Origin of the sequence: Algoriphagus sp. (genome assembly GCF_030694375.1) — a bacterium.
In the GTDB taxonomy this organism is placed as follows: domain Bacteria; phylum Bacteroidota; class Bacteroidia; order Cytophagales; family Cyclobacteriaceae; genus Algoriphagus.
This window is the reverse complement of sequence record NZ_JAUXYL010000017.1, coordinates 1-95,385: the sequence shown is the minus strand read 5'-3', so window position 1 is coordinate 95,385 and position 95,385 is coordinate 1. Positions and strand designations below refer to the sequence as shown.

91 protein-coding genes and 1 pseudogene are annotated in these 95,385 nt (G+C 43.2%); 51 read left to right on the top strand and 41 right to left on the bottom strand.

Annotated features, from left to right (window positions below; all coding sequences use genetic code 11):
• The 5 genes from Q8M62_RS04875 to Q8M62_RS04855 form a co-directional block, all read right to left on the bottom strand.
• A partial coding sequence (locus tag Q8M62_RS04875) for an IS3 family transposase (protein ID WP_305668045.1) occupies positions 1 to 608 on the bottom strand: 608 nt, incomplete at its 3' end.
• A gap of 35 nt (positions 609 to 643) precedes the next feature.
• Positions 644 to 1,063, bottom strand: coding sequence for a hypothetical protein (locus tag Q8M62_RS04870; RefSeq protein ID WP_304901783.1), 420 nt, complete (start codon positions 1,061 to 1,063; stop codon positions 644 to 646).
• 151 nt (positions 1,064 to 1,214) lie between these two features.
• Positions 1,215 to 2,189, bottom strand: a complete 975-nt coding sequence (locus tag Q8M62_RS04865; RefSeq protein ID WP_304901782.1) for a hypothetical protein — start codon at positions 2,187 to 2,189, stop codon at positions 1,215 to 1,217.
• 682 nt (positions 2,190 to 2,871) lie between these two features.
• Positions 2,872 to 3,678, bottom strand: a complete 807-nt coding sequence (locus Q8M62_RS04860; RefSeq protein WP_304901781.1) for a hypothetical protein — start codon at positions 3,676 to 3,678, stop codon at positions 2,872 to 2,874.
• Between the two features lie 427 nt (positions 3,679 to 4,105).
• Positions 4,106 to 4,915 (bottom strand): hypothetical protein, encoded by an 810-nt coding sequence (locus tag Q8M62_RS04855; protein ID WP_304901780.1) that lies wholly within the window; start codon positions 4,913 to 4,915, stop codon positions 4,106 to 4,108.
• Positions 4,916 to 5,221: 306 nt separating this feature from the next.
• On the opposite strand from Q8M62_RS04855, the gene crtD reads away from it, so the two are divergent.
• A complete protein-coding gene (crtD, locus tag Q8M62_RS04850) occupies positions 5,222 to 6,685 on the top strand; it encodes a 1-hydroxycarotenoid 3,4-desaturase CrtD (protein WP_304901779.1) in 1,464 nt (487 codons plus the stop codon).
• A gap of 128 nt (positions 6,686 to 6,813) precedes the next feature.
• Here crtD and Q8M62_RS04845 read toward each other — a convergent pair whose 3' ends face one another.
• Together Q8M62_RS04845 and Q8M62_RS04840 are read right to left on the bottom strand one after the other, a co-directional pair.
• Positions 6,814 to 7,194 (bottom strand): four helix bundle protein, encoded by a 381-nt coding sequence (locus Q8M62_RS04845; protein WP_304901778.1) that lies wholly within the window; start codon positions 7,192 to 7,194, stop codon positions 6,814 to 6,816.
• 163 nt (positions 7,195 to 7,357) lie between these two features.
• A complete protein-coding gene (locus Q8M62_RS04840; RefSeq protein ID WP_304901777.1) occupies positions 7,358 to 7,858 on the bottom strand; it encodes a regulatory protein RecX in 501 nt (166 codons plus the stop codon).
• A 71-nt stretch (positions 7,859 to 7,929) separates the two neighbouring features.
• On the opposite strand from Q8M62_RS04840, the gene tpiA reads away from it, so the two are divergent.
• From tpiA to Q8M62_RS04805, 7 genes are all read left to right on the top strand, one after another.
• Positions 7,930 to 8,691: a triose-phosphate isomerase gene (gene tpiA, locus Q8M62_RS04835; RefSeq protein ID WP_304901776.1), complete on the top strand. Its 762-nt coding sequence runs from the start codon at positions 7,930 to 7,932 to the stop codon at positions 8,689 to 8,691.
• Positions 8,692 to 8,778: 87 nt separating this feature from the next.
• On the top strand, positions 8,779 to 9,606 hold the full coding sequence (gene prmA, locus Q8M62_RS04830; RefSeq protein WP_304901775.1) for a 50S ribosomal protein L11 methyltransferase: 828 nt from the start codon (positions 8,779 to 8,781) through the stop codon (positions 9,604 to 9,606).
• A 97-nt stretch (positions 9,607 to 9,703) separates the two neighbouring features.
• Positions 9,704 to 9,895, top strand: coding sequence for a hypothetical protein (locus tag Q8M62_RS04825; RefSeq protein ID WP_304901774.1), 192 nt, complete (start codon positions 9,704 to 9,706; stop codon positions 9,893 to 9,895).
• Between the two features lie 105 nt (positions 9,896 to 10,000).
• Entirely contained in the window at positions 10,001 to 11,725 is a 1,725-nt protein-coding gene (gene recJ / locus Q8M62_RS04820) for a single-stranded-DNA-specific exonuclease RecJ (protein WP_304901773.1), read from the top strand.
• A 1-nt stretch (position 11,726) separates the two neighbouring features.
• Entirely contained in the window at positions 11,727 to 12,464 is a 738-nt protein-coding gene (gene lptB / locus Q8M62_RS04815) for an LPS export ABC transporter ATP-binding protein (RefSeq protein WP_304901772.1), read from the top strand.
• Positions 12,465 to 13,985, top strand: a complete 1,521-nt coding sequence (locus Q8M62_RS04810; protein WP_304901771.1) for a GH3 auxin-responsive promoter family protein — start codon at positions 12,465 to 12,467, stop codon at positions 13,983 to 13,985.
• Positions 13,982 to 14,470, top strand: coding sequence for a hypothetical protein (locus Q8M62_RS04805; RefSeq protein WP_304901770.1), 489 nt, complete (start codon positions 13,982 to 13,984; stop codon positions 14,468 to 14,470). The genes Q8M62_RS04810 and Q8M62_RS04805 overlap by 4 nt, the downstream gene beginning before the upstream one ends.
• Before the next feature lie 23 nt (positions 14,471 to 14,493).
• Here Q8M62_RS04805 and Q8M62_RS04800 read toward each other — a convergent pair whose 3' ends face one another.
• Entirely contained in the window at positions 14,494 to 15,678 is a 1,185-nt protein-coding gene (locus Q8M62_RS04800; RefSeq protein WP_304901769.1) for an ATP-binding protein, read from the bottom strand.
• Positions 15,679 to 15,803: 125 nt separating this feature from the next.
• Here Q8M62_RS04800 and Q8M62_RS04795 point away from each other — a divergent pair, with 125 nt between their 5' ends.
• The 8 genes from Q8M62_RS04795 to Q8M62_RS04760 all read left to right on the top strand — a co-directional run bounded on the left by Q8M62_RS04795 (position 15,804) and on the right by Q8M62_RS04760 (position 26,133).
• Positions 15,804 to 16,748, top strand: a complete 945-nt coding sequence (locus tag Q8M62_RS04795) for a lytic transglycosylase domain-containing protein (RefSeq protein WP_304901768.1) — start codon at positions 15,804 to 15,806, stop codon at positions 16,746 to 16,748.
• Between the two features lie 164 nt (positions 16,749 to 16,912).
• Positions 16,913 to 18,058 (top strand): nitric oxide synthase oxygenase, encoded by a 1,146-nt coding sequence (locus Q8M62_RS04790; protein ID WP_304901767.1) that lies wholly within the window; start codon positions 16,913 to 16,915, stop codon positions 18,056 to 18,058.
• Positions 18,059 to 18,198: 140 nt separating this feature from the next.
• On the top strand, positions 18,199 to 18,993 hold the full coding sequence (locus Q8M62_RS04785) for a hypothetical protein (protein WP_304901766.1): 795 nt from the start codon (positions 18,199 to 18,201) through the stop codon (positions 18,991 to 18,993).
• A 144-nt stretch (positions 18,994 to 19,137) separates the two neighbouring features.
• The gene (locus tag Q8M62_RS04780; RefSeq protein ID WP_304901765.1) at positions 19,138 to 20,433 is read left to right on the top strand and encodes a Xaa-Pro peptidase family protein; all 1,296 of its coding nucleotides are present in this window, start codon (positions 19,138 to 19,140) and stop codon (positions 20,431 to 20,433) included.
• Between the two features lie 106 nt (positions 20,434 to 20,539).
• Complete coding sequence (gene uvrA / locus Q8M62_RS04775; protein ID WP_304901764.1) at positions 20,540 to 23,371, top strand: excinuclease ABC subunit UvrA; 2,832 nt, start codon at positions 20,540 to 20,542, stop codon at positions 23,369 to 23,371.
• 83 nt (positions 23,372 to 23,454) lie between these two features.
• The gene (locus Q8M62_RS04770) at positions 23,455 to 24,507 is read left to right on the top strand and encodes a sensor histidine kinase (protein WP_304901763.1); all 1,053 of its coding nucleotides are present in this window, start codon (positions 23,455 to 23,457) and stop codon (positions 24,505 to 24,507) included.
• 14 nt (positions 24,508 to 24,521) lie between these two features.
• On the top strand, positions 24,522 to 25,256 hold the full coding sequence (locus Q8M62_RS04765) for a LytTR family DNA-binding domain-containing protein (protein ID WP_304901762.1): 735 nt from the start codon (positions 24,522 to 24,524) through the stop codon (positions 25,254 to 25,256).
• A 124-nt stretch (positions 25,257 to 25,380) separates the two neighbouring features.
• The gene (locus Q8M62_RS04760) at positions 25,381 to 26,133 is read left to right on the top strand and encodes a LytTR family DNA-binding domain-containing protein (protein ID WP_304901761.1); all 753 of its coding nucleotides are present in this window, start codon (positions 25,381 to 25,383) and stop codon (positions 26,131 to 26,133) included.
• Positions 26,134 to 26,276: 143 nt separating this feature from the next.
• Here Q8M62_RS04760 and Q8M62_RS04755 read toward each other — a convergent pair whose 3' ends face one another.
• The 4 genes and pseudogenes from Q8M62_RS04755 to Q8M62_RS04740 form a co-directional block, all read right to left on the bottom strand.
• On the bottom strand, positions 26,277 to 26,507 hold the full coding sequence (locus Q8M62_RS04755; protein ID WP_304901760.1) for a hypothetical protein: 231 nt from the start codon (positions 26,505 to 26,507) through the stop codon (positions 26,277 to 26,279).
• 231 nt (positions 26,508 to 26,738) lie between these two features.
• Positions 26,739 to 27,080, bottom strand: a complete 342-nt coding sequence (locus Q8M62_RS04750) for a type II toxin-antitoxin system PemK/MazF family toxin (RefSeq protein ID WP_304901759.1) — start codon at positions 27,078 to 27,080, stop codon at positions 26,739 to 26,741.
• Positions 27,064 to 27,348, bottom strand: coding sequence for a hypothetical protein (locus tag Q8M62_RS04745; RefSeq protein WP_304901758.1), 285 nt, complete (start codon positions 27,346 to 27,348; stop codon positions 27,064 to 27,066). Before Q8M62_RS04745 ends, Q8M62_RS04750 begins: the two co-directional genes overlap by 17 nt.
• Positions 27,349 to 27,457: 109 nt before the next feature.
• A pseudogene (locus Q8M62_RS04740) lies at positions 27,458 to 27,637 on the bottom strand (ribonuclease); the annotation flags it as partial.
• Positions 27,638 to 27,970: 333 nt separating this feature from the next.
• Between Q8M62_RS04740 and Q8M62_RS04735 the strand changes: the two are divergent.
• The 3 genes from Q8M62_RS04735 to Q8M62_RS04725 are packed head-to-tail and all read left to right on the top strand — an operon-like array spanning position 27,971 to position 30,572.
• Positions 27,971 to 28,450: a hypothetical protein gene (locus tag Q8M62_RS04735; RefSeq protein ID WP_304901757.1), complete on the top strand. Its 480-nt coding sequence runs from the start codon at positions 27,971 to 27,973 to the stop codon at positions 28,448 to 28,450.
• Positions 28,451 to 28,472: 22 nt separating this feature from the next.
• Positions 28,473 to 29,060 (top strand): hypothetical protein, encoded by a 588-nt coding sequence (locus Q8M62_RS04730; protein WP_305668043.1) that lies wholly within the window; start codon positions 28,473 to 28,475, stop codon positions 29,058 to 29,060.
• Positions 29,061 to 30,572: a M12 family metallo-peptidase gene (locus Q8M62_RS04725; protein ID WP_370690572.1), complete on the top strand. Its 1,512-nt coding sequence runs from the start codon at positions 29,061 to 29,063 to the stop codon at positions 30,570 to 30,572.
• 74 nt (positions 30,573 to 30,646) lie between these two features.
• On the opposite strand, the gene Q8M62_RS04720 is transcribed toward Q8M62_RS04725, so the two are convergent.
• The 5 genes from Q8M62_RS04720 to Q8M62_RS04700 all read right to left on the bottom strand — a co-directional run bounded on the left by Q8M62_RS04720 (position 30,647) and on the right by Q8M62_RS04700 (position 40,903).
• Positions 30,647 to 31,996, bottom strand: coding sequence for a PhoH family protein (locus Q8M62_RS04720; protein ID WP_304901755.1), 1,350 nt, complete (start codon positions 31,994 to 31,996; stop codon positions 30,647 to 30,649).
• Between the two features lie 219 nt (positions 31,997 to 32,215).
• Entirely contained in the window at positions 32,216 to 35,152 is a 2,937-nt protein-coding gene (locus Q8M62_RS04715) for a DEAD/DEAH box helicase (protein WP_304901754.1), read from the bottom strand.
• 204 nt (positions 35,153 to 35,356) lie between these two features.
• Positions 35,357 to 35,977 carry a lipoprotein signal peptidase gene (locus Q8M62_RS04710; protein ID WP_304901753.1) on the bottom strand — a complete coding sequence of 207 codons (621 nt, stop codon included), beginning with the start codon at positions 35,975 to 35,977 and terminating at the stop codon, positions 35,357 to 35,359.
• Positions 35,978 to 36,101: 124 nt separating this feature from the next.
• A complete protein-coding gene (gene ileS, locus Q8M62_RS04705; RefSeq protein WP_304901752.1) occupies positions 36,102 to 39,500 on the bottom strand; it encodes an isoleucine--tRNA ligase in 3,399 nt (1,132 codons plus the stop codon).
• Positions 39,501 to 39,949: 449 nt separating this feature from the next.
• Entirely contained in the window at positions 39,950 to 40,903 is a 954-nt protein-coding gene (locus tag Q8M62_RS04700; protein WP_304901751.1) for a nitrilase family protein, read from the bottom strand.
• A 117-nt stretch (positions 40,904 to 41,020) separates the two neighbouring features.
• Here Q8M62_RS04700 and Q8M62_RS04695 point away from each other — a divergent pair, with 117 nt between their 5' ends.
• The 13 genes from Q8M62_RS04695 (at position 41,021) to Q8M62_RS04635 (ending at position 54,320) form a co-directional block, all read left to right on the top strand.
• Positions 41,021 to 42,160, top strand: coding sequence for a DUF4221 family protein (locus Q8M62_RS04695; RefSeq protein ID WP_304901750.1), 1,140 nt, complete (start codon positions 41,021 to 41,023; stop codon positions 42,158 to 42,160).
• A gap of 242 nt (positions 42,161 to 42,402) precedes the next feature.
• Positions 42,403 to 43,227 (top strand): universal stress protein, encoded by an 825-nt coding sequence (locus tag Q8M62_RS04690; protein WP_304901749.1) that lies wholly within the window; start codon positions 42,403 to 42,405, stop codon positions 43,225 to 43,227.
• A 275-nt stretch (positions 43,228 to 43,502) separates the two neighbouring features.
• The gene (locus Q8M62_RS04685) at positions 43,503 to 43,679 is read left to right on the top strand and encodes a hypothetical protein (protein WP_304901748.1); all 177 of its coding nucleotides are present in this window, start codon (positions 43,503 to 43,505) and stop codon (positions 43,677 to 43,679) included.
• Between the two features lie 11 nt (positions 43,680 to 43,690).
• Positions 43,691 to 44,326: a pseudouridine synthase gene (locus tag Q8M62_RS04680; protein ID WP_304901747.1), complete on the top strand. Its 636-nt coding sequence runs from the start codon at positions 43,691 to 43,693 to the stop codon at positions 44,324 to 44,326.
• Between the two features lie 118 nt (positions 44,327 to 44,444).
• Positions 44,445 to 45,416 carry a MoxR family ATPase gene (locus Q8M62_RS04675; RefSeq protein WP_304901746.1) on the top strand — a complete coding sequence of 324 codons (972 nt, stop codon included), beginning with the start codon at positions 44,445 to 44,447 and terminating at the stop codon, positions 45,414 to 45,416.
• A gap of 189 nt (positions 45,417 to 45,605) precedes the next feature.
• A complete protein-coding gene (locus Q8M62_RS04670; protein ID WP_304901745.1) occupies positions 45,606 to 48,437 on the top strand; it encodes a TonB-dependent receptor in 2,832 nt (943 codons plus the stop codon).
• A gap of 20 nt (positions 48,438 to 48,457) precedes the next feature.
• Positions 48,458 to 50,302 (top strand): Ig-like domain repeat protein, encoded by a 1,845-nt coding sequence (locus Q8M62_RS04665; RefSeq protein WP_304901744.1) that lies wholly within the window; start codon positions 48,458 to 48,460, stop codon positions 50,300 to 50,302.
• Between the two features lie 82 nt (positions 50,303 to 50,384).
• The gene (locus tag Q8M62_RS04660) at positions 50,385 to 50,951 is read left to right on the top strand and encodes a hypothetical protein (protein WP_304901743.1); all 567 of its coding nucleotides are present in this window, start codon (positions 50,385 to 50,387) and stop codon (positions 50,949 to 50,951) included.
• Positions 50,952 to 51,097: 146 nt separating this feature from the next.
• A complete protein-coding gene (locus Q8M62_RS04655) occupies positions 51,098 to 51,331 on the top strand; it encodes a thioredoxin family protein (protein WP_304901742.1) in 234 nt (77 codons plus the stop codon).
• Positions 51,332 to 51,340: 9 nt separating this feature from the next.
• Entirely contained in the window at positions 51,341 to 52,318 is a 978-nt protein-coding gene (locus tag Q8M62_RS04650; protein WP_304901741.1) for a permease, read from the top strand.
• 144 nt (positions 52,319 to 52,462) lie between these two features.
• A complete protein-coding gene (locus Q8M62_RS04645) occupies positions 52,463 to 53,173 on the top strand; it encodes an acetolactate decarboxylase (RefSeq protein ID WP_304901740.1) in 711 nt (236 codons plus the stop codon).
• A gap of 132 nt (positions 53,174 to 53,305) precedes the next feature.
• Positions 53,306 to 53,875 (top strand): hypothetical protein, encoded by a 570-nt coding sequence (locus Q8M62_RS04640; RefSeq protein WP_304901739.1) that lies wholly within the window; start codon positions 53,306 to 53,308, stop codon positions 53,873 to 53,875.
• A gap of 1 nt (position 53,876) precedes the next feature.
• The gene (locus Q8M62_RS04635; protein ID WP_304901738.1) at positions 53,877 to 54,320 is read left to right on the top strand and encodes a DinB family protein; all 444 of its coding nucleotides are present in this window, start codon (positions 53,877 to 53,879) and stop codon (positions 54,318 to 54,320) included.
• A gap of 3 nt (positions 54,321 to 54,323) precedes the next feature.
• Here the strand turns inward: Q8M62_RS04635 and Q8M62_RS04630 are convergent, their stop codons facing one another.
• Both Q8M62_RS04630 and wecB read right to left on the bottom strand, forming a co-directional pair.
• Positions 54,324 to 54,806, bottom strand: a complete 483-nt coding sequence (locus Q8M62_RS04630; protein WP_304901737.1) for a cupin domain-containing protein — start codon at positions 54,804 to 54,806, stop codon at positions 54,324 to 54,326.
• Between the two features lie 3 nt (positions 54,807 to 54,809).
• Complete coding sequence (wecB, locus tag Q8M62_RS04625; RefSeq protein ID WP_304901736.1) at positions 54,810 to 55,901, bottom strand: non-hydrolyzing UDP-N-acetylglucosamine 2-epimerase; 1,092 nt, start codon at positions 55,899 to 55,901, stop codon at positions 54,810 to 54,812.
• 132 nt (positions 55,902 to 56,033) lie between these two features.
• On the opposite strand from wecB, the gene Q8M62_RS04620 reads away from it, so the two are divergent.
• The 4 genes from Q8M62_RS04620 (at position 56,034) to Q8M62_RS04605 (ending at position 59,575) form a co-directional block, all read left to right on the top strand.
• Positions 56,034 to 56,699 carry a hypothetical protein gene (locus tag Q8M62_RS04620; protein WP_304901735.1) on the top strand — a complete coding sequence of 222 codons (666 nt, stop codon included), beginning with the start codon at positions 56,034 to 56,036 and terminating at the stop codon, positions 56,697 to 56,699.
• A 3-nt stretch (positions 56,700 to 56,702) separates the two neighbouring features.
• Positions 56,703 to 58,406: a capsule assembly Wzi family protein gene (locus tag Q8M62_RS04615; RefSeq protein WP_304901734.1), complete on the top strand. Its 1,704-nt coding sequence runs from the start codon at positions 56,703 to 56,705 to the stop codon at positions 58,404 to 58,406.
• Between the two features lie 16 nt (positions 58,407 to 58,422).
• Positions 58,423 to 58,938 (top strand): peptidylprolyl isomerase, encoded by a 516-nt coding sequence (locus Q8M62_RS04610; RefSeq protein WP_304901733.1) that lies wholly within the window; start codon positions 58,423 to 58,425, stop codon positions 58,936 to 58,938.
• Positions 58,939 to 59,065: 127 nt separating this feature from the next.
• Positions 59,066 to 59,575: a DUF6252 family protein gene (locus Q8M62_RS04605; protein WP_305352577.1), complete on the top strand. Its 510-nt coding sequence runs from the start codon at positions 59,066 to 59,068 to the stop codon at positions 59,573 to 59,575.
• Positions 59,576 to 59,704: 129 nt separating this feature from the next.
• Here the strand turns inward: Q8M62_RS04605 and Q8M62_RS04600 are convergent, their stop codons facing one another.
• Both Q8M62_RS04600 and rlmH read right to left on the bottom strand, forming a co-directional pair.
• On the bottom strand, positions 59,705 to 60,526 hold the full coding sequence (locus Q8M62_RS04600; RefSeq protein WP_304901731.1) for a hypothetical protein: 822 nt from the start codon (positions 60,524 to 60,526) through the stop codon (positions 59,705 to 59,707).
• A gap of 100 nt (positions 60,527 to 60,626) precedes the next feature.
• Entirely contained in the window at positions 60,627 to 61,100 is a 474-nt protein-coding gene (gene rlmH, locus Q8M62_RS04595; protein WP_304901730.1) for a 23S rRNA (pseudouridine(1915)-N(3))-methyltransferase RlmH, read from the bottom strand.
• 187 nt (positions 61,101 to 61,287) lie between these two features.
• Between rlmH and Q8M62_RS04590 the strand changes: the two genes are divergently transcribed.
• Complete coding sequence (locus Q8M62_RS04590; RefSeq protein ID WP_305668044.1) at positions 61,288 to 61,788, top strand: fasciclin domain-containing protein; 501 nt, start codon at positions 61,288 to 61,290, stop codon at positions 61,786 to 61,788.
• Between the two features lie 47 nt (positions 61,789 to 61,835).
• Here the strand turns inward: Q8M62_RS04590 and Q8M62_RS04585 are convergent, their stop codons facing one another.
• Positions 61,836 to 62,306 (bottom strand): YcxB family protein, encoded by a 471-nt coding sequence (locus tag Q8M62_RS04585; RefSeq protein WP_304901729.1) that lies wholly within the window; start codon positions 62,304 to 62,306, stop codon positions 61,836 to 61,838.
• Positions 62,307 to 62,457: 151 nt separating this feature from the next.
• On the opposite strand from Q8M62_RS04585, the gene Q8M62_RS04580 reads away from it, so the two are divergent.
• Positions 62,458 to 62,688, top strand: a complete 231-nt coding sequence (locus tag Q8M62_RS04580; RefSeq protein ID WP_304901728.1) for a hypothetical protein — start codon at positions 62,458 to 62,460, stop codon at positions 62,686 to 62,688.
• On the opposite strand, the gene Q8M62_RS04575 is transcribed toward Q8M62_RS04580, so the two are convergent.
• Both Q8M62_RS04575 and Q8M62_RS04570 read right to left on the bottom strand, forming a co-directional pair.
• Complete coding sequence (locus tag Q8M62_RS04575) at positions 62,685 to 63,098, bottom strand: Fur family transcriptional regulator (protein ID WP_304901727.1); 414 nt, start codon at positions 63,096 to 63,098, stop codon at positions 62,685 to 62,687. The genes Q8M62_RS04580 and Q8M62_RS04575 overlap by 4 nt on opposite strands.
• Before the next feature lie 78 nt (positions 63,099 to 63,176).
• Positions 63,177 to 65,657 (bottom strand): zinc-dependent metalloprotease, encoded by a 2,481-nt coding sequence (locus tag Q8M62_RS04570; RefSeq protein WP_370690571.1) that lies wholly within the window; start codon positions 65,655 to 65,657, stop codon positions 63,177 to 63,179.
• A 162-nt stretch (positions 65,658 to 65,819) separates the two neighbouring features.
• On the opposite strand from Q8M62_RS04570, the gene Q8M62_RS04565 reads away from it, so the two are divergent.
• Positions 65,820 to 66,938 (top strand): NAD(P)/FAD-dependent oxidoreductase, encoded by a 1,119-nt coding sequence (locus Q8M62_RS04565; protein WP_304901725.1) that lies wholly within the window; start codon positions 65,820 to 65,822, stop codon positions 66,936 to 66,938.
• Here the strand turns inward: Q8M62_RS04565 and Q8M62_RS04560 are convergent, their stop codons facing one another.
• The gene (locus Q8M62_RS04560) at positions 66,939 to 67,835 is read right to left on the bottom strand and encodes a UbiA family prenyltransferase (protein WP_304901724.1); all 897 of its coding nucleotides are present in this window, start codon (positions 67,833 to 67,835) and stop codon (positions 66,939 to 66,941) included. It abuts the gene before it with no gap.
• A 450-nt stretch (positions 67,836 to 68,285) separates the two neighbouring features.
• Between Q8M62_RS04560 and Q8M62_RS04555 the strand changes: the two genes are divergently transcribed.
• The 3 genes from Q8M62_RS04555 to Q8M62_RS04545 are packed head-to-tail and all read left to right on the top strand — an operon-like array spanning position 68,286 to position 70,932.
• Positions 68,286 to 69,365, top strand: a complete 1,080-nt coding sequence (locus tag Q8M62_RS04555) for a type III polyketide synthase (protein ID WP_304901723.1) — start codon at positions 68,286 to 68,288, stop codon at positions 69,363 to 69,365.
• Positions 69,362 to 70,066, top strand: coding sequence for a methyltransferase domain-containing protein (locus Q8M62_RS04550; RefSeq protein WP_304901722.1), 705 nt, complete (start codon positions 69,362 to 69,364; stop codon positions 70,064 to 70,066). The genes Q8M62_RS04555 and Q8M62_RS04550 overlap by 4 nt, the downstream gene beginning before the upstream one ends.
• Before the next feature lie 23 nt (positions 70,067 to 70,089).
• The gene (locus tag Q8M62_RS04545; RefSeq protein WP_304901721.1) at positions 70,090 to 70,932 is read left to right on the top strand and encodes a mechanosensitive ion channel family protein; all 843 of its coding nucleotides are present in this window, start codon (positions 70,090 to 70,092) and stop codon (positions 70,930 to 70,932) included.
• 46 nt (positions 70,933 to 70,978) lie between these two features.
• Here Q8M62_RS04545 and Q8M62_RS04540 read toward each other — a convergent pair whose 3' ends face one another.
• From Q8M62_RS04540 to Q8M62_RS04515, 6 genes are all read right to left on the bottom strand, one after another.
• Positions 70,979 to 71,830 (bottom strand): hypothetical protein, encoded by an 852-nt coding sequence (locus Q8M62_RS04540; protein WP_304901720.1) that lies wholly within the window; start codon positions 71,828 to 71,830, stop codon positions 70,979 to 70,981.
• Positions 71,831 to 71,980: 150 nt separating this feature from the next.
• Positions 71,981 to 72,658: a nitroreductase family protein gene (locus Q8M62_RS04535; RefSeq protein ID WP_304901719.1), complete on the bottom strand. Its 678-nt coding sequence runs from the start codon at positions 72,656 to 72,658 to the stop codon at positions 71,981 to 71,983.
• Positions 72,659 to 72,716: 58 nt separating this feature from the next.
• Positions 72,717 to 73,535 carry a hypothetical protein gene (locus Q8M62_RS04530; protein WP_304901718.1) on the bottom strand — a complete coding sequence of 273 codons (819 nt, stop codon included), beginning with the start codon at positions 73,533 to 73,535 and terminating at the stop codon, positions 72,717 to 72,719.
• A gap of 30 nt (positions 73,536 to 73,565) precedes the next feature.
• Entirely contained in the window at positions 73,566 to 73,730 is a 165-nt protein-coding gene (locus Q8M62_RS04525; protein WP_304901717.1) for a hypothetical protein, read from the bottom strand.
• A gap of 16 nt (positions 73,731 to 73,746) precedes the next feature.
• Positions 73,747 to 74,940: a GTP-binding protein gene (locus tag Q8M62_RS04520; RefSeq protein ID WP_304901716.1), complete on the bottom strand. Its 1,194-nt coding sequence runs from the start codon at positions 74,938 to 74,940 to the stop codon at positions 73,747 to 73,749.
• Positions 74,941 to 74,943: 3 nt separating this feature from the next.
• Positions 74,944 to 75,351 (bottom strand): hypothetical protein, encoded by a 408-nt coding sequence (locus Q8M62_RS04515; protein ID WP_304901715.1) that lies wholly within the window; start codon positions 75,349 to 75,351, stop codon positions 74,944 to 74,946.
• Positions 75,352 to 75,498: 147 nt separating this feature from the next.
• On the opposite strand from Q8M62_RS04515, the gene Q8M62_RS04510 reads away from it, so the two are divergent.
• From Q8M62_RS04510 to Q8M62_RS04490, 5 genes are all read left to right on the top strand, one after another.
• Positions 75,499 to 77,265, top strand: coding sequence for a DNA mismatch repair protein (locus tag Q8M62_RS04510; protein ID WP_304901714.1), 1,767 nt, complete (start codon positions 75,499 to 75,501; stop codon positions 77,263 to 77,265).
• A gap of 65 nt (positions 77,266 to 77,330) precedes the next feature.
• Positions 77,331 to 77,483 (top strand): lmo0937 family membrane protein, encoded by a 153-nt coding sequence (locus Q8M62_RS04505; RefSeq protein ID WP_304901713.1) that lies wholly within the window; start codon positions 77,331 to 77,333, stop codon positions 77,481 to 77,483.
• Positions 77,484 to 77,554: 71 nt separating this feature from the next.
• Positions 77,555 to 78,700 carry a 5-(carboxyamino)imidazole ribonucleotide synthase gene (locus Q8M62_RS04500; RefSeq protein ID WP_304901712.1) on the top strand — a complete coding sequence of 382 codons (1,146 nt, stop codon included), beginning with the start codon at positions 77,555 to 77,557 and terminating at the stop codon, positions 78,698 to 78,700.
• Positions 78,697 to 79,212 carry a 5-(carboxyamino)imidazole ribonucleotide mutase gene (gene purE, locus Q8M62_RS04495; RefSeq protein WP_304901711.1) on the top strand — a complete coding sequence of 172 codons (516 nt, stop codon included), beginning with the start codon at positions 78,697 to 78,699 and terminating at the stop codon, positions 79,210 to 79,212. Before Q8M62_RS04500 ends, purE begins: the two co-directional genes overlap by 4 nt.
• Before the next feature lie 81 nt (positions 79,213 to 79,293).
• Positions 79,294 to 79,443, top strand: a complete 150-nt coding sequence (locus tag Q8M62_RS04490) for a hypothetical protein (protein ID WP_304901710.1) — start codon at positions 79,294 to 79,296, stop codon at positions 79,441 to 79,443.
• Here the strand turns inward: Q8M62_RS04490 and Q8M62_RS04485 are convergent, their stop codons facing one another.
• The 3 genes from Q8M62_RS04485 to Q8M62_RS04475 all read right to left on the bottom strand — a co-directional run bounded on the left by Q8M62_RS04485 (position 79,444) and on the right by Q8M62_RS04475 (position 80,970).
• Positions 79,444 to 80,166: a hypothetical protein gene (locus tag Q8M62_RS04485; RefSeq protein ID WP_304901709.1), complete on the bottom strand. Its 723-nt coding sequence runs from the start codon at positions 80,164 to 80,166 to the stop codon at positions 79,444 to 79,446.
• A gap of 379 nt (positions 80,167 to 80,545) precedes the next feature.
• Entirely contained in the window at positions 80,546 to 80,809 is a 264-nt protein-coding gene (locus Q8M62_RS04480; RefSeq protein ID WP_304901708.1) for an NIPSNAP family protein, read from the bottom strand.
• A 2-nt stretch (positions 80,810 to 80,811) separates the two neighbouring features.
• Positions 80,812 to 80,970, bottom strand: coding sequence for a hypothetical protein (locus tag Q8M62_RS04475; RefSeq protein ID WP_304901707.1), 159 nt, complete (start codon positions 80,968 to 80,970; stop codon positions 80,812 to 80,814).
• Between the two features lie 194 nt (positions 80,971 to 81,164).
• Between Q8M62_RS04475 and Q8M62_RS04470 the strand changes: the two genes are divergently transcribed.
• The 3 genes from Q8M62_RS04470 (at position 81,165) to Q8M62_RS04460 (ending at position 83,477) form a co-directional block, all read left to right on the top strand.
• Positions 81,165 to 81,287, top strand: a complete 123-nt coding sequence (locus Q8M62_RS04470) for a DUF4172 domain-containing protein (protein WP_304901706.1) — start codon at positions 81,165 to 81,167, stop codon at positions 81,285 to 81,287.
• Positions 81,288 to 81,313: 26 nt separating this feature from the next.
• Complete coding sequence (locus Q8M62_RS04465; RefSeq protein ID WP_304901705.1) at positions 81,314 to 82,273, top strand: Fic family protein; 960 nt, start codon at positions 81,314 to 81,316, stop codon at positions 82,271 to 82,273.
• A gap of 85 nt (positions 82,274 to 82,358) precedes the next feature.
• Positions 82,359 to 83,477 (top strand): amidohydrolase, encoded by a 1,119-nt coding sequence (locus Q8M62_RS04460; RefSeq protein ID WP_304901704.1) that lies wholly within the window; start codon positions 82,359 to 82,361, stop codon positions 83,475 to 83,477.
• A 2,114-nt stretch (positions 83,478 to 85,591) separates the two neighbouring features.
• On the opposite strand, the gene Q8M62_RS04455 is transcribed toward Q8M62_RS04460, so the two are convergent.
• The 6 genes from Q8M62_RS04455 to Q8M62_RS04430 form a co-directional block, all read right to left on the bottom strand.
• Positions 85,592 to 86,374, bottom strand: a complete 783-nt coding sequence (locus Q8M62_RS04455; RefSeq protein WP_304899517.1) for an NIPSNAP family protein — start codon at positions 86,372 to 86,374, stop codon at positions 85,592 to 85,594.
• A 225-nt stretch (positions 86,375 to 86,599) separates the two neighbouring features.
• Positions 86,600 to 87,085 (bottom strand): hypothetical protein, encoded by a 486-nt coding sequence (locus Q8M62_RS04450; RefSeq protein WP_304899516.1) that lies wholly within the window; start codon positions 87,083 to 87,085, stop codon positions 86,600 to 86,602.
• Positions 87,086 to 87,144: 59 nt separating this feature from the next.
• Complete coding sequence (locus Q8M62_RS04445; RefSeq protein WP_304899515.1) at positions 87,145 to 87,879, bottom strand: imm11 family protein; 735 nt, start codon at positions 87,877 to 87,879, stop codon at positions 87,145 to 87,147.
• On the bottom strand, positions 87,876 to 89,738 hold the full coding sequence (locus Q8M62_RS04440) for an AHH domain-containing protein (RefSeq protein WP_305668042.1): 1,863 nt from the start codon (positions 89,736 to 89,738) through the stop codon (positions 87,876 to 87,878). The genes Q8M62_RS04445 and Q8M62_RS04440 overlap by 4 nt, the downstream gene beginning before the upstream one ends.
• Positions 89,739 to 89,985: 247 nt before the next feature.
• Positions 89,986 to 92,316, bottom strand: coding sequence for a M1 family metallopeptidase (locus Q8M62_RS04435; RefSeq protein ID WP_304899513.1), 2,331 nt, complete (start codon positions 92,314 to 92,316; stop codon positions 89,986 to 89,988).
• A 73-nt stretch (positions 92,317 to 92,389) separates the two neighbouring features.
• A complete protein-coding gene (locus Q8M62_RS04430; RefSeq protein WP_304899512.1) occupies positions 92,390 to 92,968 on the bottom strand; it encodes a HupE/UreJ family protein in 579 nt (192 codons plus the stop codon).
• Positions 92,969 to 93,051: 83 nt separating this feature from the next.
• Here Q8M62_RS04430 and Q8M62_RS04425 point away from each other — a divergent pair, with 83 nt between their 5' ends.
• Positions 93,052 to 93,543 carry a DUF6702 family protein gene (locus Q8M62_RS04425; protein WP_304899511.1) on the top strand — a complete coding sequence of 164 codons (492 nt, stop codon included), beginning with the start codon at positions 93,052 to 93,054 and terminating at the stop codon, positions 93,541 to 93,543.
• A gap of 481 nt (positions 93,544 to 94,024) precedes the next feature.
• Here Q8M62_RS04425 and Q8M62_RS04420 read toward each other — a convergent pair.
• The coding region (locus tag Q8M62_RS04420; protein ID WP_305668041.1) for a glycine--tRNA ligase at positions 94,025 to 95,385 on the bottom strand (1,361 nt) is incomplete at its 5' end.

Here is a 95,385-nt window from a genome sequence, read left to right as displayed (position 1 = left end):
CTGATCGCTATACTATTGTCCTGTAATAACTTGACATACTCTTTACAACAATATTGTATTCCTCGGTCTGAATGATGGATCAGGCCTTCTACAGGCTGTTTTAACTGATCCAAAGCCATATGAAGGGCATGGATTGATGATTCCGCTTCCAGCGAGTCACTCAGATGATAACCTATGAGCTGATGTGAGAAGACATCGGTTACAAAACTGATGTAAAGAAACTTATCCTTAAATCTCCAATAAGTAATGTCGCTAACCCATAACTGATTGATTGCCTCAGCAATAAACTCTCGGATCAGATTTGGATATTTTCGAAGCCAATGACTTGAATAGGTCGTAGTTACCCGTCTGTTTCGACGGCGAATCAACAACTGATTTGCCGCCAACAGATCAAACAGCGCATCTCTACCCATCTTGATCTGGTGATCGAACATGAAGGCTTCCAGCTTCACCATGAGCTTACGGCATCCCATTTTTTTATGGGATTTTCTGATTTGTAATACCTCCTTGATCACAAGCTCCTGTTCAAAGCTAGTTTCTTCCTTCTGCCAATAATGCTGATAATAGGCCTGTCTGGTCATACCAAATAATAAACATAAACGACTCAGAGCCTGTCGCTGATGCCTTTCCTTTAAGGTGGAGATTACTTGGTGTCGGACTTTTTTCTGATCGGAATTTTCAGTTCCTTTTCTGCAATTTCGATCATCAGCTCATAGCCTTCGGCTTTCAGCTGGGCATTTTCAAGCTGACGCTCTAGCTCTTTGATGCGTTTTTGAAGGTCTCTTGGATCTTGCGGGTTGTCTTTGGTCGCCAAAACAGGTTGTTCTTGTCTGATAAAACCTGAAGGTAAATATCTTTTAATGGGATTTTCAATTCTATCACAATAACCTAACATTCGCATCCATTTAAGCATTTTTCCATGTTCTGTAGATTGACCGGTATACTTCTTCCAAATCTCAACTTTGGAGTAATTCCCTGAAAGATACTCTTTGATCATTTCTTCCCGCTCAGCCCAACTCAGAGATCCTATGCTCCTTGTTCTTTTTTCTTTTTGTCGTTTCATTGTAGTTTACTTTGTGTAAACTCAATTCAGGACAAGTCAAGATTAAGTTGAGAAAAAACACTTACATGCAACGTTCTGATTACACAAAAAATTGAAATGAAGAAGGCCTGCCAGAATCTGACAGGCCTTTTTTTAATCCTGGTTAAAAAGGTTATTTTTTACCGGGACAGTTTGTGGCAAGGATGTTAATGTTGTCGGAATGTAGATACTTCTTGGATACTTCATTCACTTTGAAATCCGTCCAAAGTAAAGCAAATCCTGCATTAGTCTGAGTACAATCCGGATCAAAGGTGATTTGGACAGTAATTCCCTCTGCCGGTACATCTCCTGTCCAGCTAAGTACTGTCGGCGTACCTCTTTTCTTACCTGGGTTTGTGGTTAGCGTTGCATCAGCAGACCAAGCCTTGATATGAGGACTAGTCCATTTTAATGTAGCCCCTGTAAGGGCTTCACATGGAATATAGGTGAAGTCGTATGTATACCCACCCACGTGGTCGTAGAAGAACTCTTCTACTTCGCAGTCATCACCACCGCCTCCACCGTCGTCATCATCGCATACCGCCAGTAAAATGTATGATGTGGTAAATGTTAACGAATGTTGGCTGTTGCGGTACACAGTGATCGATCTATTAACCTCATCACAGGGTGCCCATTCTTCTTCCAATGGAATGGTAACTGTAATAGTACTACTCTTACTCACTGGTACTAGGGGACCTCCATCAATGGAATATCCTACCAAATTAGGATCCTTACCATTGTTGTTTTTGTAAGAGTCAAAAGAGTAAACCATCTCTCCATCGACGTTTTGATAATACTCTAAATAAACACCCCCCAAGCCTGGCGCATTCCAGCTTTTGTCATCGGTCTTATAGTAGTAATTGCTTGAAGACACACAGTAGGTTTCTTCATCTGTGCAATCAGCACTGCCATAAGCCATTCGAGCATTGGAATTTGGATCAAGCCCATAGCCACTTCTAAATGTGGATGGATCCATCATAATAGCCGCATCTTCTTGGGCCGCCTGATTCGGGTCCAAAAGAGACTCCTCGGTACAAGCCGAGAAAAGAATACCGCCCAACAGCATCATCCCGATACCCCTGAGCCAAAAATTGTTAAGAATTTTCATAGTTCTGTTATTATTAACAAGACATACTAAATATCTGAATTTGAAACCATTAAAAAAGCTATTCAAACAAGAAAAAATGCATTAAATATTTGCGTTTTTTACTAATCCATGATAAAATTTCATTTCAGCCAGGCTTCATAAGCCAATTGCATCATGAAAGGGTAAAATGCTTCGCTTTTTTTGAATCTTTTGTGCCTTGGGGCCTTTGTGGCTGCTTTTTTTTCACCGCAAAGATCTCAGAGGAATAGGTTTTTGAACCGAGAACCCTACTAATGAACTTCAATCGTATCTGGCTTGGGGATGCTTTCTTGAGGTCACGGAGGGTAAAAGCTTCGCTTTTGTTTTTCACCACAGAGAACGCGGAGAATCGCAAAGGGAAGAAGGGTCTTCGACTCCTCCGCCGCGGCGGACTGACATTGCTTCGACTCCTTCACACTGGGCAGCTTGCCCGCCGTGGCGACAAGTCGAGATGCCAGCCTAAAATGTAATTGCAAATTCTAAAAAATAAGAAAGCGTAGATGCTCCCGTCCAGCTGTCGGGACTACGCATAGCCAAGCCATAGCGGATTACACCTGGTTCCTTTTTGAAACTCAACGCTTATAAAAAATATTCTACGTAGGTGGGGCAAAAAAAATCCCCCGAGGGTGTGCTCGGGGGATTTTGAAAGTTTTAAATTGAGTAGTTAATCTGCCGAACTGCAAAATTGTACGTCTAAGTGGATCACATAATATCTGTCTCCATTAGTGTCAATTGTAAGGCTAGTTCCAGAGTTAGGTGCCTGACCAGGAATTGGTCTTCCGGCAGTTGGAAGGGCTCCGTTTGCATAGGTATACCATTTTACTGATTTTGATTCACCATCCTTCAATGAATATCCAGAATTAAATGAAATGGTGATTGTACCTTCAATCGCATCATAAGTTGCAGTTCCAATTACATTTTCATTTTGGTAAACATTCTGCACAGAAGATCCTTCTATGTCGAAAGCATACCACCAAGCATTATTGAAACCTTGACTTGGATTTCCATTATTCTCACCTTCAGTGTTTCCTGCATATCCAGAATCGAATTCAAAGACACAACACTCTTCAACAATCAAATTATCAGTTGAAACTTGCCATCCTGTATTATCCCCTAAACTAGATGGACATGAAGATTGACTTCCTGTTCTAATCCACTGAGCTCTAAATTGATATTCACCTATGGCTAATCCAGTAAGAGTAGCAGTAACAACTCCATCATTGGGAGAACTTTCAGTAAGATCAAGCCAATCTCCTCCAACTAGTCGATATTGAATTTGGAAATTTCCACATTCAATTTCTGTGTTTTGGGCAAAGAATGAAACTGTAAAATTTCCATCCTCGTCGTAGCAAATTGTATTTGTATCGGAAGAGAAGGTAAAATACTTATCAACTTGATATGCATTCGCATTACCCGTTCCAAAAGGAGTCAATTTGAATCCCGCCTTGTTTGCTACTGCTTGCTCATTCATCAAGTCAGCTGTTTCGTACGTGGCCATCTGGCTACACGCTCCAAGGATCAATCCCACTAGGGCCAATCCCAAGAATTTTGTTTTGAAAAATTTCATTAAAAATTAATTTCGCTTAAATATAAATGCCTGTTGCATATAAAAAAATGATCTTAAAAATATTTTTCGCTTAAGTTGATAAATTTTATAAAAAGATAGGTCAAGCCTCTTTTTAATAGACCAAAAGGTATAGTTGTTTTAGATTCCCATTATAATTCCCCTGGCAGAAACCTTATGAAAAAAGGTAATTTACAATGGAAGATGGTACAAATGCTGGCTACGTCCCCGGTAATTTCCCTGATTCTCTTTCCTGGGAATACCTCAAATTCGACCGGGCAAAAAAAAATCCCCCGAACGCTAAGTCTGGGGGATTTGACTGATTATTTAAGAATTAATTTGTGCAAGCCTCTGTAATTGTCGGAGTGTTGCTGTTCTTTTTAGAAAGTTCGGCTACTTTGAAATCTGTCCAAACGTTGCTGTTGGCAGAATTACCACTGCAAACAGCTGACAGATCAACTGTAAATGTATATTCTGTACATGCGACAAAGGAACGAGTTGAAGACCAAACAGAAGAGTTACCACCACCATTTTGAGTAAAACCGTCTAATCCTGATACAGCTACTCCCTGAGCAAAAGTAAACTCAACCAATACATCGGTCATGTCCTCACTTGGGGTGTACTTGAACGTATATGGAGCATCATCTCCATTGTCAACATAGGAGAAACTTGCAACACAGTCTGAACATTGTTCAACTGTAATAGTGAACACCACGTTTTGAGCACCATCTTGACCTCCTACAGTCCATCTGAAAGTATGTTCACCAACTGGTAAAACACCCAAATTTGCTGTAGTTCCTGATGTGGCTTGACTTTTTTGAAATACTTGTACCCAATCTGAACCGACTAATTTCTGAATTTGGACTGTTCTTTTGCCAGTAAATCCCGCACCTCCAAAAGTAGCGGTAGAAGGATCACCCAAACATACGACATCGTCATAAGTTAATGTAAGGTTTCCGCTAATTGATTCTGTCCTTGCATTTTCATTTCCTGTTCCAAAAGGAGTCAATTTGAATCCCGCCTTGTTTGCTTCTGCTTGCTCATTCATCAAGTCAGCATTTTCGTACGTGCCCATTTGGCTACACGCCCCTAGGATCATCCCCGACAGGGCCAATCCTAAAAATTTGATTTTAAAATTTTTCATAGCTTTTTTATTTGAAACAAATATAGATGGTTAATACATACAAAAAAATGTTATTAAAATTATTTTTTACCGAATTTCATAGCGAATAGAAAATCATAGGTATAATTTTTCATGCCAATTAATAAAGTGGGTTTTTTTGGTAATATTTCGAGAAAAAGTTTCCCCAGAATTCTAGTGTTTTTTCTATAAATCCTCAATTCGTGGAAAAATTTCAAAAGCAAAAAATTTTGAAAAAATTGAAATTATTTTGAAGAAAAATAAAACTCAAGTCACAAATCGCCAGTTTCATCTTTTAATTCAAACTAAATGAAGAAAAAAGCCCTCGTCGTCGGTTCTGGAATTGCCGGAATTGCGGCTTCCATTCGCTTGGCGGTTAATGGCTTTGACGTGGAAGTGTTTGAGTCCAATGCCTATCCCGGAGGAAAACTTTCGGAACTCCTCATCCAAGGATATCGCTTCGATGCGGGTCCATCCTTGTTTACTTTGCCCGAGCAGGTAGCCGAACTCTTCCGCTTGGCGGGTCAAAAAACCGAGGATCATTTCGAATACCTCAAGTTGGATGTGGCCTGTCATTATTTTTGGGAGGATGGAAAAAAGTTGAAAGCTTGGGCGGATCTCAATCGTTTTGCTGAGGAAGTAGAAACGAAATTAGGAGAGCCTGCAAGTCATATTCGCGAAGCACTTCAGCGATCGGCTTTTATCTATGATCATTTGGCGCCGCTTTTTATGCATCGGTCGCTGCACAAGTTTGGCACCTGGACCAATCCTCAGGCACTGAAATCGTATCTAAAGATGGGCAAGCTCGGTATTTTTTCTACCATGAATAAAGCCAACGAGCGTCAGTTTAGCTCTCCCAAATTGGTGCAGCTTTTCAACCGATATGCCACGTACAACGGTTCGAATCCCTATGAAACTCCTGCCACGCTGAATATCATTCCGCATCTGGAATTCAACATCGGGGCGTTTTTCCCAAAGAAAGGGATGCATGACATCACCATGAGTTTGTACAAATTGGCGCTTTCACTTGGGGTGAAATACCACTTCAATGCGCCAGTTGAAGAAATCCTAGTGGAAAATAGCAAAGCTGTTGGGGTTCTCGCCAATGGGCAAGAAATACGAGCTGATGTCGTGGTGAACAACATGGACATGGTCAATGCCTACAAGACCATCTTGCGAAAACAAAAACAACCCAAACTTCTGCTCGACCAACCCAAATCCAGTTCGGCATTGATCTTTTATTGGGGTGTCAAAAAGAATTTTCCGGAATTGGATCTGCACAACATCCTTTTCTCGGAGGATTACAAGGCCGAGTTTGATCACATTTTCAATAAAGGTTCGATCTATTCCGATCCGACCGTGTACATCAATATCACTTCGGTCTGTAAAACAGACGATGCCCCGGCAGGCTGCATGAATTGGTTTACCATGATCAATGTGCCCAATAATCAAGGCCAAAACTGGGATGAGCTGATCGCCGAGGCGAGAAGAAACATCATTTCAAAAATCAACAGAATTCTGAAAACAGACCTGGAACCCCTGATCGAAGTCGAGGAAATCCTGGATCCGAGAACTATTGAATCCAAAACTTCTTCCGCCCAAGGCGCACTCTATGGCAACAGTTCCAATAATAAGTTTGCCGCTTTTCTTCGCCACGCCAATTATTCTTCATCGATCAAAAACCTCTATTTCTGCGGGGGATCAGTTCATCCGGGAGGCGGCATCCCGCTTTCGCTTCTTTCGGCGAAGATTATGACGGAATTGGTAAGTTAGTCAACGGTCCACAGCAGGCAGTTGTCAGTGGACAGTCAACAGTTGACAGTAGTTAGTTTTAAGTAATCAGTAGTCAGTAGTCAGTAGTCAGTTGGAAAAACACTAAATAATGATACCGGTTTAGAGGGTTAGCTTTTTTGGGGATTGGCTGATCCAAATTTTTCAGGGTTGGCAATCATGAAGCCTATCAATCTTCCAACTTCTTTAACTTCATCAAGTAAACTTTCTGAAAGTTCTGGTGAAATATAGCCACAGTGTTTTGCAAAACTAATCCAGATTTGGGTTTCGGTATTTTCCATATCTGCATCAGAAAGTTTTGAAATAAAATGGGCTAAATATCTTCTTTTTCGATATCCTTCACCAAGATTTACACATACAGATCTACTGGATCGCCTGATTTGATCCGTCAGAGAATATGTTTCTTCTTTCGGGAAGGATTTACTTATTTCAAAAATTTTCATGGAAAGGTTGAATGCCTTTTGGTAGCTTAAAAGATCAGTGAAATCCATAAAATTGATTGAAAAGTGAATAATAACTTTCTCAATTTAAGAAAAACTAAATTCTGCCAATTTTACATCCGGCGGAAACTTTTCTGTAACTGCCCACTGCCCACTACCTACTGCATACTGCCTACCGCCCACTGCCTACTGCATACTGTACACTGCCCACCGCCTACTGCAAACCAGAAACCGCTTCCTGCACCAAGTCTTGCTCAAAACCCCTGCTCATCAAATATTGAATGACTTTGTATCGCTTTTTGTACGGATCTCTCTCCAGGGATTTTTCCCATTTTTTTTCCGCTTGAGTGAGAAGGGTATCGTAGTATTCCTCAGGGTCGATCTCCGAAAGCCCATATTGAATTAATCGGGGACTGATATCCCGCATTTTGAGTTCTCGGGTGATCCGTAATCTCCCCCAATGCTTCAGCCGGAACTTTCCCCTTGCAAATGCCCGGGCAAAGCGTTCTTCGTTCAAAAAATCAGTTCCGATCATTTCCGCGATCAATTCTTCGGCACCATCACCTTTGATGCCTTTTTCGTACAGTTTGCGCCTGACTTCCCACTGACTTCGCTCCTGATAAGCGCAATAGGTTTCGAGTTTTCCTTTGGCTTCATCGAGTGACCAATACTTTTTTGGAGCTTGATCTGGGTTATTTTTTCCCCAACCGGACATTTTTGGTAATTTTATCCCAAAGTACTTCAGCTCACGCTATTTTTCCAACCTCTCAAAATTTTATACCTACCATGCGAAAAAAAATCATTGCCGGAAACTGGAAGATGAACATGACCTTTGATGAAGGTCAAAAACTCACATCCGAAATTGTAAATATGTTTAAAGACGAAGCCGTGAAAGATGTCATTGCTGTCTTGAACCCTCCTTTTCCCCATATTTTTCCTGTCAAAAAACTGATTGGCGACACTCCCGGTATTGCACTCGGTGCTCAAAATTGCTCCGCAATGGAATCAGGAGCGTTTACAGGTGAAGTTTCTGCCAAAATCTTAGCTTCTTTCGGCGTTCAATATGTGATTTTGGGTCACTCTGAGCGAAGAGAATATTTTAAAGAGGACAATGAATTATTGGCGCTGAAAGTGAAGCAGGCGCTTGCTCATGGATTGACCCCGATTTTTTGCTGTGGAGAATCCTTGGAAATCCGAATGGCCGGAACCCACGAGTCCAACGTGAAATTCCAGCTTACAGAAAGCCTTTTTGATTTGAGTCCTGAAGATATGGCAAAAGTGGTGATTGCATACGAACCTATCTGGGCCATCGGAACCGGCAAAACTGCCACGGCTGATCAAGCCCAAGAAATGCATGCTGCGTTGAGAAGACATATTGCCTCTAAGTTTGGTAAGGAATTGGCCAACAATACCTCAATACTCTATGGGGGTAGTGCAAATCCGGGAAACGCCAAAGAGCTTTTCTCTAAAGAAGATGTAGATGGTGGACTGATAGGCGGCGCTTCTCTTAAGTCTAGAGACTTCATTGATATCACCAAGTCCTTTTAAAAACCATTTAAAATCAATCAACACAATTATCGCAGGTCTGTGTCCAAGCAGACCTGTGTATTATTTACATATTCATTACCCAATCCCATGGATTACCTGGAGTTTAAGATCAAGTGCCTGGAAGAATTCCGGGAAATACTCATTGCAGAATTGGCAGAAATAGGCTTTGATTCCTTCCAAGAGACCGAGGAGGGAATTGATGCCTATATCCTGCAGGGTAATTTTGACAGGGAAAAATTCACCGAAATCATCTCCGGTTATCAGGTGGCTGCTGAAATCTCTCTATCAGAGGAGGTCATGCCAAAGGTCAACTGGAATGAAGAATGGGAAAAAAACTATGATCCGATCGAAGTGGAGGAGCTAGTCTATGTTCGTGCTTCATTTCATGAACCCAAATCGGGTTTCAAGCATGAAATCGTCATCAATCCCAAAATGTCCTTTGGGACGGGACATCATGCCACTACCTATCAGATGCTCAGGCATCAAGGGGAACTTGATCATAGCGGGAAAAGAGTCCTTGACGTCGGCTCCGGAACGGGCATTCTGGCCATCATGGCCCATCTGCTGGGAGCGAGGGAAGTGGAAGCTTTTGATATCGACGACTGGTGTGTGGACAATGGTAACGAAAATTTTGATCTGAATGGCTTAAGCACCAGAATGGGACTTGGCACTATTCGCGAGGTCAATCCCCAAGGACCTTTTGAGATAGTTCTGGCCAATATCAATAAAAATGTGCTCCTCGATGAAATTCAGATCTATGCAGGATTGCTGTCACCGAAAGGATTTCTCCTTTTGAGTGGATTTTACACAGAGGACATTGAAGATTTGATTATTGCGGCGAGACCCCATGGCTTGGTTCTTCAACAAAAATCTTCTAAAGACAACTGGGCGGCGCTCATTTTACAAAAAGATTAAGGAGTGGAAAGGTTAAAAAGTGGTAAACCTTCCAATAAAAAAACCGAATCATCTGTTAATCTTTTGAGGGTTATAAGTTTTCAAATATTCTTCCCAAATGAATGAACTGATCATTTATGCGATCGTTTTTGTACTGCTGATTGGCCATTGTCTATTGGCGGGTAAGATGTATCGTACTGTGCATCAGGATGCAGGCTTAAGTTTTAGAGAAAAGAATGACTGGAAGCTCAAGTCTTTGATATTTCCGGGATTTTTCTGGTGGCAGTATCAAAAGCAAAAACAGGGGTAAATCCTTTCAGAAAGGATACTTTTAGTCCCAAATGTCCGCTAATAGGTGATCCCCCTACTCATGCCAAGCGGATTCTCATCCCAATTACTTTTGTAATTTCGAATCATGGAATACGTCTGGAAACAAAAACCCAAAGCCTCACAAGCAGTAATCGAGCGACTCGGTAAGGAAATCAATGTGAATCCTACCCTCGCAAATATGCTGATCAATCGGAGCGTGGAGAGTTTCGATCAGGCAAAAGATTATTTCCGCCCAAGTCTAAGTCAACTCCATGATCCTTTTCTGATGAAGGACATGGAAGCGGCAGTCACGCGCATTCAAAAGGCGGTCTTGAATCAGGAAAAAATCATGGTGTATGGTGATTATGACGTAGACGGGACGACTGCGGTCGCCTTGATGTATGGCTTTTTGAAATCCTTCTACCCCAATGTTGAATTTTATATTCCTGATCGCTACAAGGAAGGCTACGGCATTTCCGATCGAGGAGTAAGAGTAGCTGCTGAAAACGGTATTTCCCTCATTATTGCTCTGGATTGCGGAATCAAAGCCATCGACAAAGTAAAATTGGCTGCTGAACTTGGGGTGGATTTCATCATTTGTGACCACCATACTCCGGGAGATGAATTACCTGCTGCAGTGGCGGTATTGGATGCTAAAAGAAAAGACTGCAATTATCCCTACAAGGAATTGAGTGGATGCGGAGTAGGCTTCAAGTTGATTCAGGCTTATGCCAAATCCAATGGAATCGAAGAATCCAATCTGTACAATTACCTGGATCTCTTGGTCGTCAGCATTGCGGCGGACATTGTCCCTATTTCCGGGGAAAATAGAATTTTGGCTTATTACGGATTGGACCGAATCAACAATATTCCCCGACCGGGACTAAAGGCCTTGATTCTTCAGGCCAAAGTCGAAAAGGATATTCAAATCTCGGACATCGTCTTCAAAATTGGTCCCCGAATCAATGCCTCCGGTAGACTGGAGCACGCCAAGGCCTCTGTGGAACTGTTGATTGCGCCCAATCTAGACGAAGCTATAGAGCGGGCAAAGCTTGTGGATGAGGTCAATTCCACCCGTCGAAACTTTGACGAAAACATCACCAAAGAGGCTTTCGAAATGCTTGCCATTCGGGAAGAAACTGCCCAGTGGAACTCTACAGTTCTTTTCAAGCAGGATTGGCATAAGGGCGTGATCGGAATCGTCGCCAGCAGATGCATTGAGAAATATTACCGCCCCACGATCATCCTGACCGAATCCAATAACAAAGCAACCGGAAGTGCCCGGTCGGTGGTAGACTTTGACATCTATGAGGCGATTGCAGAATGTGCCGATCTTTTGGATCAGTTTGGAGGGCATAAGTATGCGGCAGGATTGACACTTTCAGTAGAAAATGTGCCCGCATTTCAAGAAAGATTTGAAATGGTAGTTCGCAGCAGAATTGAGGAAATTCACCTGAAACCAGTGATCGAAGTCGATGATGTATTGCTTTTGGATCAAATCAATTACAAGTTTTACAATATTTTGAAGCAGATGGCTCCATTTGGACCGGGGAATACAGAACCGGTTTTCCGAATAGCAAACGTTTATGCCGAGGATGTTACGGTATTGAAAGACAAGCATTTGCGTTTTAAAATCGTCCAAGACGGTCAGGTGACGACTCCCGTTTGTCTGGGATTTGGGATGGCCGATCGGGAAAAGGACCCTGATTTGACTACCGTCAACATGCTTCGCGGGAAAATGCGTTTTGACTTGGTCGTGGAAATGCGTGAGAATTTTTTCCGTGATAAAAGTAGCTTGCAACTCTACGTTAAAGACATCAAATTTGACTGATATGATGCTTCGTGCCGAAAACCTCGTCAAAATCTACAAAGGCCGCCGTGTGGTCAATGATATTTCCGTGCAAGTGGAGCAGGGGGAAATCGTCGGGCTTTTAGGCCCTAATGGTGCCGGAAAGACCACTTCCTTTTACATGATTGTGGGATTGATCCAACCGAATGAAGGCAAGATTTTTCTGGAAAATGACGAAATCACCAGCTTGCCCATGTACAAGCGGGCAAAACTTGGAATAGGCTACCTGGCACAGGAGGCTTCAGTTTTTCGCAAACTATCGGTGGAAGAAAATATTCTTGCCGTCTTGGAAATGACCAAATTGCCCAAAGTCCAGCAAAAGGAAAAAATGGAGAGCCTGTTGGAAGAATTCAGCTTGACTCATGTGCGGAAAAACTTGGGTATGGTTCTTTCAGGAGGAGAAAGAAGGCGAACAGAAATTGCCCGGGCTTTGGCAGTAGACCCGAAGTTTGTACTGCTGGATGAACCATTTGCAGGTGTCGATCCGATTGCTGTGGAAGAGATTCAGACCATTGTCGCCAAATTAAAAACCAAAAACATTGGCATTTTGATCACCGATCATAATGTCAACGAGACATTATCCATCACTGACCGTGCTTACCTGATGTTTGAAGGCCGGTTACTTAAAGCCGGAACAGCCGAGGAATTGGCGGCCGATGAGCAGGTTCGTAAAGTTTACTTAGGCAGTCAGTTTGAGCTGAAACGCAAAATTTTTAAATAGATGGATGTGATCAACAGCTTCATGACCTGGATATTTAAAAATAGAATGGGTCAAATCGAAAATTTTAAGGAAAACCCCATCCAAGTTCAAGAGGCTGCATTTCGAGAGTTGATCGAAGCTGGGAAGCGGACAGAATTCGGAAAAAAATATCAGTTTGACAGGCTTAAGTCCTACAGCGATTTTGCGGAGAAGGTTCCGGTTTTTGATTACGAATCATTTAAGCCGTTCATCGAAAAAACCATGCAGGGCAGTCAAAATGTGATCTGGAATACTGAGATCGAATGGTTTGCCAAGTCCTCAGGCACCACCGGCAGCCGAAGTAAGTATATTCCTGTGTCGGAGGAAAGTCTGGAGGAGTGTCATTACAAAGGTGGAAAAGACATGCTGTCGCTGTATGTTTCCAATTATCCGGATTCAAAGCTTTTCACAGGCAAAAGCCTGACCATCGGAGGAACTTTGGAGAAGAATCCACTGAACCCCCAAGGTACTGCCAAGGCTGGAGACGTGTCGGCTGTGATTATGCAAAATCTTCCGATTTGGGCGCAATATGCGAGAACTCCATCCTTGGAAACTGCTTTGATGGGGGAGTGGGAAGCCAAGATTGAAAAGATGGCCCGGGAGACCATGAACGAAAATGTGACCTGCATAGCGGGTGTTCCCACTTGGACCATCGTGTTGCTTCGGCGAATTCTCGAACTGAAAAAGGCAAAAAACATTCTGGAAGTTTGGCCAAATCTGGAGGTGTTTTTCCACGGGGCGGTTGCTTTTGGGCCTTACCGCAGTTTGTTCAGGGAGTTGATTCCTTCAGAAAAGATGCATTACATGGAGACCTACAATGCATCCGAGGGCTTTTTTGGGATTCAGGATCAGCCTGATTCGGATGAATTGTTACTGCTGCTCGATTATGGTATTTTCTATGAATTCATTCCAATGGATGAATGGGGAAAAGAAAATGAACAGGTCATTTCCTTGAAAGAGGTCGAAATCGGGAAAAACTATGCTATGGTCATCTCCACAAACGGAGGACTATGGCGATATAAAATTGGGGATACTGTCAAATTCACTTCAACGATTCCCTATCGGTTTAGAATTTCAGGCCGAACGAAGCATTTCATCAATGCCTTTGGAGAAGAAGTAATCGTAGAAAATGCAGAAGCTGCGATTCAGTTTGCTGCAGAGGAAACCCACTCCACCATTGCAAATTTTACAGCTGCTCCGGTTTATTTTGAGGGAAATGGCTCCAAAGGAGCACACGAATGGATTGTGGAATTCCGTACTCCTCCGGCTGATTTGGACAAATTTACGCTGCTATTGGACGAAAAACTCAGGCAAGTCAACTCAGACTATGATGCGAAGCGGTACAAGGATTTGGCGCTGACTCTTCCAGTCATGCATCAGGCGCCCGAGGGACTTTTTGAGTCTTGGTTGAGTAAAAAAGGCAAACTTGGCGGCCAGCATAAAGTGCCGAGACTTTCCAATTCAAGGGAGTTATTGGAAGAGATTTTGGGGATGATGAAATGAGAAAATTTGGGTTGACACTTGCTTTGATGGGGCTTTCACTCGGATGCACTTGGGCTTGTGAGTGTATTAAGGAGCTTACTGAGACCCTGAAGCAAAAAGTTGAAATAGCTTCTGTGATCTTTTATGGTGAGGTGGTTTCCATAGCAGACATTGACAAAGCCAAGCCAAGATCTCAAACATATATAGAATACGGATTTGAACAGCTCGATAAAACGAGGTCAGGATATCACCCTCAATTTCGAGTGATTGATGTTCTGAAAGGAGATCTTAAAAAGGAGATGGGACAGGATCTTTTTAAATACCAAGGACCTATTTCGATTTGTTCGGATAGTTTCAAGGTGGGTGAGAAATACCTTGTCTTGGCTAATCGTGATGAAGATGGAAAGGTATTGCTCAGAATCTGTAATCCCCCCTTAACTTTTGAAGACCGAAAGGCCTATTTGAGGACTAAACGAGAAATTATCAGGATTATAGAGCTTGAGTGAGTTTAGATTTTTTTCTTGATCAATTAATACAAAAACCCAAATAACCAGAGCGGAATTTTATTTCCAGAACCAATTTTCATCTGATCAAGTGCTAAATAGGCATTGGGGATGCCTTGATTTTGTTGTGCGGTTTTATTAGGCCCACCAATCTCGAATACAAACTGATCATCTACCATAAAGTCACCGAATTTCGGCAATGTCACCTGATGTGAGACCTGCACTTGATTCAGGAAAAAAGTCTCCCGGAGGTTTCCCGTATTCGGTTCGGAAGGGCTTAATGCGAAAGCAAGGTTTGGGTTTTGCAAATAGATTTTTTCAGGTTTTTGGAGAAAAGAAATTCCATGAACTGATTGGTATAGCAGATTGAGTATTTGTGCTTGATGCAACATATCCAAAATCTTCAATACCGTGTTTCTTGAAGTCTCCAGCTTCTCGGCCAGTTTGCTGATGTTTGGAGTGAAAGGAACAGATTCGCTGATGATGTTAAGAAGTTTTTTCATACTTCGGACTGTTTTGTAGGAAATTTCTTCAAAAGGGCCGATATCCATCTCCAAAACCATGTGAGTAGTTTCCAATAATCTGGAATAATACAAGTCGGCTCCCATGCGGGAAAAAGGGTAATATCCATACTTCAGGTATTGCTCGAAAAGCCGGAGAATTTCAAATCGATCGGTCAGTTCCTCGCTCGCTCGTGTATGATTTTCTATTATTGACGCCAAAGAGATTTCAGAGAGCGCTTGATCTTTTTCAATATTGATAAACTCTCGAAACGAAAGTCCTGCCAAGTGATAAACTGCAGCTCTTCGGGACAAGTCCGCATTTCCTTTTTTCACTTCCAAAATCGAAGATCCTGAGACTACAAAAAAGGCATCATCATAGGTATCGAATATCGACTTGAGGTCTGTTGACAAATGGGCATGTCGATGGGCTTCATCCAAATAAAAATATCTATATCCAAGTTGGTAATACTCTTCAATAAGTAGGATTAGGCGGTTTTCTTCAAAATAAAAATCATCCAAACTAAGGTAGACCTTTTTTGCGACGACCGTTTTCAATTTTTGTAAAATCAGAGTGGTCTTGCCTACCCCTCTGTGGCCCAAAATCAAATTCAGACGCTGGTTCCAGTCGATTTTTTCCATTAGGTACCGAACAAATGCAGGCATGCTTGCTTGAAGTTTGCGTTCTGAAATTGTCAAGAGCCGATCCATGATATTGTTTTTTATAAACAACAATATTCTTCAAATTCAAAAACCCCTTCTTATACACTCGAGTTAATTTTTTGCCGTTTACAAAACAGCCTAGGAATACTTCCATTCTGGGTTTAACTTGAATTATGAGCAGAAATCACCTCTTTTTAATTTATTTCCTTCTTTTCTTCTCGATTGCTTTGGGGACTTGGGCCGTACTGAAAACCCCTCAGTCTCAAGGGGACAATCAAAACCTAATGGAGGAACGGTCCTATCCAGTTCAGGCTTTTACAATTACCCGTGACTCGATTCGACTCTTCGACATTCCCAAAAACCTTGATTTTGCCGGAGAAAAAGTACCATTGGAAAGGGGAGATATTTTTGAGCGATTGGAGCGTGAGATCTATGTCAACGCCTATTGGGAATCCAATATGATTTTGTTGCTGAAAAGGTCTGCCAAATACCTACCCGAAATAGAACGGATGTTAAAGGAAAACGGAATTCCCGATGATTTCAAATATGTGGCGATCGCCGAAAGTGCTTTGATGAATGTGGGTTCTCCGGCCGGAGCGAGGGGTTTTTGGCAAATATTGGAAAGCACAGGCAAAGAATATGGACTGGAAATCTCCAACGATGTAGACGAACGCTATCATTTCGAAAAATCTACCTTGGCAGCCGCCAAGTATTTTAAGAAAGCGCATGCCAAATTTGGCGATTGGACTGCCGTGGCAGCCAGTTACAATATGGGACAATCAGGGTTTAGTAAAAGACAAGAGGAGCAGCTACACAGCAATTATTATGAATTGTACCTGAACGAGGAGACGAGCCGATACCTTTTTCGCATTTTGGCTTTCAAAATAATTTTTGAAAATCCCGGAGCCTTTGGTTATCATTTCAGGGAAAGTGATTATTACCAAACCCCGGTGTTGAGGACGATTCGTGTGGATGAGGATATCAAAGATCTTCCAAAATGGGCTAAAGACCAGGGAAGTTCTTACAAAGACCTAAAGCTGTACAATCCGTGGTTGCGAGATCGTAATCTCAATGTGAAGCGGGGAAAAGTTTACCAAATCCAGTTGCCCGAAAAATAAATCGCCTGGGGAAATTTGGGAGATTGAACAAACCCTTTTTTGATATGTTAACACTACTGTTAATAGCTTTGCAAAGCATTTAACACCCCACGAAATCATTTTCTTTGGTAGCTCCATTTTAAATATCGGATCGAAACCATTGTAAGTAAATCCCTCATTTCGATATGCATCAATCAGAGGCAGTCCTCTTTCATGAGGCAGATTCCTTCCTTCGTCAATTTTTTAAAGAAAATGATCGTGAAGAAGTAGAATTGCGTATCGGTCAAGTTTATGATGAGATTAATCAGAATGGAACCTACCACTTAACCGAAGAAGAGTTGATATTCGGAGCCAAATTGGCTTGGAGAAACAGCAATCGATGCATTGGGAGGTTATTTTGGAAAGGTCTGAAAATTAGGGATCGTCGTCAGTTAGATTCAATTGAGGCCGTTTTTGAGGACCTATTGGAGCATTTGGACTTCGCCACCAATGGGGGGAAAATCAGATCTACCATCTCGATATATCCAGGTACTTCCGAAGGGCCGGAAGGGCCTCGAATCTTGAATAAACAGGTGATCCGATTTGCAGGATACCGAATGTCTAATGGTCAGATTTTAGGAGATCCTGATTCCATTGAGTTTACCCGTTTTTGCCAATCATTAGGATGGAAATCCCCTCGAACGGCTTTCGATGTACTTCCTTTGGTGATCCAGATGGGAAGTCAAGAGCCTAAATGGTTCGAAATCCCTGAGGAAAAAGTCCTGAGAGTTCCCATTTCTCATCCTGAGTTTTCTTGGTTCGAGGAATTGAACATCCAATGGTATGCAGTACCTCTGATTTCGGATATGCGCCTGGAGATTGGAGGAATTTCATTTCCCTGTTCCCCGTTTAATGGCTGGTACATGCTCTCAGAGATTGCCGTGCGCAATTTTGCAGATGAGCATCGATACAATCTACTGCCTCAAATTGCCGAGAAGATGAATTTGAAAGCCAAAGAATTACGGTCACTTTGGAAAGATAAAGCTTTACTTGTACTCCAGGAGGCAGTGTTACATTCATTTCAGGCGAAGGGCGTTTCACTGGTGGATCATCACACAGCATCAGAACAGTTTCTGGAATTTTGTAGAATCGAGGAAAGTAAAAGCAGGAAGGTGCAGGCCGATTGGGCTTGGATAGTTCCTCCATCAGCTGGATCAACAATGGGCGTATTTCACCAGGAATGGGATAACCAGATCATTAAACCGAATTTCTTTTATCAACAAAACCTCTGGCTGGAAAAATTTCCTGAATCAGATGCTAAATCCCGAACCTGTCCATTTACAGTTGGCTAGGACACGGTTCCACACCAGAAACTCTGGAATTTTAGAGCAGGAATGTCTTAATAATAAAATTAAACAAGCCCATGGCTTAAAACTGGAACGAGTTTGGGTTAGTGCTGTCTATTACTATTCAAAAACCAACTCTAACTATTATGAGACTTTTAAATGTAGCCCAACCAAGTGTTTTATTAATCGGTGTTTTGTTTTTCGCATTATTCTCCTGTGAGCAAAGCAATGATCCTAACAGGGACGACAGTGGATTTACTAACACCCGTGCCGTATTCCTTCTGATCGATGAGGAAAGTATTGACAACGGTAATCCTCCGAATAATTTTTCGGCCGATGATGTCAATGATCAATTGGCTACCATTGGATTTCGACAACCTTTGCGATTTTTTGAAAATAATGTTGGCAGAGAAATAGACCTTTTTACCGGGCAGGTAGGTGATGAAGGCTGGTTTGCCTTAAAGACAATCCCCAATTCATGGGTTAGTACCGGGCCAACCGGAAACGGACTTAGGAATTATCTGACACCAGGCCCAAGGCTCGGTTCCCCGGTTCCGGATGACGATCGGGAAGTTTTACTGGACAAAATACCAAATGTCACCCCCTTGCGGGCTACAGGCTTGGCAATGTTGGTTGGACAAACGGTCTATGCAGTGGTCTATGACAGTGATATTTCTATTAATTACTCCCCACTTACAGGCAATCTCCAAGGAGCTAATCTGGGTGTGGTTGCTTTCGATGTGCTTAGGGTAACGCAACGAATGGATGGGTCAAGCTCAGATTTGCCAAGGGTTTCAATCCGTATTCGGAGTGCTCAAAATATTTCAGGCCTTGGATTGGGTCTTTTCGTAAATGCTCCAATTCCCCAGTCTTCCTCCGTACCTTTTGACATCGCACCGTCATCAAATCCACCCGCCATAGTTATAGAAGGCGCTAATTGACTCCGGTTTGATTTGGCTTGAGTTTTTGTTGCCGGAATTTTTACAGGAGAAAAAATGACTTTCTGTCTCTTTACCACATTGGATCTTTCATTTTCAATGCGGTATTTAATTACCTTGGAATTCCATCAAGAATAAGTCTAATAAATGAACAGAAGGAATTTTATCAATGTATCCGCAATGACTGCGGGAGCCTCTATTTTGACAGGAGCAGTAGTGGCAAGTACTCGAAAAGGAACACCAATTTTGGAATCATCTTCACTTGATTTGCTTTCATCAAAAATTGCTGATGTTGTTCCCATCTCACTTGATGAGCGAAAAGCCCGGGTTTCAAAAGCCCAAAACCTGATGGACAAAAATGGATTTAGCGCTATGGTCCTTGATTCCGGTACTTCTATGAATTACTTCACGGGGATGACTTGGGGACAAAGCGAGCGTCCGATGGTCGCCGTCATTCCGGCCAAGGGTGAGGTGAGCTATATCTGTCCGAAATTTGAGGAGGCCCGTCTGGAGGAGATCATACAGATGGGGAATAAAATCGGAGACAAAATCTATCCCTGGGAAGAAGACGAGAGTCCTTACGAGCAAATCAAAAAGGCCATTTTAGACTCAGGAGCTACTTCCGGCAAGATTGGAATGGAGGAGCGGGTTCGGTTCTTCATTGCAGACGGGGTGAGAAAAGTTGCCTCCAGCTTTGAAATTGTGAGTGCAGATCCGGTGGTGATTCCCTGCCGGATTATCAAATCGCCTGCGGAAATCGCACTGATGCAGCGTGCCACCGAATTAACCATCGAGGCAATCACGATTGGGTTGACTTTTCTCAAAGAGGGAGGAAGCCCCTCTGATTTTTCTTCTGCGGTCGCTCAGGCCCATCAGAAAATGGGCGGAAGGCATGCTTTCGCGCTGGCTAATTTTGGGGAAGCCTCAGCTTTTCCGCACGGAAGCTCTAAGCCGCAAATCCTGAAAAAAGGCGATGTGGTTTTGGTAGACTGTGGATGCACCGTACAGGGATACAATTCCGACATCAGCCGCACGGTGGTCTTCGGGGCAGCACCTACCGCAAGACAACTCGAGATCTGGAATCTTGAAAAGGAAGCTCAAGCCGCAGGATACAAAGCCGCAAGAATCGGGGCAACCTTGGGCGAGGTAGATGCCGCCGCCAGAAAGGTAATCACGGATGCAGGGTTTGGACCGGATTACAAATTACCCGGATTGCCACACCGAACAGGTCATGGTATCGGTATGGATGGACATGAATGGGGCAATGCCGTGAAGGGAAATACTCAAATTCTCGAACCGGGGATGTGCTTCAGCATCGAGCCTAATATCTCAATCGTCGGAGAATTTGGTGTCAGACATGAGGATTGTGTGTACATGACCGAAACTGGACCGGTTTGGTTTTCCAAGCCAAGCCCTTCGATTAGCCAGCCATTTGAATTATAAATTGTCGAGAACCAACACCCCTCAATTCAGGTTACAATCTTTGGGTCGGGCATCGCTCTTCCCCTCAAAAAATTGTACCTTCGCCGATTAATAATTTCCCACTTTCATGAGTCAATCCCCTGCTTCACAGGAAGAATATATTGAAATTTTTGGAGCCCGAGAGCATAACCTCAAAAACCTCGACGTCAAGATCCCACGCAACAAACTAGTGGTGATCACCGGGCTGAGTGGTAGCGGAAAGAGCTCTCTGGCTTTCGATACCATCTATGCTGAGGGGCAGCGACGCTATATGGAGAGCTTCTCGGCTTATGCCAGATCTTTTTTGGGAGGAATGGAGCGCCCGGATGTGGATAAAATCAACGGCCTTTCGCCCGTGATTGCGATCGAGCAAAAGACTACTTCTAAAAATCCAAGATCAACCGTCGGAACGGTTACTGAAATCTATGATTTCATGCGTTTACTCTATGCTCGGGCAGGGGAGGCCTTCTCTTACCTGACTGGAAAACCCATGATTCGACAGACGGAGGATCAGATCATTGAGCAGCTGTTCACCAAGTTTCTTGGCAAAAAGCTCTACATCCTAGCCCCTGTAGTCAAAGGAAGAAAAGGCCATTACCGGGAGCTTTTTGAGCAAATCCGAAAAATGGGTTTCTCCAAAGTACGTGTCGACGGAGTAGTCCTGGACATCGTACCCAAAATGCAGGTGGATCGCTACAAAATACACGACATCGAGATTGTCATCGACCGGATCGTGGCGGATGAATCAGATCGGTTCCGAATCACTCAATCGCTAAAATCAGGATTACAGCATGGCAAAGGTATCCTCATGATTCGTGAGGAAAACGGAGAGATTCATCATTTCTCCAAGTATCTGATGGATCCGGAGACAGGCCTTTCCTACGATGAACCGGCACCCAATGCATTTTCCTTCAACTCCCCCTACGGAGCTTGTCCTACATGCAATGGCTTAGGGGTAATCGAAGAAATCACCCGGGAGAGCATTATTCCTGATCCAGGCCTCAGCATTACCCGAGGGGGAATTGCGCCCTTGGGTGAATACCGCGACATCTGGATTTTCAAGAAAATTGAAGCCATACTCAAGCACTACAAGTGCAGCATGAGTTCACCGATTAAGGATCTCCCGGATCATGTGGTGGAGGTGTTGCTTTTTGGCGACAAAGTGGAGGTGGCAGTCGATTCGGTCAAATATCCCGGGACCAAATGGAATACAACTTTTGAAGGGATTGTCAATTTTCTTCAGAAATATCAGGAAGGCAGCTCCGACAAAATCCAGGATTGGGTATCCGAATTCACAGTGACAAAAACCTGTCCTGACTGTGAAGGCTATCGTCTTAAAAAAGAAGCCCTGCACTTCAAGATCGACGAAAAGCACATCGGGGAGTTGGCGGTAATGGATATCCGCGGATTGTCTGAATGGTTTGAAGGATTGGAAAGCCGCATCAGTGACAAGCAAAACATCATCGGTGCAGAAGTCTTGAAGGAAATCCGTAAGCGAATCGGCTTTTTGCTGGATATTGGTTTGGATTACCTTTCGCTCAATCGTCCCTTGCGGACCCTGTCAGGTGGAGAAGCGCAACGGATCAGGCTCGCAACTCAGATTGGAACCCAACTGGTAGGTGTGCTCTACATTCTGGACGAACCCAGTATCGGTCTCCATCAGCGGGATAATGAAAAACTCATCAAGGCCCTTCAAAGCCTTCGGGATTTGGGCAATTCTGTTTTGGTGGTCGAGCATGACAAGGACATGATGTTGGCCTCGGATTATGTCCTCGATATGGGCCCCGGAGCAGGACGTCATGGAGGGCATGTCGTAGCGGCAGGTCATCCGAGTGAAATCTTCAACAATGGATCTGTGACCTCCAGATACCTGAGTGGAAAGCTTGGGCTCCCCATTCCAAAAGAGCGGAGAAAAGGAAAAGGAATAAGTTTGATTTTGAGGGGGGCTACTGGAAATAACCTGAAAAATGTGACTTTAGAGCTGCCTTTGGGTACTTTAATTCTGGTGACAGGGGTGTCGGGAAGTGGGAAAAGTACGCTGATTCATGAGACGCTTTATCCGATTTTGAACCGGGAGTTTTACAATTCCAAAAAGGAACCCATGCCATTCAAAAGCATCGAGGGACTCAAGGAATTGGACAAAGTCATCGAAGTCGACCAATCGCCCATCGGACGGACTCCCAGATCAAATCCAGCGACGTATACCGGGGGTTTTTCGGATATCCGCACATTGTTTACTGAGCTGCCGGAATCAAAAATCCGGGGCTACAAACCGGGACGTTTTTCATTCAATGTCAAAGGCGGAAGATGTGAGGATTGCGAAGGCGCGGGAATGAAGCTGATCGAAATGGACTTCCTGCCGGATGTACACATCCCCTGCGAAACCTGCAAAGGCAAGCGGTACAACCGGGAGACACTGGAAGTTCGCTTCAAAGGAAAGTCTATTTCCGATGTCTTGGACATGACAGTAGAGCAAGGGGTTGATTTTTTTGAATTCCAACCTAAAATTCTTCGTAAGATCAAAACTCTTAGCGAAGTAGGCTTGGGTTACATCACGCTAGGTCAGCATGCCACGACCCTTTCTGGTGGTGAGGCGCAGCGCGTAAAGTTGGCCACTGAACTTTCGAAAAAAGACACAGGAAAAACCTTCTACATTCTGGATGAACCGACGACAGGTTTGCATTTCCAGGACATCGATTTGTTGATGGGTGTTTTGCAAAAGCTGGTGGAGAAAGGAAATACTGTGCTGATCATTGAGCATAACCTCGATGTGATCAAAGTAGCAGATCGGGTGATAGATCTCGGGCCTGAGGGCGGAAATAAGGGCGGCTCAATTGTAGTCCAAGGAACTCCCGAAGAGGTTGCCGCACATTCGAAAAGTCATACCGGAAGATTCCTGAAGGCCGAACTCAAACGCTGAAATTGACGCAAAAATCAAGTGCCTCGTCCTTCTATCAAATTAAGAGTGGCCGATCCCTAACCATTTCTAACTTTGAGCCAAGTATGAAAAGGGTCAAGCTTTACTGGATATTGCAGCTCATAGGTTGGGGAAGCTTTGCCTTTGTCAATATCTTTTTTGCCTCACTTTCTCAGGGTATTACGGCAGTTCAGGTCATGGCATTTGTTGTCTGGGCCGCTTTTTACTTGCTTTCCACACATGCAATGCGTCATGTGGTTAAGTCTTACGGATGGTTCAAGCTGGGGATTTTACGGCTATTGATTCAGGCGATTTTGGCTTTGTTGGCCTTGGCTATCTTGAATTTTATTGCCCAGATTTTAATCAATTTAGTCTTTGGGATTTTTAACCCTGATGAAGATTTTAGGACCGTGATAGTTGCTGTCACACTTTTTGTAAATTTTCTGTACTATGCTTTTTGGTTTTTGCTTTACTTTTTATTCCATTTCCTTGATAATTACAACAACAGTCTCAAGTATGAGGCAAAAATCAATGAAATTAGGCTCAACCATCTCAAGAGTCAGCTTAACCCCCACTTCATCTTCAATGCACTGAATTCTGTTAGGGCTCTGGTAGATGAGGATCCTGAGAAAGCTAAATCTGCTATTACGCGGATTTCAAATATGCTCAGGTTCTCACTGATGATGGATAAAAAACAGGTGATTGACTTTGCCGACGAATTGTCGACGGTCAAGGATTACCTTGCCTTGGAGACAATCCGGTTTGAGGAGCGGCTGGAAGTAGTTTACCATATTGAAGACGAGTCATTTAGCTACAAAATTCCCCCGATGATGCTTCAGACCATCGTGGAAAACGGCATTAAACACGGAATCTCCAATTTGGTGAAAGGAGGACTGATCGAAATCAAATGTCGAGAGGGATTGAATGACGAGTTGTATATTCAGGTAAAAAATAGCGGGTACCTCAATCCGGGTACTACCAGATCCAAAAAGGATGATGGAGGACATGGAATCGAGAACACCCGTCAACGCTTGAAGTTGCTCTATGGTGATCAGGCCAGCTTCCGAATATTCAATTCAGGAAACCAATACGTGATCACCGAAATAAAAATACCGAAACAAAGAGTTACTTTAGAATAACAAACTCAATAACTATGAGAGCCATTGTAATCGATGACGAGAGACTAGCCCGAAAGGAACTCATCAATCTGCTTAACCAACTTGAGACCGTGGAAGTGGTCGGAGAGGCAGTTAACGTAGATGATGCCAAAGAAAAAATCGAACAGCTTCAGCCTGATGTGATCTTTTTGGATATTCAGATGCCTGAGAAAACAGGGTTTGATCTCCTTGAAGAATTGGATCATGTGCCGCATGTCATATTCACTACTGCCTACGATGAGTATGCTCTGAAGGCCTTTCAAGTGAATGCCTTGGATTATCTTCTCAAGCCAATTGAACCAAAAAGGCTTGAAGATGCAATTAACAAGTTGCTTGGAAAAATCGAAAGTGGGTCAAAAAGAGACGAGGAAGGAGCTTTCTCTAATCAAAAGAAACTGACCTTGGAAGATCAGGTGTTTGTCAAAGATGGGGACCGGTGCTGGTTTGTGAGATTGTCCAATGTTCGCCTCTTTGAATCAGATGGCAATTACATCAAGGTCTATTTTGACAACTTCAAGCCGATGATTCATAAATCACTCAACGCCTTGGATGAACGCTTAGATGAAAAATCCTTCTTTAGAGCCAGCAGAAAGCATATTATTAACCTGGGTTGGGTCGAAGCCATAGAACCTTGGTTCAACGGAGGCCTTGTTGTGACCCTCAAAGGAGGCGACAGAATTGAGGTAAGTCGAAGACAGGCAGCACGTTTCAAGGAAATGATGAGTCTGTAAACCTTTCATAGACAAAAAAAAGCATTTGATTTTCAAAAGAAAATTTTGACATTAGGGTAACTATTCGCTCCATTAGTAGAATATCTATTTTTGAACCCCATCAGCACATCAATTGCTAAAACTTATGAAAGAAGAACGAATTCTGATCGTCGAGGACGATTTAAGTATTGCAGAAAACATCCAGGAAATACTTGAGCTCTTAGGCTATGTAAATATTGACATCGCTAACTCAGCCAATCAGTGCATTAAGGTGATCAAAAAATATCGCCCGGATCTGATATTTATGGATATCAAGCTGAAAGGTGATAAAGATGGGATAGAGCTAGGTGAGATTGTCAAGCAAATGGTGGATGCCCCACTCGTGTTTGTGACTTCCTACAGTGACCCTACTATCATCGAGCGGGCAAAGCGAATTGCTCCCGCGGGGTTTATCGTAAAGCCCTTCAATACCAACGATATTCATGCGATTGTCGAAATCGTGCTGTATAACAAACGAACAAAGCCTACTCCGGAAGTGGCTGTAGTACATGGTAACGAAAGTCCATTTTTGGTAGTAGATGCAGTGTTTATCAAAGCCGATAATGCCTTTGAGCGAGTTCTTTACGATGACATTTTTTATATCGAGGCCAATGGTAATATGGTGACTATTTTTACCAAAAACAGAGACTACAGCATCCGAAAGTCCATGAAAGAAATCGAGGATATCCTTCCATCGCATTTGTTTCTTCGTGTTCAAAAATCATATATCGTCCATCTCGGGCAGATCGAAAGTTTCAATACCAAAGAGATCATGCTGCGGCAAGGGGGGGTGATTCAAGTGGGAAGACAGTATTACAACAGCTTCCTGGCGAAACTGAATACGATTACGGAAAGTTGAGTTGGTATTGTAAAACCCTCCAAGGGTTCAGAACCCTTGGAGGGTTGTTTCATGAGCGTGAAAACTAAAAAAGAGGCGGACAGGATCCGCCTCTTTAGATTAACCAAACAATCAACCAAATTAACCCTTACGGATAATTGTCTTTAACAAGTCCCGGACTCCCGGGACTTTTCTGTTTTGTAGATGTTTACCTGAATTGCTTCAGGACCTGATGTATTGTCGATTCCGATCTGTGGAGTTGGTTTAGTAGTTTCAAATCGGGCAGTTTGCTGTGCAAGACTGGTTTCAGTTTTTGCTTTGATGACGATGGTAATTGCCATTGCAAATCCCAGTGCCGCACAGACGTTTTTTTGAGAAAAGATTGCAGTAGTCATGGCAGTAATAATGTTGGTTTAGATTCGTATTGTTCTTAATGCCAAAAGGCGACCAAAGTCGAAAAAGGGCTAAAAACAGCATCACGGGCACTTTTTCCAAAAATCACTGTACGGTTTCGTACAGCATACTGTCAGTGGCGGACAAAAACCTCGAAAAATGTAGGTTCTTAGAATTAACTTGATTTAGGGAGCTTTAACCCAAAAAATTCCTAGTTATCAAATCAGACTAATTCAAAAGTCTAGGATCGCTTTAAGTTTTTGATGAAGTTCAAGCGATTTTGTTGGCTCGAGCTTACCTAGCTTTTCAATGAATCGCTGATTGTCCAACCCTCTGATTAGATCCACTAAAATCTCAGATTCTTGATCCAAACCAGTAGTTGTCGTACCGACCCGAACACGGAGAATATTTTCTTCGGCAGACAGTTGTGAGGTAATCGGGCATATCAAAGTAGATAAATGCCCTGTCTGATTTAGCAAATTGGTCTGTATGACTACAGCCAGACGAATCTTTCCCGGCTCCGTCCCTAGTGAAGGACTCAGGTTAACGAGCCAAATGTCATACTGCACCTTCATCTATCAGGCGGTCAAATTCGCTATTGACTTCTAATGAGGATTCCCGCACCAGTAAAGATGCCTTGCTAAAAGCATTGGCTAGCTTTTTTCGCTTTTGGTAGCGGTTATAAAAGTCTAGGGCATCGTTTATATATCGATTTCTTGGAATTTGCTTTTCCCGAAGAATTTCTTCAGTTTCTTCCAAGATCGTTTCCTTTAGTTTAAGCGAGAGCGTCTTCATATTTTCTTGAGTAGTACCTAAAGTATATACTTTTTCTTTCAGGTTCAAGTTTTAAATCATCGAAAAAAATAAGGCATGAAAAACTGGTCTTCAATAAACGCAAAAAGCACAAGCCCGAAGACCTGTGCTCTATTTGTAATATCATCCATGTAAAATCTTACAACAACTCATTCGCCAGATTCGCCAATTCAGACCGCTCGCCTTTCTCCAGCTTGATATGGGCATAGAGTGGATGATCTTTCACACGATCGATCAGATAAGACAAGCCATTTGATTGGGAATCTAAATAAGGTGTATCGATCTGGAAGACGTCACCGTTGAAGATGATCTTGGTGTTACGTTATCTTGATTTTCCGCTAGCAGTTTTTCTAAAGCAGAGCTCCTATGGAATTTTATTCAAAAGAAATCATCAGGAAATATAGAAAAAGAGTTGTTTTTGTGACATTTTAGACATTCAAAAGTAAAAACCAAAGAAATAATCGTAAACTTAGTTTGAAATTTAGTTTCTATTTATTTACTTCATATCTATTTATCATGCTAGGCACGCAGATAAGGATCTAATTTTGATAGCTCCAGCCTATGGTTTCAATTCTTGGGATGCTTTTTTACCCGGAATTGGATTTTTACAGATACTGAGTGATGTTGGGATCACCAACTTTTTTTAAAAAACTTGACTAATAATGAAATGAATCTATTAAGAAAAAAAATCGCCTTAAGGTACTTCTTACCTCTATGCCTAATCCTTGCCCTTGGATGCGCAGAGGATGAAAAGCCCAATTGTCCTATTGATAAAACCAATGGTGACCCCAAAAGTGTACTAGGAACCTGGCAATTGGTTACGATTAATTATCTGGATATGGAAACAGGAAAGGAAACTATTAAAGACTTTTCATGTGATAACCTGGTGTTTACCTTTTTGGAAAATGGGGATTTTGTTGTTAAAGGTTCGAGTCCTGATATGCCTTTTTTTGGAGATTTCACCTATGAATTCAAGTATGGAGAAAAATTAGCAGATTTTGGTAATTCCACTTTGCGATTGAGTCACACTATTCATCCTTGCTTAGTGGAAAAAGATAAAATATTACTAAATAGCAGATTCGTGGATGGAGAAATTATTTTGTTCTATAGGGTGAGTGAAACTTTTGATTAACAATTTTTAAAATCATGAAAAAATGGACATGAAATATTGTATTTCTATCTTGTTAGCATTATATGCCTTTAATACCTTTTCTCAGGAAAATCTTATCTTGAATAAGGTTAATGAGCAAAAAACACTTGGGACTGAATTTGTTGAAGTAAATAATATATTTAGATCAACAGATCCAGACTATGAATTATTGCGTAAGGCAAATGATGTGAGTAATATCTCATTTTACAATTATGATAAATCTTTATTTTCAAGGTTAGGTGAAGCTATTACGATAAACATTCCTTCCAATAGAGGCGATATATCACTTGATCTTTTCCATGTTCCTAGTGCATTTTATAATTACAACATCGTCACTAGTGATGGAAAGAAAATGGGTGCTAATCAGAATATAAAGCATTACAGAGGAGTCGTAAAGGGTGAGGGATCTAGTTTGGTTGCCTTTAGCTTTTCGGAAGATGAAGTAATTGGTCTAGTGGCAACTGACAAAGGGAATTTTAATTTTGCTGCAATTTCAAACGGAGAGAAGTATGTGTTTTTTAATGAAAATGATATTGCTGTCATGGATTTTTCAAATCCCATGCAGTTTGAAAATGATGTGGCAGATAGTTAAATCAAAAGTTATGATCCTAAAGTACTTTCACAAGAAAGTAAATTAGCTATAAACTCATCTGATAAATGTGTAAGGTTCTATTTTGAAACTGAGTTTGATATTTTTCAAAATAAAGGCAGTGTACAGAATGTTGAGCTTTTTGTCACCTCCTTATATAACCAAGTGGCGATCTTGTATCAGAATGAAAATATCGGTACTTATATTTCCCAGATTTTTGTGTGGAATACTACTGACCCTTATACTGAAACCAATACGCTTGACCTCCTTAATAAATTTAAGGATACAAGAACAAGTTTTGAGGGTGATCTTGGCCATTTGTTGACATTCCGAAGTGTAGGTGGAGGAAGAGCAGCGGGATATAATGGTCTATGCAACAATTCTACCGGTGAAAAATTAGCAGTGGCCGGAATAAGTCCGACGTTTAATAATTTTCCAATATATAGTTGGCCAGTAAAGGTAATCACCCATGAGTTTGGACATTTATTGGGCTCACAGCATACACATGCTTGTATTTGGAACGGAAATAATACTGCAATTGATGGATGTGTAAATACGACCTGCTGGAATCCAGGGCATCCATCAGGAGGTGGTACAATTATGAGTTATTGTAATCAAATCCCGGGTGTGGGAGTAAATTTTACGAAGGGATTTGGTACTCAGCCTGGAAATGTGATTCGGAATTCGGTGGCGAATGCAAGTTGCTTATGTAATTGCTTGGATAGTTCTATTTCTGGAACAAGTTATCTATGCTCGACAAGTAGCTACACATTGAATAGCCCGCCCTCCGGAAGTTCTATCTCCTGGACTGCAAGTCCGACAAATCTTTTTTCGGGTACTACATCCGGTACAGGTACGTCAGTGACACTTACTCCTTATCATACAAATACTAGAGGCCAAGCAAAATTGACTTTTACAATTACTCGATCATGTGGAGTGGTTCAATTCAGTAAAATGATATGGGTTCAGGCTCCAGCACCTCCAGGCCCAATAACTGGAAATACATCACCAGGACCAGGTAGTCTTACGCCTTACTACATTAATAATCTGCCTTCAGGAGCTACATCGATGACTTGGAGTCTTCCCTACTGTGTGGGATGTTCGCAGCCTTGGTCATTCTATTCCGGTCAGAATGATATTTTGATGACTGCCAATGTGGGAAATTCGGACGGTTATGTTCAAGCAATGGGTGTAAATCCGTGTGGGACAGGAGGAGCTTCGCTGTTATATGTGACACCATCAGGCTCCTGTGATCCATGCCCAAGAATGTATCCCAATCCAGTATCTAATGAATTGTCCCTAGAATGGATGGACACTGAAGGGTTTGTATTGTCTGAAGATATTGAATCCTACCAAGTAAGCCTCTACAATGCGGTAGGAGGTATAATCCTAACCGAAACGACCAATAATCCTTCCATTAAAATTGATCTTAGCCAACTTAAAAATGGATTCTACTATCTCCATATCGAAAATAAAGATGGGCTTATCCGTAAGCAAATCAGGGTGGAGCGGTAACCGTTGAAAGTGACAAAAACAAAAAAGCTGTGAAATATCTCACAGCTTTTTTATTGGCAAATTTTACCCAAATCTTATAACAACTCATTCGCCAAATTAGCCAACTCTGACCGCTCACCTTTCTCCAGCTTGATGTGTGCGTAGAGGGGATGGTCCTTTGCCCGGTCGATCAGATAGGACAGCCCATTGGATTGTGAATCCAAGTAAGGCGTATCAATCTGGAATACGTCACCGGTGAAGATGATTTTTGTGTTTTCACCAGCACGTGAGATGATCGTCTTAATCTCATGTGGAGTCAGGTTTTGCGCCTCATCCACAATAAAGAAGATATTGGAAAGCGAGCGCCCGCGAATGTAAGCCAAGGGCTGAATCACCAGCTTTTCCTGATTGACGAGTTCTGTGATTTTTTGGAACTCCTTGTCCGTCTCCTTGTATTGGTTTTGGATAAACTTCAGATTGTCCCATAGCGGCTCCATGTAAGGATTGAGCTTGGACTTGATGTCACCTGGCAAATATCCAATGTCCTTGTTGGAAAGCGGAACGATTGGCCTTGCCAGGAAGATCTGCTTGTATTCTCTTCGCTGCTCAAGTGCTCCGGCAAGTGCCAATAGCGTCTTTCCCGTTCCTGCCACACCTTGGATTGACACCAACTTGATCGCTGGGTTCATGATGGCATGTAGGGCAAAGGATTGTTCAGCGTTTTTTGGTTTAATGTTATATGCAAGGCGCTTGTCTACCCGTTCCAAGACGTTTTCTTCGGAATTATAAAAGGATAAGACGGAGTTTTTGTCACTCCTGAGGATGTAAAAGGCATTTGATTTTCGCTTTCGAGTACCCAGGATATTTTTCGCCTCCGTGTATCCTTGCTCATAGAGCTTGTTGATTGCATCAGGATTGACATTTTCCATCACGTACTTCCCGGTGTTCTCGAGTTCGGTGATGTTTTTGATTTTGCCTGTTTCGTAATCTTCCGCCTGGATATTAAGCGATTTGGCTTTCAGCCGGAGGTTGATGTCTTTGGAGACAAGGATTACTTTTCGGGTTTTCTCCTTTTCCTGAAGGTGGAGGGCGACGTTGAGAATTTTGTGATCATTCTTGTTTTCACCAAAAATCTCATTGGCATTTCGCTCGTTTTCAGGGTGATACATCATCACCTTAAAGTCGCCTTTGGTTTTACCGTTTAGTGGAGTCCACTCATCGATCCGTTGATCTTTGGAGAGTTTGTCCAGCAGACGGATAAATTCCCGGGCTTCAAAGTTTTTGGTGTCGTTGCCCTTTTTGAACTGATCGAGTTCCTCCAGCACGGTGATCGGGATCACTACATTGTGCTCGGCAAAATTCATGATGGAGTTGTGTGCGTATAGGATCACGGAAGTGTCCAGCACAAATATTTTCCGATCGTTATCGGACTTGGCTCTAGGCATGTGCAGGTAAATTGTAGTGGTACTGTGTTCAATTAAGTTAGAAAAATATCCACATCAATAGCTAGGAACTGCCAATAAAAAATGGTTAAGATTTGTCAAGTCCGGTTAGGGGGTTGAGAATCAAAATGATAAAAAAGGGTTGTAAGGTTGGAAAGTTCAAAAGTTGCAAAGTTCGTGAACCCAACTTTGCAACTTTGCCACCTTACCACTTTCAATCTCCTAATCCAACAACGCCCGAATATCATCATTGTCCAAGCTCTTCATGAAGCTTTCCTCATTGCTGATCAGTTCGCCTGCCAAGGCAAGCTTACGGTCCTGGAGAGCCATGATTTTTTCCTCCACAGACCCACGGGTGATGAATTTGTAGATGATGACCTTGTTTTCCTGACCGATTCGGTGTGCGCGGTCGATTGCCTGAGCTTCCACTGCAGGATTCCACCAAGGATCGAGCAAGAAGACATATTCTGCTTTGGTTAGGTTGAGACCGACACCACCGGCTTTAAGTGAAATGAGAAATACCTTTACCTCGGGATTTTCCTGAAACTTTTCCACTTGGGCCTGACGGTCTCTTGTCGATCCGTCGAGATAAGCGTAAGGAATATTTTGTTCGTCGAGGTACTTTCTGACAATGCTCAAATGCCTTACAAACTGGCTAAAGACAAGGACTTTGTGATCTTCAGAGATGGTTTCCTGAAGCATGTATGTGATGTCCTCCAATTTCCCGGATTCCCCCTCGTAGTCTTCCCTGACCAGCTTCGGATGGTTGGCGATCTGTCTCAATTGGGTCAAGCCACGGAGCAAGGTGAATTGCTGAGATCCTCTACCTGTTCCTGCAAGTTCGCCGATGATTTTTTCCCGATAGTAGCTTTTCACTTCCTCATAGACCTTCTCTTGCGCAGTAGTCATGTCAGAATACTTCACATTGGTGAGCTTTTCCGGCAGGTCTTTCGCTACTTGAGATTTCAGCCTTCGAAGGATAAAAGGTTTGATCATGGCATTGAGCCTGATTGCTTTTTCCTTATCGTTTTGTTTTTCTATCGGAATGAGGTATTGTTTTTTAAACAGATTCTGATTTCCAAGCAATCCCGGATTGACAAAGTTCATCTGCGACCAAAGATCCATGGTGCCGTTCTCGACAGGCGTACCCGTTAGGATTAATCTTCGTTTGCTTTTCAGCTTATTGACAGCTACAGCAATGTTTGAATTCGGATTTTTTATGGCTTGGGATTCGTCCAGGATGATGTAGTTGAAATAGAAGTCCTTCAAAATATCAATATCCAACCGGACGATTCCGTAGGAGGTCAGCACAATATCATAGCCCCTGAATTTCCAGGGATCTTTGAGTCTCGAAGTGCCCGAATACACCAAGATTTTAAGGTCAGGAGCAAATTTTTTAGCCTCCAATTCCCAGTTGTAAATCAGGGAAGTCGGCATGACCAACACGGAAGTAAATCCTGGATTTTCCTCTCGTTCGTGGGCTAAGAGTGCAAGAGTCTGCACCGTCTTTCCCAATCCCATGTCATCGGCGAGGCAACCGCCGAATTGATACTCATTCAGAAAGCGCAGCCAATTGTATCCTGCATGTTGGTAAGGCCTTAGCGTGCCTTCAAAACTCTCCGGCAGCTCATACTCATCAATGGCATCAAACTTTCGCAGACGCTCCAACTTCAAGCTGAGGTTTAGCTTGATCAGCTCTCCATTTTGTAATTCGCGGGCAAATGCCAAGTGATGCTTTCGAAGGACCAATTCCTCAGAAGATCGCTCTTCGATAAAGTTGAAAAGTTCGGAATAGTTGACAAACCAAGTTGCGGGTATCACAGCCACTTCACCATTGGGGAGCTCAAATTCTGACTTCCCCTGCATAATTAATTTTCGAATCTTGGCAAAGGGGACGAGATAAACTCCGAATTTGATTTGTGCCCTGACATCAAACCAATCAATATTTTCATTGACTTCAATCGTGATCTGAGCACGGCCAATGTGAAAAGTTTTTCCGGTGAGGCTACTTCGCTGGACTATTTTGATTTTATTTTCTTCCAGATAGTCTTCGTTGTTGCCCAGCCATTCGAAGGCTTGGGTCTTGGGAAGTGCAAATTTCCCATGCATGAATACCATGTCCTTTTTTTTCAGGATGGTTTCAAATTTTTTCTCTACCTGAGGAGTACGGACGGTTTTATAGAAAGTGAAATTCCCGTCTTTTTCCTCAAACCGACATGAATTCCCATTTCCCTCTCCGTCTTTTGACATGATGCCAAAGTCAAATTCTCCGTATTTGTATCGGAGTTCGAAGACGATGATATCCTCATTCGAATTTTCCAGTTCCTCACCAAATAGATTTTCTTTGGCCCCTCCCGGCAGTTCACTGAAGGTGAGCAAAGCTTGAGGAGTACCCTGTTCGGTGTTGATTTCAAAACCTGTGCCTTGGACTTCAAATTGAGTGATCAGGTTGGTGACGAATTTTCTGTAATACTCCAATTCAAACCTGCGCTCAATCATGATCCGGCTTTTGTTCAGAAATGGCTGAAGCTTTTTGCCGTCGATTCCCTTTTCAAAGTGGTAAAGTTGCTCCTCGACAATCAACCAAGCCGGGTCTTTGCAGATTAAGTAGCCGTTTTTGTGCTGCCACTCGAGTCTTTTACCCCGAAATTTGACGATTGGGTAATATTGAGTGTTGTATTCTCCTTTGTCAAAGTGAAATACGACTGTAGCCCGCTCGGCATTTACTTTGATTTCTTTCCAAGTTGGATTATTGTCTGATCCCATTTCAAAAAGCCGCTTCCCAATCAGGAGTGGCAGTATCTGAGACCGTTTGATTTCCAGATTTTTAAGTACTAAATCAGGAATAGTTCGATCCACTACTTTTGGGTCAAACACTTTCGGTAAAAAATCTTTGGGACGGATATTACCCTTTTTGATATAAGGTTTGATTACCACCTCCGGTTGCATGGAATCCATGATCTTAATCAACTCATAATCCGCTTTGTCCAAGCCTGAATCAAATTCGGAGGCATTGGCAGAACTGATATTCTGATTAGCCAGAGATAGCCTTCCCTTGTCATCCAATTGGACTACAAAGGATTCAAAAAGTAACCCTAAAAATTCGTGACTGAATATGGAATATACTATTTGAAAGGGTTGATCGGAATTAACTATCATAGTTAGTTATATAGCATATATAGCAAAAAGAAAATATTCCAATTACTATATTTCATAAGTACTGGGTTAACAATAGAATATACAAGTTGGAAATTACTGAAAAAGGCATTTGCTTTTATAAAAAGCCGCTTTTATTTAACAGAAATGCAAAAAAAAGCCCGAATATTTTCAATTTCGGGCTTTGTACCGGTGATATTTTGCGTGTTAAAGTTCGGGTTCTGATTCTGGTATGGAGATCTCCTCTTTTTTCTCGGGAAAAAAACGGTTCTGATAGATCAATATAATGGCAACGCCAATGAAAATAGAGGCATCTGCGATATTGAATATCGGCCACAGGGCTGTGTAGCTGCCACCCCAAAGCGGTACCCAATCAGGGACATACCCTTCCCAAATATCAAAGTAGAACATGTCCACAACCTGCCCGTGAAACCAAGGCGTTGGTGCATTGTAGGGCGCATTATTTAACCAAACTCCATAAAATACAGAGTCAACCAAATTGCCTATTGCTCCACCGAGTATCATGGAAATACAAAGGATATATATCGGATGGTTTTTCTTTTCAATGATATAATATAAATAGTATCCAATACCCACCATGGCCACCAATCTAAAAGAGGTGAGGATCATTTTGCCGTACTCAGAACCCAACTCCATGCCGAAGGCCATGCCCGGGTTGGTCGTGTAGTGCAGCTTAAACCAGTCTCCGAAAATCGGAATCTGTCCCGGGGTACCAAAATCCATTTCAAAATGGACCAGCATTTTGACCACTTGGTCCAGGGCAATCACCAAAAAGGCAATTCCGAAATATTTTAGGTATTTATTCATGTGATTTTAATTCCTTTTTAGCGGTCACATGCCTGCCTGTCGACGGACAGGGAGACAGGGAATCTCGCTATTTGTCTAATCATCCCAGTGTTTTGTGCATGCTCCTTGCTCGATTTCATCAAACTCAGGCTTCAGCCTTTTCTACTTTTACAGTCAATTCAAAATCATCCATGTCCAAAACAGTCCCATCACTGATCACACCAAGTGCTAAAGTAACTGCCTGAGTCTCGGCCTGGATATAGCCGCCAAAAGAAGAAATAGCTTCGCTGGCCAATTCATTGCCTTCGGATACAATGATCTTGATTTTATCCTGTACTTCCAATCCCATTTCCTTTCGTAGATTTTGGATTCGGTTGACCAAGTCACGGGCCACACCTTCCTGCTTCAGTTCTTCAGTCAAAGTAACATCCAAAGCTACAGTCACACCCTGATCGGAAGCGACCGACCAGCCCGGAATATCCTGTGAAGTGATCAGGACTTCTTCCAAGAGGAGGTCAATGGTCTCGGCTTCCACCTGCACAGCGATTTTACCTTCGCGCTCGATTTCTGCTATTTCTTCCTGTCCCCAAGCGTTGATGGCGGCCACTACAACCCGCATCTTTGGGCCAAGTTTCTTGCCAAGTAGGGGCAGGTTCGGTTTTACATTTTTCACCAAAATCCCCGAAGCGTCATCCAGATATTCTACCGCTTTGATATTGACTTCAGATTTGATCAGATCCTCCACGTGCTCGATTTGTGCTTTGGTTTTGGCAGAAAGCACCGGAATCAGGATGCGCTGAAGCGGTTGACGGACTTTCAGCTTTTCTTTCTTCCTCAGAGAGTGTACCAGCGAAGAAATGTTTTGAGCCAAGTCCATACTTTCCTCCAAGTCGGTATTGATCAAGGATTGATCAGCCGAAACCCAGTCGGTCAGGTGCACAGACTCCAATCCATTTTCATTGGTCTCGTGGAGATTTTTGTACATCCAGTCCGAATAGAACGGTGCAAAAGAGGACATCAATTGGGTCAGCGTGAGCAATCCCTCATACAAGGTCTCATAGGCCGCCTGCTTATCCGCATTCATTTCACCTCTCCAGAATCGTTTCCTTGCCAATCGCACGTACCAGTTGGATAGCTGATCTACCGTGAAATTCATGATGGCTCGGGTGGCCTTGGTCGAATCGTAGTTGTCCATCGCCTCTTCCACTTCTTTGATCAGCGTCTGAAGTTTGGAAATGATCCATTGATCCAATTCTGCACGCTCAGTCACCGGAACTGCCTTAGCCTTGTCATAGACAAAAGCATCCAGATTGGCGTAGAGCGCGAAGAAATTATACGTATTCTGAAGCGTGCCGAAGAAGCGTCGTTGCACTTCGGTTACACCATCCAAGTTGAATTTGAGGTTGTCCCAAGGATTGGCATTGCTGATCAGGTACCAGCGCAAAGCATCCGGTCCGTATTCTTTCAGGGTCTTGAAGGGATCCACGGCATTGCCCAGTCGCTTGGACATTTTGTTACCGTTTTTGTCGAGGACTAGTCCGTTGGCAATGACGTTTTTGAATGCCACGCTGTCAAAAAGCATCACGGCAATAGCATGCAAGGTGAAGAACCATCCTCTTGTTTGATCTACGCCTTCGGCAATGTAATCCGCCGGATAGTTAGCTTTGAAGATATCCTCATTTTCAAACGGGAAGTGCCACTGTGCATAAGGCATCGCGCCCGAGTCAAACCACACGTCGATCAAGTCCGGCTCGCGAAACATCTTCTCTCCATTGGCAGAAACCAAAATCACATCATCCACAAAAGGTCTGTGCAGGTCGAGTTCTTTGCCTTCATAAGGCGATTTGGACATGAAACCGGCAGCTACCGACTTTTCAATTTCCGAATTCAGTTCAGCGATCGAGCCAATGCATTTCTCTTCCGTTCCGTCGCTGGTTCTCCAGATCGGAAGCGGTGTCCCCCAGAATCTGGATCGACTTAGATTCCAATCCACCAGATTCTCCAGCCAGTTGCCAAAGCGCCCCGTACCGGTTGCTTCAGGCTTCCAGTTGATGGTTTTGTTGAGCTCGACCATCCGTTCCTTGTAGGCTGTAGTTTTGATAAACCAGCTTTCCATCGGATAGTACAGTATCGGCATGTCTGTTCTCCAGCAGTGCGGATAGGTGTGCTCGTATTTTTCGACCTTGAAGGCCTTATTTTCATTTTTCAGGATGATGGAGATGATCACATCCGTGTTTTTGTAGTCGGCGGCACTTTCATCATCCTTTGGGTAATTTTTCACAAAGAAATCATTCGGACCATATTCTTTATGGGCTGTGATTCCATGTTCCTTCATCTTTACCGCGAGGTATTCTCCCACGATTGGCAGGAATTTTCCCTGCTTGTCAACCACCGGAATGTCATTTCCAAGTTCGTCCTTGACAAATACGCCAGGTACATTATTCTGTACCAGAGTTCGGAAGTCATCGGCGCCAAATGCTTTGGCAAGGTGAACGATTCCGGTACCGTCTTCGGTCGTCACATAATCCCCAGCCACTACGGTGAAGGCAGGATGAGGCAATGCCAAACCCGCGATTGGGAAAAGTTGCTCGTATTCCCAGCCCAGCATTGATTTGCCCTTGAATTCTTCAACGATTTCAAAGGGGATCAATTTATCGCCCGGCTTGTAGTCTTCCAGCTTCAATTCGGCGGCCTTCGGATTGAGGTAAGCACTCATTCTGGCTTTTGCCAAAATTACACTTGTAGCCGCGTAAGTATAGGGGTTGAAAGTCTTCACTTTCACATAGTCCAGATTTTCACCGATCGCCAAGGCCGAGTTGGAAGGCAGCGTCCATGGCGTAGTCGTCCAGGCGAGGATGTAGGTGTTTTCCTGCCCTTTTAGCTTAAACTGAGCCGTGATCGAGGTGTCTTTCACGTCTTTGTAGGTGCCCGGCTGATTCAGTTCGTGGGAAGACAAACCCGTGCCTGCTGCAGGTGAAAACGGCTGGATCGTGTAGCCTTTGTAGAGCAAACCTTTGTCGTAGAGTTTGCGCAGCAGAGACCAAAGGCTCTCGATATAATTGGAGTCAAAAGTGATATACGGATCGTCCAGATCCACCCAATAGCCGATTTTCTCCGTCAGGTCATCCCATTCGTCCTTGAATCGCATGACCGTCTCCCGGCACTTGCGATTGTATTCCTCGACTGAGATTCCTGCCCGGCCCTCAGTCGGGTTTTTACCAATATCTTCCTTGGTTATTCCCAGTTCCTTCTCCACTTGGAGCTCTACAGGCAGTCCGTGTGTATCCCAACCGCCTTTTCGCTTTACCTGAAACCCCTTGAGCGTCTTGTATCGGCAAAAAATATCCTTCAGGGTACGGGCCATCACGTGGTGAATTCCCGGTGTGCCGTTGGCCGAGGGCGGGCCTTCGAAAAAAGTGAAGGTCTCAGCCCCATCACGATTGGCGACCGATTTCTCGAAAACCTTATTTTCTTTCCAATACTGAAGTACTGACTCCCCGATATTCGGATAATCTACCTGCTTAAATTCCTGGTATGTTTTCACTGTTTATGGTCTGGTGAACTTGAAGAAAAGGACTTTTTGGGCGTGCCCCGCCTTGAAAAAAGGCGGGTCGGGCTATCCGCTGTATCCCGTCTCCCTGATTCGCATCAGAGAGTCGGGATGCCGCTTCTATCCCTCACGCGGGCATCCCGCTCAAAACAAGGCACAAAGATAGAAGAAAAGCCCTTTTCGGGGAAAGAAAATGCGAATACCGTTAAAATGGCAATCTTCGGTTCCGGCAGACAGGAGTTAAGGGATTCTGTAATGGGTAAAAAATGAGTTGTAAGTTTTGTTGCGCTGCAAATCAACACTGACTACTTACAATTTCCTTAAGAAGGAAACAGGATGATTTTACCCCAATGGAAAAGGAGAATTTCATGTAAATGAGTTCAACCCTGACTTTGAAGGCATGCCTGAAGGGTGTCGAACCTTTTTCTTAATTCTTCCCCCCTTCACTCCTCCTTATTCAACCAAACCACTTTCTGCTCAGGTCTGTGGGCTTGTCCGATGATATCCCGATACAGATCCGGTCGACGGGCTTGGATGTAGCGAGAGCCTCCCGCTTGGGTGAGTTTTTCCGGTGTGAGCGTGGCGATCACAAAGCTGTCTTCAAAGCTTCGACATTCGGCCAAAATATCTCCAAAGGGATCCAGAATCATGGAGCACCCATTCTTCAACTGGTCATCATCCATACCGATCGGATTGGAAAAGACCGCATAGATGGCATTGTCATACGCACGGGCAGGCAACCATTTCATTAGCCATTCTCTGCCTTTCAACCCATCAAACTCTTTTCTCAGCGAAGTCGGATCATTCTCCCGATTTTCCCAAAGCTTGGGATCTACAAAACCGGCACCCGGGCGGGTCGAAGGCGTGCACATGGTCACATGTGGCATGAAGATGATGTCTGCACCAAGCAGTTTGGTGGCACGCACATTTTCGATGATGTTGTTGTCGTAGCAGATCAGAATTCCGCATTTCCAGCCCAAAAGGTCAAAGACCACATAGTCATTTCCAGGTAAAATATGAGGGTTGATAAAAGGATGAAGCTTGCGGTACTTGGCAATCAGTCCGTTTTGATCGACACAGACGTAGGCTTTGAAGATGTCGTCGTTTTCGTCTTTTTCAAACAAACCCGCCAAAATGACGATTTGATTTTTTCGGGCGATCTCTATCAGTGCTTGGGTGCTTGGGCCGAATGGGATGCGTTCTGCCAAGTCCAGCAGCTGTTCTTTGGAGAGCTTGCGGGCAAAGGAATAGCCTGTGACCGAGCATTCATGAAAGGCAATGACCTGCGCACCTTCAGCGGCAGCTTTGGCAGAAAGCCGGTCTATGACCGATAGGTTGTAGTCCTTATCCCCGCTTTGGTTTTCAAATTGGGCGCTGGCTATTTTCAGTTTTTCCATTTGAAAGTAAGATAAGCTGAGCTGAAGAAACTCCAAAGGGCAATTGGATAAATGTAGAATCACATTACTATTATTCTCTAATAGTGTTATCTTGTTAGTTGAAATATCTTCGCTCCCATGAAAAATCAGCTTTTTTTAATTTCCGGTCTTTTGTTTTTCCTTCTGATTTTGAGTTGCACTCCTTCTAAAGAAAAAGAAAACCAATCTGAGCTTCAGTTTGTGGTGACTGAGAAATATAAAACGTTTCCTCTGACTCAGGACTTTGGTCATTCGGATTTGTATTTTCAGTTTTTGGAGGATAAATATTTTTTCCTGTTTGATTACAAAACCAAGCAAGTTTTGACGTATTCCATCCCTGAAACTAGTTTGGTGAATACCATTAGGTTTGAAAAAGAAGGACCAAAAGGTATTGGAAATAATGTCGCAGGCATTTTCATTGAGAGTCCGGATGAGATTTACCTGACCGCAGGAGTCAACACACTTTTCAAATTTGACGGCAAGGGAAACTTGCTTCAAAAGAGCAAAATCAATGTGGAGGGCTTAGAGGAAAAGGGGATCAGTCTTTTCTCGAATATTTTCACCTTAGCCAAAGACGGTTTTTACTTTCCGGCCTTTCCGATGGTGTTTGATTGGACATCGATCACACCTCAGGAATTGACCGAAATTCCCAATCTGATGCGGTATGACACGTTGAGCAAATCGTTTACTCCGATCAGTTACTTCCCGGCGGAGTTTGTGGGGGATAACCTCAACAAATCCATCTTTCCTTTATTGGCCTTGGGCCCCGACGACATGCCGGTAATCAACATGAATTTCAGAAATATTTACAGGATAAAGGAGGGTAAAGTGGTTTCAGCTTTTGCAGGGCACTCGGGATTTCCGAATGATCCACCGACCTCAAATTCACCCAAGATGTTTGAGGACATGCCCGAAATCATGAAGTTGATTAACTACGCAGATATCTACACGGACTTGTTTTATCTCAAAAATCAGAAGCTGATGGTACGGGTGGCGAAGTTTGAGGATGTCCCCTATAACTATTTGGATGCGGATTCCTTTTTGGCCTCGAGATGGGGATTAGTCTTTTTAGATTCTGATTTCAATAAAGTAGGTGAAATGGAATTGACCCCTGACAGGTTTAATGGCAGGTATATTTTTGGAGACCGTGAGGGGATCTGGATCTCGACTGATCATCCTGAAAATCCGGATATGTCAGAGGATTTTTTGAGGTTTCAACTGATAACTGTAAAACAATAAGGGGACTGCCGATTTATTAACCAAAAAGAATGTGACGTATCACTGAAGGCCTATCCTAAACGAAAAGTAATCATCGCCTTTTTTTCCAAGTTTGCCAAGTTATGCTAATGCTTAAACTCGCCATATTTTCGGAACTGTTATTCTAAAAACCTGATATCAATCAGTTTAGATCCTGCTTTTCTTCCAATAAATTCCCCGACTTAAAAGGATAAATTAGCATAATCAACCAAAACTCTTACGACATGAAGATAGGCGCGAAGGTATTACTGCTGACCGATTTTTCCCAAATTTCAGGGTACGCCACGGACTACGCCTTGGAGATTGCTTCCAAGCTCAAGGCGAAGGTGGAGATTTTGCATATTTTGAATACGCCCGTGGATTGGGTGAAATTGGCTAAAGAAAAAGAGCAATACTACCCGGAAACGCTACGGGCAATCGCTTCAGCCAAATCAAAGTTGAATAGTGTAGTGGAAGAATTCCAGAGGGCTGGCGTAAGTACTATGTCCTCATTGGTTTTTAACTTTGGGCCTGAAAATGTCCACGACCATGTGCAAAAAGCTGGTTCAGACCTGGTGATCATGGGCTCATCCGGTCTTCAAGGATCCAAAAGTTTCCGTGTTATTGGTTCAAATGCACAGCGGGTTTTGCGGAATGTGAAAGTTCCGGTATTGGTAGTCAAAAAAGGGAACGGAAAACCCGAGATTAAAACAATTGCTTTTGCGACTACACTTCTGGAAAATCAAAAGAAGTCATTTTTGATTTTAAAAGAATTTGCCGCATTACTGGGAGCTAAAATAAAATTGGTCTTCATTAACACGCCTTACAATTTTGTAGAAACTGAGGAATTTGAAAAACGGCTGGAGAAATTTGGCAATCCTGAAGATGTCACGCTCATCAATGCCTTGGATTTGGAACTTGGGATAATATTTCTGGAAAAGAAAAACAGACCGGATGTGATCGTTACGGCCAAAACAGAAAAGTTTGGAGTAACTCGTATAATTGATCCAAGTTTTACCGAAAACCTGGTAAGACTGTATGATCTCCCTGTTCTTTCATTCCATATTTAAGAAGGCAGCAGAAAAATTAATTTGAAACCGGGCATTTGGGTGCATTGGTTTCTGTGTGCGTATAAAAAAAACTGGCAACGCCCTCCTCTTCAAATGATTAAAAATTGAATATCTACAGCCCTACCCACCTGCATCAAGTATACCTGCCTGAGGCATGCAGGCACAATTCCAATTGGCTGCATTTTTGAACGTTGTTTTCCTAAAATGAATGAACCTTTTCTTATGAGAATTGGCTATTTTAACTACTCATTCACCACTTAAACCTAACCACTTTTATGACCGAACAACAAAAACGCGCACTCGAAGATGCAATTGCAGCTTTGAAAGGGAAACTGACCGGTGACATGTTTGCCGATATGGAAACCCGGGATGAAATCCACAACCTGGAGATGCAACTCAAAGGAGTAAAACCGATGGACTCTCATTTTGATTGTATAGGCTGCGGAAGCTAATCACTACTGACTTGGCCAGATACTTTATTATTTACAAACCCTTTGGGGTTTTGACACAATTCACCGGAGAGGAGCCCACCCTGGCTTCTCTCGGTGCTTTTCCAAAAGATGTCTACCCGGTGGGTCGGCTGGATAAAGACAGTGAGGGACTACTCCTGATCACCGACGATAAGGTGCTCAACCATCATTTACTCAATCCCCGTTTCGGACATCAACGCACCTATTACGCCCAAGTCGAGGGGATTCCTACCCCGGAGGCCATGGCACAACTTCGAAACGGAGTCACCATCAACGTCGATGGACGGGACTATCAGACCAAGCCAGCTTTGGCCAAACTGTTGGATCCGGCTCCTGTCTTGCCAGATCGGAATCCTCCCATCCGCTACCGGGCGGCCATTCCTGATACCTGGATCGAATTGACTTTGATCGAAGGAAAAAACAGGCAAGTGAGAAAAATGACCGCAGCGGTAGGGTTTCCTACCCTTCGTCTGGTCCGCTACTCCATGGAAAAAATCAACATCAAAGGCATGCAGGCCGGAGATATACTCGAACTGGATGAAAAGACAGTATATCACCAGTTGGGGCTTACGGGCTTTGCCAAAACGGGAACAGCACAGAATAAAGGCAAAAATTTTAAGCGATCTTAAAAAATCCTAAAAACCGATCAGGTTTTGGGCATTACCGCTGCTAAGAATTAAGATTGTTGGTTGGTTCAAAATCCCCTATTTTAGGCTCGCCATTTAGGCATAAAAAAATTTGTATTTCATGCATCAGGAAAAAATCGCTGAGGTTATTCAGGAAGTAAAAAAAGTGGTTGTCGGTCAGGACAAAATGGTCAATCGACTGATGATTGGGCTGTTTACCAATGGACATATTTTATTGGAAGGTGTACCGGGATTGGCAAAGACGCTGACAGTAAACACGCTTGCCAAAGTTCTCCACCTGGATTTCAACCGGATTCAGTTTACGCCGGATTTGCTTCCCTCAGATTTGATCGGAACGATGATTTATAATCAGCAGAATGCAAGCTTTGAGGTTAAAAAAGGGCCAATCTTCGCCAATGTGATTTTGGCAGATGAGATCAACCGTTCACCGGCAAAGGTACAGTCCGCTCTCTTGGAGGCCATGCAGGAGAAGCAGGTGACGATTGGAGAGACAACCTACGCATTGGATAAACCTTTTTTGGTTTTGGCTACCCAAAACCCCGTAGATCAGGAAGGGACCTATCCTCTGCCGGAAGCGCAGGTGGACCGATTCATGATGAAAGTTCACATCGACTATCCTAGTAAGTCTGATGAGATGGAAGTCATGCGCCGTATGTCCAACATGCAGTACACCACTGAAGTCAGACCGATCTTGTCCAAACAGGACATTTTTGATATTCGCAATGAAATCAATGCGGTCAACATTGCCGAGCCATTGGAACACTACATCATCGAGTTGGTGTTTGCAACTAGATTTCCCGCCCAGTATGGGTTAAAGGATGAGGCAAAGTACATCATGTTTGGTGTTTCGCCACGTGCCAGCATCAATTTGAATCTCGCCGCAAAGGCCGTTGCATTCATGGACGGCAGGGATTATGTATTGCCTGAGGACATCAAGGAAATCGCTGAAGATGTGTTGAACCACCGGATTTTGCTCAATTATGAAGCGGAAGCAGATAACGTCAATACCAGAACTTTAATAAAAACACTCCTTGAAAAAGTACCGATTAATAAAACGGTAACATTGAAATAATATTCAAAAGCCTCGCTTTCAAAGCGTACAAGGCCCTTTAAAATCCGAAGCCATCACAATATGAAAAAATTGTGATGGCTTTCACTTTTTTAAGACTCCTCCACTTAAAACAAAGATAATCTTTCGTACCCACTCAATTAACATTGGTAACCCACCTTTGCGGTGCTTGTACACATGTTTAATCGTTTTATGAAAAAAATCTTTACAGTTGTCATTTACTTATGCCTGATTGTGGTCGGGGTAAATGCACAAACAGGGTCAATTAGAGGGACTATTATCGATAAAGGTTCAAAGGAGACCATTATCGGTGCTAATTTAAGAATAGAAGGGACTACCCTTGGTGCCATTACCGACATCAACGGGCAGTATGAAATCACAGGAATTACGCCGGGGATTTTTGATCTAACAATCAGCTATGTGTCTTACAAAACCCTTCAAATCAACGGGGTTGAAGTTTTTGCTGATAAGATCACGATGCTTAACCTGGATCTGGAAGAGGATCTCGGTGAATTGGGAGAAGTGGTAGTGATGGCTGCCAGAGAAACCAATACGGACATTGCAATTATCTCAGAAATTAGAAAATCTTTTCAAGTGGTCAGTGGAATGTCTGCAGAGCAGATTTCACTTTCATTGGACAGAGATGCCGCTCAAGTAATCAGAAGAGTACCGGGTATTACTATCACGGAGAATAATTTTGTGCAGATTCGGGGTTTAGGAGCAAGGTACAATCCTGTTCAACTCCACAATGCCTTTGCACCCTCAGTGGAGGCGGATATTAAATCTTTCAATTTCAATATTCTGCCAAGTTCCCAATTGGATAGAATGTTGGTTTACAAATCTCCATCACCAGATATATCGGGTGATTTCTCAGGTGGTTTGGTAAAGATTTACACGAAAAGTATTCCCGAGGAGAATCTTGTTACGCTGGATTATTCCACGCAATTTAGGTCAGGAACTACTTTTGATACATTTAGAAACCAACAACGGTCTGATATTCATTGGACAGGATTCAATAATGGATACATAGACCTTCCGGATAATTTTCCTGCAAGTCTGAGAGACAGTAGACTGACAAGAGATGAATTGGTTGCTGCAGGTCGTTCACTTGCCAATGTTTGGGAACCTGAAACAAGAACTGCAGGATTGGATCAGCGGGTAAGTCTTACAGGAGCTTTCAAATTTAATCTTGGTAACAAAATCAAGGTAGGAAATATCACTTCATTAAATTACAGTAATTCGTATTCCAATTTTGGAATCGAGAGAGGTGATTACAACCAATTTGATCAAGAAAGCGGAAATCGTTCCATCATTTTTTCATACCTAGATCAACAGTATACCCAATCCATCAGAACAGGTTTGATTCACAATTGGGCTTTTAGAATTGGTCAAAAAAGCTTGATTGAGTTCAAAAATCTCTACAATCAAAATTCCATTTCCCAATATGTTGACAGATATGGAAATAACCTGGAGGCTCAGCAATTCGCGGATTTAGCCTTTGGTTCCTATGACCAAGTTTATAGAGGAATTTATTCCGGTCAATTGTTAGGGAATCACAGTTTCATGAATGAAACCCTGAAATTGGATTGGATGGCAGGCTACAGTTCATCTAACAGAGATCAGCCTGACTACAAGCGATACAGAAAGGATATTGACATTGACACTGGTTTGGGTCAGTTATACATTCCGCCAGGACAAGCCGTATCTGACTTTTTGGGACGTTTTTATTCGGAAATGAATGAAAATGCAATTACTGGTTCTTTTGGATTGTCAAAGATTTTGAAGTTTAAAGGTTTAATAGACTTTGCGCCTGAGATTAAAGGTGGTGTTTTCTACGAAAAAAAGGAGCGAACCTTTAATGCAAGAAACATCGGTTATGTAAGACCAGTGGCAGGTTTTAATCAAGATTTGGCTTCCCTGGAAGTTTGGCAACTACTCGCGCCTCAAAATATAAACTACCAAGGCGGAGTAAGAATAGATGAACAATCTAACCCATCAGACAGCTATACAGCCAGTAACGAGTTGATCGCATTTTATGGAATGGTCAACCTGCCAATTACTTCTAAACTCAATGCATTGGTTGGTGCTAGATATGAGGGAAACACCCAAATCTTGAATTCGGCAACATTTACCAATCAGCCCGTAAATGTCAATTATCCGATCAATAGACTTCTTCCTTCAGCGAATCTTAGTTACAATATTACCAGCAAGTCTTTGTTTAGACTTGCCTACGGAGAGACATTGAACAGACCTGAGTTTAGAGAATTAGCGCCATTCGGGTTCTATGATTTCAATACCAACTTTACCAATAGAGGAAATCCTGATTTGCAGACACCGAGAATCCACAATATGGATTTTAGATTTGAAGCCTACCCAAGTGCTTTTGAAACTATCAGTGTCGCGCTATTCTACAAATATTTTGATCGGCCTATAGAAACAGTATTTATTCCAGGCGCAGGTTCACAAGGTGCAAAAGCCTTCACATTTGGAAATGCGGAATCAGCAGTAAGCTACGGAGTCGAATTGGAGATGAAAAAGTCCTTCTCTGGAATGACCCAGTCAAGTTTTGTGGACAGGCTTAATCTGGTTTTTAACGCGGCTTTGATCAAGTCAGAAGTCGATTTGGGTGCCTTAGCAGTCGGTCAATCTTCCAATCGTCCCCTTCAAGGTCAAGCTCCATATATCGTCAATGCCACACTTTCTTACACAGATGAACTGAAGGGTTGGCAAATCAACACCCTTTACAATGTGGTAGGTCGGAATATCATTTTCGTGGGTTTCGACGCTTATCCTGACATCTACCTTATGCCAAGAAATGTACTTGATGTCACTATCGTGAAGCGAGTCTCCGACAGATTTAAAATTAAAGTAGGCGTATCAGATATCCTCAATGAGAAAAATCTTTTACTCCAGGATGCAAATGAGGACGGAGTTTTTGATCCGAAATCCGATAACATCATGCAGGGTTTTACCCCGGGATCAGTTTTCAGTCTAGGTTTCTCATACGATTTATATAGAAAATAAAACCAGTTAATTAATTAATCATGAAAAGACCAATTCAGTTTTTCTCCAAATCCAGATGGATAAATTTAGTAGCAGCTTTGCTGCTTACTACTGCCATCTTCTCTTGTGAAGACGATCCGGAACCAGCAGTTCCCCCTGTAGTTTCTGCTTCTACCAATGCACTGTCCGGTATCCCTGGTTCTGAAGTTACGGCAACCATCAATGCTGAAGCCAAAGGAGGATTATCAGCTATCAAAATCAGAAGAAACGGTATTCCTGATGCGGCCTTTCCTGATGCTACATTCAACGGAATTGTTACCACTGGAAGCTATGAGTTCAAATTTAGAATTCCCACAACCTTTAATGAAGGTGATCAGGTGGTTTTCTTGTTCAATTCCGTGGATAAAGCGGGTTTGACTTCAACTGATGCAGTTATCACTGTAACAGCTAATGCTATCCCTAATAAGCCAATTGTAGAAGTAACAGGTACAATTACCGCTAATACCACTTGGACTAGAGGGAATATTTACCGCCTCAATGGATTTGTGAGAGTTGGAAATGACCCAGCTATTGGTACAATACCTGCGAAGGACTCAGGTCCAACCTTGACCATTGAACCAGGTACTGTAATTTATGGAGACAGAGAAACAAAAGGCACTTTAATTGTCCAAAGAGGAGCGAAGATTATCGCAAATGGCACTGCAGCCTTACCAATTGTATTTACTTCTGAAGCTCCGGTTGGTTCAAAAGAGCCTGGTGACTGGGGAGGATTGGTAATCTGCGGTAGAGCTTCTAATAATCAAGCTAATGGTTACTTCGAGTTAGAAGGTGGCTATGCAGCATGGTCAGGTGGTGGTTCGGCACCTGATGATGATGATAATTCAGGTTCATTAAAATATGTTAGACTTGAGTATGCTGGAGTTCCAATTAACCCAAATCAAGAAGTTAATTCTTTGACAATGGGTGCTGTGGGTAGAGGAACTACTATTGAATATGTACAGGCCACTTATGGTTTGGATGATGCATTCGAATGGTTTGGAGGAACAGTAAATGCTAAATACCTAGTCGCATTCAAAGGTTTAGATGATGATTTCGATGTTGATTTTGGATTCTCTGGTTTTGTTCAGTATGGTCTTGGCGTAAGAGGTGCAACTCTTGCCGATCAATCAGGTTCCAATGGTTTTGAAGTTGATAACGATGGTCAAGGTTCTTTGACTGCTCCATTTACTTCTGGAACTTTTTCTAACATCACTATCATTGGTCCAAAAGCGACTAGAGAAACTCCGGTATCACTTCAGTTCCAATCTGCTGCTCACTTGAGAAGATCTAACAGATTGAAGATTCACAATTCATTCTTTACGGGCTATCCAAACGGAATCTTCATTGATGGAACAAATACTGTGAATCATGCCGCTTCCGGTGAATTGGTTCTTAAGAATAACGTTCTTGCCGGTGTAGATAACTGGGGAGGTAATGGATTTGGATCAGCTGGGACGATTTTCACAACTGCACCAGCAAATGGTGCCAACCATCCAAATGCACCAAGAGGCTTTAGAGTAGGTGCGGGTACAGCTTCATTCTCGAATGGTGTATTTACCTTGACCCAACTTCCTATTGCAGATAAGACAGCAGAGGCATGGTTCTTGGAAAACAATCAGATTCTAAACAAGTGGCAAGATGCTGGTATCGATCCAACACTATTTGCCACAAATTCTCCTAAGGTTACGCCTAATGCAGGTTCTGTCTTGTTGACTGGAGCTAGCTTTACAGGTTTACCTTCCTTCTTTACCCCTGTTACCTTCCGTGGTGCTTTTGGTACTACTGATTGGACTGCAGGTTGGGTTGAGTGGGTTCCTGAATTGAAAGACTATTCAAAAGGTCTTTAAGAGTAAACATTTAATCTTTTTTGATAAAGGGATGAGTGATCGTCCCTTTATCTTTTTTACTTCGTTCCAAAATAAATTAAACATGCGATTCAGTTTTCTTAGTCTAGTTTTGATTGTGATTTTACTTACAGGTTGTGGACCTAAATTGACCCCAAAGGACTTTGGCTACTATTTCAAAGAAAAAGAGCAGGAAGAAATAATGGCTAAAATTATTTCCTACATCTATATCACACCAAAAGGCGTGATCAAATCTCAACGGATGCTTCCGGAGAACAGACCTTTTTATATGAAAGAGGTTCCCAATTTTGAAATGGTTAGATTTTTCAAAGATGCAGAAGGACGGTATTTATTCTACTTAGTGCGTCCGGCAAGAAATGTCAACAATCATAAGCGAGGAGTAGCAGGTGTATTTACTTTGGATGATAAAGGCGAGATAGATTATTTCGAAGAGGTTTTCGTAACTAAAATGATACCTGAGGTTGATGTTAAAAATTTTGGGAATGTCATTTTCGATGATTTTGTCAGTGGGAAAGGTAAAATAGAGATGAATCCTCTGCGAGAGGATTTTATAGAATTTCCCAGCCTCATGTCAGTTTACGATTTTGAAGAAAAAGAATGGACCTATAAGGAGCCTGTTTCATTGGAATAAACTTATTTACCTCCCATTTAAATTCTTAGAGTCACCAGAGTCAGTCAGGTGGCTTTTTTCATTTTTCGGGGTGATTAAAGTCACCTGTTAGATAGTTTATTTATCGTTATTTTACGATGAATCAATTTTTCCAAAATCTGACATTAATGAAAACGATCAAAATCCTCGGAACAGGCTGTCCCAAATGCAAACAGACAGAGTCTGTGATCAACGAAGCACTTGCCCTATCAGGTCAGCAAGCAGAAGTCATCAAGGTGGAAGACATCCAAAAAATCATGGAATACAATGTCATGAGTACTCCGGCAATCGTGGTGGATGAGGTACTGAAAATGAAAGGTAAGGTGCCAACGGTTTCTGAGGTTTTGGCGCTTCTCGCTTAAGCTGTTGCTATGTTCGATTGGTTACAAAACCTCGCCGACTGGCTGGTTTACGGTGTTTTTGGATTGGAGGAAAGTTCAAAGCTAGGGATAGCTGTAAACTTTTTCTTCTACGACACGATCAAGATTCTGATCCTCTTGATGCTCATCACTACGCTGATGGGATTGGTCAACGCCTATTTCCCTGTTGAGCGGTTGCGTGACTTCCTTCAGCGAAAAAAATTGTACGGACTCGAAAATCTCCTTGCTTCATTTTTTGGAGCGATTACGCCCTTTTGTTCCTGCTCTTCTGTTCCCTTATTCATTGGATTTGTACAAGGTGGGATTCCTCTGGGAGTCACTTTTTCATTCCTGATTACTTCACCCCTAGTCAATGAAATAGCACTTGCTATGTTCATAGGCTTGTTTGGGATCAAGTTTACCGTGATTTATGCAGTCACCGGTATTTTGCTTGGAACCATTGGTGGAATGGTCCTGGGCAGGATGGGACTCGAAAAATACCTTTCCGATTGGGTTCAGAATCTGATTAAAGCCAAAACAGAGGCAAGTGAAGCGTATCGAGCCGAGCAGGTTCCTTTCAAGGAGCGATTGAAGGCGGTGTTACATGAGGCTTGGGGGATTGTCAAAAGCATTGTCATCTACGTCATCATAGGTATCGGGATCGGTGCTGCAATGCATGGATATGTTCCGGAGAACTTCTTTGCCCAATATTTGGGTTCCGGTCAGTGGTGGACGGTTCCATTCGCGGTTATCTTGGCTGTCCCCCTTTATTCCAATGCGGCGGGGATCATTCCGGTCATTCAGGTATTAGTAGCCAAGGGTGTTCCGATCGGGACTTCGATCGCTTTTATGATGGCGACGATTGGGCTTTCGATTCCTGAGGGAACATTGCTCAAAAAGGTCATGTCTACCCGTTTAATAAGTATTTACTTCGGGGTGGTGACACTTTTTATTATTATCTCAGGATTCATTTTCAATTTTATCTTATGAAATCGAGCTTGTCTGCCACAAGCAGGCCTGCCTGAGGCAGACAGGCATGCCCCTATTTGTGTCACACGGAGAAGTGATTATTCGTAATGCGAGATTCTCCCGATTAAAGATCGGGATGGCCTTAAAAAAACAAAATAGAAACACATGAAAAAATCAGCACTCTTATTTGGTTTGTTTATTTCATTTTCCACGTTAAATGCACAGGTGAGGCATGTCGGGGCGATGAGTGAGATGGGAAAAAGCGGATTTGCTCCGACCATTTCGCTGGATTCACTTCGAAAGTACAAAGGCTTGATTGCCTTGGGCCCTTTGGGTAAAATGCAAGGTGAAATCACCGCTGTGGATGGCATTCCTTATACCGGTATTGTGACTCCCGAAGGAAAAGGAAGTATCCAATCCGAATGGCAGGTCGAGGCCCCTTTTTTGGTGTACGCAAATGTGGAGGAATGGGAAAAAATCCCCATTCAAGGCCAAGTGGGGTCCATTCAGGAATTGGAGAAGCTTATTGAATCAACTTTGATGGCGAATGGTGTGGATCTGATGACCCCATTGCCTTTTCGGATCGAGGGGAAGTTTGACCGAATGACCACGCACATTGTGACCCCGAGATCTGCAGACATTCCCGGCTATGTGGAAGGAAGAAATCAAGCCAATTATGAACATCAGGGAGAATCGGGAGAGTTGATTGGATTCTATTCCAGAGAAGGACAGCGCATCTACACTCATCATGACAGCTTTATGCATGTTCATTTTCTAAGTGAGAATAGAGATTTTGCAGGTCACCTGGATAGGTTTCAAAGTAAGCTTGATCAAATGGTTATTTATTTTCCCAAGGAAAGAATAGCAGGGAATTAGAGAAATAGGATTTACTCCTTTATCTTGATCCGATGATGTCCTCAATTATAGCCAGTAAAGATTCTCCCGAAACAAGCCTGCCTGTGACAGACAGGTATGGGATAGATCACATGGCCGTTAAAAAATAAAACTATGAAGCACCTTTTCATTATTGCTCTTTTCAGTATTCAATTTTCAGTGTTTTCTCAGGAAAAATCAGCAGCTACACAGTTTTGGGATGCACTTTCCGCACATTGCGGCAAAGCCTACGAAGGGAAATTGGTCTCACCGGAGTCTGACCCGAGATTTTCCGGAAGGCTGGTGATGCATGTCCGAAGTTGCGAAGACGGGAGATTAAGAATCCCTTTTTTCGTCGGAGATGACAGATCCAGAACTTGGGTTTTGACGATGGAAGGTGACCTGATCAAGTTAAAGCATGACCACCGACACGAAGATGGCTCGGAAGATAAAATCACGCAGTATGGGGGAACGGCTTCAAATACGGGTTTCTCGGCGATGCAAATATTCCCTGCTGATCAGGAGACCACTGACCTCATCCCCTACGCTGCCGGAAATGTATGGTGGATTACAGTGGATGAAACTTCATTTACTTATAACCTGAGAAGAACTGGATCGGAGACTTTTTTCTCAGTAAAGTTTGACCTGACGACGCCAATTGAACTGCCTCAAGCTCCGTGGGGATGGGCTGAAAACTCGAATTAAGATGAAGAATGCTTCGCTTGTAGATCTTTGGAAGGAAGGAAGAACTCGATTCACCAAACTGCTCGACGCAATACAAGAATCTGATCTCCCCAAAAAAAATGGCGCTAGTCCAAACTCAGCGGGATTCCTGATCCGACATATTGCTGAGGTAGAATTATTGTTTTCCAAAAATGTCTTTGGCCTTGGAGAGGTGAAAATCGTGGCCAAAACCCTGATTGCAGGAAAAGACACGGGTGAATGGACCAATCTCGATGAACTCAGAGAAATTGTCGCTTATGCCGGAGAAATGCTCGAAAAGGCGATTTTGATTCAGGAAAATTGGGATGATATCATTGAGACTAAGGAGTTTGGTCGTAAATCAAGATCCGAAGCTTTGGGAAGAATCTCCACGCATACCGCTTACCATGCGGGACAGCTTGCCCTAATTCTTAAATACGGAAGGTAATTCTTAAGTGAGTTTTCGTATGATTTGCGCAGCGTCAGGGAAAATTGGCAGTAAATCCTCAGCCTTGAACAATTCAAAATCCCTGAAATCAAAACCGGGAGCCACTACACAAGACACCAAACTGTAACTGTTTGGCTCATCTACCGAACTTCCAAAAATTGTTTCAGCCTTGACCAGGTGTTGGGGAAGCGAATGCTGATTGTCCACCGGACCAAGTTTTAGGATTTCATGTCCTTTTGCTCCGAGTAAATGCACCGAAAGTGGGCTACCCTCATGCCAAAACCAAAGTTCATCGCATTTGATCCGGTGAAAATGGGAGACATCCTGAGAGCGAAGCAAGAAAAATATAGACGTGATCAGTTGTCTTTTGCCCGCGGGGGTTTCCAGATCGCTATCCGAGCGGTAAGTTTCTGAATAAAATCCACCCTCAGGATGGGATTTCATCTGAAGTTTTTCAACCAATTCCTGAATTCTGTTTGTCGTCATTGTTTAATAAGAATTGACCAAGATGTCCACAATCCGCTCCGCAGTCTTTCCATCCCAAAGTGGAATTCCCTGGTATTGTTTCCATTCCCCCTTCATGATTTTTTCAAGGAAAGGCTTCAGTTTTTTAGGATCAGTTCCGACCAGTTCATTTGTTCCCAAGTGAATCGTTTCGGCTCGCTCGGTATTGTCCCGAAGGGTGATGCATGGAATATTCATTACGGATGTTTCTTCAGTGATCCCTCCTGAGTCAGTGATCACACCTTTGGCATTTTTTACCAAATAGTTGAACTCCAGGTAGCCCAGGGGTTCGCACATGTGGAGGTTTGGGGCTTGGATACCCAGGTTTTGAAGGTTCTTCGCCGTCCGTGGGTGAACGGGAAATAGGATTGGCAAACCTTGCGTACCTTCCAAAATGGCATCAATCATTGCCTTAAGGGAATGCTCTTGGTCTACATTGGCCGGGCGGTGCATGGTCATGACAAAGTAATTTCCAGCCTTCAGGCTTTCAAATACTGGCCCTTCAGGGCTTTTGAAATTAGACATCTGGGCCTTCAGCGTGTCGATCATCGTATTTCCCACGAAATGGATCTTTTCTTCCGATACACCTGCTTTTCTGAGATTGGTATTTGCGATTTCAGAAGTAGTGAAAAAGTGATCTGTGATACTGTCAGTCACCATTCGATTGATTTCCTCCGGCATGCTTAGATCTCCCGAACGAATTCCCCCTTCTACATGAGCGACATCGATCTGAAGTTTTTTGGCAGCAATCGAACAAGCCAATGTACTTGTCACATCTCCTACGACGATAACAAGGTCTGGCCGGTTTTCCATGAGTTCCTTTTCAAAAGCGATCATGATGGCAGCAGTCTGCTCGGCTTGCGTTCCACCGCCCCCGCCTAGGTTGGCATCCGGTTCGGGGATATTAAGCTGATCAAAAAAGTCGCCTGACATCTTCTTATCGTAGTGCTGACCGGTATGTACGAGGCGGAAGTGAACATCAACACCAGCTTTTTGTTTTTTCTGAAAAGCGTGAATGATCGGAGCGATTTTCATGAAATTGGGTCTAGCTCCGGCTACAATTGTAAAAATGGACATAGGTAGATTGAAATGTTTCGTCAAAATTAATTATTCGTTCCAGCTCCATAGCCTCTTTGAGTATATTCCTTTCAAACTTTTGGTAGGTTTTTTGTTTCTTTGCCAAGAAGTTTTTTGAGTAAATCTGAATAAATGGCAAAATTTAATTGGCTGATCGAATTGAGGGCGTGGATATTTTTTGGATTGATTTGTTCTACGACCGCCTGTCTACCTACAGTGGAAATGGAGAAGGTGGTATACTCCAATGACTTCTCCGACCTGAACCTTGCAGGATTTGAAAATGGGAAACTCTTTATTTTCCAGAATGATACGGTGGCAGGGTACTACCACAATGAGGAGGTCGCTGCTAAAATATCTGATCTTCCCCCTCATAACTTTCTTAAAGTAACAGTGGATATCCTCATCCATGACAGTTGGGATGGCAATCCCAATGACAGTCTATCCGGCCCGGATTATTGGTACATGGGCTATGACAATACAGAAGTTTTCCGGACGACGTTTTCAAACTCTCCCTGTGCTCCTACTTATTGCCTTTACCAATCTTATCCCAATGAATTCTTTCGTCAGAATGTTCCCAAATTGGGCGCCACCCAAACCAACCTACCGGGGCTGTGTATCTTTGGTGCATTTCCAAATTACACGACCCGCTACGCTGTTTCGAGACTCATCCCACATTCCAATTCAAGTGTGAGAGTTTACATGGGGGCAGAATTGCTCCAGGGAAATTCCCCTGATCCCATTTGCGATGAGTCCTGGTCAATAGCCAAAATTGAAGTTGTAGCCATTCAGACAAATTAAGAAATGAAAAAAGCTGTAAAGTGTCTGGCGGTTTCGGTTTTTTGCCTTTTTATTTTGGCGGTCAATTCGACTGCTTTTTCCCAAACTATTCCGGTGGGCACGCCTGTATTGGATGATTATCTGAGAAGGTTGCAATTGCTCGGAACGTTGGATTCTGCCTCTTCTTGGATGATTCGACCCCTGTATCCTGCTGAAGCTTTTGGGATCGTCAATGGCTTTGATTTGGACAGTTCGGTCGTTGATCTGGATAATTCATTTTTTCACCGGACAATAGGGAAAAAAGGGAAAGGTAAATTCCTCACGCTACCCGGCACATATAAGGTTCAGTACAACTCTACTTATGCCTTTGGTGTAAATGACGGGGCCTTCATCCCCAACCGCGGGATACAGCAAATATTTAGTCCCGGAGTCTATGCGGAATACGGTAAGTTCAGCCTGCAATTGCAGCCGGAAGTTCTACTGGCACAGAACAAAGATTACATCGGATTCCCGATCGAGCATCAGGCGACCATTCTGTTCTATTACGAATACATGAATCGAATAGACCTGCCCGAGCGGTTTGGAAAAGGGGCTTTCAATCGGTTTTATCTTGGACAATCCAGCTTTAGGTTTAATCTGAAGGAATACTCTATTGGCCTTTCGACCGAAAATCTGTGGTGGGGCCCAGGTCGCAGGAATTCGCTCCTTTTGGGGAATAATGCCCCTGGCTTTCTTCATTTCACCCTCAACACCCGCAAACCTGTCAAAACTCCTATTGGCTCCTTCGAAGCACAGTCTGTTTCCGGATTTTTGAAATCCACGGATTTTCTTCCCCCTTGGCCAGACTATTCCATTCAGGAAAATCCTGTACTTATTCCAAAACCTGAGGACGGGAATCGATTCCTGTCAGGATTGATTCTGACCTATCAGCCAAAGTGGGTTCCGGGACTCTTCTTGGGTTATGGTTCGGTAAATCATCTATACCGCAGCGATGTGTCTGGTTTGGATGATATTATTCCGATTTTTAACGGGCGAAAAGGGCCTGCCAATGCTTTCGATCCAATTCGTGACAAAAGGCAACAGTTTAGCTCAGGCTTTTTCAGATGGCTGAGTCCTGCCGGACGGTTTGAGTTTTACGGAGAATATGGAACAAGGGGTAACAGCAGAAAACTCGAGGAATTCATGACTACTCCCGAACAGGGAAGAGCTTTCACCTTTGGGTTTGCGCATTTAATGGGCTTGAAAAAGCCGGGAAGATTCCTTGAAATCAGCTCCGAAATGACACTTTCTGGTCAGACCATACGGGAAGAAATCCGTCAGTTGCGAACTTGGTATATCCATGACCATGTGCGCCACGGCTATACGCATCAGGGCCAAGTCCTCGGAATAGGTAATGGGCCTGCAGCAAATCAGCTTTTCCTTGGCTTTGCATGGGTCGAAGGGTTGAAAAAAATCGGACTTCAGTTTGAGCGGATTGAGTATAATAATGATTTCTATTATTACCGATATGAAGCATCAAAGGATTTCAGAAATAAGTACGTGGATTTGGTCTTTACCCTGGCCCCTGAATGGAAGTTTGGAGACTTACTGCTGTCAGGGAAATTCCAGCATGTGAATACCCTGAATTATAAATGGTTTTTGGAAAATCAGCCCGATCAATATTTTGTGCCTGGGTTTGACCGAAAAAACTTTGTTGGGCAAATTGGCCTGACTTACATGTTTAGATAATTGATCTGAAGAAATAATGAAAGCAGAAAAAGATAAAGTAGTGGCTGTAGCCTACACCCTTCGAGTTGATGACGGAGAGACCGGACAGGAAATTTATGAAACAGTCACAGCGGAGAGTCCATTTTACTTCTTGTTTGGGTATCAAAATGTCCTGCCCAAGTTTGAGGAATCAATATTAGGTAAAGCAGCCGGAGAGTCTTTTTCAGTGTCTATTGATTTCGAAAATGGCTATGGAGATTACGATGACTCCAAAAAAGTGATCATTCCCAAAGCGCAGTTTAAGGATGAAGGGAAGAAAAACAAAGCGTTGCTCAGGGTTGGGAATGTGATCCCGATGCAGGATGACAAAGGCAACCAAATGCGGGGAGAAATTATGAAAGTGGATTACCTGGGCGTTCACATGGATTTCAACCCTCCCTTGGCAGGCTATGATTTATATTTTGAGGGAAAAATAATTTCCATCCGGGAGGCCCAAGCTGTGGAGATCGAACACGGCCATGTGCATGGGCCCGATGGGCACCATCACCATTGATTGTACGTAAAAAATCCACGCTTACACAGATGCCCTTTTCAGATTGAATAGGGCATTTGTCGTATGGTGGAGGTGTGTTTGGCAGGGTAATTTTGAACAGTTCATTTTTAAAATCCTAACCAAACACATGATGAAGATTACAGTAGAAATTTTGAGAAAAGTATCCTTGCTTTTGTTTTTCATCGCCTTCATGGCATGCTCGAGTGAGGATGGACAAGACGTCTCCGGTGCTAAGGAGGAATTTTCCGGAGATGTGGCAGGAGTGGGCACGATCAGTGCGTCCAAAGACTTTGATACCGTGTCGGGAACCAAAATCACCGCTGCAGGTACCACGGTGATGACCCTGCAGGGGACTGATAATTCCGGGAAGGGCTTTATGCTCAGATTTACCACTTATAATGGACCCGGCACCTATGACCTCGGCTTTGCCAATATCGCTAATTCTGCCACTTATATAGGTGGTGTCGCAGTGGGGCAGCAGTATTCAACAGCCTATCAGGGCACATCAGGGAAAATTACGGTGACCGCAGATGATGGAAAAAGAATAGAGGGAACCTTCGAGTTTGTGGGAAAGGTGAACAACACCTCCGCTTCAATGACCGTGACCAACGGAAAATTCAAGGTCAATTTACAGTAAGAATTACGCCCCTAAAGCCAGCTAAGGTGAAGTGAATTATTTTTTGAAAGGAGCAATTTAGCTTGATTGGGGTGATGAAGCTGAAATTGCATTCGGCCTCTTGGGATTCTGAGAGGCCGATTTTACATTTTACTTTGTTGCAATAATTCTATAGGACATCTCCATGCTAAGTTCTCGAAGCCCTAGAATACGATCTGAAGGATAAAGTATAGTTGCTTTGGACAATTGATCAATTGCATGCCCAAAATCATACGAATTAAAATGAATAATAGCGTCGTTGTAATATTGAAGTCCTGCCAACTGATGTAGGCTAACCTTCCTGAAAATCGAATTATCACCGTAATGGATCTCAGGACCTGCAAGACTTTGGTTTAATGATTTTAGTTGTGCAAATTCTCCCACCCTGTAAGATTCTAAATATTTCTTTACCTCAGTGGGGTAAATGATCATGCCTCCTATTGGTAGGGTACTCTCCAAAACAATTTTTTTATCATTAAAATTTACCAGTATAAAAGCGTGGTAATCTGTCTCCACAATATCGTAGGCGAATCCATATCGATCTAGTAATAAACCAAGCGCAGCAGATCCACTGACACAGTTAAATTTGCCTTCTGTCAGCATGTCGTTGAAGGTAGAATGCGGCTCATATGTTTTGAACAGCCTATGATTTGTTTTTTCAAAAATCAATCTTAAAAATTTAAGGTCAGGGCTACTTTTTGAGGCTTTATTGTCCAGTTCTTCTACCAAGTCGACCCACGCTTGATTAGATACGCTTTGGTCTGCTTGTACTGCCATAAAAAGCAACAATGGATTGGTAGTCCCGGATTGCCAGAAATTTTTTTCTGTCTCCGACTGGAAATTGAGGTTTTCGGGCACCAATAGGATTTCCTGAGATCTGGATACCTGAACCAGTCCTGCGAGAATAAACCATGTGAGTAGCGCCTTTTTCACCTGAGATGAAGCTAATGTTATCTGAATTGTTCAAAGTTAACAATTCGGTAACATTAGGAAAGTGTTTGGCTAAAAACTTAACAGTGAGTACTTCAGGTACTCATTCGTGGTGGTAAGGCTCGTTTCTCAGGATGGTAAAAGCCCGATAAAGCTGTTCGATCAAAAAAGGTCTGATCATTTGATGCGAAAAAGTCATTTTGGAAAGCGAAATCTTTCCGTTTCCACGACTATAGACCGCGTCCGAAAAACCATAAGGGCCTCCAATGACCAATACCAATTGCTTAAGTCCCGAATTCATTTTTTTCTGCAGAAATTCAGAGAATTCGATAGAGGAAAAAGTTTTGCCCCGCTCGTCCAATAAGATCAGTTCATCAGCGCTTTGAATTTTTTTGAGGATCAAATCTCCTTCTTTTTCTTTTTGAATCTGCTCGGAAAGTGATTTGGTGTTTTTCAAATCCGGAATCACTTCCATCTCAAACCGGATGTAGAATCCCAAGCGGGTGGAATATTCTTCGATCAGTTTTTGAATGGCTGGATGATCAGTTTTTCCGATGGCGATGAGTTTGATTTGCATGCTTTAAAGATCGAAAAAAGTAGCAGGAAAATTTTCTAAATGTTTTTTAACAAAAACTAAACTCCAATTACACCCTGTCCTCACCGTATTTAATCGAATATACCCGTTCACGTTTCTTAACAAATCTTTGAAAAACAATTACTTGAAACAAGCTGTTCGAATTCCACTAACCAAAATTATTTCTACTATGAAAAAATTACTTTCTATTTTGATGGTGATGACGATTTTCTTCGCATCAGCCTTTACTCCCAAATCAACCAACGTTCATGAAGTCGACGCAGACATCGTAGACTTGGCGGTTGCCACTGAGTTCTTGTCCACTTTGGTAGCTGCAGTTCAAGCAGGTGACTTGGTAGGTGTACTTAAAAGTGAGGGACCATTTACAGTATTTGCGCCAACAAACGAGGCCTTTGCCAAGTTGCCGGCTGGAACTGTAGAAAACCTTTTGAAGCCTGAAAATAAGGCGCAACTGATAGCGGTATTGACGTATCATGTTGTGGCAGGCAAGGTAATGTCATCAGATCTGTCAAATGGTCAAAAGGCGAAAACTGTTCAGGGTTCTGAAATCACAGTTACGTTAAAAGACGGCAAAGCGATGATCGACAATGCTACTGTTATCACAGCAGATATTGAAGCAAGCAATGGTGTAGTACATGTCATTGATACCGTGATTTTGCCAAAAATGTAATTTCCGGTTAAACTAAAAAAAGCCCTCAATTGAGGGCTTTTTTTGTTTTAGATGAGTTCTTTCCGTTTCAGGATAGTCTCCAAAAATTTCTTCTCGTTTTCTGTATTGAAAATACGAAAGGGCAAGTGAATGAATTGGGCTTTGGAAAGATACAGGACAAAGGCATCTTTGGTGATTTCCACCCGCTTGATCATATTCCACTGAATGGGCATTCCTTCCCGGGCATTTATCTTCATCAGGATTTGTCTGCTGTCGATTTCGTAAGCCATTTTTTGAAAGATGGGTTTATTCTGTTCCATTTGAGTAACTCCTGCAAACTGAATAGTCCAAAATAAAACATAGAGACCGTAGGCAATCAGGGCTCCAATAAACCACCAAATCGAAGCGATCCACAGGTATCCAAAGCAAATGGAAAGAGCTATCAAAATGACCCACCATTGTTGCATTAGAATCGATTTTAATCCCATTTTGATGTAAGTTCCAGTGGGAAGCTGATATTTTTTTGTTTTGATAATCATCGGATACAAATTAGCGAGCGCAAATATCCACCTATCCGAGTGATTTAGCAAGTCGAAAAAAATCATAAATACAGCACATGGATTTAAACAAAAGGATTAATCGGTTGATTTAGAACATGTATTCGATTAACTTATCTGAAAATTTTTAGCCATGAACAGTCTGATCATTGATCTCTTTATGTGTGGTGTGGCTTACGTCATCTTAATCTATTTTGTAGCAACGATGACTAAAAACTCACTAAGAAGGGGAAATAGCAGTAATGACGATGGAGATGGAGGGATTGAGAATCTCACACCTCCTAAAATTGACTTGCCCCCCGGGGTCATTTGGCCCTCGGATTCTCCCAAAAAATCAAAAGCGCCGGAGCCGGCTGAATATTAATGGCATTTGTCACAAATCCCCTGTACTAGGAGATTCATTTCTTTTTTCTCAAATCCTGAGGGCAGTTTGATTTGAGGCAATGTGATTTCTTCCAGACAGGTTGTTTCTCCACAGGATTCGCATTTGAAGTGTACATGCTCATGGTTGTGCACATGTTTGGTTTCACCGTGAGCACAAAGGGCATACTTAGTAGCGCCACTGTCATCAAGAACTTTATGGATTAGATCTTTGTCCAAAAAAGTTTTTAAAGTGCGGTAGATGGTAACCCGATCAAATTGTTGATTGAGCTTATCCTCCAAGTCGGAATGTGAAAGGGCTACATTTTTATCCAAGAATTCTTGGATGATGTCCAATCGACAGTCGGTAATCCGGAGTTTATGGGATTGAAGTATGTAAAGAGGGCTAAGCATGACTTCTGTTTGAATGTCAAATTAACTCAAAAAATGGTAGTGAAAAAAAAGGCGCTGATCTCAGCGCCTTTTTTGTGGTTATTTTCCAGACTCTTCGGAGAGAATTTTTTCAATCCTTGCTAGCGCATCCTCAAGATGGAGTTTTGACATTCGGTCTGATGTTCGTCCGATTGCTCCTCTGATTTGGCTTTGCAGGGTTTTGAGTTCTCCTCTTGCCATTGGTCTGATATCGGACTGCGATGCATTGATTTGTGGTCCAACGAAAGCCCTGAACTGCGCAGGAAGATTTGGCTCGTTGCCTGTCAGCAATAGTTCAAGTCGCTCAATATGTGCTCTCTGAAGAGCTCTTCGCTGTACATCGATTGATTTGCCGGCGGAGAGTTCGGTCCAGATACCTTTTCTCAAATCATCAAATAATTCGGTAATTTTATACGCATTAGATCCGTTCATTGCCTCATTCTCGATTACACGGCCAAGACGACCCCACTCCAGGATTCCGTTAAGTGTGGTCACCTGTATGCCGCGGACTCGTTCCAATGCACCAAAATCTCCAATTCGTGCGATGATTTTGTCATCCATCAACCATGTCGGCGTAGCAAAAAGCTGCTTGTTCAAGAAGTCGACGGCAGACTTTTGCATTTCTTTGGAAGTGTGTGTGTATACCGCTTCATTTTGACCGACTGAGCTGTATACCTCTGCAACTCCACCCACATTGGTTCTCACATGGCCCATGTAGCGGTTGAATTGTCCAATCACCTGACCATACATCTCTGATAAGTCTGCGTAATCTTTATAAGGTTTGTTTTCTTCTGCTGTCCATTCCATCAAGTTTGGCATGATGCGTTGCAGGTTTTTGATTCCGTATTCGGAAGCTTTCATCGCATTGTCACCCAAATCTTCGGATTGAGTAGTCGGGTCGTAATTGTTACCCTGACGACCGTATCGGTAGATTGGATCTCCTTTTTTATCCAAAATCCACTTATCCAATATCGGCTGCTCTGCTTCAGGCGTTGCAGCCTCCGGGATTGGACGATAGCCCCACATGATAGCATACTTGTCGTATGGTCCTACGTCAGGCATTAGGCTTACACCTTTGTCTTCCGGCTGCGCGATGTAATTGAATCGGGCATAATCCATAATCGAAGGTGCGGTACCAAATTCTTTTGTGAAAGCGGGATCGCGGAGTTTTTCTACCGGATAAGCCACAGATGAAGCGAAGTTGTGAGGAAGACCCAAGGTGTGGCCAACTTCATGTGCAGATACGAAGCGGATCAATCGCCCCATCGTTTCGTCCGAGAAATTCACCCCTCTGGCATCCGGGTTGATCGCTGCAGTCTGGATGAAGAACCAGTTTCTCAACAGGTTCATCACGTTGTGATACCAGCCAATGTGGGATTCGATGATCTCTCCTGAGCGGGGATCAGATACGTGTGGTCCGTACGCATTTTGAATGTCTGAAGCGAAGTAGCGAATGACTGAAAATCTCGCATCCTCTGTACTCCAGGTTGGATCTTCTTGAGCCGAAGGTGCTTCTTTGGCAATGATTGCATTTTTGAAACCGGCAGCCTCAAAAGCCTTTTGCCAATCCTCAACCCCTTGCTTTAAATAAGGAACCCACTTCGTAGGAGTGGCAGGATCGATGTAATACACGATAGGCTTGACAGGCTCTACCAATTCGCCACGCTTAAACTTCTCCATATCCTCTGGCTTCACTTCCAATCTCCAGCGATCGAGGTAACGTCGGGAAGTGGCCCGTTGCTCATCGGCACCGTAGTCTACGTAGGATCGTGCAAACCAACCTACCCGGCGGTCAGCCAAGCGTTGCTTCATGGGCTCTTTAGGCAGTAATACCATTGAGGCATTCATTTCCAGAGTGATCAATCCCGTGGAGCTGTTTGAAGGGGGATCTGTTGCGGCATAGGTCAAGACATAGCGATTCTCAATGTTGATCGGATAGGAATTGATATGAACAATATAAGAGCGATCCGTGTCCAGTCTGGAAACTTTGTATTCCGTTCTTCTATTGCGTTGTAGTCCCAGTGCCTGATTGTCTTTGTTGAACAGATCGGTAACTTCGATGACAATCCCCGTTGAGTCAGTTCCTCTTGCTTTAATTGCAAATTTCTGAAGGATCGGCTCTAAGTTTGAGTTTTTGACAGCCATTGATATCGGCAGCGAATCTGCGGCGTAGTTGTTAACCGATACGACTTTCAGAAGGATGTCGTCATTGTTTTTTTCCCAACGTACCATCAGATTGTTGGTGTTTTCGCCTCCATATCCGATTCCATCAGCTGTTTTGGCGATTCTCACCACCATCAGCATATCGCGTCCCAACAGCGAATCCGGTATTTCATAGAAGTACTTGTCCTCAATTTGATGAACTTTAAAAAGTCCCTCTTTGGTCTTGGCTTTTGCCGTGATTACCTCTTTGTAAGGCTTTGGCCCGTTGGAAGGGGGAGCACTTGGTCGTGGTGCAGCAGGTGCGGCAGCAGGTGTTTCTTCGCCTTTTTTCTTTTTCTTTTGGGCAAATGAGTCCTCTGCACTGAGCAGCGATCCCATCACTCCCAATACAAAGGCTGTTCTCCTGAGTAATTTGGGTAGGGTTTTATTCATGATATAGATAAGTTGAATTCTGGAAATAAAGTAACTTCCAAACTGCGGGATAAGCGGGCGAATAAACTTATTTTTTGATAAGCGGTTGAATCATCAAATCAAAGGCACTTGAAAGCATCAGAAAAAAGAATAATTGTCATCGGTGGAGGACTTGCAGGCTTGATTTCATCCATCCTTCTGGCCAGAAAGGATAGAAATGTAATGCTTATAGAGAAAAAGATGTACCCTTTTCATCGAGTTTGTGGGGAATACATTTCCAATGAAGTACTCGGTTTTTTGAAAAGGGAAAAGCTATATCCCGATTATTTGCAGCTTCCGGAGATTACTCGTTTTCAGTTCAGTGACACCAAAGGGAAAACAGTCCAAATTCCCCTGGATCTCGGTGGATTTGGAATCAGCAGGTTCGTGTTGGATGAATGGCTGGTGAAGCAAGCCGTAGCATCAGGTGTCGAAGTAAGGGCAGGAATTCAAGTCAATTCTGTTGATTATAATGAAAAAGCTGGAAAATTCCAGTTGACGCTATCCGATCATTCCATCCTTGAAGCGGATTATGTCATAGGTGCTTTTGGAAAGCGAAGCAAATTGGATAAAGTCATGAATCGCTCCTTTATACAAAAAAGGAGTCCATATATCGGTGTAAAGTACCATGTGAATGGAGACTTTGAACACGATACGGTAGCGCTGCACAATTTCCATGGAGGCTACTGCGGACTGAATGCCATCGAGTCTGGAAAATTCAATCTCTGCTACTTGGGCAGTCGGGATCAGCTCCGGCAGTTTGGTTCGGTAGAAGAAATGGAGCGGCAGGTTTTATGGGGAAACCCGATTTTGAAAAAGATTTTTCAAGAAAGTGAGTTTCTGTTCGAAAAGCCCGAAGTGATCAATGAGATTAATTTTGAGCCTAAGGATCCGGTAGAAAACCACATCCTTATGGCAGGAGATTCCGCCGGATTGATTACACCGCTTTGTGGCAATGGGATGGCTATGGCGATTCATTCAGGAAAACTCGCCGCAGAGTCCCTGTTGACCGGAGGTAGCCGGGAAGAAGTGGAGTCAATTTATACTAAAACCTGGACTGCAGAATTTCGCCAAAGATTATGGGTAGGGAGAAATGTACAGCGGCTTTTTGGATCAGGCGGAGCCTCCGTATTTGCAAGAAATCTGATCAACCATATTCCATTTTTGGCGAAGCAGATCATCAAAAATACACATGGGAGTCCCTTCTGATTAATATCCGAAAACCTGCTGAATTTGGGTGTTTTCTAGGAAGTAGTAAATAAAGAAGGCATTCAGAGCCAAAGCCGACAAACTGTTCATCCCCATCGCCCAGGAATAAGAGGCGTACTTTTCGGGATTTTGATTTACAAATCCGAACCAGATTAGAAAAAACAGAATGATCGGAGCCATGGCTCCAAGGTATACCCAAATGATCTGGTCTTGGCCACGATCCAGAAAATACCAAATGAATGCTGCTCCGGTGAGTGCAAAGAAAAGTGCGGAAAAGAGAAAGGTACCTTTGATTCCCAGTTTGAGGCTCAGGGTGCGATCTCCTCTTTTGGAGTCCTCCCGATGCTGATAGACTTGTGTAAGTGGGTAATTTCCCCAAAGCATCAGGCTGGTCAAGAGCCCCGGAATAATCACGTGTGGCTTGACTATCACATCCCAGCCCAAGTCACTCAATCCGGCATAGGCCATAGCGAAGGTGAAATATCCCTGAAAAAAACCCGCGATGATCCAACTTGCCCAAGGGTACTTTTTGATCCTGATCCGCGGATGGGAATAAGCCATACTTACCAGGCCATAGACTAAAAGCATGCCGGCAAAACCCAAACTGATCATTGCACCGAGGATTAAGGCAATGAGAAAAAATCCCTGCGACAGCCAATATAAATCAGGGGTGACCTTAGGAGGGTGTTTCAATCCGCCGATACTTTCTTCATCCCGATCAAAAAAACTGTTGTATCCGTTGCTGCTGGGATATAGAAATAAGTGAAGCACAAGAAATACCAACAGCAATCGGTCCCCATTTAAGTTTGGAGTAAGGGCCAAAGCGAACAGAAAAACCGGCATTAGAAAAAGTGAAAATGGAATTCGTAAATGGCTGATGCTGGAGCGTGTGATCATAAATTTAAAAGTAAGGTTATTTTACTAAATCTCGAAAGATTGTAAGCCCTTCGACTTTCCGCCTCGGTCAGGCCCAAAGGGAGTCGAACTTTGTTTGTGGGGAGCTATTCTGGATTCCCTTCAAGTTCAACCCTTGCAGGGTTGGTTTCTAAGATCAGGTTGCACGGATCCCTAGGTTGCACCTAGGGTTATTGAGAGGTTTGACCACTCCGTGGTCATTGGTTTCTATTTCATCGTTGGAGTTCTATTCCGACCCCTCTGCCACGGCAGACTGACGCTTTTATCTCATCAAAAAATCAATCCAATATTGAAGGTAATTCCAGACCATTTTTTATTTGCCTAAAAAGGAGCACTTTTCCCCATCATTTAATTTTAAAGTTTAACCTTCTCTTGGCAGGATGGTTGTAATCAATGAGTCCCAATTTAGAAATATTCGCTTAACTTGATTTGATGAATTCCAGTATTGTCAGCATCGGGCTTTCCAATCCGGGAACCCCAATTCCCCAGGCAGAAATAGCCCGATTTATGAAGCTGGCCCATCAGCTGGACGAGACCGACAGTCGAAAGCTCGGTATATTTTATCGCATGTCAGGCATCAATTTCCGGCACAGTGCCTTGGAGGACTTTGATAAGCTACTCACTGAAGATTTCTCTTTTTTCCCTAAAAATGAGCAACTTCTCCCCTTTCCGGGGACCAAGGCCAGAATGGAAGTGTTTCGGAGGACAGCTCCCGGACTCGCTGCATCAGCCTCAATCTCCTGCCTGGATCAAGCCGGTGTAGCTGCCAAGTCCCTGACTCATCTGATTTTGGTCTCTTGTACAGGGATGGTTGCGCCGGGGGTGGAGCTTGAGCTCATGGCTAAACTCGGGCTTGAGGATGAGGTAGAGCGCTACTGTGTTCATTTTATGGGTTGCTATGCCGCATTTACAGGATTGAAGCTCGCAGATAAAATTCTCCGAGCTGAGCCGGAAGCAAAGGTTTTGGTAGTTTCGGTCGAGTTGTGTACACTTCACTTTCAGAAAGATTATACAGAGGATAATATCCTTGCCAATTCCCTGTTTGGAGACGGTGCTGCCGCTGCTTTGGTGATGAATTCGGATAAAGGCCTGAAAATTAATTCATATCTCAGTCAGGTATTCAGAGAAGGGGAGCAGGATATGGCTTGGGGTATTGGTGATTTTGGTTTTGAAATGAGACTTAGCAAATACATTCCCGCACTGCTGGACAAGGGGATTCGGGAACTTAAAGATGTTTTTGAAAAAAAGTTCAGGCTAAGCCAGATCCAGAACTTTGCCATTCATCCGGGCGGGAAGCAAATCTTGCAAAAAGTACAGGAGGCATTTGAACTCGGTCCTGAAGTGAATTTTCACGCGATGCAGGTATTAAAACAATTTGGGAATATGTCTTCTGCCACTATCCTGTTTGTATTGGAGCGAATGATGAAGGATCCCCTGGTAGAAGGAGAGATATTGTCAATGGGTTTTGGCCCCGGTCTGACTTTGGAAACCATGCATCTGATCAAGCAATGAGCAAATTTGACAAGCGAAGCGAAGAAAAAGAGCTGATGGATGACCTCGAATGTTCGGGTCAGGAACTTGAGCAAACGCTTCGTGAACTGAAAACCATCAATCATTGGCTCGGGGGAAATCATGTGACCACCGATGGATTGGCAAAAATCATGAAGCTAAATCCGCAGTCCAGCTACCGTATTGCTGATATTGGCTGCGGTGGAGGAGATATGATTCGGATAATGAATGACTGGGCTGAATCGAACAAAAAGCAAGTGGATTTTGTAGGAATTGACGCCAACAGGAACATTATCGACCTCGCTAAGGTTAGGCTTAACGATGTGACCAATGTCCGCTGGCAGGTTCAGAATGTATTTGAACCTGAATTTTCGAAGGAAAAAGTAGACATCATCACTTGTACGCTCTTTACCCATCACTTTACTGACGCTGAATTAATCACATTGATTCAGTCATTTCGACAAAAATCCACCCTTGGATTGGTCATCAATGACCTGCATCGGCATTGGTTTGCTTTTCACAGCATCCGGATTTTGACCAAGCTGTTCAGCAAATCTCCAATGGTACAGCATGACGCTTCGCTCTCTGTTTTGAGGAGTTTTCAAAAGGCCGATTTGGAACGGATTTTGGCAAAGGCAGGAATAAAAACATATCAAATCAGTTGGTTTTGGGCATTTAGATGGCAAGTTTTGGTCTTATTTTAGATTATAAACCAAACGCTTAAACCATGGAATTATCTCAGGAAACGATTAATTCACTTTTACAGCAGGGAATTGCACTGGCATACAAAATCATTCCTTCGCTGATTTATGCTTTAATTTTTTACCTGGTAGGCAGGTTTTTCATCAACAAATTCCTCAAAGGATTTACGCTAATCCTGGAAAAAAGGGATTCTAATCCATCCTTAAATACTTTTTTGACAGGCCTGGTCAAGGCTTTACTTTACGTATCGCTGTTTATCGGTCTAGCAACAATTTTGGGAGTTCCAATGTCTTCGTTTTTGGCCATTTTGGGAGCTGCAGGTTTGGCTATCGGCTTGGCTTTGCAGGGCTCACTGTCCAATTTTGCAGGGGGAGTATTGATCTTGTTATTCAAGCCGTTCAAGGTGGGTGATGTGATTAGTGGGCAAAGTCACACGGGGACCGTTTCTAAAATCGATATTTTATATACCCACCTGAACACATTCGATAACCGGGAGGTGGTCATTCCCAATGGAAGCCTGGCAAACTCTGATATTGTAAACATCACGGCAAACCCCACAAGAAGAATTGATATCAATGTTGGCGTCTCCTATGATACCGATCTGAAAAAGGCGCGAACCGTCATTATTGAAATCCTGAAAAATGATGAACGCGTTAATGCTGAACCCGAACCGGTGGTATGGTTAAATAACTTTGGCGACAGTTCCTTGGATTTGGTTGTCCGTGCCTGGGCCAACAAAGAAAATGTCTGGCCTGTCTATTGGGATACGATGGAAAAGATCAAGGAAGCCTTTGACCGTCATGAAATCGAAATTCCCTTCCCTCAGCGGGTGGTGCATCAGGTTGTACCAAAACCTGCAAAGGAGTAAAATAAAGGAGGTGGCATTAAGCCACCTCCTTTATTTTAAATCTTTCCTAAAGGCGTACCGGCAAAGTCACTGTTTTTGTTTCGCCTCCGCGGGTGATGGTGACAATGCGATCACAGGCATCTGTGCCAAAATCGATTTTGATTTCATCTTTTGATCTAACACGCATTACCATCACTCCGGCACTTGGAATCCTGATTCCGGATCGAATACAACGCTCTGAAAAAAGCAGTGGAGTGGTTATTTCTACGAGGTAGTCATTTCCGTTTCTGTTTACGCCTTTGCTACTTCCGGCAATTTTGTAGATAACTCCTCGGTCTCCATTTGGAAGAAAAATACGTTTGACATGTCTGGATTCAACTGTCCTGAAAGTTCCGTCAGGCCAGGTAATCTTCCCACCCTCCATCACAATCTTGAAGGTGAAAAATTTGTCATTCTCATTGAATCCCTGATTTGTAATGACCCGGACTCCTTCGATCTTCCGGTCATCGATGTAGAAGTTTTCAAAAGTTGAGGTGATGACAGATCCTGGCGACCAATATCTACCGGTGTAAGTGACGATGATTTTTCCTTTTCTGGTGACACCCCTTGGACTGGTGCATCCCTGACCAAAATCGATGATCATTTTTTTGACACCGGGCAACCATTCAATTTTTACTTTTTCACAGAGATCCTCCTCCATTGTCAAAAGAGACCTGTTTGCAAAGCCATTTCGCTGAAAGCTGCTCAAAGTCACTTCGTCAATATCCTCCATGGTAGTAGTTAAATCTACCTCCTGCGCTGTTTCCTCAGTTTCATTTACCTGATTTGAGGGAAGGCTTTCTTCTTTTTCGCATGATGCAAATAGCAACAAGCCGAAAAGTGTCAGCCCCTTGATTGGGTTAAAAAGAGTTGATTTCATGTGTTTATAATTTGATTTTTATTTGCCACATAGCCTGCCCCGATAGCTCGGGGCATCCCCCTGTGTGAGAAGCCATTCTAATGGGCATTTCATGATTGTTGAATTATAGAAGTGAAATTCGATCTTTAGATCTGTTTTTTCATCCTGAGTTTAATATTTAATCACTATTTTTTCCAATTCCTTTCGCTCAATATCAGGCACATAAGTTGTTTTTTTGGGATGCCCAACCGGTAAGAGCAGGTAGGGTTTTTCATGTGCGGGTCTTCCCAATATTTTGCTTAGAAAATTCATCGGACTTGGGGTGTGTGTTACAGTCACCAAGCCAGCCTGATGGATGGCTGCAATCAGAAAACCACAGGCGATGCCGACCGATTCCGACACATAGTAATGCTGAATTTTTTCTCCGTTTTCGATACCATAAGATTGTTTGAATACCACAATCAGGTAAGGTGCTTCTTCCAAAAACGGTTTTTCCCAGTCTGTGCCCAAAGGTTTTAAATCGGCTTTCCATTCCTCAGGCATTCGTTGAGAATAGGATATTTTTTCCTCCTCTTCCGCAGCCATACGGATTTGGCGTTTGATTTCCGGGTCAGAAATCAGGCAAAAGGTCCATGGCTGTTTGTGTGCTCCTGATGGAGCAGTTCCTGCGGTACGGATGATATTTTCCATCACTTCGAGTGGAACCGACCGAGAATCAAATTCCCGCACTGTACGCCGGGAGGCCATTTCTTTGTAAAACGCTAAGGAGTTTTTGATCAGCTCGTCTTCTGAAAGGTCGGGTCTTTCATAGCGAATATGTTGATGTCCTTTGATCAGCTTTTTTTCCATGGCAAATAAAAAACGGCTACCTCGAAAGATAGCCGTTTGAATTTGGATTTTAGAACTGTTAATCGAGCGTGATTTCTTTAGCTCCACCCGGGTACCTGATTTCGACTACTTTGTCGCATGTACCGAATCCGTAGTGAACAGATACGGCTACTCCTTGATAGCTGAAGGCCAAGACACCTAGACTTGGAATGTAAATTCCTGTGCGAGCACAATCTTCTTTAATGATCAGTGGTTCGGTAACAGTTGCCGTGTAGTCAATTCCTTTTCTGCTTTTACCGGTTGCCGATCCGGTTACGGAAGCCTCATAACCTGAGGCGGCCAAAGTTACTTGGCGATTTTGGGTACTGTTGTAAGTAACCTTGGAATTGTCAGGCCAAGTGATTGAGCCATTTTCGATTTTCACATTGAGCGACACCTTGCTGTTGATTAAGTCAATCCCAGCATTCGCAATTGTGCGCGTTCCTTGGATAATCAGCCCATTCACTTCGTATCCTTCAAAAGTGGTGATGATAGAGGTTCCTGGGAAAAGGAAGTTAGAACCCGTATAGGAAAGAAGAATTTTACCTTTTCGAATTACACCATTTGGACTGGTACATCCTGTACCGAAGTCAACGGTAATTTTTTTGGAGTTTTGATTGTGAGTCACTGATGCATTTGCACAAAGGTCGGCCGTAGACTGAGTACGTAATCCCAAACCACTTCTCTGAAGCACATCAAGTGTAAGAAAATCCAAATCTTCGAAAGCAGAATTGATTTTAAATTCGTCCTCCACGACAGCCAGATTTGGTTCAGGAACAATCGGATCAGTTTCTGTACAAGAGAAAATAAGCGTTGAGAATAGCCCCAAAATCAAGGGGGAGTAAAATGATTTTTTCATAAAATATAGTAGTTTAAAAACGGACTAAAATTATGCTTTATTTTCCTTTTTGGGCCTATCCTGACTTGGTTTTTTGATTCTTTCACTCACACAACCAATGTTTTGTGTAAGGGAAATATCACTTGGCAAGATCCCCATACCTTCACTCAGATCCCATTCCTCGGCCAGGGGTTTTTGTGTTTTCTGCTTTTTCATTTTTTTGGCTTTAATGCTAAAACGGCCAATTGTCCTTAAATGATTTTCCCTGGTGAAATAAATCAAGTTCCCGATCTGTCAAAAGACAACTTTCCAGCTCTTTTCGGATTTGTTCTTCATCGGGGTATTGACCGATCAGAACAAGCTCATTCATGCGATCCCCGAATTTTTTATCCCACTTACTCTCAATCATTTTTTGGTTTTCGATGAAAGAGGCATACTGCGTTCTTTGCTTGAATGGCATTGAAGCCCACCAAACACCCACAGGATCTGCTTTGAGGCTTCCACCTGCCTGTGACCAGGAGATCGCCTGATCCTTTCGGGAGGCTATGTAGAAGAGGCCCTTGCTTCGGATGATGCTCGCGGGCCAGGATTCACTGATGTAGTTCCAGAATCTATCCGAATGAAAAGGTCTGCGGTCCCTAAATACAAAACTTGTAATGCCGTACTCCTTCGACTCAGGAGTATGCTCTTTTTGAAGTTCGTCTTGCCAAGCTTCTGTTCCTTCCAGTTCTCCGGCGTCATAGAGTCCAGTGTTCAGGATCACCTCAGGTTGGATTTTCCCATGGTCCGAATACAGGATTTTAGCCTTGGGATTGAGTTTTTGCAGAATGGCTTTGAGTTCGCCTGCCTGTTCGGGGCTGACCAGATCGGTCTTATTCAGTAAAATCACATTGGCAAATTCAATTTGGTCGGTCAGGAGATTCACGATGGACCGTTGATCCTCCTCGTCTTCATTCATGCCTTTGGAATAGACGGTCTCCGCACTGCCAAAATCTTTGGGGAAATTAAACGCATCCACCACAGTCACCAAGGTGTCCAAGCGGCTGAAACGGGAAAGGTCAATGCCTTTTTCCTCATCTACAAAGCTGAAGGTCTGTGCCACCGGGAGCGGCTCAGAAATCCCCGAGCTCTCGATGAGCAGGTAGTCAAAGCGGTTTTCGCGGGCAAGCTTTTCCACTTCCAGCATCAAGTCCTCCCTCAGGGTGCAGCAGATGCATCCGTTACTCATTTCGACCAGTTTTTCTTCTGTTTTAGAGAGGGTGTTTCCCTGAGCGATGGTATTCGCGTCGACATTGACTTCGCTCATGTCATTGACGATTACGGCTACTTTCAGCCCTTCCTTATTATGCAAAATGTGGTTGAGAAGCGTCGTTTTTCCAGCGCCTAAAAAGCCGCTCAAAACGGTGACAGGTAGTTTCTTGTTCATAGCTTATTTAATAATTTCCGCGTTTTTCAAGATGAATGTCATCTCTTCGACATCTTCCGCATTGAGCTGAAGAGTCCCGCGAACTTTGATGATCTGATCCATTTTTAGTTTTTGGGTGGGTTTGCTTTTCAGGTATGCCACGGCTACACTTTCCGGACCTGATCCACCGCAGAAAAAGCACTCGGCCATGGGATATTTGGAGAGAATGAGCGTATTGACATTTCCCATCTCCAGGGGAATGAAAAAACCCTGAAGTTCCACCGGTTGACCTTCCAACTTTTTAAGCTCTTCAGGGAAATTTGGATAGTAGAAATACTGCCCGAATTTCCGGTTTAGCTTTTCCGTAAACCTTGTTTTGGAGAAAAGCTCCCACATTCGGTCTGGTGGACGCTGTGCTGAAGCCAGGGTCATGACGATTAGGGCTGCTATAACTATCCGGTGGAAATGGTTTTTACTCACACTTGTTCCTGACTTCAATTCCAACATAGCTCCATTAAATGCAACAATATTGCAAATATAAATCAATTTTAGCCTTCAATACAATGGTTATCTTTGTCTATGATTGATTTTGATTTCAAAACCGAGCGCATTCCCGAAAAGCTCAAAACCTTACAAAGCCAAAATTCCAGGCTTAGCATCTTTCGTTTGCTTACTTTTTTTGGAACTGCCGCTTTATTTGTCTTGGGCTTGGCCGAAAATCCATTTTGGTTGTTGCCTGCCTTTTTGGCCTTGGGAGGTTTTATCAAGCTAATCCAAAAGACCAATGCCCTCAAAGATCAGGAGCGGATTTATCTGGCTTTGGAAGAAATGATCAAAAATCAGGAATTGAGGCTATCCAGAAATTTGGCGACTTTGGATCCCGGGGTGGAATTTTCCGACAAAAACCATCCTTTTTCAGGGGATTTGGATCTGTTTGGGGCCCATTCTCTTTTTCAATTGCTCAATCACACCACTTCCAAAAACGGGAAAAGGCGGTTGGCTAACCTGATGATGAGTTCCTTTGACCCTGAAACTTCGCAATCCCGAGCTGCCGCAGTTGCTGAGCTTTCAAAAAAGCGTTCGTTTCTTGACTCAGTGGAAGCGGTGGGATTGGCTTTCCAAAAAGAAGAAAAAGCGCCTGAATCCTGGATTCATTGGTTGGAGGAAAAGGAAAAATCTTCAGTTCTAATCTCAGTTTTGGCATTTTTGGGTCCCTTGGGTGGAATGGTAATTCTTGCACTTGTTTATTTTGGATTGTTGCCACAGGTAGTATTGGGGCTTTGGGTTTTGGTTGGTGTGGCTTTTTTGAGCCGGGTTTTTATCCCATTAAAAAAGGCAGCTGAATCAATTCCGACGGCAGCTACACTGAAATCTTATCGGATCCGGGCACAGCAAATCGAGAATGAAGAATTTAATTCTCCAAGCCTTCTCTTGGAAAAGGAAAATTTTGGAAGCGCCCAATTAGCCGCTTCCCGCCAATTGAGTGAATTGGATCGGCTGGGGCTTTGGGCTCAAAATCGTCTTAATTTGCTCTATTTGCCAATTAACCTGCTCTTTTGGACGGACTTTTTGCTATTCATAAGATTGGCGAATTGGAAAAGAAAAGTAGGCCCCTCGCTGAGTCATTTGCCTGAAAATCTCGAGAAATGGGAGGTTTGGGTTTCTTTGGGAGCATTTGAGGGGCAATTGGAAGGCAAGGGGAAAGTGGAATGGACGCAAGAAGTGCTTTTAGCCGCCAAGGAATTAAGCCATCCCTTGATTTCTCCGGGTAAAGCCATCCCCAATTCCATTGATTTTGACTCAGCGACACGACTCGTGATCCTGACCGGGGCGAATATGAGTGGCAAAACGACTTTTATGCGAACCCTGGGAATTAATTGTGTTCTGGCAAATCTTGGGCTCAGTCCCTTTGGCGCTAGTTTGACACTAGGTCCTGTTCAGCTTTACACCAGCATGCGCAATTCAGATAATCTGGGAGAAAGCGTCAGTTCCTTTTATGCCGAATTGAGCCGGATCCACAATCTGATCGAACGACTGGAGTCCGGTGAACCTTTGTTTTTTCTGTTGGATGAAATCCTGAAGGGGACCAATACACAAGACCGAATCTCGGGTTCGGAGGCATTGATCCATCAGATACTTCATACTAAAGGCTTTGGCATCATCAGTACCCATGATATCGAATTGTCAGAATTGGAGAAAAGTGTGGAGAAAGTCCACAACTTCTCCTTCCACTCTGAGATCTTGGACAAATCGATTGACTTTGACTATAAAATCAAAAATGGCCCCTGTCCGAGCTTCAATGCCCATAAATTGATGGAATTGATGGGCATAAGATTTCAGAAATAGGGCGAGTTGGCATTTTGATTGACTTAATTTGAGTAGAATCAATTGTTTACCAAACCTGAAAAATCATGAACTCTTTGCTTTATTTGATCGCAGTTATTCTAATTATCGGATGGTTGTTGGGCGTGTTTGTTTACAGTGTCGGAGGACTTATCCATGTTTTACTGGTCTTGGCGGTCGTTTCTATTCTGCTACGACTGATTAGCGGGCGCAGCGTTTAGACGAAAAAGAAATCCGATCTTCAATTTTGCCATGCCTCATTGTCTGGGAATCTGTTAATTTTGGCCTGACTATGGCCGATACATCACAAAATCTAATTCTTGGAGTACTTGGAGGAGGTCAGTTGGGTCGCATGCTGATCCAGTCTGCCATTAATTATAATCAGGATATCCACATTTTGGATCCGGATCCCAATGCGCCCTGCAAGGATATTTCGCAGCATTTTCAAGTGGGATCGCTCAAGGATTTCGATACTGTTTATTCCTTCGGAAAATGCTGTGATGTGATCACTGTAGAAATCGAATCTGTCAATGCCGATGCCTTGCAAAAGCTTTCTGATGAAGGGAAAAAGGTTTTTCCTCAGCCCCAAATTCTCAAATTGATCCAGGATAAGCGGGAGCAAAAGAAATTTTATCAAGCAAATGGAATTCCTACTGCCGATTTTATCCTGACGGAGAATAAGGCTGATGTAATTGCAAAAAAGCACTTTCTTCCGGCAGTGAATAAGTTGGGAAAGGAAGGCTATGACGGACGTGGGGTGCAGATCCTGCGCTCTGATGCAGATTTGGAGAAAGCCTTTGATGCGCCAGGACTTCTGGAAAAACTCATTGACTTCGACAAGGAAATCGCAGTAACAGTCGCCCGAAACGAAAATGGGGATTTGGTCGCCTACCCGGCGGTGGAATGTGCTTTTCACCCGACAGCAAATCTGGTTGAATTCCTCTTTGCGCCAGCTCAGATTTCTGTGGAGATCGAAGCGAAGGCACAAGAAATCGCCAAAGAAGTAATCCTGAAGTTAGACATGGTGGGGATTCTCGCGGTCGAACTTTTTGTCACCAAATCCGGAGAAGTACTGGTCAATGAAATTGCACCGCGCCCTCACAACAGCGGACATCATACGATTGAAGCCAATTTTACTTCCCAGTTTGAGCAGCATCTCCGTGCAGTGATGAACTGGCCCTTGGGCGATCCAAGTTTACGATGCCCTGCCGCCATGATCAATTTGCTTGGTGAAGATGGATATTCCGGCCTTGCCATCGTGGAAGGAAAAGAAGAAGCACTGGCAGAAAAAGGTGTGTATATTCACCTATATGGGAAAAAGCTCACCAAACCCTTTCGGAAAATGGGTCATGTGACCATCTTGGATGAAAATGTGGAAACACTGAAAAACCGGGCAAACCGAATCAAAGAACTTATCAAAATCAAATCTACTCCATGAACCCACAGGTAGGAATAATCATGGGAAGTCAATCCGATCTTCCTGTCATGGCCGAAGCGGCCCAGTTTTTAGAAGAAATCGGGATTGAATACGAACTGACGGTGGTTTCGGCGCATCGGACGCCTCAGCGGATGATCGATTATGCAGGTTCTGCCCGGGAGCGGGGAATCAAAGTCATCGTGGCCGGTGCCGGAGGTGCAGCACATCTTCCGGGAATGGTTGCTTCCTTGACCAGTTTGCCTGTAATCGGAGTGCCTGTCAAAAGCTCTAATTCCATCGACGGCTGGGACAGCATTTTATCCATTTTACAGATGCCTAGCGGGATTCCGGTGGCTACTGTTGCATTGAACGGAGGGAAAAACGCCGGTATCTTGGCAGCTTCCATTGTCGGAGCTTATGATGCAGCAGTTGGGAAAAAGATGGATGCATTCAAAACCGGCCTTCGGGAGAAAGTGGAAGAATCTGCAGCTCAGATTGAAGCGAAAGGTTGGAAAGCGATTCTCAAAAAATAATTTGATATTTGAAATTCAAAATTTGAAGTTTAGGTCAACCGAAATTTCAAATTTCAAACCTCTAATTTCAAATTGATCATTGTGGACTGGAAAAAACCCATCAAATTCAAAATCGGCTCAGAGGACTGGGAAATGCCTTTGAATGTGCTACTTCTCCTGATTGGGATTATGCTTGTTTTGATGGGATTGGGCGCGTTTTTTGGATTCCGTTTTGGTTCGGGCCAACTTTGATCAGAGATCAAATAGCTTGTTTAGCACCGAAATAAGCCATGCTGAATCCTTGAGTCCGGTTAAAATCAGGATGGCCGAAAGTTGCGAAATGGCTACAAGGACGTAAGAGAAGTAGATTTTTTTCTCTTTTTGGTAATCCAGGATTATTAGAAAAACCAACACCAGGACAATCAAGGCCTGATTCCAAGTCAGCACATCAGCCCATGAAAATGGAAAATCAGAAAATTCTTTGGGCTGATAAATCATCCCAAGCGGAATAAAAGATAAACGAGTCGTCGCTGGAGACAATACCCAAAAGACCGTACTGATCATCCATCTAGCGTGAACCGGTGTATTTTTAGCATTCCAAATTGCTGCAATGACTGATACCATAAATCCGGTGATAAACATGAAGTCCAGAAGGGAAAGGCTATAACGAACCTCAAAAAGTGGACTTTGCTCGGGTTGAAGGAGATTTCCTTTGATCACGCTCAATGCGGATGCGATCACGATACCTGCAAGAAGAATCCCGATCATGCCTACTTTTCGGTGAACATGAATCGGCCGATGGTGATAAATCCAAGGTTGGGCGATCAAAATGATATACCAAGCCGTAGCCGAAAGTCCATGCAAATGCCATTGAAATGTAGCTTCGGAAAAGCCAGTCCAATAATGGCTAAACCCAATCAGGGTTAAAACAAAAGGAAGAATAAGCCAAAGATGAAGTTTGGGGAAAGGTTTCATACTAATCCTGTTTTGAATTAATGTCTACTTTGATAGAAATAGTCAAATCAGTAGAGAAATACAGTTGGCTGAAATTCAAATGATAAGGTAATATTTTTCAATAAAATGAATGACTTGTTTTCTCAGGTTTAAAAAAGTGATCCAGTTATTTTTTTTGGAAAAAGCTAAAAGAAAAAGCCGGACATTCATCCGGCTTCAGTCAAGAGGTGAATTTTTTATATGAGTATCCGCAAGGATGCACGTTGGGTAAAAATTGGCCCATTAAGTTGCGGATCCTCGACCATGGTCTATAGTCCATGGTCCATAGCTTAGCAAATCTGTCCTCCAATCCAAATTTCAAAGGCTATGTGCAGGTTCACGGACACTCATAATTTTTTAATCAGAAATCAGAGTACTCGGTAGGGTGCAATAATAGGCGCTGATCGTTTTTGTTCATGATATTTTGGTATTCAGGCATGACTTTCATTCGATCCCAATCCGGGTCTGTTCCAAAGGCTTTCCAATGTGCATCACGGAACGCTCTGTTTGTGAATGTGGTCATATACATCAGATTGGGCATGTTTGCTCCGGCGATCACCTCTCCATAAAACACCGGATTGAAATCGAGTTTGGTGAAAATATCCATTTCACCTTCATTGAACATTTTCATTTGTAAAGGTGCTCCGTAGGGCTTTCATAGCTTCGCAATTCATACACCCGGTCTTTCTTTGGGCCAGTCACCTTAGATTCTGTAAATCTTGGCTGACCAGTGATCCCCTGAAGGAAGGCAGTTTCAATTCGCTTGTATGGAGTCAAAAGGGGCATTGAGATTCACAAACCCCAGTGGGTTCTATGGCGCCTTTGAAAGGTGAAAATCCAGGAGGATTTGGAATTTACTCCAGCTTGAGCCGTACAATATCTCTTATCAGCTCGTATTAAAATAAAAAATGAGCCGAATAACAGCGATAATCGGCTCATAAAGTTGAATAATGTGAGCCGAATATTTGTATGTTCGGCTCATGAGTTACAATTGGCAACAAAAAGGCTGGCCGGAGTTTGAGTTTACGCCCGGAATAATCGAGGATGTCCAACTCAAGTTTCTGCTGAAATCCGGAAAATCCAGTGGTCGATTTTCAAAATAACCGAAGAGAAGAAAGACCAACTTCTTGTGGATATTCTATTGTCCGAAGCGATCAAGACTTCTGAGATCGAAGGGGAATACTTAAGTCAGGTGGATGTGATGTCTTCCCTCAAAAAGAACCTCGGAATCCATGAGGAGCAGCCGCGGCTAGTTAAAGATCCTCGTGCCAAGGGCATTGCCAAGCTGATGGTTGCAGTGCGCCAAACTTGGAAGGCCCCACTCAGCGACACGATGCTTTTCTCCTGGCATGAGATGCTGATGGAGGGTAATCGCTATGTTCAGGCAGGAGCATGGCGAAAGGGAAGCGAGCCGATGCAAGTTGTTTCGGGAGCCTTGGGCAAAGAAATCGTCCACTTCGAAGCGCCACCGTCTGAGCAGGTACCCGATGAAATGAATCGGTTTATAGCCTGGTTCAATGCCACGAATCCAGAAGGAGAAAAGGCGATTCGGAATCCGATCTTGCGAGCGGCATTGGTTCATTTGTATTTCGAAAGTATCCATCCCTTCGAGGACGGAAATGGGCGAATCGGTCGGATATTGGCAGAAAAAGCACTTCACCAAGGACTCGAGCAGCCGATTTTGATTAGTTTATCCCAAGTCATTGAGGTCAAGCGAGAGCTGTATTACGATCAACTTAAGCAAGCGCAACGCAGTCTCCAAGTGAATGACTGGTTGCGTTATTTTGGGGATGTGGTGATGAAAGCCCAGGAAAAAGTTGAAGAAGTGATTGAGTTTTCACTTCAGAAAACCAAGCTTTTCGATTCGTATAGCAAAGAATTGAATGAGCGGGAAATGAAAGCCTTAAACCGAATGCTGGATGAAGGTCCGGATGGATTTGAAGGAGGAATGAATGCCAAAAAATACATTTCGCTTACCGGTGCTTCGAAAGCTACTGCTACCCGGGACCTGCAGCATTTGCGTGACTTGGGGATTTTCGTGGCGGAAGGTGGAGGACGAAGTGTGCGGTACCAGGTTAAGTTAGCTTGAGGTGAGCTTTTCCCATAAATTGAAATCAAAACCCTAAACTTTTCCAAAGTTTGAACTTTGGAAAAGTTGACTTAAACACAATTCCATGAATAATCTGATCCACCTCCGACATACGCTCCACCAATTTCCCGAAGTTGCTTTGGAAGAAAGCCAAACTGCCCAGCGGATTTTAGATTTTTTTCAACCACTGGAACCAGATCAAGTTTATGAAAAGTTAGGCGGTACAGGCCTAGCTTTTGTCTTCAAAGGGAAAAAGCCTGGAAAGCGTCTTCTTTTCCGCTGTGAATTGGATGCCTTGCCGATCGAGGACCTGAAGGAAAGTCCACATCAAAGTCAGACCAAAGGCAAAGGTCATCTCTGCGGGCATGACGGCCACATGGCGATTATTTGCGGTTTGGGTGAAAAACTAGCTCAGAACCGACCTGAAAAAGGAGAAGTTGTCCTGCTTTTCCAACCTGCCGAAGAAACAGGAGATGGTGCCAAGGCTGTTTTGGAAGATCGGAGATTTGAGCAGATAAAACCTGATTTTGCTTTTGCGCTGCATAATCTACCCGGCTATCCAATGCATCAGATCGTAATGCGAGATGGGACTTTTGCCGCTGGAAGTACCGGAATGACTATTACTTTGACAGGAAAAACCTCTCACTCTGCTCATCCCGAAGCTGGGATCAATCCTGCACAAGCTTTGGCAAAGCTCATTCAAGAACTGCCTCAATTACCAAAGGAAGCGGAGGGATTTGCCTTACTTACTTTGATTCACGCGGAGCTCGGAAGTTTGGCTTTTGGGACGAGTGCAGGTAAGGGAAGTCTGAGTATGACTTTGCGGGCATTTGATCAGCAGGAGTTGGATAGTTTGATTGAAAAAGTGAAGGCAAAAGCCCAAGCTGTGGCTGAATCGGAAAGATTAAGCGTGGAATTTGGCTTTGTGGAGCAGTTTGCCGTCTCAGTCAACGACCCGGAGCTTTATCAATTGGTAGAAGAAACCGCCAAAAATCTGGGGCTCAGTCTGGTGGAAAAGCCGGAACCCTTTCGCTGGTCAGAGGATTTTGGCTTGTTTTCTCAGGTTTGCCCATCATTCCTATTTGGATTGGGAGCGGGTGAAAACTGTCCGCAGCTTCATGAAGGGACCTATGATTTTCCGGATGAGTTGATCGGGACGGGAGTGGAGATGTTTGAGGGGATTTTATTGGCACTTCAAAAGTGAAGGGTTTTTTACCACAGAGTTCACTGAGAAAAAAGAGATCGGGGGAGGTGTTTTTTGAAAAGGACTTCATGAATTATTGGCTTGGGTGGCTATTTTCAAGGTCGCAGAGGTGTTCGCTTCGCTCGTCACTGCGAAAAAGTGCCAAAGGCACGCGCTGTGACAGCCCGGTATGCAATGCCGGGATTACAGGATAAGATTCTGATTAGAGTGCTGAAGGCACGATCTGTTTTTACCTAAGTCCAAAAAGGTTTTTTACAACAAAGTTTTTTTTTACCGCAAAGGACACGAAGGGTCGCAAAGGGGTTTTTTATCACAAAAAGCTCTAAGGTTTTTAAGTTTAAGACGGTGTCAGTATTTCCAGCTGATTTACGCAGAAAAAGACGCTGATCTTCGCAGATTTTGTCCCACAGATGATCACAGAAAAAGTCACGGATGGACACAGATTTCTTATAACAATCTCCATTTTTCTCCCGCTCTCTGTGGTTATTTTTTTTAGCCGCAAAGGACACGAAGGAACGCAAAGTGATTTTAACACCAAGTTCACTGAGAAGTAGAGGTGTAGGGATTTGGGCTTGAATTGAACTTCAAAGATTAATGGCTCGGGATGCTTTTTCAAGGTCGCAGAGGTGTTCGCTTCGCTCTTCACTTCGAAAAAGTGCCAAAGGCACGCGCTGTGACAGCCCGGTATGCAATGCCGGGATTACAGGATAAGATTCTGATTAGAGTGCTGAAGGCACAATCTGTTTTTACCTGAGTCCAAAAAGGGTTTTTTACAACAAAGTTTTTTTGCCACAAAGGACACGAAGGATCGCAAAGGGTTTTTTACCACAAAAAGCTCTTAGGTTTTTAAGTTTAAGACGGTGTCAGTATTTCCCGCTGATTTACGCAGAAAAAGACGCTGATCTTCGCAGATTTTGTCCCACAGATGATCACAGAAAAAGTCACGAATGGACACAGATTTCTTATACCAATCTCCATTTTTCTCCCGCTCTCTGTGGTTATTTTTTTTAGCCACGAAGGCCGCTAAGGAACGCAAAGGGATTTTACCACCAAGTTCACTGAGAAGAAGAGGTGTAGGGATTTGGGCTTGAATTGAACTTCAAAGATTATTGGCTCGGGATGCTTTTTCAAGGTCGCAGAGGTGTTCGCTTCGCTCTTCACTGCGAAAAAGTGCCAAAGGCACGCGCTGTGACAGCCCGGTATGCAATGCCGGGATTACAGGATAAGATTCTGATTAGAGTGCTGAAGGCACGATCTGTTTTTACCTCAGTCTAAAAAGGTTTTTTACAACAAAGTTTTTTTTTTACCGCAAAGGACACGAAGGGTCGCAAAGGGGTTTTACCACCAAGTTCACTGAGAAGAAGAGGTGTAGGGATTTGGGCTTGAATTGAACTTCATGGATTCTGGCTCAGGAAGACTTTTTCAAGGTCGCAGAGGTGTTCGCTTCGCTCTTCACTGCGAAATAGTGCCAAAGGCACGTACTGTGACAGCCCGGTATGCAATGCCGGGATTACAGGATAAGATTCTGATTAGAGTGCTGAAGGCACGATCTGTTTTTACCTCAGTCCAAAAAGGTTTTTTACAACAAAGTTTTTTTGCCACAAAGGACACGAAGGATCGCAAAGGGTTTTTTACCACAAAAATCTCTTAGGTTTTTAAGTTTAAGACGGTGTCAGTATTTCCCGCTGATTTACGCAGAAAAAGACGCTGATCTTCGCAGATTTTGTCCCACAGATGATCACAGAAAAAGTCACGGATGGACACAGATTTCTTATAACAATCTCCATTTTTCTCCCGCTCTCTGTGGTTATTTTTTTTAGCCACGAAGGCCGCAAAGGAACGCAAAGTGATTTTTACCACAAAGGTTAAAAAGGAAAGAGGTTGAGGGATTTGAGCTGGAAGTGAACTTCATGGATTCTGGTTCGGGATGCTTTTTCAAGGTCATTGAGGTGTTCGCTTCGCTCTTGGATGTAGGGTTTTTTCAGCCGCCAAAGCCGCCAAGACTTTGCGCCTTTCCGTCTTTGCGTGATTATTGCATCCACATTTATTCGGAGGGCGGGCAATGAAGCCCATTTTGGAATAAAAAAGGCCGACAATCGCCGGCCATTTTTGTTTTAGAAATCTGAATATTCAGTAGGATACAAAAGCCGCTGATCATTTCGGTTCATGATATTTTGATATTCAGGCATCACTTTCATTCTGTCCCAGTCAGGATCAGTTCCGAAGGCTTTCCAATGGGCATCCCGAGATTCCATGTTGGAAAAAGTGGTCATGTACATCAGATTGGGCATAGTTGCACCTGCGATTACCTCACCATAAAACACCGGATTGAAATCCAGCTTGGTGAAAATGTCCATTTCACCGGAGTTGAACATCTTGACTTTTTGTTTGTAAAGTTTTTCCGTCTGACTCTCGTAGCTTCTTAGCTCATACACTCGGTCTTTCTTTGGACTGGTCACTTTTGACTCAGTAAACCGAGGTTGACCGGTAAAGGCCTGCATTAAAGAAGTTTCTATTCGCTTGTAGGGGGGATTGTCGTGAGGCGCATTGATGTAAGCTGATCCAGCAGTCTGATAGGTTTGATCTTTGCTGAGCTTTCCTTCCATTTTTGCATAGACTTTCATGGATGAATAGGGAATAAAGAGGTAAACCCTTTTTCCTGCATCAGGCTGAGAAGCGACTGGTTTGAATACGCCAATTTTTTCTACTCCATTTCTGTGAAGCGCAGGTAATAGGGCCTTTTCAAAATAGGTGTCCAGCTGACTTTCTTGATTGGCATTTTCGATATGGTACGTTCGAAGTTCATAGAAATCTCTTTTCCCCTGAGCAAAGGAGCTTGAGGTCAAGAAGGCAAAGAAGGCCAGTAAGGCAATAGAAAATAGGTTTTTTGTTTGCATGGCAATGGGTTTTTAGGGTTGATTGCTATTTAGATACTTGCAATTTAACCCAAAATAGTGCGAGATATTTCCCGTCTATGGATTAGAGGTGGTTTCACGAAAAGACCTGCCAGGTTTTCAAAACCTGGCAGGTCTATCTAAGCAAAAAGCCCCGAAGAAATCTCCCCCGGGGCTGTATTCAAATTAACTCCCCGGCCGATGTCCTCACCGACCGGAATTCTACTTTTAGACCATTTCCTTTGTGAAATAAGTGCAGCCCAACTCAAACCAGCTTTCTCCTTTTTTTACAGGAATTAGCTCAGCTTCTAGGATATCCTCTCCCCGGTAACCCAACCCCTGTAATTCATCCTCAACGAGAAATTCCCCAAGCTCTTGAGAAAGATCGATAATCAACTTGTGATGAATCAAGTATGCCGCATTAAGCACCAGATAGCGAGGATCATTATTGTCAGGTTCTACAAACTTCAGCTGTGCCACTTGCTCCAACATCGAGATTGGCAGATACCAAGAATCCCCGGCATCTTCCCATTCCCGACCCTCCACATCCATCGGAGTCAGGGGCAAATCATAAGTATTCAAGAGATAGTTAAGTGATTTCCGTGCTTGCTCTTCGGGAGAAAGTTCGGACTCGTACAGTTCTGTAATTTTCCGTTTGAGTTCTGTTTCGGATTCTACCCATTCTTCCAAACTGGGCCAGGTTTTTCGTTTCATATTACAAGAACTTTGAAAAAGAGAATCCAGCCCAAAACCGTTCTAGGCTGAATTCCATATTATTTGTAAAACTGCTTTCGGATGCCATTAGGACCATACCATTCTTCTTCAGATAGTTCTAGAGGTTTGAATTCAATGTCAAAAATATTTCTATCAATTATCCGATCTTTCAATTCTGTAGAGATTATTATGTCAGGAATAAAAATCTCTTTCAGTAAAAGAACATCTTGGGAGCAAGTTTTTTTAATAGAAAGTTTTTCAGGGGAAATACTTCCTTTTTTTAATTTAAGTTCTGCCTTAAAGGACTTATAGTTTTCAAGATCAAGAAATTTCTTTTTTTCATATTCGTGAGCAAATGTTAATTGAATGAATGGATTGCCAGTACTTCTAGAAACTTCTGCTATAAAAGAACTTTGGTCAAAGTCAATGCAATTGTCGTTGAATTTGAAATAGTTAGTAATCCAATAATCATTAATCTCTTTATTTTTTTGAATTAATTCGGCTGGGAAAAATTGTATTTTGGAATTTGCGTTAACTTCTTCCATTATTTCCTTTAAGGCATTGGACATAATTAATCTTGTTGAAAGCATGCCTCCAGAATAGAAAAGTGATGGTATTCTTCGTGAGTCAGAAATTTCAATTATCGGGATCTTAGGTTTGAATTCTATCCAAGAATAATTAGGATGATTTCCAAGAAAATCGGGATCGTCTTTATGACATGGAAGTAAATAGTTCTTGATTAAATCTTCAGACGATAAATTTTCAGAATTTGGCATTACTTGAAAGAAGTTCATCGGAAGTTAATTTGGTTTAAGTGTACATTAGGATTGGCTTGTATTGCAGTCTTGGCTTTGTTAATTAATTCGGCTACTTTTTGATAATAAAAATCAGGTGTCTCATTTGGGAAGTCATTTTTTATCATTTCTAATCGTGAAAGAATTAGATTATTATATATATCATGATTTGGTTGATTTCTCCAAGAATCAACTGGTATTCCATTAAGCACTTCATTCATGTGAAACGCATTTGCAGATTTCGCTGCTTCCTGAATAACTGAATGCTTTTGAATTGCTGTAGACCAAGGAATAATATGATGTGCTTGTTCCGTTGTTAGAATGTTTGGAAACATGCTCCTAAGTTGACTTCTATCTCCAAAGGTAATAAAACCCTCCCTATCAAGGATCCATCGGATTACTTGTTTGCTCTGTAGGTCAGTCGCAGATTGAATTACTTTAAATCCGATTTTTGGTCCAGAAGTAATGTAACCAAGGAATGGCAAACTAGACGCAACACTTAAGGTAGCATTGACTCCGTCACCTTCAATTACGTAAAGAACACCATTTATTAAATCGGCAGGCTCCCCTAATTCTGGTACTAGACCCAATATATCAAGAGTAAAATGAAGAGCTTCTTTGTTAGCATCATAGTATAAAAGGTACTTTTTCCAACTGCCATCAGGATTTTTATACTTAGTAGGGTTCTCAAATTTTAGGTATGCGATTTTGGTATTTATAAAAATTGAGTAATAGTGAAGGATTATTGGGTCAATCAAGTTTCCCTCTACTAGATGATCAACAGCTAGTCCAAAATTCTGATTCATTTGACTAGACAAAACTCCTTCCATTTGGGCTGCAAGAGTAATCATTGCAGCTTTTTGGTCTAGATTGAGTTCTGACTGAAGGAGGGATTTAAATTCCGTTGAAAACGCATCATTCAAACTCAAATAGGCCATGTGCCAATCTGAAAGATTAAAATCAGTAAGTAAGTTGTCGATTTGAGTAGCATTTCTAGTAAGCGTAAAGGCAGGAGATCCGAAATCTGAAACTGAACAATCCATGCAGGTCATATTAGCTGCACCTGAAATGGAAAATTTTCTCATTTGAGCGTCACTACATGAAATTGTAATAATTGGATATCTTGTAGGGTCATTGCAACCACAAGTGTGCATGTGATTCATGCAGGAACAAGGACTCCAAGAAAGTGTCCAAGAACATGTTCCAGAAGAAGTTCCACCTCCTCCTCCAGGTGTTATCCAAAGGCTTCCGCCACTTCCACCAGATCCTCCTCCATAGCTTGAGCCATAATCAATTGTTACCTGATCACAGGTCACTGGATCTCCATTGCTGTCAAATACTCCGTCACATCGTTCCAAAAATCCTGGATTGGAATCATTAAAAAAGCTGGAGAAGGGAAAGCGCTTGATGGTCACACCGGAAGCAAGTAAATCTTTCGTCACCTCAAAATCTTGGTATTGAATGCTGTCAAATTCATACTGAAGTACATACTGATCCAACACATTGTCCACACTGTCAGCAACCAATACCAGATTAAACGTGCTGTACTTATCTCCTTTTGCCAGAAAAGGGACAGTGTAAGTTCGTCGCTTTAATGTATCTGTAGTCAGTTGGGATGCTTCCAGATCAAAGGTGAAATCCGAAATTTGCCTCATTTGGGCAGATTCAATTACATTAAAACCGATTCGTTTTTGCAACTTTTTACCCAATGAAAGGAAAGTACTTTTGCTTACTCGTGTCACTTGGTAAGGGCCCTGAATTTGCTCAATTGTATCAGGCTCTATCGCCAACTCTTCGATGGGTTGCATTTCACAGCTCCAAAAAAGCAGGACATATGCGAAAAAGATAAGATTTCTCATAAGGTTTTTAGTTTGAAAAATACGTGGGGGGGGGGGGAGAATGTCAATACCCTATATAGGGTATTTTTGAGGGTTTTTGAAAAAAAATACCTGCAAGGTTTTCAAAACTTGTCAGGTCTATCCAAGCAAAAAGCCCCGAAGAAATCTCCCCCGGGGCTTGATTTTTTTAAGTTGACTTGCTTGTCTTTGATTTCCAAAGCGTCCAGGAGCCGAAACATCGGTCATCGGACATCGGTCATCCAACTCTTTACTTTTTCTGAGCCTTCTTCATCGGATTATCACCGGTTGAGGCTCCACGTGCTGCACCGTTACTTTTGAATAGTTCAAAACGGCTCGGCTGATATTGTCGCGGCCAATAGTTGCTGCTTTCGTCGATGTCGGCGGTTTCACGCTTGGGATCGAGTACAAAGCGAACCACTTCTTTTTGCTTCGCAAAAACTTTGGTCACCTGTGTTTCATTTTTTCTCCAGATCTCGGCTGGAATTCGCTCAATCTCCGAAGTACCATCAGCAAAGTGGAATTCGATAATCAATGGCATCACCAATCCTCCCACGTTTCTGAACGTCATTTCGTAGAAGTTCATATTGCTGTTGAACACGGCTTTTTCCCGCTCGCTGAGGCTAGCTACGAAACTCTTGTATTTGGCATCATCTTCTGGAGTGACCGCAAATCGATTGTAGCTGTTGTAGAAGTCACGGGTTTTTGGATCCGCTTCCAAGACAGTCTGAGTTACATCTGTTTTGTTGAATTCACGGCTGACGTAATCTTCCTCTCGGTCGTAGGTAGCTTTTGCTTCTGCAGCTCGCTCTGCAGGAGGTCTATTGTCCAACTTGAACCAAGTGACATTTTCAATGGAAATATCGACTGGGTCAGTTCCGTAGAACCAACCTCTCCAGAACCAATCCAAATCCACAGCCGATGCGTCTTCCATCGTTCTGAACAGATCGTCCGGAGTTGGGTGCTTAAACATCCATCTTCTTGCATATTCCTTGAAGGCATAGTCAAATAGCTCACGGCCCATGACAGTCTCACGAAGGATATTCAGGGCGGTAGCTGGCTTTGCATACGCATTTGGACCAAACTGAATGATGTTTTCAGAATTAGTCATGATCGGCTCCAATGTGTTCTTTTCGCTTCTCATGTAAGGAACTATTTTGTGAGCCGCACCTCGTCGGGAAGGATAATTTCTGTCCCATTCCTGCTCGGCCATGAATTGCATGAAAGTGTTCAATCCTTCGTCCATCCAAGTCCACTGTCGCTCGTCTGAGTTGACGATCATAGGGAAGAAGTTGTGACCAACCTCATGGATGATTACTCCAATCATACCGTATTTCACCGCTTCGGAGTAGGTGCCATCCGCATCCGGACGTCCGTAGTTGAAGCAGATCATCGGGTATTCCATTCCGTTACTTGCTTCCACGGAGATGGCCGTTGGGTAGGGGTAATCAAACGTGTGTGCTGAGTAAGATTTGATGGTGTGGGCTACTACTTTGGTAGAATATTGCTCCCAAAGTGGATTGCCTTCCTTGCCGTAGTAGGACATCGCCATGACGTCTTTTCCGCCTTGCTTCACTGCCATGGCATCCCAGATGAACTTTCTGGAAGAAGTCCATGCGAAATCACGGACATTTTCAGCTTTGTAAATCCAGGTCTTTTTGCCGGAGGCTTTCTTTTTCTCCAAAGATTCAGCTTCCGCTTGAGTTCGGATGATCACCGGCTCATCGTAAGTCTTTTTTGCTTTGTTCCATCGGTCAAGTTCGGTGGAGGAAAGCACTTCTTCCGGATTTTGAAGCACTCCAGTTGCTCCGACCATGTGATCTGCAGGGACGGTGATGCGGACTTCATAATTTCCAAAAGTCAAAGCAAATTCACCGGCTCCGAGGAACTGCTTGTTTTGCCATCCTTGGAAGTCGGAGTAGACCGCCATTCTTGGGAACCACTCTGCCATGGTGTAGAGGTAGTTTCCGTCCTTTGGGAAAAACTCATAGCCCGGACGTCCGCCGATGAAGCCCATTCGGTCGTGAATGTTGAAGCTCCAATCGATGGTAAAGCTGAAGGTTTCACCGGGATTTAGAGGCTGTGGAAGATCCACACGCATCATGGTTTTGTTGATGGCTACATTCAAGGGGGTCCCATTGCCATCTTTGATGGAAGCGATCTTCAGATCATAGTCATCGGAGTGCCAAAGAATCCCATCCAGCTGGCGTAGGCTCATTTGAGGATTGAGGCTGGATTCGGTGACTTTTGGGGTGTCAGAGTCTTTGCTTCGGTTATTTTGATCGAGCTGAAGCCAAAGGTAAGTCAGCTGATCCGGGGAATTGTTGATGTATGTAACAGTCTCATTTCCTTTGATGGACTGATTGTCGTCGTTGAGCTCGACATTGATCAAATAGTTGGCTTGCTGCTGCCAATACATGTGTCCCGGAGCTCCGGAGGCAGTTCGGTAAACGTTAGGCGTGCGGAGCATTGTGCCTAACTGCTCAAAACGGACTGCGTGATTTTGCTCGGGCTGTTGTGCCCATACAGGAGCAGTTCCCACAAGACCAATTGCTGCGATTGCAAGTAATTTTTTTATCATATTTTTTACTCGTTGATTATTCTATAAAACAGTCTAATAACCAGACTGGAAAGGTTCTGTTCATAAAGTATGGTTACCAAAATTTGGTCTCTAACATCAGCATACAGGCGATACCCAAGACAAATGCTGACACGACCAGTGTCCACTCTTTCCTGTTAACTCCTGCCAAGTTGACCAAGGAAGTCAACAGCAGAAAAGCCGCGACGATAATGATTTGGCCCACTTCCAGCCCAATGTTGAAGGAAAGCAAGGGCTGCCAGATACTGGTTTCTTTGCCCAGAAGTGCTTTGAGGTAGTTGGAAAATCCCAAACCATGGATCAGTCCAAAGAAAACCGCAAACAGGTAATTCAGTTGAATACCCTTCCCGCTACTTGGTTTTGGTTTGAATAGTGTAATCAAAGCCGTAAAGGCAATAGTCACCGGAATAAGGAATTCGATCACATCAGCCCGGATTTGAATGACATTGAAAGTGGCCAAAGCCAAGGTGAGGGAATGCCCTATGGTGAAAGCAGTGACGAGAATCAGGATTTTTTTCCAGTCTCTAGCTACATAGACCGCGCAAAGTGCCAATACGAAAAGAATGTGATCAAAACCCTGAATATCCAGAATGTGCTGTAATCCGAGTTTAAAATACAATTGAAAAGAATTCATATTTGGGGTTTGGTACTGCTAAAGAAGTAAATTGCGGCGAAAATACAGTATAATTCCCACAAAAGGCGGAAAGCCCTGACTAAATGCAACATCTTTACATTTCATGGATTGTACTTCTGTTGATTGCCAAAGCGCATCCATTCTTTATCAGCTTGACTGAGATCAGGTTCAATCCTAACAGCAAGAAAATGGAGATCGCCCAGAAGATTTTTTGGGATGATCTGGAGCTCGCTTTGGGTAATGAATTCAAAGAAAAAGTGGATTTTCTCAATCCGAAAGATAAGGCAAAGCTGGATGGCCAAATCAGGGAATATTTGCTAAAACATAATCAGTTAGCGGTCAACGGGAAGTCATTAACCTTGAATTATCTGGGCTATGAAGTGGAGGAAGATGCGGCGTGGTTTTATATTGAATCCTCCGCAACTGAAATCCCGAAGTCTATAGAAGTCAAAAACACCATCCTACTGAATGACTTCAACGGACAACAGAACATCGTCCATGTCTATAGTCAATCCAAATCTCCACGAAGTTTACTTTTGGGAAAAGGGGAGGAAAAGGGGAAGATTGAGTTTTGAAGTATCAAGACGCTAGACACAAGTATCAAGATGATAGACACGATTGACAATGAGCAATTACCAATGGTCAATGTCCAATTTACAAGTGGTAGTGATTGCAATGAGGTTCGTTGAGACTAACTCCCCCTTTGAGTTCAAGTTTAGTTTTGGGAAAGAATCTTGGTAAAAGGGGGTAAGGGGGATTTTTCGAGAAGAAGGAAGGGATTGGGAATAACCAAAATAGCAATGATCAATTCTCAAGATGGGGCATCCGTCCTTGAAAATTGATCAGTGGGTTTGGAAATTGAAAATTGATTACGGCAATTTCACGCAGATTTTCGCTGAAAAAGTCGCGGATTTTCGCAGATCTTTTAATATTCAAAATCTTTTCTCCCAAAAATAACTTCCCGCCCTCAGCGTCTCAGCGATGAAATAAAAAAAGCCGCCAGAAATCAATCTGACGGCTTTTTTAAATCCGAAATCAAAATTCCGAAATCCGAAATCAAAGCTTCTCAAATATCCTTCTAAAGCTCGTCGCCTCCGCGATTCTTCCATGAAGTTCAGAGATAGACACGCGCTCCTGCTCAGTAGTATCTCTGTGCCGGATAGTGACGGTATTATCTTCCAAAGTCTGATGATCCACAGCAATACAGAATGGAGTGCCGATCAAATCCTGACGTGCATAGCGCTTTCCGATCGAAGCCGCATCTTCGTAGATAATATTGAAGTCGTATTTCAGCAATTCCACAATTTCCTTTGCTTTTTCAGGTAAGCCGTCTTTCTTCACAATCGGAAGAATCGCAGCTTTCACAGGAGCGATAGCGGGATGGAATTTCAAATAAGTTCTGCTTTTTTCCTCTGAATTTTCCTCAGTATATGCATTGCAAAGGGTCAAGAGAAATAGTCGATCCGCTCCGATTGAGGTTTCAATCACATAAGGAATGTAATTCTGATTGATCTCAGGATCGAAGTATTGCTGCTTCTTTCTGGAGAATTCCTGATGGCTTTTCAGGTCAAAATCAGTTCTGGAGTGAATGCCTTCCACTTCTTTGAAGCCAAATGGAAACTCAAACTCAATGTCCATCGCTGCATTTGCGTAGTGGGCTAGTTTTTCGTGATCGTGTTTTTTGAGCTTTTCCGCAGGGGTACCCAAAGCCAAATGCCACTTCATGCGCGTTTCTGCCCAGAAGGCGTACCAGTCCATTTCGGTGCCGGGGCGGATGAAAAACTGCATTTCCATCTGCTCAAATTCACGCATTCTGAAAATAAACTGACGGGCAACGATCTCATTTCTGAAGGCCTTTCCGATCTGTGCAATGCCGAAAGGAACCTTCATTCGTGCAGTCTTCTGCACATTCAGAAAGTTGACAAAAATGCCTTGTGCTGTCTCCGGACGCAAATAAATGGTGGAGGAATCTTCTGCTACAGATCCAACTTGCGTGGAAAACATTAAGTTAAATTGACGAACATCAGTCCAGTTGGAGGTTCCGGAGATCGGGCATTTGATACCTTCGTTGGTAATCAGATCACGGACTCCGTCCAAATCTTCAGCTTCCAATAAACGGGCAAGCGCTGCAGTTAACGATTTCCCTCTTTCGGCTTCACCTTCTTTTTCGAGTTTGGCGGCATGTTCTTCTACCAGCACATCGGCACGGTAGCGCTTTTTGCTGTCCTTGTTGTCGATCATGGGATCGTTGAAAGAATCCACGTGGCCGGAAGCCTTCCAAGTAGTCGGATGCATAAAAATAGAGGCATCAATTCCGACGATATTGTCCTGCACGCGAGTCATGGATTCCCACCAAAGGCGCTTGAGGTTGTTTTTCAATTCTACCCCATAAGCTCCGTAGTCATAGACCGCCTGCA

Excerpts from the sequence above, each read along its gene's own strand:
- Q8M62_RS04870 (WP_304901783.1), bottom strand. The coding sequence starts at position 1,063 with ATGAAACGACAAAAAGAAAAAAGAACAAGGAGCATAGGATCTCTGAGT.
- Q8M62_RS04865 (WP_304901782.1), bottom strand. The coding sequence starts at position 2,189 with ATGAAAATTCTTAACAATTTTTGGCTCAGGGGTATCGGGATGATGCTG.
- Q8M62_RS04860 (WP_304901781.1), bottom strand. The coding sequence starts at position 3,678 with ATGAATGAGCAAGCAGTAGCAAACAAGGCGGGATTCAAATTGACTCCT.
- Q8M62_RS04855 (WP_304901780.1), bottom strand. The coding sequence starts at position 4,915 with ATGAAAAATTTTAAAATCAAATTTTTAGGATTGGCCCTGTCGGGGATG.
- crtD (WP_304901779.1), top strand. The coding sequence starts at position 5,222 with ATGAAGAAAAAAGCCCTCGTCGTCGGTTCTGGAATTGCCGGAATTGCG.
- Q8M62_RS04845 (WP_304901778.1), bottom strand. The coding sequence starts at position 7,194 with ATGGATTTCACTGATCTTTTAAGCTACCAAAAGGCATTCAACCTTTCC.
- Q8M62_RS04840 (WP_304901777.1), bottom strand. The coding sequence starts at position 7,858 with ATGTCCGGTTGGGGAAAAAATAACCCAGATCAAGCTCCAAAAAAGTAT.
- tpiA (WP_304901776.1), top strand. The coding sequence starts at position 7,930 with ATGCGAAAAAAAATCATTGCCGGAAACTGGAAGATGAACATGACCTTT.
- prmA (WP_304901775.1), top strand. The coding sequence starts at position 8,779 with ATGGATTACCTGGAGTTTAAGATCAAGTGCCTGGAAGAATTCCGGGAA.
- Q8M62_RS04825 (WP_304901774.1), top strand. The coding sequence starts at position 9,704 with ATGAATGAACTGATCATTTATGCGATCGTTTTTGTACTGCTGATTGGC.
- recJ (WP_304901773.1), top strand. The coding sequence starts at position 10,001 with ATGGAATACGTCTGGAAACAAAAACCCAAAGCCTCACAAGCAGTAATC.
- lptB (WP_304901772.1), top strand. The coding sequence starts at position 11,727 with ATGATGCTTCGTGCCGAAAACCTCGTCAAAATCTACAAAGGCCGCCGT.
- Q8M62_RS04810 (WP_304901771.1), top strand. The coding sequence starts at position 12,465 with ATGGATGTGATCAACAGCTTCATGACCTGGATATTTAAAAATAGAATG.
- Q8M62_RS04805 (WP_304901770.1), top strand. The coding sequence starts at position 13,982 with ATGAGAAAATTTGGGTTGACACTTGCTTTGATGGGGCTTTCACTCGGA.
- Q8M62_RS04800 (WP_304901769.1), bottom strand. The coding sequence starts at position 15,678 with ATGGATCGGCTCTTGACAATTTCAGAACGCAAACTTCAAGCAAGCATG.
- Q8M62_RS04795 (WP_304901768.1), top strand. The coding sequence starts at position 15,804 with ATGAGCAGAAATCACCTCTTTTTAATTTATTTCCTTCTTTTCTTCTCG.
- Q8M62_RS04790 (WP_304901767.1), top strand. The coding sequence starts at position 16,913 with ATGCATCAATCAGAGGCAGTCCTCTTTCATGAGGCAGATTCCTTCCTT.
- Q8M62_RS04785 (WP_304901766.1), top strand. The coding sequence starts at position 18,199 with ATGAGACTTTTAAATGTAGCCCAACCAAGTGTTTTATTAATCGGTGTT.
- Q8M62_RS04780 (WP_304901765.1), top strand. The coding sequence starts at position 19,138 with ATGAACAGAAGGAATTTTATCAATGTATCCGCAATGACTGCGGGAGCC.
- uvrA (WP_304901764.1), top strand. The coding sequence starts at position 20,540 with ATGAGTCAATCCCCTGCTTCACAGGAAGAATATATTGAAATTTTTGGA.
- Q8M62_RS04770 (WP_304901763.1), top strand. The coding sequence starts at position 23,455 with ATGAAAAGGGTCAAGCTTTACTGGATATTGCAGCTCATAGGTTGGGGA.
- Q8M62_RS04765 (WP_304901762.1), top strand. The coding sequence starts at position 24,522 with ATGAGAGCCATTGTAATCGATGACGAGAGACTAGCCCGAAAGGAACTC.
- Q8M62_RS04760 (WP_304901761.1), top strand. The coding sequence starts at position 25,381 with ATGAAAGAAGAACGAATTCTGATCGTCGAGGACGATTTAAGTATTGCA.
- Q8M62_RS04755 (WP_304901760.1), bottom strand. The coding sequence starts at position 26,507 with ATGACTACTGCAATCTTTTCTCAAAAAAACGTCTGTGCGGCACTGGGA.
- Q8M62_RS04750 (WP_304901759.1), bottom strand. The coding sequence starts at position 27,080 with ATGAAGGTGCAGTATGACATTTGGCTCGTTAACCTGAGTCCTTCACTA.
- Q8M62_RS04730 (WP_305668043.1), top strand. The coding sequence starts at position 28,473 with ATGGACATGAAATATTGTATTTCTATCTTGTTAGCATTATATGCCTTT.
- Q8M62_RS04720 (WP_304901755.1), bottom strand. The coding sequence starts at position 31,996 with ATGCCTAGAGCCAAGTCCGATAACGATCGGAAAATATTTGTGCTGGAC.
- Q8M62_RS04715 (WP_304901754.1), bottom strand. The coding sequence starts at position 35,152 with ATGATAGTTAATTCCGATCAACCCTTTCAAATAGTATATTCCATATTC.
- Q8M62_RS04710 (WP_304901753.1), bottom strand. The coding sequence starts at position 35,977 with ATGAATAAATACCTAAAATATTTCGGAATTGCCTTTTTGGTGATTGCC.
- Q8M62_RS04700 (WP_304901751.1), bottom strand. The coding sequence starts at position 40,903 with ATGGAAAAACTGAAAATAGCCAGCGCCCAATTTGAAAACCAAAGCGGG.
- Q8M62_RS04695 (WP_304901750.1), top strand. The coding sequence starts at position 41,021 with ATGAAAAATCAGCTTTTTTTAATTTCCGGTCTTTTGTTTTTCCTTCTG.
- Q8M62_RS04690 (WP_304901749.1), top strand. The coding sequence starts at position 42,403 with ATGAAGATAGGCGCGAAGGTATTACTGCTGACCGATTTTTCCCAAATT.
- Q8M62_RS04685 (WP_304901748.1), top strand. The coding sequence starts at position 43,503 with ATGACCGAACAACAAAAACGCGCACTCGAAGATGCAATTGCAGCTTTG.
- Q8M62_RS04675 (WP_304901746.1), top strand. The coding sequence starts at position 44,445 with ATGCATCAGGAAAAAATCGCTGAGGTTATTCAGGAAGTAAAAAAAGTG.
- Q8M62_RS04670 (WP_304901745.1), top strand. The coding sequence starts at position 45,606 with ATGAAAAAAATCTTTACAGTTGTCATTTACTTATGCCTGATTGTGGTC.
- Q8M62_RS04665 (WP_304901744.1), top strand. The coding sequence starts at position 48,458 with ATGAAAAGACCAATTCAGTTTTTCTCCAAATCCAGATGGATAAATTTA.
- Q8M62_RS04660 (WP_304901743.1), top strand. The coding sequence starts at position 50,385 with ATGCGATTCAGTTTTCTTAGTCTAGTTTTGATTGTGATTTTACTTACA.
- Q8M62_RS04655 (WP_304901742.1), top strand. The coding sequence starts at position 51,098 with ATGAAAACGATCAAAATCCTCGGAACAGGCTGTCCCAAATGCAAACAG.
- Q8M62_RS04650 (WP_304901741.1), top strand. The coding sequence starts at position 51,341 with ATGTTCGATTGGTTACAAAACCTCGCCGACTGGCTGGTTTACGGTGTT.
- Q8M62_RS04645 (WP_304901740.1), top strand. The coding sequence starts at position 52,463 with ATGAAAAAATCAGCACTCTTATTTGGTTTGTTTATTTCATTTTCCACG.
- Q8M62_RS04640 (WP_304901739.1), top strand. The coding sequence starts at position 53,306 with ATGAAGCACCTTTTCATTATTGCTCTTTTCAGTATTCAATTTTCAGTG.
- Q8M62_RS04635 (WP_304901738.1), top strand. The coding sequence starts at position 53,877 with ATGAAGAATGCTTCGCTTGTAGATCTTTGGAAGGAAGGAAGAACTCGA.
- Q8M62_RS04630 (WP_304901737.1), bottom strand. The coding sequence starts at position 54,806 with ATGACGACAAACAGAATTCAGGAATTGGTTGAAAAACTTCAGATGAAA.
- wecB (WP_304901736.1), bottom strand. The coding sequence starts at position 55,901 with ATGTCCATTTTTACAATTGTAGCCGGAGCTAGACCCAATTTCATGAAA.
- Q8M62_RS04620 (WP_304901735.1), top strand. The coding sequence starts at position 56,034 with ATGGCAAAATTTAATTGGCTGATCGAATTGAGGGCGTGGATATTTTTT.
- Q8M62_RS04615 (WP_304901734.1), top strand. The coding sequence starts at position 56,703 with ATGAAAAAAGCTGTAAAGTGTCTGGCGGTTTCGGTTTTTTGCCTTTTT.
- Q8M62_RS04610 (WP_304901733.1), top strand. The coding sequence starts at position 58,423 with ATGAAAGCAGAAAAAGATAAAGTAGTGGCTGTAGCCTACACCCTTCGA.
- Q8M62_RS04605 (WP_305352577.1), top strand. The coding sequence starts at position 59,066 with ATGATGAAGATTACAGTAGAAATTTTGAGAAAAGTATCCTTGCTTTTG.
- rlmH (WP_304901730.1), bottom strand. The coding sequence starts at position 61,100 with ATGCAAATCAAACTCATCGCCATCGGAAAAACTGATCATCCAGCCATT.
- Q8M62_RS04590 (WP_305668044.1), top strand. The coding sequence starts at position 61,288 with ATGAAAAAATTACTTTCTATTTTGATGGTGATGACGATTTTCTTCGCA.
- Q8M62_RS04585 (WP_304901729.1), bottom strand. The coding sequence starts at position 62,306 with ATGATTATCAAAACAAAAAAATATCAGCTTCCCACTGGAACTTACATC.
- Q8M62_RS04580 (WP_304901728.1), top strand. The coding sequence starts at position 62,458 with ATGAACAGTCTGATCATTGATCTCTTTATGTGTGGTGTGGCTTACGTC.
- Q8M62_RS04575 (WP_304901727.1), bottom strand. The coding sequence starts at position 63,098 with ATGCTTAGCCCTCTTTACATACTTCAATCCCATAAACTCCGGATTACC.
- Q8M62_RS04570 (WP_370690571.1), bottom strand. The coding sequence starts at position 65,657 with ATGGGATCGCTGCTCAGTGCAGAGGACTCATTTGCCCAAAAGAAAAAG.
- Q8M62_RS04560 (WP_304901724.1), bottom strand. The coding sequence starts at position 67,835 with ATGATCACACGCTCCAGCATCAGCCATTTACGAATTCCATTTTCACTT.
- Q8M62_RS04555 (WP_304901723.1), top strand. The coding sequence starts at position 68,286 with ATGAATTCCAGTATTGTCAGCATCGGGCTTTCCAATCCGGGAACCCCA.
- Q8M62_RS04550 (WP_304901722.1), top strand. The coding sequence starts at position 69,362 with ATGAGCAAATTTGACAAGCGAAGCGAAGAAAAAGAGCTGATGGATGAC.
- Q8M62_RS04545 (WP_304901721.1), top strand. The coding sequence starts at position 70,090 with ATGGAATTATCTCAGGAAACGATTAATTCACTTTTACAGCAGGGAATT.
- Q8M62_RS04540 (WP_304901720.1), bottom strand. The coding sequence starts at position 71,830 with ATGAAATCAACTCTTTTTAACCCAATCAAGGGGCTGACACTTTTCGGC.
- Q8M62_RS04535 (WP_304901719.1), bottom strand. The coding sequence starts at position 72,658 with ATGGAAAAAAAGCTGATCAAAGGACATCAACATATTCGCTATGAAAGA.
- Q8M62_RS04530 (WP_304901718.1), bottom strand. The coding sequence starts at position 73,535 with ATGAAAAAATCATTTTACTCCCCCTTGATTTTGGGGCTATTCTCAACG.
- Q8M62_RS04525 (WP_304901717.1), bottom strand. The coding sequence starts at position 73,730 with ATGAAAAAGCAGAAAACACAAAAACCCCTGGCCGAGGAATGGGATCTG.
- Q8M62_RS04520 (WP_304901716.1), bottom strand. The coding sequence starts at position 74,940 with ATGAACAAGAAACTACCTGTCACCGTTTTGAGCGGCTTTTTAGGCGCT.
- Q8M62_RS04515 (WP_304901715.1), bottom strand. The coding sequence starts at position 75,351 with ATGACCCTGGCTTCAGCACAGCGTCCACCAGACCGAATGTGGGAGCTT.
- Q8M62_RS04510 (WP_304901714.1), top strand. The coding sequence starts at position 75,499 with ATGATTGATTTTGATTTCAAAACCGAGCGCATTCCCGAAAAGCTCAAA.
- Q8M62_RS04505 (WP_304901713.1), top strand. The coding sequence starts at position 77,331 with ATGAACTCTTTGCTTTATTTGATCGCAGTTATTCTAATTATCGGATGG.
- Q8M62_RS04500 (WP_304901712.1), top strand. The coding sequence starts at position 77,555 with ATGGCCGATACATCACAAAATCTAATTCTTGGAGTACTTGGAGGAGGT.
- purE (WP_304901711.1), top strand. The coding sequence starts at position 78,697 with ATGAACCCACAGGTAGGAATAATCATGGGAAGTCAATCCGATCTTCCT.
- Q8M62_RS04485 (WP_304901709.1), bottom strand. The coding sequence starts at position 80,166 with ATGAAACCTTTCCCCAAACTTCATCTTTGGCTTATTCTTCCTTTTGTT.
- Q8M62_RS04480 (WP_304901708.1), bottom strand. The coding sequence starts at position 80,809 with ATGTTCAATGAAGGTGAAATGGATATTTTCACCAAACTCGATTTCAAT.
- Q8M62_RS04475 (WP_304901707.1), bottom strand. The coding sequence starts at position 80,970 with ATGCCCCTTTTGACTCCATACAAGCGAATTGAAACTGCCTTCCTTCAG.
- Q8M62_RS04470 (WP_304901706.1), top strand. The coding sequence starts at position 81,165 with ATGAGTTACAATTGGCAACAAAAAGGCTGGCCGGAGTTTGAGTTTACG.
- Q8M62_RS04460 (WP_304901704.1), top strand. The coding sequence starts at position 82,359 with ATGAATAATCTGATCCACCTCCGACATACGCTCCACCAATTTCCCGAA.
- Q8M62_RS04455 (WP_304899517.1), bottom strand. The coding sequence starts at position 86,374 with ATGCAAACAAAAAACCTATTTTCTATTGCCTTACTGGCCTTCTTTGCC.
- Q8M62_RS04450 (WP_304899516.1), bottom strand. The coding sequence starts at position 87,085 with ATGAAACGAAAAACCTGGCCCAGTTTGGAAGAATGGGTAGAATCCGAA.
- Q8M62_RS04445 (WP_304899515.1), bottom strand. The coding sequence starts at position 87,879 with ATGAACTTCTTTCAAGTAATGCCAAATTCTGAAAATTTATCGTCTGAA.
- Q8M62_RS04440 (WP_305668042.1), bottom strand. The coding sequence starts at position 89,738 with ATGAGAAATCTTATCTTTTTCGCATATGTCCTGCTTTTTTGGAGCTGT.
- Q8M62_RS04435 (WP_304899513.1), bottom strand. The coding sequence starts at position 92,316 with ATGATAAAAAAATTACTTGCAATCGCAGCAATTGGTCTTGTGGGAACT.
- Q8M62_RS04430 (WP_304899512.1), bottom strand. The coding sequence starts at position 92,968 with ATGAATTCTTTTCAATTGTATTTTAAACTCGGATTACAGCACATTCTG.
- Q8M62_RS04425 (WP_304899511.1), top strand. The coding sequence starts at position 93,052 with ATGCAACATCTTTACATTTCATGGATTGTACTTCTGTTGATTGCCAAA.